Source organism: Mycobacterium rhizamassiliense (genome assembly GCF_900157375.1).
Classification (GTDB): Bacteria; Actinomycetota; Actinomycetes; order Mycobacteriales; family Mycobacteriaceae; genus Mycobacterium; species Mycobacterium rhizamassiliense.
Genome location: NZ_LT721901.1, coordinates 113,685 through 228,219, shown reverse-complemented (window position 1 = coordinate 228,219; position 114,535 = coordinate 113,685). Strand labels below are relative to the sequence as shown.

At 64.9% G+C, this 114,535-nt stretch carries 109 protein-coding genes, 1 other RNA gene, 4 pseudogenes and 1 riboswitch (2 of these 115 only partly in view); of the genes and pseudogenes, 63 read left to right on the top strand and 51 right to left on the bottom strand.

The genetic code is table 11. The features are described from left to right. The 7 genes from MRAB57_RS01125 to MRAB57_RS01095 form a co-directional block, all read left to right on the top strand. On the top strand, positions 1 to 238 hold the 3' portion of the coding sequence (locus MRAB57_RS01125; protein ID WP_245835780.1) for a chymotrypsin family serine protease. The gene continues 503 nt to the left of window position 1, outside the view; the window shows 238 of its 741 coding nt (coding positions 504-741); its start codon lies beyond the left edge, outside the window; the stop codon is at positions 236 to 238. 86 nt (positions 239 to 324) lie between these two features. Beyond that, positions 325 to 942 carry a class I SAM-dependent methyltransferase gene (locus MRAB57_RS01120; protein ID WP_077085922.1) on the top strand — a complete coding sequence of 206 codons (618 nt, stop codon included), beginning with the start codon at positions 325 to 327 and terminating at the stop codon, positions 940 to 942. A gap of 98 nt (positions 943 to 1,040) precedes the next feature. Further along, positions 1,041 to 1,982, top strand: coding sequence for a DUF4129 domain-containing protein (locus MRAB57_RS01115; RefSeq protein WP_077085921.1), 942 nt, complete (start codon positions 1,041 to 1,043; stop codon positions 1,980 to 1,982). Next, entirely contained in the window at positions 1,979 to 2,461 is a 483-nt protein-coding gene (locus MRAB57_RS01110) for a hypothetical protein (RefSeq protein ID WP_077085920.1), read from the top strand. Before MRAB57_RS01115 ends, MRAB57_RS01110 begins: the two co-directional genes overlap by 4 nt. 14 nt (positions 2,462 to 2,475) lie before the next feature. After that, a complete protein-coding gene (locus MRAB57_RS01105) occupies positions 2,476 to 3,447 on the top strand; it encodes an AAA family ATPase (protein WP_108638034.1) in 972 nt (323 codons plus the stop codon). Between the two features lie 7 nt (positions 3,448 to 3,454). Then, positions 3,455 to 4,723: a DUF58 domain-containing protein gene (locus MRAB57_RS01100; RefSeq protein ID WP_077085918.1), complete on the top strand. Its 1,269-nt coding sequence runs from the start codon at positions 3,455 to 3,457 to the stop codon at positions 4,721 to 4,723. A gap of 2 nt (positions 4,724 to 4,725) precedes the next feature. After that, positions 4,726 to 5,175 (top strand): hypothetical protein, encoded by a 450-nt coding sequence (locus tag MRAB57_RS01095; RefSeq protein ID WP_077085917.1) that lies wholly within the window; start codon positions 4,726 to 4,728, stop codon positions 5,173 to 5,175. Here the strand turns inward: MRAB57_RS01095 and nuoN are convergent, their stop codons facing one another. The 27 genes from nuoN to MRAB57_RS00960 form a co-directional block, all read right to left on the bottom strand. After that, complete coding sequence (gene nuoN / locus MRAB57_RS01090) at positions 5,176 to 6,756, bottom strand: NADH-quinone oxidoreductase subunit NuoN (protein WP_077085916.1); 1,581 nt, start codon at positions 6,754 to 6,756, stop codon at positions 5,176 to 5,178. Next, entirely contained in the window at positions 6,753 to 8,357 is a 1,605-nt protein-coding gene (locus MRAB57_RS01085; protein WP_077085915.1) for an NADH-quinone oxidoreductase subunit M, read from the bottom strand. The genes nuoN and MRAB57_RS01085 overlap by 4 nt, the downstream gene beginning before the upstream one ends. Then, complete coding sequence (gene nuoL / locus MRAB57_RS01080) at positions 8,357 to 10,243, bottom strand: NADH-quinone oxidoreductase subunit L (protein ID WP_077085914.1); 1,887 nt, start codon at positions 10,241 to 10,243, stop codon at positions 8,357 to 8,359. Before nuoL ends, MRAB57_RS01085 begins: the two co-directional genes overlap by 1 nt. Positions 10,244 to 10,253: 10 nt before the next feature. Beyond that, complete coding sequence (nuoK, locus tag MRAB57_RS01075; RefSeq protein WP_025735676.1) at positions 10,254 to 10,553, bottom strand: NADH-quinone oxidoreductase subunit NuoK; 300 nt, start codon at positions 10,551 to 10,553, stop codon at positions 10,254 to 10,256. Then, on the bottom strand, positions 10,550 to 11,326 hold the full coding sequence (locus tag MRAB57_RS01070; protein WP_077090308.1) for an NADH-quinone oxidoreductase subunit J: 777 nt from the start codon (positions 11,324 to 11,326) through the stop codon (positions 10,550 to 10,552). Before MRAB57_RS01070 ends, nuoK begins: the two co-directional genes overlap by 4 nt. An 11-nt stretch (positions 11,327 to 11,337) precedes the next feature. Beyond that, positions 11,338 to 11,931: an NADH-quinone oxidoreductase subunit NuoI gene (gene nuoI / locus MRAB57_RS01065; protein ID WP_077085913.1), complete on the bottom strand. Its 594-nt coding sequence runs from the start codon at positions 11,929 to 11,931 to the stop codon at positions 11,338 to 11,340. After that, positions 11,888 to 13,162, bottom strand: a complete 1,275-nt coding sequence (gene nuoH, locus MRAB57_RS01060; protein ID WP_173813986.1) for an NADH-quinone oxidoreductase subunit NuoH — start codon at positions 13,160 to 13,162, stop codon at positions 11,888 to 11,890. Before nuoH ends, nuoI begins: the two co-directional genes overlap by 44 nt. A 5-nt stretch (positions 13,163 to 13,167) precedes the next feature. Next, a complete protein-coding gene (locus MRAB57_RS01055; protein ID WP_077085911.1) occupies positions 13,168 to 15,588 on the bottom strand; it encodes an NADH-quinone oxidoreductase subunit G in 2,421 nt (806 codons plus the stop codon). Positions 15,589 to 15,595: 7 nt separating this feature from the next. Beyond that, the gene (nuoF, locus tag MRAB57_RS01050; protein WP_077085910.1) at positions 15,596 to 16,912 is read right to left on the bottom strand and encodes an NADH-quinone oxidoreductase subunit NuoF; all 1,317 of its coding nucleotides are present in this window, start codon (positions 16,910 to 16,912) and stop codon (positions 15,596 to 15,598) included. Next, positions 16,909 to 17,679, bottom strand: coding sequence for an NADH-quinone oxidoreductase subunit NuoE (nuoE, locus tag MRAB57_RS01045; RefSeq protein WP_077085909.1), 771 nt, complete (start codon positions 17,677 to 17,679; stop codon positions 16,909 to 16,911). Before nuoE ends, nuoF begins: the two co-directional genes overlap by 4 nt. Further along, positions 17,676 to 19,004 (bottom strand): NADH dehydrogenase (quinone) subunit D, encoded by a 1,329-nt coding sequence (gene nuoD, locus MRAB57_RS01040; RefSeq protein ID WP_077085908.1) that lies wholly within the window; start codon positions 19,002 to 19,004, stop codon positions 17,676 to 17,678. The genes nuoE and nuoD overlap by 4 nt, the downstream gene beginning before the upstream one ends. Further along, positions 19,004 to 19,732: an NADH-quinone oxidoreductase subunit C gene (locus tag MRAB57_RS01035; RefSeq protein WP_077085907.1), complete on the bottom strand. Its 729-nt coding sequence runs from the start codon at positions 19,730 to 19,732 to the stop codon at positions 19,004 to 19,006. Before MRAB57_RS01035 ends, nuoD begins: the two co-directional genes overlap by 1 nt. Further along, complete coding sequence (locus MRAB57_RS01030) at positions 19,729 to 20,283, bottom strand: NuoB/complex I 20 kDa subunit family protein (protein WP_077085906.1); 555 nt, start codon at positions 20,281 to 20,283, stop codon at positions 19,729 to 19,731. The genes MRAB57_RS01035 and MRAB57_RS01030 overlap by 4 nt, the downstream gene beginning before the upstream one ends. A gap of 8 nt (positions 20,284 to 20,291) precedes the next feature. Next, a complete protein-coding gene (locus tag MRAB57_RS01025) occupies positions 20,292 to 20,669 on the bottom strand; it encodes an NADH-quinone oxidoreductase subunit A (RefSeq protein ID WP_077085905.1) in 378 nt (125 codons plus the stop codon). A gap of 205 nt (positions 20,670 to 20,874) precedes the next feature. Next, entirely contained in the window at positions 20,875 to 22,137 is a 1,263-nt protein-coding gene (locus MRAB57_RS01020; protein WP_077085904.1) for an MFS transporter, read from the bottom strand. Between the two features lie 67 nt (positions 22,138 to 22,204). Further along, positions 22,205 to 22,606, bottom strand: coding sequence for an Rv3143 family two-component system response regulator (locus MRAB57_RS01015; protein ID WP_077085903.1), 402 nt, complete (start codon positions 22,604 to 22,606; stop codon positions 22,205 to 22,207). A gap of 29 nt (positions 22,607 to 22,635) precedes the next feature. Next, the gene (locus MRAB57_RS01010) at positions 22,636 to 23,172 is read right to left on the bottom strand and encodes a YceI family protein (RefSeq protein ID WP_077085902.1); all 537 of its coding nucleotides are present in this window, start codon (positions 23,170 to 23,172) and stop codon (positions 22,636 to 22,638) included. A 27-nt stretch (positions 23,173 to 23,199) separates the two neighbouring features. Then, complete coding sequence (locus tag MRAB57_RS01005; protein ID WP_077085901.1) at positions 23,200 to 23,601, bottom strand: nuclear transport factor 2 family protein; 402 nt, start codon at positions 23,599 to 23,601, stop codon at positions 23,200 to 23,202. Positions 23,602 to 23,611: 10 nt separating this feature from the next. Then, positions 23,612 to 23,959 carry a DUF6285 domain-containing protein gene (locus MRAB57_RS01000; protein ID WP_077085900.1) on the bottom strand — a complete coding sequence of 116 codons (348 nt, stop codon included), beginning with the start codon at positions 23,957 to 23,959 and terminating at the stop codon, positions 23,612 to 23,614. Next, entirely contained in the window at positions 23,956 to 24,948 is a 993-nt protein-coding gene (locus MRAB57_RS00995; RefSeq protein WP_077085899.1) for a phosphotransferase family protein, read from the bottom strand. Before MRAB57_RS00995 ends, MRAB57_RS01000 begins: the two co-directional genes overlap by 4 nt. Next, a complete protein-coding gene (locus MRAB57_RS00990; RefSeq protein WP_077085898.1) occupies positions 24,945 to 26,183 on the bottom strand; it encodes an acyl-CoA dehydrogenase family protein in 1,239 nt (412 codons plus the stop codon). Before MRAB57_RS00990 ends, MRAB57_RS00995 begins: the two co-directional genes overlap by 4 nt. Before the next feature lie 21 nt (positions 26,184 to 26,204). Then, a complete protein-coding gene (locus MRAB57_RS00985) occupies positions 26,205 to 26,840 on the bottom strand; it encodes a TetR/AcrR family transcriptional regulator (RefSeq protein ID WP_077085897.1) in 636 nt (211 codons plus the stop codon). Beyond that, entirely contained in the window at positions 26,840 to 27,733 is an 894-nt protein-coding gene (locus tag MRAB57_RS00980; protein WP_077085896.1) for a hydroxymethylglutaryl-CoA lyase, read from the bottom strand. Before MRAB57_RS00980 ends, MRAB57_RS00985 begins: the two co-directional genes overlap by 1 nt. Beyond that, complete coding sequence (locus MRAB57_RS00975; RefSeq protein ID WP_077085895.1) at positions 27,730 to 28,929, bottom strand: CaiB/BaiF CoA transferase family protein; 1,200 nt, start codon at positions 28,927 to 28,929, stop codon at positions 27,730 to 27,732. The genes MRAB57_RS00980 and MRAB57_RS00975 overlap by 4 nt, the downstream gene beginning before the upstream one ends. After that, positions 28,926 to 30,125: an alpha/beta hydrolase gene (locus MRAB57_RS00970; RefSeq protein WP_077085894.1), complete on the bottom strand. Its 1,200-nt coding sequence runs from the start codon at positions 30,123 to 30,125 to the stop codon at positions 28,926 to 28,928. The genes MRAB57_RS00975 and MRAB57_RS00970 overlap by 4 nt, the downstream gene beginning before the upstream one ends. Then, entirely contained in the window at positions 30,125 to 31,216 is a 1,092-nt protein-coding gene (locus MRAB57_RS00965; RefSeq protein ID WP_077085893.1) for a homogentisate 1,2-dioxygenase, read from the bottom strand. The genes MRAB57_RS00970 and MRAB57_RS00965 overlap by 1 nt, the downstream gene beginning before the upstream one ends. A 245-nt stretch (positions 31,217 to 31,461) precedes the next feature. After that, positions 31,462 to 32,433 carry an NADPH:quinone oxidoreductase family protein gene (locus MRAB57_RS00960; RefSeq protein ID WP_077085892.1) on the bottom strand — a complete coding sequence of 324 codons (972 nt, stop codon included), beginning with the start codon at positions 32,431 to 32,433 and terminating at the stop codon, positions 31,462 to 31,464. 103 nt (positions 32,434 to 32,536) lie between these two features. Here MRAB57_RS00960 and MRAB57_RS00955 point away from each other — a divergent pair, with 103 nt between their 5' ends. Continuing rightward, the gene (locus MRAB57_RS00955; RefSeq protein ID WP_077090307.1) at positions 32,537 to 33,073 is read left to right on the top strand and encodes a GNAT family N-acetyltransferase; all 537 of its coding nucleotides are present in this window, start codon (positions 32,537 to 32,539) and stop codon (positions 33,071 to 33,073) included. On the opposite strand, the gene MRAB57_RS00950 is transcribed toward MRAB57_RS00955, so the two are convergent. From MRAB57_RS00950 to hisN, 3 genes are all read right to left on the bottom strand, one after another. Further along, on the bottom strand, positions 33,066 to 34,274 hold the full coding sequence (locus MRAB57_RS00950; RefSeq protein WP_077085891.1) for an acyl-CoA dehydrogenase family protein: 1,209 nt from the start codon (positions 34,272 to 34,274) through the stop codon (positions 33,066 to 33,068). The genes MRAB57_RS00955 and MRAB57_RS00950 overlap by 8 nt on opposite strands. Positions 34,275 to 34,308: 34 nt before the next feature. Then, complete coding sequence (locus MRAB57_RS00945) at positions 34,309 to 35,706, bottom strand: acyl-CoA dehydrogenase family protein (protein WP_077085890.1); 1,398 nt, start codon at positions 35,704 to 35,706, stop codon at positions 34,309 to 34,311. 77 nt (positions 35,707 to 35,783) lie between these two features. Then, positions 35,784 to 36,566, bottom strand: a complete 783-nt coding sequence (gene hisN / locus MRAB57_RS00940) for a histidinol-phosphatase (RefSeq protein ID WP_077085889.1) — start codon at positions 36,564 to 36,566, stop codon at positions 35,784 to 35,786. A 131-nt stretch (positions 36,567 to 36,697) separates the two neighbouring features. On the opposite strand from hisN, the gene MRAB57_RS00935 reads away from it, so the two are divergent. Next, complete coding sequence (locus MRAB57_RS00935) at positions 36,698 to 37,102, top strand: group III truncated hemoglobin (protein ID WP_108638033.1); 405 nt, start codon at positions 36,698 to 36,700, stop codon at positions 37,100 to 37,102. 5 nt (positions 37,103 to 37,107) lie between these two features. Here the strand turns inward: MRAB57_RS00935 and MRAB57_RS00930 are convergent, their stop codons facing one another. After that, a complete protein-coding gene (locus MRAB57_RS00930; protein ID WP_077085887.1) occupies positions 37,108 to 37,536 on the bottom strand; it encodes a pyridoxamine 5'-phosphate oxidase family protein in 429 nt (142 codons plus the stop codon). 89 nt (positions 37,537 to 37,625) lie between these two features. Between MRAB57_RS00930 and MRAB57_RS00925 the strand changes: the two genes are divergently transcribed. Continuing rightward, positions 37,626 to 37,955 (top strand): hypothetical protein, encoded by a 330-nt coding sequence (locus MRAB57_RS00925; protein ID WP_077085886.1) that lies wholly within the window; start codon positions 37,626 to 37,628, stop codon positions 37,953 to 37,955. Position 37,956: 1 nt separating this feature from the next. On the opposite strand, the gene MRAB57_RS00920 is transcribed toward MRAB57_RS00925, so the two are convergent. From MRAB57_RS00920 to MRAB57_RS00910, 3 genes are all read right to left on the bottom strand, one after another. Beyond that, positions 37,957 to 39,063: a PPE family protein gene (locus MRAB57_RS00920; protein ID WP_077085885.1), complete on the bottom strand. Its 1,107-nt coding sequence runs from the start codon at positions 39,061 to 39,063 to the stop codon at positions 37,957 to 37,959. Between the two features lie 83 nt (positions 39,064 to 39,146). Beyond that, positions 39,147 to 40,280, bottom strand: coding sequence for a PPE family protein (locus MRAB57_RS00915; RefSeq protein ID WP_077085884.1), 1,134 nt, complete (start codon positions 40,278 to 40,280; stop codon positions 39,147 to 39,149). 318 nt (positions 40,281 to 40,598) lie between these two features. Further along, positions 40,599 to 41,963, bottom strand: a complete 1,365-nt coding sequence (locus MRAB57_RS00910; RefSeq protein WP_077085883.1) for an FAD-dependent oxidoreductase — start codon at positions 41,961 to 41,963, stop codon at positions 40,599 to 40,601. A gap of 186 nt (positions 41,964 to 42,149) precedes the next feature. Here MRAB57_RS00910 and prfB point away from each other — a divergent pair, with 186 nt between their 5' ends. From prfB to MRAB57_RS00835, 15 genes are all read left to right on the top strand, one after another. Further along, positions 42,150 to 43,256: a peptide chain release factor 2 gene (gene prfB, locus MRAB57_RS00905; RefSeq protein ID WP_077085882.1), complete on the top strand. Its 1,107-nt coding sequence runs from the start codon at positions 42,150 to 42,152 to the stop codon at positions 43,254 to 43,256. Beyond that, the gene (locus MRAB57_RS00900; RefSeq protein ID WP_077085881.1) at positions 43,246 to 44,232 is read left to right on the top strand and encodes a mechanosensitive ion channel family protein; all 987 of its coding nucleotides are present in this window, start codon (positions 43,246 to 43,248) and stop codon (positions 44,230 to 44,232) included. The genes prfB and MRAB57_RS00900 overlap by 11 nt, the downstream gene beginning before the upstream one ends. Then, the gene (locus MRAB57_RS00895) at positions 44,229 to 44,687 is read left to right on the top strand and encodes an Rv3103c family proline-rich protein (protein ID WP_077085880.1); all 459 of its coding nucleotides are present in this window, start codon (positions 44,229 to 44,231) and stop codon (positions 44,685 to 44,687) included. The genes MRAB57_RS00900 and MRAB57_RS00895 overlap by 4 nt, the downstream gene beginning before the upstream one ends. 71 nt (positions 44,688 to 44,758) lie before the next feature. Then, the gene (ftsE, locus tag MRAB57_RS00890; RefSeq protein WP_077090306.1) at positions 44,759 to 45,448 is read left to right on the top strand and encodes a cell division ATP-binding protein FtsE; all 690 of its coding nucleotides are present in this window, start codon (positions 44,759 to 44,761) and stop codon (positions 45,446 to 45,448) included. Next, complete coding sequence (gene ftsX, locus MRAB57_RS00885) at positions 45,449 to 46,342, top strand: permease-like cell division protein FtsX (protein ID WP_077085879.1); 894 nt, start codon at positions 45,449 to 45,451, stop codon at positions 46,340 to 46,342. 2 nt (positions 46,343 to 46,344) lie between these two features. Then, entirely contained in the window at positions 46,345 to 46,854 is a 510-nt protein-coding gene (smpB, locus tag MRAB57_RS00880; RefSeq protein WP_077085878.1) for an SsrA-binding protein SmpB, read from the top strand. Then, positions 46,851 to 47,696, top strand: a complete 846-nt coding sequence (locus MRAB57_RS00875) for an EamA family transporter (protein ID WP_483869924.1) — start codon at positions 46,851 to 46,853, stop codon at positions 47,694 to 47,696. Before smpB ends, MRAB57_RS00875 begins: the two co-directional genes overlap by 4 nt. A 36-nt stretch (positions 47,697 to 47,732) precedes the next feature. Beyond that, a complete protein-coding gene (locus MRAB57_RS00870) occupies positions 47,733 to 48,578 on the top strand; it encodes a maleylpyruvate isomerase family mycothiol-dependent enzyme (RefSeq protein ID WP_077085876.1) in 846 nt (281 codons plus the stop codon). 89 nt (positions 48,579 to 48,667) lie between these two features. Then, positions 48,668 to 49,036, top strand: a transfer-messenger RNA (tmRNA) gene (gene ssrA, locus MRAB57_RS00865). Between the two features lie 87 nt (positions 49,037 to 49,123). Continuing rightward, positions 49,124 to 50,236, top strand: a complete 1,113-nt coding sequence (locus tag MRAB57_RS00860; RefSeq protein WP_077085875.1) for a tyrosine-type recombinase/integrase — start codon at positions 49,124 to 49,126, stop codon at positions 50,234 to 50,236. A gap of 146 nt (positions 50,237 to 50,382) precedes the next feature. Beyond that, positions 50,383 to 50,751 carry a helix-turn-helix domain-containing protein gene (locus MRAB57_RS29555; protein WP_083743262.1) on the top strand — a complete coding sequence of 123 codons (369 nt, stop codon included), beginning with the start codon at positions 50,383 to 50,385 and terminating at the stop codon, positions 50,749 to 50,751. Continuing rightward, the gene (locus tag MRAB57_RS00850) at positions 50,748 to 50,975 is read left to right on the top strand and encodes a hypothetical protein (RefSeq protein ID WP_077085873.1); all 228 of its coding nucleotides are present in this window, start codon (positions 50,748 to 50,750) and stop codon (positions 50,973 to 50,975) included. Before MRAB57_RS29555 ends, MRAB57_RS00850 begins: the two co-directional genes overlap by 4 nt. Continuing rightward, positions 50,972 to 53,380, top strand: a complete 2,409-nt coding sequence (locus MRAB57_RS00845) for a hypothetical protein (RefSeq protein WP_157900548.1) — start codon at positions 50,972 to 50,974, stop codon at positions 53,378 to 53,380. The genes MRAB57_RS00850 and MRAB57_RS00845 overlap by 4 nt, the downstream gene beginning before the upstream one ends. Positions 53,381 to 53,440: 60 nt before the next feature. Continuing rightward, on the top strand, positions 53,441 to 53,890 hold the full coding sequence (locus MRAB57_RS00840) for a hypothetical protein (RefSeq protein ID WP_077085871.1): 450 nt from the start codon (positions 53,441 to 53,443) through the stop codon (positions 53,888 to 53,890). 639 nt (positions 53,891 to 54,529) lie between these two features. After that, entirely contained in the window at positions 54,530 to 55,108 is a 579-nt protein-coding gene (locus MRAB57_RS00835; RefSeq protein ID WP_157900547.1) for a hypothetical protein, read from the top strand. 803 nt (positions 55,109 to 55,911) lie between these two features. Continuing rightward, positions 55,912 to 56,032: riboswitch (SAM riboswitch) on the bottom strand. 51 nt (positions 56,033 to 56,083) lie between these two features. On the opposite strand, the gene MRAB57_RS28430 is transcribed toward MRAB57_RS00835, so the two are convergent. Further along, entirely contained in the window at positions 56,084 to 56,575 is a 492-nt protein-coding gene (locus MRAB57_RS28430) for a hypothetical protein (protein ID WP_157900546.1), read from the bottom strand. Positions 56,576 to 56,645: 70 nt separating this feature from the next. Then, positions 56,646 to 58,301, bottom strand: coding sequence for a hypothetical protein (locus MRAB57_RS00820; RefSeq protein WP_077085867.1), 1,656 nt, complete (start codon positions 58,299 to 58,301; stop codon positions 56,646 to 56,648). Positions 58,302 to 58,589: 288 nt separating this feature from the next. On the opposite strand from MRAB57_RS00820, the gene MRAB57_RS00815 reads away from it, so the two are divergent. From MRAB57_RS00815 to MRAB57_RS00800, 4 genes are all read left to right on the top strand, one after another. Continuing rightward, positions 58,590 to 59,222, top strand: a complete 633-nt coding sequence (locus MRAB57_RS00815; protein ID WP_077085866.1) for a recombinase family protein — start codon at positions 58,590 to 58,592, stop codon at positions 59,220 to 59,222. Between the two features lie 93 nt (positions 59,223 to 59,315). Then, entirely contained in the window at positions 59,316 to 61,253 is a 1,938-nt protein-coding gene (locus MRAB57_RS00810; protein ID WP_157900545.1) for a hypothetical protein, read from the top strand. 137 nt (positions 61,254 to 61,390) lie between these two features. After that, entirely contained in the window at positions 61,391 to 62,527 is a 1,137-nt protein-coding gene (locus MRAB57_RS00805; protein ID WP_077085864.1) for a hypothetical protein, read from the top strand. A gap of 183 nt (positions 62,528 to 62,710) precedes the next feature. Next, positions 62,711 to 63,082, top strand: coding sequence for a hypothetical protein (locus MRAB57_RS00800; RefSeq protein ID WP_157900544.1), 372 nt, complete (start codon positions 62,711 to 62,713; stop codon positions 63,080 to 63,082). A 120-nt stretch (positions 63,083 to 63,202) separates the two neighbouring features. On the opposite strand, the gene MRAB57_RS00795 is transcribed toward MRAB57_RS00800, so the two are convergent. The 4 genes and pseudogenes from MRAB57_RS00795 to MRAB57_RS00780 all read right to left on the bottom strand — a co-directional run bounded on the left by MRAB57_RS00795 (position 63,203) and on the right by MRAB57_RS00780 (position 66,940). Then, positions 63,203 to 64,558 (bottom strand): cytochrome P450, encoded by a 1,356-nt coding sequence (locus MRAB57_RS00795; RefSeq protein ID WP_077085862.1) that lies wholly within the window; start codon positions 64,556 to 64,558, stop codon positions 63,203 to 63,205. A gap of 53 nt (positions 64,559 to 64,611) precedes the next feature. After that, positions 64,612 to 64,805: pseudogene (locus tag MRAB57_RS00790) on the bottom strand (ferredoxin). 46 nt (positions 64,806 to 64,851) lie between these two features. Beyond that, on the bottom strand, positions 64,852 to 66,114 hold the full coding sequence (locus tag MRAB57_RS00785; RefSeq protein WP_077085861.1) for an amidohydrolase family protein: 1,263 nt from the start codon (positions 66,112 to 66,114) through the stop codon (positions 64,852 to 64,854). 175 nt (positions 66,115 to 66,289) lie between these two features. Continuing rightward, entirely contained in the window at positions 66,290 to 66,940 is a 651-nt protein-coding gene (locus MRAB57_RS00780) for a TetR/AcrR family transcriptional regulator (RefSeq protein ID WP_108637854.1), read from the bottom strand. Between the two features lie 560 nt (positions 66,941 to 67,500). Between MRAB57_RS00780 and MRAB57_RS00770 the strand changes: the two genes are divergently transcribed. The 4 genes from MRAB57_RS00770 (at position 67,501) to MRAB57_RS00755 (ending at position 70,599) form a co-directional block, all read left to right on the top strand. After that, positions 67,501 to 67,935 carry a nuclear transport factor 2 family protein gene (locus MRAB57_RS00770; protein ID WP_077085859.1) on the top strand — a complete coding sequence of 145 codons (435 nt, stop codon included), beginning with the start codon at positions 67,501 to 67,503 and terminating at the stop codon, positions 67,933 to 67,935. Positions 67,936 to 68,072: 137 nt separating this feature from the next. Continuing rightward, the gene (locus MRAB57_RS00765; protein WP_077085858.1) at positions 68,073 to 68,906 is read left to right on the top strand and encodes an enoyl-CoA hydratase/isomerase family protein; all 834 of its coding nucleotides are present in this window, start codon (positions 68,073 to 68,075) and stop codon (positions 68,904 to 68,906) included. Positions 68,907 to 68,965: 59 nt separating this feature from the next. Then, the gene (locus MRAB57_RS00760) at positions 68,966 to 69,727 is read left to right on the top strand and encodes an SDR family NAD(P)-dependent oxidoreductase (protein ID WP_077085857.1); all 762 of its coding nucleotides are present in this window, start codon (positions 68,966 to 68,968) and stop codon (positions 69,725 to 69,727) included. Between the two features lie 110 nt (positions 69,728 to 69,837). Continuing rightward, on the top strand, positions 69,838 to 70,599 hold the full coding sequence (locus tag MRAB57_RS00755) for an SDR family oxidoreductase (protein WP_077085856.1): 762 nt from the start codon (positions 69,838 to 69,840) through the stop codon (positions 70,597 to 70,599). Positions 70,600 to 70,670: 71 nt separating this feature from the next. Here the strand turns inward: MRAB57_RS00755 and MRAB57_RS00750 are convergent, their stop codons facing one another. Continuing rightward, positions 70,671 to 71,294, bottom strand: a complete 624-nt coding sequence (locus MRAB57_RS00750) for a TetR/AcrR family transcriptional regulator (protein ID WP_077085855.1) — start codon at positions 71,292 to 71,294, stop codon at positions 70,671 to 70,673. Between the two features lie 760 nt (positions 71,295 to 72,054). Here MRAB57_RS00750 and MRAB57_RS00740 point away from each other — a divergent pair. The 12 genes and pseudogenes from MRAB57_RS00740 (at position 72,055) to MRAB57_RS29015 (ending at position 81,133) form a co-directional block, all read left to right on the top strand. Next, on the top strand, positions 72,055 to 73,422 hold the full coding sequence (locus tag MRAB57_RS00740) for an aromatic ring-hydroxylating oxygenase subunit alpha (RefSeq protein WP_077085854.1): 1,368 nt from the start codon (positions 72,055 to 72,057) through the stop codon (positions 73,420 to 73,422). Further along, positions 73,419 to 73,949, top strand: coding sequence for a hypothetical protein (locus tag MRAB57_RS00735; RefSeq protein WP_077085853.1), 531 nt, complete (start codon positions 73,419 to 73,421; stop codon positions 73,947 to 73,949). The genes MRAB57_RS00740 and MRAB57_RS00735 overlap by 4 nt, the downstream gene beginning before the upstream one ends. Before the next feature lie 10 nt (positions 73,950 to 73,959). Next, positions 73,960 to 74,433, top strand: a complete 474-nt coding sequence (locus MRAB57_RS00730; protein WP_077090303.1) for a hypothetical protein — start codon at positions 73,960 to 73,962, stop codon at positions 74,431 to 74,433. Continuing rightward, the gene (locus tag MRAB57_RS00725) at positions 74,430 to 75,692 is read left to right on the top strand and encodes a cytochrome P450 (RefSeq protein WP_077085852.1); all 1,263 of its coding nucleotides are present in this window, start codon (positions 74,430 to 74,432) and stop codon (positions 75,690 to 75,692) included. Before MRAB57_RS00730 ends, MRAB57_RS00725 begins: the two co-directional genes overlap by 4 nt. A gap of 47 nt (positions 75,693 to 75,739) precedes the next feature. After that, positions 75,740 to 75,933: pseudogene (locus MRAB57_RS29020) on the top strand (SDR family oxidoreductase); the annotation flags it as partial. A 41-nt stretch (positions 75,934 to 75,974) separates the two neighbouring features. Further along, the gene (locus tag MRAB57_RS00715; protein ID WP_077085851.1) at positions 75,975 to 76,835 is read left to right on the top strand and encodes a mycofactocin-coupled SDR family oxidoreductase; all 861 of its coding nucleotides are present in this window, start codon (positions 75,975 to 75,977) and stop codon (positions 76,833 to 76,835) included. Between the two features lie 129 nt (positions 76,836 to 76,964). Then, complete coding sequence (locus MRAB57_RS00710) at positions 76,965 to 77,345, top strand: hypothetical protein (RefSeq protein ID WP_216823720.1); 381 nt, start codon at positions 76,965 to 76,967, stop codon at positions 77,343 to 77,345. Positions 77,346 to 77,467: 122 nt separating this feature from the next. Next, positions 77,468 to 77,998 carry a carboxymuconolactone decarboxylase family protein gene (locus MRAB57_RS00705; protein WP_077085850.1) on the top strand — a complete coding sequence of 177 codons (531 nt, stop codon included), beginning with the start codon at positions 77,468 to 77,470 and terminating at the stop codon, positions 77,996 to 77,998. Positions 77,999 to 78,491: 493 nt separating this feature from the next. Then, the gene (locus MRAB57_RS00700) at positions 78,492 to 78,824 is read left to right on the top strand and encodes a hypothetical protein (RefSeq protein ID WP_077085849.1); all 333 of its coding nucleotides are present in this window, start codon (positions 78,492 to 78,494) and stop codon (positions 78,822 to 78,824) included. Between the two features lie 127 nt (positions 78,825 to 78,951). Then, positions 78,952 to 79,326, top strand: a complete 375-nt coding sequence (locus MRAB57_RS00695) for an FKBP-type peptidyl-prolyl cis-trans isomerase (RefSeq protein WP_077090302.1) — start codon at positions 78,952 to 78,954, stop codon at positions 79,324 to 79,326. Between the two features lie 82 nt (positions 79,327 to 79,408). Further along, complete coding sequence (locus MRAB57_RS00690) at positions 79,409 to 80,569, top strand: aldose epimerase family protein (protein WP_077085848.1); 1,161 nt, start codon at positions 79,409 to 79,411, stop codon at positions 80,567 to 80,569. Between the two features lie 297 nt (positions 80,570 to 80,866). Then, positions 80,867 to 81,133, top strand: coding sequence for a hypothetical protein (locus MRAB57_RS29015; RefSeq protein ID WP_245835776.1), 267 nt, complete (start codon positions 80,867 to 80,869; stop codon positions 81,131 to 81,133). A 193-nt stretch (positions 81,134 to 81,326) separates the two neighbouring features. Here MRAB57_RS29015 and MRAB57_RS29005 read toward each other — a convergent pair whose 3' ends face one another. Continuing rightward, positions 81,327 to 81,572: a winged helix-turn-helix domain-containing protein gene (locus MRAB57_RS29005; RefSeq protein WP_483869917.1), complete on the bottom strand. Its 246-nt coding sequence runs from the start codon at positions 81,570 to 81,572 to the stop codon at positions 81,327 to 81,329. Positions 81,573 to 81,885: 313 nt separating this feature from the next. Here MRAB57_RS29005 and MRAB57_RS00670 point away from each other — a divergent pair, with 313 nt between their 5' ends. Both MRAB57_RS00670 and MRAB57_RS00665 read left to right on the top strand, forming a co-directional pair. Further along, positions 81,886 to 82,308: an MmpS family transport accessory protein gene (locus MRAB57_RS00670; RefSeq protein ID WP_077085847.1), complete on the top strand. Its 423-nt coding sequence runs from the start codon at positions 81,886 to 81,888 to the stop codon at positions 82,306 to 82,308. Then, positions 82,305 to 85,250, top strand: coding sequence for an MMPL/RND family transporter (locus MRAB57_RS00665; protein ID WP_077085846.1), 2,946 nt, complete (start codon positions 82,305 to 82,307; stop codon positions 85,248 to 85,250). The genes MRAB57_RS00670 and MRAB57_RS00665 overlap by 4 nt, the downstream gene beginning before the upstream one ends. Positions 85,251 to 85,654: 404 nt before the next feature. Here MRAB57_RS00665 and MRAB57_RS00655 read toward each other — a convergent pair whose 3' ends face one another. Next, the gene (locus MRAB57_RS00655) at positions 85,655 to 86,194 is read right to left on the bottom strand and encodes a hypothetical protein (RefSeq protein WP_157900543.1); all 540 of its coding nucleotides are present in this window, start codon (positions 86,192 to 86,194) and stop codon (positions 85,655 to 85,657) included. Between the two features lie 25 nt (positions 86,195 to 86,219). Between MRAB57_RS00655 and MRAB57_RS00650 the strand changes: the two genes are divergently transcribed. The 4 genes and pseudogenes from MRAB57_RS00650 to MRAB57_RS29545 all read left to right on the top strand — a co-directional run bounded on the left by MRAB57_RS00650 (position 86,220) and on the right by MRAB57_RS29545 (position 95,113). Further along, on the top strand, positions 86,220 to 87,731 hold the full coding sequence (locus MRAB57_RS00650) for a serine hydrolase domain-containing protein (RefSeq protein WP_077090301.1): 1,512 nt from the start codon (positions 86,220 to 86,222) through the stop codon (positions 87,729 to 87,731). Between the two features lie 58 nt (positions 87,732 to 87,789). Further along, complete coding sequence (locus MRAB57_RS00645; protein ID WP_083743566.1) at positions 87,790 to 88,488, top strand: N-acetylmuramoyl-L-alanine amidase; 699 nt, start codon at positions 87,790 to 87,792, stop codon at positions 88,486 to 88,488. A 451-nt stretch (positions 88,489 to 88,939) separates the two neighbouring features. Next, a pseudogene (locus MRAB57_RS29550) lies at positions 88,940 to 91,486 on the top strand (type I polyketide synthase); the annotation flags it as partial. Between the two features lie 30 nt (positions 91,487 to 91,516). Continuing rightward, positions 91,517 to 95,113 (top strand): SDR family NAD(P)-dependent oxidoreductase, encoded by a 3,597-nt coding sequence (locus MRAB57_RS29545; RefSeq protein ID WP_425436798.1) that lies wholly within the window; start codon positions 91,517 to 91,519, stop codon positions 95,111 to 95,113. On the opposite strand, the gene MRAB57_RS00635 is transcribed toward MRAB57_RS29545, so the two are convergent. After that, positions 95,106 to 96,116 carry an NADPH:quinone oxidoreductase family protein gene (locus MRAB57_RS00635; protein WP_077085842.1) on the bottom strand — a complete coding sequence of 337 codons (1,011 nt, stop codon included), beginning with the start codon at positions 96,114 to 96,116 and terminating at the stop codon, positions 95,106 to 95,108. The two genes, MRAB57_RS29545 and MRAB57_RS00635, sit on opposite strands and share 8 nt — an antisense overlap. A gap of 123 nt (positions 96,117 to 96,239) precedes the next feature. Here MRAB57_RS00635 and MRAB57_RS00630 point away from each other — a divergent pair, with 123 nt between their 5' ends. From MRAB57_RS00630 to MRAB57_RS00615, 4 genes are read left to right on the top strand one after another with little or no spacing between them, the layout of a single operon-like run. Beyond that, a complete protein-coding gene (locus tag MRAB57_RS00630) occupies positions 96,240 to 97,541 on the top strand; it encodes an acyl-CoA dehydrogenase family protein (protein WP_077085841.1) in 1,302 nt (433 codons plus the stop codon). Then, on the top strand, positions 97,531 to 98,121 hold the full coding sequence (locus MRAB57_RS00625) for a TetR family transcriptional regulator (RefSeq protein ID WP_157900541.1): 591 nt from the start codon (positions 97,531 to 97,533) through the stop codon (positions 98,119 to 98,121). Before MRAB57_RS00630 ends, MRAB57_RS00625 begins: the two co-directional genes overlap by 11 nt. Further along, positions 98,118 to 99,149: a phosphotransferase family protein gene (locus MRAB57_RS00620; RefSeq protein ID WP_077085839.1), complete on the top strand. Its 1,032-nt coding sequence runs from the start codon at positions 98,118 to 98,120 to the stop codon at positions 99,147 to 99,149. The genes MRAB57_RS00625 and MRAB57_RS00620 overlap by 4 nt, the downstream gene beginning before the upstream one ends. Then, the gene (locus MRAB57_RS00615; RefSeq protein ID WP_077085838.1) at positions 99,146 to 99,910 is read left to right on the top strand and encodes an SDR family NAD(P)-dependent oxidoreductase; all 765 of its coding nucleotides are present in this window, start codon (positions 99,146 to 99,148) and stop codon (positions 99,908 to 99,910) included. Before MRAB57_RS00620 ends, MRAB57_RS00615 begins: the two co-directional genes overlap by 4 nt. 27 nt (positions 99,911 to 99,937) lie before the next feature. Here MRAB57_RS00615 and MRAB57_RS00610 read toward each other — a convergent pair whose 3' ends face one another. Further along, positions 99,938 to 100,927, bottom strand: a complete 990-nt coding sequence (locus tag MRAB57_RS00610) for a hypothetical protein (RefSeq protein ID WP_077085837.1) — start codon at positions 100,925 to 100,927, stop codon at positions 99,938 to 99,940. Between the two features lie 11 nt (positions 100,928 to 100,938). Beyond that, on the bottom strand, positions 100,939 to 102,102 hold the full coding sequence (locus tag MRAB57_RS00605) for an NDMA-dependent alcohol dehydrogenase (protein WP_077085836.1): 1,164 nt from the start codon (positions 102,100 to 102,102) through the stop codon (positions 100,939 to 100,941). A 255-nt stretch (positions 102,103 to 102,357) separates the two neighbouring features. Here MRAB57_RS00605 and MRAB57_RS29480 point away from each other — a divergent pair. Next, a pseudogene (locus tag MRAB57_RS29480) lies at positions 102,358 to 102,619 on the top strand (CAP domain-containing protein); the annotation flags it as partial. Between the two features lie 44 nt (positions 102,620 to 102,663). Beyond that, positions 102,664 to 104,082: an SDR family NAD(P)-dependent oxidoreductase gene (locus MRAB57_RS00595; protein WP_077085835.1), complete on the top strand. Its 1,419-nt coding sequence runs from the start codon at positions 102,664 to 102,666 to the stop codon at positions 104,080 to 104,082. A 21-nt stretch (positions 104,083 to 104,103) separates the two neighbouring features. Here the strand turns inward: MRAB57_RS00595 and MRAB57_RS00590 are convergent, their stop codons facing one another. Continuing rightward, positions 104,104 to 105,027, bottom strand: a complete 924-nt coding sequence (locus MRAB57_RS00590; RefSeq protein WP_077085834.1) for a LysR family transcriptional regulator — start codon at positions 105,025 to 105,027, stop codon at positions 104,104 to 104,106. A 102-nt stretch (positions 105,028 to 105,129) separates the two neighbouring features. On the opposite strand from MRAB57_RS00590, the gene MRAB57_RS00585 reads away from it, so the two are divergent. From MRAB57_RS00585 to MRAB57_RS00565, 5 genes are read left to right on the top strand one after another with little or no spacing between them, the layout of a single operon-like run. After that, positions 105,130 to 106,416: an aromatic ring-hydroxylating oxygenase subunit alpha gene (locus MRAB57_RS00585; RefSeq protein ID WP_077085833.1), complete on the top strand. Its 1,287-nt coding sequence runs from the start codon at positions 105,130 to 105,132 to the stop codon at positions 106,414 to 106,416. Next, positions 106,413 to 106,736 carry a hypothetical protein gene (locus tag MRAB57_RS00580; RefSeq protein ID WP_077085832.1) on the top strand — a complete coding sequence of 108 codons (324 nt, stop codon included), beginning with the start codon at positions 106,413 to 106,415 and terminating at the stop codon, positions 106,734 to 106,736. The genes MRAB57_RS00585 and MRAB57_RS00580 overlap by 4 nt, the downstream gene beginning before the upstream one ends. A 4-nt stretch (positions 106,737 to 106,740) precedes the next feature. After that, entirely contained in the window at positions 106,741 to 107,571 is an 831-nt protein-coding gene (locus MRAB57_RS00575) for a TauD/TfdA dioxygenase family protein (protein WP_077085831.1), read from the top strand. Continuing rightward, positions 107,568 to 108,446, top strand: a complete 879-nt coding sequence (locus MRAB57_RS00570) for a TIGR03619 family F420-dependent LLM class oxidoreductase (protein ID WP_077085830.1) — start codon at positions 107,568 to 107,570, stop codon at positions 108,444 to 108,446. Before MRAB57_RS00575 ends, MRAB57_RS00570 begins: the two co-directional genes overlap by 4 nt. Positions 108,447 to 108,457: 11 nt before the next feature. Continuing rightward, positions 108,458 to 109,660 carry a cytochrome P450 gene (locus MRAB57_RS00565; protein ID WP_077085829.1) on the top strand — a complete coding sequence of 401 codons (1,203 nt, stop codon included), beginning with the start codon at positions 108,458 to 108,460 and terminating at the stop codon, positions 109,658 to 109,660. Here MRAB57_RS00565 and MRAB57_RS00560 read toward each other — a convergent pair. After that, entirely contained in the window at positions 109,657 to 110,751 is a 1,095-nt protein-coding gene (locus MRAB57_RS00560) for a 3-ketosteroid-9-alpha-monooxygenase, oxygenase component (RefSeq protein WP_077090299.1), read from the bottom strand. The two genes, MRAB57_RS00565 and MRAB57_RS00560, sit on opposite strands and share 4 nt — an antisense overlap. A 157-nt stretch (positions 110,752 to 110,908) precedes the next feature. Here MRAB57_RS00560 and MRAB57_RS00555 point away from each other — a divergent pair, with 157 nt between their 5' ends. Beyond that, complete coding sequence (locus MRAB57_RS00555) at positions 110,909 to 111,691, top strand: enoyl-CoA hydratase (protein WP_077085828.1); 783 nt, start codon at positions 110,909 to 110,911, stop codon at positions 111,689 to 111,691. Here the strand turns inward: MRAB57_RS00555 and MRAB57_RS00550 are convergent. The 3 genes in view from MRAB57_RS00550 to MRAB57_RS00540 are tightly spaced (at most 40 nt apart) and all read right to left on the bottom strand, a layout consistent with a single transcriptional unit that may run on beyond the window. Beyond that, positions 111,680 to 113,227 (bottom strand): class I adenylate-forming enzyme family protein, encoded by a 1,548-nt coding sequence (locus tag MRAB57_RS00550; RefSeq protein WP_083743256.1) that lies wholly within the window; start codon positions 113,225 to 113,227, stop codon positions 111,680 to 111,682. The genes MRAB57_RS00555 and MRAB57_RS00550 overlap by 12 nt on opposite strands. A gap of 14 nt (positions 113,228 to 113,241) precedes the next feature. Next, entirely contained in the window at positions 113,242 to 113,793 is a 552-nt protein-coding gene (locus MRAB57_RS00545; protein ID WP_077085827.1) for a restriction endonuclease, read from the bottom strand. Positions 113,794 to 113,833: 40 nt separating this feature from the next. Next, on the bottom strand, positions 113,834 to 114,535 hold the 3' portion of the coding sequence (locus MRAB57_RS00540) for an SDR family NAD(P)-dependent oxidoreductase (protein WP_083743255.1). Its footprint extends 114 nt past the window's final position; the window shows 702 of its 816 coding nt (coding positions 115-816); its start codon lies off the right edge, out of view; it ends in the stop codon at positions 113,834 to 113,836.

Sequence of the window (114,535 nt, the reverse complement as noted above, 5' to 3'; positions counted from 1 at the left end):
GAGCAAGGTGGGGTTCAGGGCCGACGCCCAGTGTGGGGATTCCGGCGGACCCGTGTACCTCGTCCAAACCGACGGGACCGTAACCGCGGTCGGCATCCTGATCCGCGGCGGCGACCCCAACGATCCCGCCACCGGCTGCGCAAAGCCGGGAAAAATTTCCGCCGCCGAACTCATCAAGCCCTGGTTGGACAAGTGGGAACTGACACCCGTCGTGGCGCCGATCGGCTCCGCCCACTGATGGGGTGCGGGGCGCCCCGAGTTTCCCACGCGCCGAAGGCGGGAAGTTACTCTGCCATGGGTGCACCACCTGCAGCGATAAAACACATGAAACGGGTTGAGCGACGGCTGTACTGGCGGCTGCTGCTGAGACGGATGGGCGCCGGCGAGGGATCGAGCTCGGCCGAGGAACTGATGTATCTAGTCCAGGTCGCCAGGCGTACCCGGGCCCGCCGGATCGCCGAAATTGGTTTCAACGCTGGATGTTCCAGCTATGCGTTGCTCAAATACGTACCCGACGCCACGGTCGTCTCCTTCGACCTCGGCGAGCACGCCTCGGTCGCGGTCAACAAGAAGCTCATCGACAAGACATTCCCCGGCCGTCACACGCTCATTTCCGGCGACTCGCGAGAGACGGTGCCTGCCTTCGCAGACGGCAATCCCGACCTGCGCTTCGATCTGGTGTTCATCGACGGCGGCCACGATTACGGCGTAGCCCACGCCGACATCTGCAACATGCGTGCCCTCTCTTCCGATCGCACCGCGCTCGTCATGGATGACCTGGTGCCGTGGCGGCATTACGGTGTGGGTCCGGCAAAGGCGTGGGAGGAAGCGATCGACGCCAAGTTGGTGCAACAGGACGAGTTGTTTCAGGACGGCAAGCGCGTTGAGGAGGCGCGGCCACCCGGGGATCGGGTGTGGGCGCTGGGGCGATACGTCGGCTGAAGCATCCGCTGTTCCTGGCCACATGACCACCTGACATGCAAGTATGAAACAAGCCTGTGCCGCAACGGCGGCGGGTAAACCGGTCGAGTGGTGTGCCAATGCCCGGTGTTGACAAGCCGACGAGGCGTGTTGTTGCGCTGATCGTGCTGTTGATCGTTGTCGCGGCCGCCCTGCGCGGGTATCTGCCGGCACGCGACCGGATGACGCATGCCGAGCCGGGCGGTGGTCGCGCGGCCACGATGTTCGTCATCGTCTTGTTGAGCGCGACGTTGACACTGCTCGGGGTGGCGGTCATCGCTCGGCTGCGGGATCCGCGCGTGGCAGCGCCCACCACGAGGGATCTCTCCGACATGCTGGGCACCGGCCGGGGCAGGCCGAGCTGGCGGGTGTTGTTTATCGGCCTGGGCGTGATCGTCGCGTGGTTGATCATCGCGATGCTGCTGTCCCGGTTATGGCTGCCGCACGACGCCCCGCCGCCGGGGGCGCCACCTGACGTGGGCGCACAGGCCCCACCGCACGGCGGCCAGCCGCCGCAACCCCGGCGCCCGCGCAACGAGAACGGCGATATGTTCGGAGTTCTTCTGGCCGCCGTGATCCCGATGATGCTGCTGCTCGTCGTGGGAACGATCCTCAGTAAGCGGCGGTCGCGAGGCCCGGCGCCGGCCAGCCTTGCCGAGGGTGACACCGAATCCGATGTTCCGCCAAGACGTTCCGAGTCGCTGGCGCGGGCGGCCGAGCTCGGATTGGCCGAGATGGTCGACCTCAGCCGCGAGCCGCGGGAGGCGATCATCGCGTGCTACGCCACGATGGAGCGCGAGCTCGCGAATGTTCCCGGTGCCGTTCCCCAGGAGTTCGACACCCCGACCGAGGTTCTGGCCCGCGCCGTCGAACACCGTGCGCTGCAAGCCGATAACGCCGTCGAGCTGGTGAACCTGTTTGAAGAGGCCCGGTTTTCGCCGCACGTGATGAGCGAGGGGCATCGCGAGACGGCGGTGAACGTGCTGGAGCTGGTCTTGAACGAACTCCGGAGCCCCGTATGAGAAGGCTTATCGCCCTTGGTGTTTGCCTCATCGTCGTGGTGGAGCTGCTGGCATTGACCGTGCAGGATCGCCGGTTCGTCGTGGCGGCGGCCGGCGTCGCGCTGGCTTTGGTATTGCTCAGCATCCGCCGCATCCTGGGCAGCGACCAGCAGCCCGAGGGGGAGCTGGACGCCGACGAGCCGGGGGAGTCGCTGCGCCGCTGGCTTGCCACCACCGAGACGACGGTGCGGTGGTCGGAGTCCACCCGCGGCGACTGGGACCGGCACCTGCGGCCCATGCTCGCGCGGCGCTACGAAATTGCCACCGGCCAACGACTGGCCAAGGACCCGGCGGCATTTCACGCCTCCGGCCGCATGCTGTTCGGCCCCGAACTCTGGGATTGGATCAACCCCAACAACATCACTCGTTCCGGTGACCACCAGCCGGGCCCGGGCCGCGAGGCGTTCGAAGAGATCCTGCGAAAGTTGGAACAGGTATGACCGAGGGTGCCACGATGCCAGCCGCGACCACCACCGCGCACTGTGAGGCCGTGCTCGACGAGATCGAACGCGTGGTGGTGGGAAAGCGCGCCGCTCTGACGCTGATTCTCACCGCCGTCCTCGCGCGCGGACACGTGCTCATCGAAGACCTGCCCGGCCTGGGCAAGACGCTGATCGCACGATCGTTCGCCGCAGCGCTGGGGCTGCGCTTCACCCGGGTCCAGTTCACCCCTGACCTGCTGCCGGCCGACCTGCTTGGCTCGACGATCTACGACATGCAGTCGGGACGTTTCGCTTTCCGCTCCGGACCCATCTTCACCAACCTGCTGCTCGCCGACGAGATCAACCGAACACCGCCGAAGACGCAGGCCGCGTTGCTCGAGGCGATGGCCGAGCGCCAGGTCAGTATCGACGGCGAAACCCACAAGCTGCCCGCGCCGTTCGTCGTGCTGGCGACCGACAATCCGATCGAGTACGAGGGCACCTACCCGCTACCGGAGGCGCAACTGGATCGGTTCGCGATGCGGCTGGAACTGCGCTATCTGTCCGAGCGCGACGAGGCGTCGATGCTGCGCCGCAGGCTGGACCGGGGTTCGGCCGAGCCGACGGTCAACCAGGTGGTGGACGCCCACGATCTGCTGGCGATGCGCGAATCCGTCGAGCAGGTCACCGTGCACGAGGACGTCCTGCATTACGTGGTCTCGCTGGCCACCGCGACCCGGCGCCATCCGCAGGTCGCGGTGGGCGCCAGCCCGCGCGCCGAACTCGACCTGGTTCAGCTGGCCCGTGCCCGCGCGTTGCTGCTTGGGCGCGACTACGTGATCCCCGAGGACGTCAAAGAGCTTGCCACGGCGGCGATCGCGCACCGGATCACATTGCGACCCGAGATGTGGGTGCGCAAGATCCAGGGCGCCGACGTCGTCGGGGAACTGTTGCGGCGCCTACCGGTGCCCAGAACGGCCTCCGGGCACGGCGACGCTCAATGAGCCCGCCGTGACCGACCGCAGCGACCCCGAATTCCACTGGCGCGCCTCGCAACTCACGCGGGCCATTGCGACCTGTGCGGGTGTGGCGCTGGCCGTCGCGGTGATCAGCGGCCGCTGGGAACTCATCGCCTTCGCGGCGCCCCTGCTCGGGGTGCTCTGCTCGATCAGCTGGCAGCGCCCCGTGCCGTCGATCCGGGTGCACGCCGACCCCGACTCGCAGCGTTGCTTCGAAGACGAGCAGGCGCGGCTGGCCGTGTGGGTGACCGAGGAGGCCGGACCCGGCCAGGCCTCGTCGGTCGAACTGACGGTTCCCGGCATCGAGGGCATGCAGCTCGAAGTGCTCGATTCGCAAGGGCGCCAGGGCAAGACGGTTGCCGCGTCCGCGCAGCGCTGGGGCCGGTATTTCATCCGGGCCCGAATCGATGTGGTCGCCCGCGGCGGGCTGGTCGCGGGGACGGCGATCGTCGACGCCGCCGAGGTCATCGTCTTCCCGCTGACGCCGCCGCAGTCCACACCCATCCCGCCGACCGAGCTGCTCGATCGCCTAGGCGCCCACCTGACCCGCCACCTCGGCCCCGGCGTCGAGTACGCCGACATCCGCCCCTTCGTGCCGGGCGACCAACTGCGGTCCGTCAATTGGCCGGTGAGCGCTCGCCGCGGTCAGCTGCACGTGACCGAGCGGCTGACCGACCGCGCGGCCGACGTGGTGGTGCTCATCGACACCTACCGGCAGCCGGCGGGCCCGGCGACCGAATCCACCGAGCGCATCGTGCGCGGGGCGGCTCAGGTGGTGCAGACCGCATTACGTCACAGTGACCGTGCCGGGATCGTCGCGCTGGGGGACAATCGCCCGCGCTGGCTGGGCGCGGACATCGGCCAGCGTCAGTTCTATCGCGTCCTCGACACGGTGCTCGGTGCCGGCGACCGCTTCGAAAACACCACCGGCACACTGGCACCGCGCGCGGCGATTCCGGCCGGCGCGATCGTCATCGCGTTCTCCACACTGCTGGATACCGAGTTCGCGCTGGCGCTGATCGACCTGCGCAGGCGCGGGCACGTCGTGGTCGCTGTCGACATCCTCGACCGCCTCCCGTTCGACGGCGAACAGGACTCTCTCGTCGAACGGCTATGGGCGCTGCAGCGCGCCTCGATGTACCGCGACATGGCCACCATCGGTGTCGACATCGTGTCGTGGCAGACCGGCCGCAGCCTGGAGCAGTCGATGAACCTGCTGCCGGATCGCCGGCATCGGGCGCGGGTGCGGGTGCGGGGGTAGCGATGACGTCTCTGGCGGAAACCGGGACCGCCACGCTGGCAACGGCATTCGGGCTGCTGATGGCCGGAGCGGCCGCCGTCGGGACGCACGGGCTCCCACTCGCCGCCGCGGCGGCGGCCGTGATCGCGGTCGGCGCGGGAATCGTGTTTCGCCCCGCCGCGACGATCGCCGTCTTGCTGGCCGTCGCCACGATCGTGCTGGCCGGTCCGCCGCAGCTGCTCGCCGCGCTGTCCGGACTGTGCGCCGCCGCCTACCTGGTGTGCCGGCACGCGGTCGGCCCGCGCCCCGCCGCCGTCCTGGGCAGCTGGCCGACAATCGCTGCGGCCGTGGGATTTACGTTCGTCGGTTTGGTCGCGACGTCGTTTCCAGTGCAGGTTCCATGGCTGCCACTGGTGGCGCCGCTGGCGGTGCTGACGATCTACGTCGTGGCGACGCGCCCGTTCCTGAACTGATCAGTGCAGCAGCTGGGCGGCGTGGTCGGCCAGGTCGAGCAGCGGCTGCGGGAAGATCCCCAGCGCCACGGTCGCCGCGGCGCACACCGCGATCGCGATCTTGCTCAGGATGCCCGGCTCGACGACCTGCGGGGTGTTCTCGGTCGGTTCGGTGAAGAACATCGACACGATCACGCGCACGTAGAAGTATGCCGCGACCCCGCTGGCGATCACACCGATGATCACCAGCGGCACCGCGCCGCCCTGGGCGGCGGCCTTGAACACCGTCAGCTTGCTGATGAAGCCACTGGTCAACGGGATGCCCGCGAAGGCCAGCAGGAACATCGAAAGCATCACGCCGACAATAGGCGAGCGCTGACCGAGCCCGGCCCAGCGCGACAGCGTGGCGTCCTCGACGCCGTCGGCGTCGCGGATGAGGCCGACGATGGCGAATGCGCCGACCGTGCTGAAGCTGTAGGCGACCAGATAGAACAGGGTGGCCGACAGGCCCGCCGCGTTGTCGGCGATCACACCGGTCAGGATGAAACCGACGTGCGCGACCGACGAGTACGCCAGCATGCGCTTGACGTCGCTCTGGTTTACCGCGGTGACAGTGCCGACCGCCATCGTCAGGATCGCGATCGCCCACAGCACCGGACGCCATTCGGCGTGTAGCGGGGGCAGCGCGACATAGACCACCCGCAGCAGTGCGCCGAACGCCGCGACCTTGGTGGCCGCCGCCATGAACCCGGTGATCGGCGTTGGCGCGCCCTGATACACGTCCGGAATCCACGAGTGGAACGGGACCGCGCCGACCTTGAAGAGCAGGCCCACCGACAGCAGCGCGACACCGACCAGCGCCAGCGAGCTATCGCCGTGTGCGGCAAGGGCATCCCGGATGCCGGGGAGCAGCAGCGTGCCGGTCGCGCCGTAGATCAACGCGACACCGTAGAGGAAGAACGCCGACGAGAAGGCGCCCAGCAGGAAGTACTTCATCGCCGATTCCTGCGACATGAGTCGCCGGTGCCGGGCCAGCCCGCACATCAGGTACAGCGGCAGCGATAAGACCTCCAGCGCGACGAACATCGTCAGCAGGTCGTTGGACGCCGGGAACACCATCATGCCGCCCACCGACAGCAGCGCCAGCGGGAAGAGCTCGGTCTGGGCGGCGCCCGCCCGCTCGGCCTCGAGCTCGGCGGCGCTGTCGGGGACTGCGGATGCTTGCGGCGTAAAGGAATCCAGCCCGCCCGCGGGGGCACCCACCGCCACCTTGGTTTCCGTTTTGGCGTGCGCCCGTTCGGCGATGAAGATGACCGCCAGCACGGCGACGAGTACCACGGTGCCCTGCAGGTACAGGGTGGTCCGGTCGATGGCCACCGCCCCCAGCACCGCGCTGCGGCCCGAGGCCGGAAGTGATTGGGCCACCTTGATGATCGCGACGAACGCCGCGACCAAACCGGCCAGCGCGATCGTCACCTGCGTTACGTAGCGAGATCGCCTGGGCACGAACGCTTCCACCAGCACGCCCACGACCGCGACGGAAAAGACGATGAGCATCGGGCACAGCAGGAAGTACTCGATGCTGGGAGTGGGCAGAGTCATCGGTGCGGTCCTTCGACAGTGCGGGGTGCTGCTTCCGGTTTCGAGGCCGGTTTCACGACGGTCATCGGCACGCTCGGCGCGGGGTCATGCGCACCGATGGTGATCATGGTGTGGTCTACGGCCGGATTGATGATGTCGAGGACCGGCTTGGGGTAGACGCCCAGCACGAACAGCAGCGCGAGCAGCGGCGCCACGACCAGCAGTTCGCGCGCCCGCAGATCGGTGATCTTCTCGTTGCCCTCGGCCACCGGGCCGGTCATCACCCGCTGGTAGAGCCAGAGCATGTACATCGCGGCCAGGATCAAGGCCGTCACCCCGAACGCGCCCGCGAGCCAGTAGCGGTTGAAAGTGCCCAGCAGGACAAGGAATTCGCTGACGAACGGCGCGAGCCCCGGCAGAGACAGGGTGGCCATGGCCGACACCAGGAAGGTGCCGGCCAGGATCGGCGCCACCTTCTGGACGCCGCCGTAGTCGGCGATCAAGCGGCTGCCGCGCCGTGTCACCAGGAAGCCCGCGATCAGGAACACCGCCGCCGTCGACAGGCCGTGGTTGAGCATGTACAGCGTCGAGCCGCTCTGCCCCTGGGTGGTCATCACGAAGATGCCGGCGATGATGAAGCCGAAGTGGGAGATCGAGGTGTAGGCGATCAGGCGCATCATGTCGGTCTGCCCGATCGCGACGATGGCGCCGTAGATCACCCCGATGATGGCCAGCGTCACGATCAGCGGGCGGAAATACGTTGACGCGTCAGGGAACAGCTGCAGGCAGTAGCGCAGCATGCCGAAGGTGCCCACCTTGTCCATCACCGCGGTGATCAACACCGCGGTGGCCGGGGTGGCCTCGACGCAGGCGTCGGGCAGCCAGCGGTGGAACGGCCACAGCGGCGCCTTGACGGCGAACGCGAACATGAAGCCCAGGAACAGCGCCTTGAACACCGCCGGGTCCACGCCGGCGAAGCGGCCCGACGAGATGCCGGTGACGATCTCCCGGAAGTCGAAGGTGCCCGAGCCGTGCTGCGCGGTAACCACATACAGCCCGATCACCGCCGCCAGCATGATCAGGCCGCCGAAGAGGTTGTACAGCAGGAATTTCACCGCGGCGCGAGACCTGTTGGCGCCCTTGCCGAAGCCGCCGATGAGGAAGTACATCGGGATCAGCATGGCCTCGAAGAACACGTAGAACAGCAGCACGTCCAGCGCGATCACCGAGATCAGCACCATCGACTCGATGGCCAGCGTCAGCGCGACGTAGGCATGCACGCCCCGGGTGCTCTGGCCGCCGTCGTTCCAGCCGGCCACCAGCAGCAGCGGAATCAGGATGGCGGTCAACAGCACCAGCACCACCGCGATGCCGTCCACGCCGAGGTTGTATCCGGCGCCGAAAGCCGGTATCCACGGGTGGTTTTCCAGGAATTGGTATGGCGCCCCGCCGGTCTTGAAGCCCGCCGCGACCATGAGCGCCACGACCAGCGTCGCGACGCTGAAGACGACGCCGCTCCACTTGGCGACCTGACGCCAGCCCGGCGGCAGCAGGATGATCAGTATCGACCCGGCCAGTGGAACCAGCCACAGCACCGACAGCCAGGGAATGTTCGAGTTCATCATGCCCGCACCGCCAGGATCGCCGCGATCACCAGTGCGGCTCCGGCCAGCATCGAGAGCGCATACGAGCGCGCGAAGCCGGTTTGCAACCCGCGCAGGCGATTCGAGGTGCGGCTCACCAGCGCGGCCAGCGCGTTGACCGAGCCGTCCACACCGGCGTCGTCGAACACGGTCAGCGTGCCCGTCAGTAGCGCGCCAGGGCGCATGAACACCTCCTCGTTGAAGGCATCGCCGTAGAGGTCTCTGCGCGCGGCCGTCGTCAGGGCCGAAACCCGAGCCGGCGCCACGCCCGGGATCTCCACCTTGCCGCCGTACATCCGGTAGGCCACCGCGACGCCGACGGCGACGACCACGAGGGCCACGGCGCTGACCGCCCCTGCCGGGAACCCGTGGGCGGCCTCTTCGTGTACTCCGACGACCGGCTCGAGCCAGTGCGGCAGGGAGTCGCCGTAGGTGAACAGGAAGCCGGAGAACACCGAGCCGAAGGCGAGCAGGATCATCGGCCCCCCCATCAGTGCCGGCGCCTCGTGCGGGTGACTACCTGGGGCCCAACGCTTTTCACCGAAGAAGGTCATCAGCATGACGCGGGTCATGTAGAACGCGGTGATGCCCGCACCCAGCAGCGCGGCCCCGCCCAGCGTGTAGCCGCGCACGCCACCGACACCCAGCGCCGCCTCGATGATGGCGTCCTTGGAGAAGAAGCCCGCGAACGGCCACACGCCGATGATCGCCAGGTAGCCCAGCCCGAACGTGACGAACGTGACCGGTAACGCCTTGCGCAGGCCGCCGTAGCGCCGCATGTCCTGCTCTTCGTGCATCGCGTGGATGATCGAGCCCGACCCGAGGAACAGGCCGGCCTTGAAGAAGCCGTGGGTGAGCAGGTGCATGATCGCGAACGCGTAACCGGCGGGGCCGAGGCCCGCGGCCAGCACCATGTAGCCGATCTGGCTCATCGTCGATGCCGCCAGCGCCCGCTTGATGTCGTCCTTGGCGCAGCCGATGAAGGCCCCGAACAACAGGGTGACGACGCCGACGAGGACGACGCCCAGTTGTGCGCCGGGCGCCAGGTTGTACAGCGGGTTGGACCGCACGATCAGGTAGACACCGGCGGTCACCATGGTGGCGGCATGGATCAGGGCGGACACCGGGGTGGGGCCCTCCATCGCGTCACCCAACCAGGCCTGCAGCGGGACCTGGGCCGACTTGGCGCAGGCGCCGAGCAGCAGCAGCAGTCCCATCGCCGTCAGCACGCCGCGTCCGGCGGCGGGTGCGCCCGCGAAAACCCCTGCGTACGAGAGGGTGCCGAATGTGGTGAACATCAGGAACATGCCCACGGCCAGGCCGGCGTCGCCGACGCGGTTCATCACAAACGCCTTCTTGGCCGCCGTGGCCGCCGACGGCTTGTGGTACCAGAAGCCGATCAGCAGGTAGGACGCCAGGCCCACGCCTTCCCATCCGACGTAGAGCACCAGGTAGTTGTCGGCGACGACCAGCAGCAGCATGGAGGCCAGGAAGAGGTTGAGGTAGCCGAAGAACCGGCGGCGGTCGGGGTCTTCGGCCATGTAGGCGACCGAGTAGATGTGGATCAGCGATCCCACCCCGGAGATCAGCAGCACGAAACAGATTGACAGTTGGTCGATTTGGAGCCCGAAGTCGACCTGGAATTGGTTGACCGGGATCCAGGTGAACACCGTCTGGTGGATGGCACGGTGCTCGCCGTCTCGGTTCAGCAGGTCCGACAGCAGCGTGGCGCCGACGGCGAATGCCCCGAGGGCGGCCAGGACGCCCAGCCAGTGGCCCCACGCGTCGGTGCGTCTGCCCCCGAACAGCAAGATCACTGCGCCCGCGAGTGGGAGCGCCACCAGCAGCCAGGTGTAGTCAGTCATCGTGGCGTTCTTAGCCTTTGAGTAGGTTCGCGTCGTCGACGGACGCCGATTTACGGGCACGGAAAATCGTCATGATGATGGCCAGGCCGATGACGACTTCGCAGGCTGCCACCACCATCGTGAAGAATGCGATCATCTGCCCGTCGAGGTGGCCGTGCATGCGCGCGAAGGTGACGAACGCCAGGTTGACGGCGTTGAGCATGAGCTCGACGCACATGAACATCACGATGGCGTTGCGGCGCAGCAGCACACCCGAGGCTCCGATGGTGAAGAGAAGTGCCGAAAGATACAGGTAATTGGCCGGATTCATGAGGTGCCGCCCTTGACCGTTTCGGGGGAGGGGATCTCGTTGCCGTCGCCGCCGCGCAGCCGCAGGATCCGGGAGACCGACAGCTCCGAGTACGAGCCGTCGGGCAGCCGCGCCGCCACGTCGACGGCGTTGTGGCGTGCGTAGATGCCCGGGTTGGGCAGCGGGGTGGGATGCCCGCCGGGCAGGAAGCGCTCCTGGGAGAGTTCGCGCTGGGTCTTGCGGCGCTCGAAACGCTCCCGGTGCGCCAGGATCATCGCGCCGACCGCGGCGGTGATCAGCAGCGCGCTGGTGAGTTCGAATGCCCACAGGTACCGCGAAAAGATCAGCGCGGCCAGGCCTTCCACGTTGCCGTTGGCATTGGCGGTGGTGAGCCCGACGAAGCCGCCGGTGGACAGGTTGCCGATGGCGGCGATCAACAAGACGCCGAATCCGAGTCCGGCGATCATCGCGGCGACGCGCTGTCCGCGCAGCGTTTCCTTCAGGGATTCCGCGGAGTCCACGCCGATCAGCATCAGCACGAACAAGAACAGCATCATCACCGCGCCGGTGTAGACCACGACCTGAACCACACCCAAAAACAGTGCGTCCTGGACCATGTAGAAGACCGCCAGGATGAGCATCGTCATCGCCAGGAACATCGCCGAGTACACGGCGTTGACCGCCAGCACCACACCGACCGCACCGATCACCGCCAGCGCGCCTAGCCCCCAGAACGTCACGGCCTCACCGGTGGAGGTGCGAACGATGGCGTCGGTCGCCAGGTTCGCGGCCAGGTAAGCGGTAGTCACCGCGCGTCTCCGGCTGCTTCTTTCGGGTCGCTTCGCACGCTCAGGCCGTCCGCGGTCACGTTGCCCTGGTAGTAGTCCTTGTCGGTGGCGCCTTCGGCCCTGGGGTGCGGCGGCGCGAGCATGTTCTGCAGCAGCGGCGCGAGCAGCTTGTCCTTTTCGTATATCAGGTCGGCCCGGTTGTCGTCGGCCATCTCGTAGTCGTTGGTCATCGTCAACGCCCGGGTGGGGCAGGCCTCGATGCACAGACCGCAGCCGATGCAGCGCAGATAGTTGATCTGATACACCCGGCCGTAGCGTTCGCCCGGGGAAAACCTTGCCTCGTCAGTGTTGTCGGCGCCCTCGACGTAAATGGCGTCGGCCGGGCAGGCCCAGGCGCACAGCTCGCAGCCGATGCATTTCTCGAGTCCGTCCTCATACCGGTTGAGTTGGTGACGGCCGTGGTAGCGCGGCTTGACCGGGCCGGGCTTTTCCGGATATCCCTCGGTGACCCTCTTTTTGAACATCGAGCTGAACGTCACGCCGAATCCGGCGACACCGTCGAAGAATTTAGCCACCTGGGTTCTCCTTGCTCGCACCGACCGGCAGCGCACGAGTCGGCGCCTTCGGCAGTGGCGGTGTGGGGAATACCGGCTCAATGCTTTGCAGGCCGGGGCTTTCTTTGCGCTGCCGCCGGAGCTCGCGCTCCAGGGCGCGAGTGCTGGGTGTGGCGAACGGCTTTCGCAGTAGCAGCACAACGATGACGGCGAAGGCGAGGCTGCTGACCACCAGTATCGGCGTCCAGTGCGGGTAGCCCTGGTTGCGCGCGGTGCGGATGATCGCCGCGATCAGCACCCACACCAGCGAGGCCGGGATCAGCAACTTCCAGCCCAGCGCCATGAACTGGTCGTAACGCAGCCGCGGCAGCGACGCTCGCAACCACATATAGATGAACAGGAAGGTCCACATCTTGGCGGTGAACCAGAGCACCGGCCACCAGCCGGTGTTGGCGCCGGCCCACATGTCCAGGGGCCATGGCGCGTGCCAGCCGCCGAAGAACAGAACGGTGGCGAGTGACGAAACCGTCATCATGTTGACGTATTCGGCGAGCATGAACATCGCGAACTTCAGCGACGAATACTCGGTGTGGAATCCCGCAACCAGCTCGCCCTCGGCCTCGGGCAGGTCAAATGGGGCGCGGTTGGTCTCACCCACCATCGAGATCAGGTAGATGATGAACGACGGCAACAACAGGAACACGTACCAGACGCGGTCTTGGGAGGCAACGATTTCCGACGTCGACATGGTGCCGGCGTAGAGGAACACCGCCGCGAACGACAGCCCCATCGCGACCTCGTACGAGATGACCTGCGCGGTGGACCGCACCCCGCCGAGCAGCGGGTAGGTAGACCCGGAGGCCCAGCCGCCCAGCACGATGCCGTACACCCCGATCGCGGACAGCCCCAGGATGAACAGCACCGCAACCGGTAGGTCGGTCAGCTGTAGGGGTGTGCGGTGGCCGAACACCGACACCTCGGGACCGAACGGGATGAACGCGAACGCGGTGAACGCCGGAATCGTCGAAAAGACCGGCGCTGCAAAGTAAACGAACTTGTCGACGCCGCCCGGGGTGATGCTCTCCTTGAGGGCCAGCTTGATCCCGTCGGCCAGGCTCTGCAGTGCGCCCCACGGTCCCGCCCGGTTGGGGCCGGGGCGCAGCTGCATCCAGCCGAGAATCTTGCGTTCCATCAGGATCGCGAGCAGTACGTTGAGCATCAGGAACACGAAGATGGCCAGCGCCTTGCCCAGCACCAGCCACCAGGTGTCGTGCCCGAAGGCGGCCAAGCCCGTCATGAGCCCGCTCCAATTCGCACGACATCGCCGACGGCGACGCCGAGATCGGTATGCACTGCCGATCCCGCCGAGTTCAGCGGAAGCCACACCACCCGGTCGGGCATCTCGGTTACGGCCAGCGGCAAGGTGATCGAGCCTTGCGACGTGCTGACTGTGACCGCGTCACCGTTGGCGGCGCCGATCTCGGTTGCCGAATCGGCCGACAACCGGACCACGACCGCGTGCGCGGTCCCGGCCAAATACGGTTCGCCGTCTTGCAAGCGGCCGTTGTCGAGCAGCATCCGCCAGCCGGCCAACACCGCTTCACCAGTTCCGGGTTGGGCGGGCTCGCCGGCCGAAACCGAAGGTGGCGCGGCGTACTCGCCGTCCCAGAAGCCCAGTGCGTTCATCTCGTCGCGGGCCGCTTGCACGTTGGCCATGCCCAGATAGACGCCCATCTCGTCGGCCAGCGCGTCGAGCACCAGGTGATCCGACTGGCCGGCCTGCTGGGTGGTGCCGCGCAGTGCGGGCTCGAACGGCCGGAAACGGCCCTCCCAGTTGATGAATGCCCCGGCCTTCTGCGTGGTCGGCGCGACGGGGAACACCACGTCGGCGCGTTCGGTGACCTCGCTGTGCCGCAGCTCCAGGCTGATCACGAAGTTCGCGGCGTCGAGTGCGGCCCGCACCGCGCCCGGGTCGGCGAAGTCGGCGGGTTCGATCCCGCCAACCAGCAGCGCGCCCAGCGTCCCGTCGGAGGCGGCGGCCAGGATGCCGTCGACGTCGCGTCCGGGTGCGGTGGGCAGCTCGTCGACGTTCCACGCCGCGGCGACCTGCGCGCGCGCAGCCTCGTCGGCGACCGGACGCCCGCCCGGCAGAAGTCCCGGCAGCGCACCGGCTTCCAGCGCGCCGCGCTCACCGGCGCGACGCGGCACCCACGCCAGCTTGGCGCCCGTGGCATCGGCGAGCCGGGCCGCGGCGGACAACCCACCCGGGACCGTGGCCAGGCGCTCTCCGACCATGATCACCGCGCCGGGCTTGGACAGCAGGTCGGCGACCTCGCCGGTGGCCAGGTCGTCCAGCGCCGCCGGCTCAGCACCGGGAGCCGTCGTGATCAACGTCCCGGACATCTTGTGCAGCCCGCGGGTGGCGAACGGGGCGATCGCGTACACCGGGAGGTGGTGCTTGCGGGCCGCCTTGCGCAGCCGCAAAAACACGATGGGTGCTTCTTCTTCGGGTTCGAAGCCGACCAGCAATACCACCGGCGCCGATTCCAGGTCGGAGTAGCTGACGGTCAGCGGCCGGCCGGCGACCCGAGCCGCCAGGAAGTCGGCTTCCTCGGCCGAGTGCGGCCGGGCGCGGAAGTCGATGTCGTTGGTGTCCAACATGATTCGGGCGAACTTTGAGTACGCGTAGGCGTCCTCCCAGGTGACCCGGCCGCCGACCAGCACCCCGGCGCGCCCGCGGGCCGCGTCGAGTCCGGCGACCGCGACGGCGATCGCGTGTGGCCACGAGGCCGGCGTCAGCTGGCCGTCCGCATCGCGGATCAGGGGAGTGGTGATCACGTCGGGCTGTGTCGCGTAGCGGAAAGCCCACCGGCCCTTGTCGCAGTTCCACTCCTCGTTGACCTCGGGGTCGTCCCCGGCGAGGCGGCGCAGCACCTTGCCGCGGCGGTGGTCGGTGCGCTCGGCGCAGCCGCCGGCGCAGTGCTCGCACACGCTGGGGCTGGACACCAGGTCGAACGGGCGGGCCCGGAAACGGTACGCGGTCCCGGTCAACGCACCCACCGGGCAGATCTGCACGGTGTTGCCGGAGAAGTACGACTCGAAGGGCTCGTTGGCGTAGATGCCGACCTGCTGCAGCGCGCCGCGCTCCTGCATGTCGATGAACGGGTCGCCGGCGATCTGGTCGGAGAACCGCGTGCAGCGGGCGCACAGGATGCAGCGCTCCCGGTCGAGCAACACCTGCGAGGAGATGTTGATCGGCTTGGCGAACGTGCGCTTGACGTCTTCGAAGCGAGAATCGGTGCGGCCGTTGGACATTGCCTGGTTCTGCAGCGGGCATTCGCCGCCCTTGTCGCACATCGGGCAATCCAGCGGGTGGTTGATCAGCAGCAACTCCATCACGCCGTGCTGGGCCTTGTCCGCGGCCTCGGAGGTGAGCTGGGTGCGCACCACCATGTCGTCGGTGCACACGATGGTGCACGATGCCATCGGTTTGCGCTGTCCCTCGACCTCGACCATGCATTGCCGGCAGGCGCCGACCGGGTCCAGCAGCGGGTGGTCGCAGAACCGCGGGATCTGCACGCCCATCAACTCGGCCGCGCGAATCACCAGAGTTCCCTTGGGAACACTGATTTCGGCTCCGTCGATGGTCAGCGTCACCATGTCCGGCGGACGTTCCTCGGTGTCAGGCTTGGCCGCATCAGAAACAGAGGTCATGGGGCTGTCATGCCTTTCCATTCGCGGTCAACATCGAGTCGCGAGGATCGAACGGGCACCTGCCCTCTTCGACGTGGGCGATGTACTCGTCGCGGAAGTGTTTGATCGACGACATCACCGGGCTGGCCGCACCATCGCCCAACGCGCAGAACGACTTCCCGAGGATGGCGTCGGAGATGTCGAGCAGCTTATCGAGGTCTTCGGTGGTGCCCCTGCCGGATTCCAGGCGCTCGTAGATCTGGCTGAGCCAGAAGGTGCCCTCCCGACAGGGCGTGCACTTTCCGCAGGATTCGTGCCGGTAGAAGTCGGTCCAGCGCGCCACGGCGCGTACCACGCAGGTGGTCTCGTCGAAGATCTCCAGCGCCTTGGTGCCCAGCATCGAGCCGGCCGCGCCGACGCCCTCGTAGTCCAACGGCACGTCGAGGTGCTCGTCGGTGAGCAGCGGTGTCGACGACCCGCCCGGCGTCCAGAATTTGAGCCGATGCCCGGCGCGCACGCCGCCGGCGTAGTCGAGCAACTCGCGCAGGGTGATCCCCAGCGGGGCCTCGTACTGGCCCGGGTTGGTGACGTGGCCGGACAGCGAATACAGCGTGAAGCCCGGTGATTTCTCGCTGCCCATCAATCGGAACCAGTCGACGCCGTTGAGGATGATCGGCGGCACGCTGGCGATGGTCTCGACGTTGTTGATCACCGTGGGGCAGCCGTAGAGGCCGGCCACCGCGGGGAACGGCGGCCGCAGCCTCGGTTGGCCGCGCCGGCCCTCCAGACCCTCCAGCAGAGCGGTTTCCTCGCCGCAGATGTAGGCGCCCGCACCCGCGTGCACCACCAATTCCAGGTCGTAGCCCGAGCCCAGGATGTCGCGGCCCAGGAAGCCCGCGGCGTACGCCTCGGCCACCGCGTTCTGCAACCGGCGCAGCACCGGCACCACTTCGCCGCGCACGTAGATGAACGCGTGGCTGGCGCGGATGGCGTAGGAGGCGATGATGGCGCCCTCCACCAGCAGGTGGGGTATGGCGAGCATCAGCGGAATGTCTTTGCACGTACCAGGTTCCGACTCGTCGGCGTTGACCACCAGGTAGTGCGGCTTGGCGGCCGGGCCGGAATCGCCCTGCGGGATGAACGACCACTTCGTTCCGGTCGAGAAGCCCGCGCCGCCGCGACCGCGCAGACCCGAATCCTTCACGGCCCCAATCACCGCGTCGGGCTCCATCTTCAGAGCCTTCTGCAGCGCCTGGTAGCCGTCGTGGCGCTGGTAGGTGGCCATCGTGAACGACTGGGGGTCATCCCAGTAGCGGGTGATGACCGGGGTCAGCGGCGTCGTCATGACTTGCCCCCGGCAGCCGGCGGGGCCTCCATGCCCTTTTCCTTCGCCACCCGCAGACCGGCGAGAGTCGCTGCGCCGGGGCCACCTTGGCCCTCGTCGGGGCGCTCGTCGGGCAGGCCGGCCAGGATCCGCGAGGTCTCGCGGAATTTGCACAGCGGCGCGCCGCGGGTGGGGGCCTTGGGCTCGCCCGAGCGCAGCGAGTCGACGAGTTCGCGTGCCGATTCCGGAGTTTGGTTGTCGTAGAACTCCCAGTTGACCATCACCACCGGGGCGAAATCGCACGCGGCGTTGCACTCGATGTGCTGCAGCGTGACGGTCCCGTCGCCGGTGGTCTGGTCGTTGCCGATGCCGAGATGCTCTTTGAGGTCGGCGAATATCGCGTCGCCGCCCATCACGGCGCACAGCGTGTTGGTGCACACGCCGACCAGGTATTCACCCGTGGGTCCGCGGCGGTACATCGTGTAGAAGCTGCCCACCGCCGACACCTCGGCGCCGGTCAATCCCACTTGCTCACTGCAGAATTCCAGTCCGGCCGGCGTCAGGTAGGAGTCCTCGGCCTGGACCAGGTGCAGCAACGGCAACAGCGCCGAGCGCTTGTCGGGGTAGCGGGCGATGATTTCCTTGGCGTCGACCTCCAGCCGCGCCCGGACTTCCGGCGAATAGCTTTGCGGCGCACCGTCAACCACGAACTGGTTGGGCTCCTCCGGCGGCGGCCCGAGCCTGATGAAGACCCGCTCGCCGCTGGGGCCTTCGACGCTGGCCGTCATCGGTCCACCCCGCCCATGACGGGGTCGATGCTGGCGACCGCGGTGATCAGGTCGGCCACCAGTCCACCCTCGGACATCGCGGCAACCGCCTGCAGATTGGTGAAGGAGGGATCCCGATAGTGCACTCGGTAGGGGCGGGTGCCGCCGTCGCTGACCATGTGCACGCCGAGCTCGCCGCGCGGCGATTCGACGGCGGTGTAGACCTGGCCGGCCGGAACCCGGATGCCCTCGGTCACCAGCTTGAAGTGGTGGATCAAGGCCTCCATCGAACCGCCCATGATCTTGGCGATGTGCTCCGGTGAATTACCCATTCCGTCCGGGCCCACCTTCAAGTCCGCGGGCCAGGCGATCTTGCGGTCCTCGACCATGGTGGGACCCGGCTGCAGTTTGTCCAGACACTGCTCCACGATCTTGACCGACTCCCACATCTCTTTGACGCGAATGATGTAGCGCCCGTAAGCATCACAACCGTCATCGGTGATGACGTCGAAATCGTAGTTCTCATAACCGCAATACGGTTCGCTTTTGCGTAGGTCGTGCGGTAAACCCGTGGATCGCAGGATCGGCCCGGTGATGCCCAGCGCCATGCAGCCGGTCAAGTCCAGGTAACCGACACCTTCGGTGCGGGCCTTCCAGATGGCGTTCTCGTTGAGCAGGTCGCCCATTTCGCGCAGCGGTTGCCGCAATTGCGTGAGGGCTTCTGCGATTTCGTCTTTCGCGCCCGGCGGCAGGTCTTGCGCCACGCCACCCGGACGAATGTAGGCGCTGTTCATCCGCAGGCCGGTGATCGATTCGAACAGCGTGAGCATGATTTCGCGGCCCCGGAAGCCGACGAACATCGGCGTCATCGCGCCCAGCTCCATGCCGCCGGTCGCCAGCGCGACCAGGTGCGACGAAATCCGGTTGAGCTCCATCATCATCACCCGGATGACGTTGACGCGTTCGGGTATTTCGTCGGTGATGCCGAGCAGCTTCTCCACACCCAGGCAGTACGCCGTCTCGTTGAAAAACGGTGACAGGTAATCCATTCGGGTCACGAACGTGACGCCCTGGGTCCAGTAGCGGTACTCGAGGTTTTTCTCGATCCCGGTGTGCAGGTAGCCGATCGCGCAGCGCACCTCAGTGACCGTCTCGCCCTCGATCTCGAGGATCAGCCGCAGCACTCCGTGGGTGGACGGGTGCTGGGGGCCCATGTTGACGACGATGCGTTCACCGGGGTCCGCGTCCCGCGCGGCCTGGACGATCTCTTGCCAGTCCTGCCCGCCGGCGACCAGCACGGTCTCGGCGGCGCCACCATCGTGCGTCGACTCTTTGGTAGTGCTCATTAGTTGTAGCCCCTCCGCTCGTCGGGCGGAGGTATCTGCGCGCCCTTGTATTCGACCGGGATGCCGCCGAGTGGGTAGTCCTTGCGTTGCGGATGCCCCTGCCAGTCGTCGGGCATCTCGATTCTGGTCAGCGCCGGGTGGCCGTCGAAGATGATCCCGAAGAAGTCGTAGGTCTCGCGCTCGTGCCAATCGTTGGTCGGGTAGATCCCGAACAGCGAGGGGATATGCGGATCACCGTCTGGCACAGCCACTTCCAGCCGAAGCCGACGGTTGTGCGTGATCGACTGCAGTGGGTAGACGGCGTGCAGCTCGCGGTCGGTCTCGTGCGGGTAGTGCACACCGTTGACACCCAGGCACAGCTCGAAGCGCAACTCCGGTTCGTCGCGCAGCCGTTGGGCAACCTGCGGCAGCAGCTCGCGGCGCACGTGCAGGGTGAGCTCGTCGCGGTCGACGACGACTTTCTCTATCGCATCGTCGAAGTCGATGTCCGCGCGTTTCAGCGACTCGGCCAGTTGGTCGGCAACGTCGTCGAAGTAGCGGCCGTAGGGTCGGGGGCTGCCGCCGGGCAGCGTGACCTCGCGCACCAGCCGCCCGTATCCGGAGGTGTCACCGGTGCCGGTGACACCGAACATGCCTTTGCGAACGTTGATTACTTCGTCGTCGGCGGTAGGAATGGATCCACCCACCTCGCTGGCCGCTACCTTTGGGTCGTGGTCAGGTGAGCTCATCGCAGCAGCCCGTGCATTTCGATCGTGGGCCGCGCGCTCAGCGCTGCCTGCTCGGCTTCAGAGATCGCCTCCTCGCGATTGACGCCGAGCGGCATTTCCTGAATCTTCTCGTGCAGCTTGAGAATTGCGTACAGCAGCATCTCCGGGCGGGGCGGGCAGCCCGGGAGGTAGATGTCGACGGGAACGACGTGGTCGACACCCTGCACGATCGCGTAGTTGTTGAACATGCCGCCCGATGACGCGCACACGCCCATGGCCAGCACCCACTTCGGCTCGGCCATCTGGTCGTAGATCTGGCGCAGCACCGGGGCCATCTTCTGGCTGACCCGCCCGGCCACGATCATCAGATCGGCCTGCCGCGGTGTCGCCGAGAATCGCTCCATGCCGAACCGGGCGATGTCGAACCTCGGTCCGGCCGTTGCCATCATCTCGATCGCGCAGCACGCCAGCCCGAACGTTGCCGGCCACAGCGAGTTCTTGCGAACGTAGCCGGCGATCTTCTCGACAGTCCCCAGCAATATGCCGGCAGGCAGCTGTTCTTCCAGGCCCACGTCTTACCTCAATCCCACGTCAGGCCGCCGCGGCGCCACACATAGGCGTACGCCACGAAGACCGTGAGCATGAATATCACCATTTCGACCAGGGCGAACGTCCCCAGCGCGTCGTAGCTGACCGCCCAGGGATACAAGAAGACGATCTCGATGTCGAAGACGATGAAGAGCATCGCGGTCAGGTAGTACTTCACCGGAAACCGTTGGCCGGGCGTCGCGTGCGGGCCACTCACCGGCGTCGCGGTGGGTTCGATCCCACACTCGTATGCCGCCAGCTTCGACTTGTTGTACCGCGACGGGCCGGCGATGCTCGCGATGCCGACCGAGCCAATGGCAAAAGCGGCTGCGATCGCTCCTAGCACCAGGATGGGTATGTAGACGTTCAACTCGCTCCAAGATCCGACGTACGAGCCGCCTGCAGCGGCCAGGCGGTACCGGGCTGCTGTGACGGACTTGGCTGAAGCCCGTCACAGTGATCTTCAACATAGCGTCGCGATCCCCGACGCGCTTGGCCGGGGTGGATATTCGTGACACTTCTGTGATTCGACTCACGATGCGCCGGAAAATATGGCCGGCGGCCCACCTGTGCGGTCAGTCCGACCGTGTCGTCGCCGGCCGGCTTTCGTTGGCGGCGAGCGATGTTCCCTTCGTTTCGGGTAGCAGATACGTCGACACCAGGCTGACCACGACCAGGGCTGCCATCATCAGCCCGATGGCCCCGGCGCCGTAGTGGTGGGTGAGGGGTTGGGCGATCAGCGGCGGCCCGGCGCCGCCGACGATGCCGGCCAAGTTCATCGCCAGGCCGGCCCCGCTGTAGCGGTATCGGGTGGGAAACAGCTCGGGGATGAACGACGTCATGGGCGCGAAAGCGAGCGCCGCGACCGCGTAGATGCCGACGATGGCGACCGCGAACAGCGCGGCGTTGCCGGTTTGGATCAGCGGGATGATCGCCAGCGACCAGGGCAACCCCAGGATCCAGCCGCAAAGGATGACGGGCCGGCGCCCGAATCGGTCGGACATCCACGCGGACAACGGCACCACCGCGGTCCACGCCAGACCACCCAATATCCCGGCGCACAAGACGGCGTTCGACGAGAGTGCCAGGCGGCTGTGCGCGTAGCTGGCGAGGTAGGTGCCGGCCATGAAGACGAAGCAGAACACGGCGACGACGCTGCCCGAAGCCAGGACGACGTAACCGGGCCGGTGCCGGATGGCCTCGGCGATCGGCGCCCGCGACGGCGCGCGTTGGGCCGTGAACACCGGGGTTTCGCCGATGTTGAGCCGCACGTAGAGGGCGATCGCGATGAGCACCGCACTCAGCAGGAACGGCACCCGCCATCCCCATTCGACAAACGCTTGGCTTGCTTGGCCGATGGTGGTGTTGACCACGAGAAAGGTCGAGCTGCTGAGCACGAGCGCGACTCCGACGCCGAGCGGAGTGAACATGCCGAACTGGCCGCGTTTGCCCGCGGGTGCGTATTCGGCGCCCAGTAGGGCCGACCCCGCCCACTCGCCGCCGACCGCGAACCCCTGCAACACCCGCAGGGTGAGCACCAGCAGAGGCGCGGCGACGCCGATCGCCGCCGCGCTGGGAATCAACCCCACCGCGACGGTGGACAGGCCCATGATCAGCAGCGTCGCGACCAGGGTCGTCTTGCGGCCCAGGCGGTCGCCGAAATGTCCGAACACCACCGCGCCGAGCGGCCGGGAGATGAACGCGGCGCCGAAGGTGCCCATCGAGGCGATCGTGCCCATCGCGGGGCTCAGGTGCGGGAAGAAGACGGTGGGGAACGCCAGCGCCGCCGCGGTTCCGTAGATGTAGAAGTCGTAGAACTCGACGGCGGTGCCGACCATGCACGCGATGGCGATACGTCTCGTGGGTGTCGCGCCGTCCTCGCCCACCGAGCGCGATTCGGTCGAGTTAGCGAACGGGCGCGCGTAGCAGCCCGAGCACCGTCTTGCCCAACACGATGGGGTCGATGGGGTGGGGCACCGCGGCCTCGGCACGCGACCAGTTGGCCAGCCACGCATCGTCGGGGCGGCCGGTGAGGACGACCAGCGGTGGGCAGACCGCAAGTTCGTCCTTGAGCTGTTTGGCAATTCCCATGCCCCCGGTCGGGGCGGCCTCGCCGTCGAGGATGGCCAGGTCGATCGCGCCCTCGTCCATCGTGCGCACCACGGCCGGACCGGTCGCCACCTCGACGTAGCTCAACTCGGGCAGATCCGGAGCCAGTTGCTTGCCGAGTGCCCGCATCACGCGTTCGCGGGTTTGGACGTTGCTGCTGTAGACGAGGATCCGCAGGGCAATGGTGGAGGCGGGCACGGTGCAGATGCTACTGCGTCGCGCTCGACTTACCGGGCCGACCGCGCGAAGACGATCGTCGCTGCCGCCGTCGCCGCCGAGCCGACCATGCCGAACTTGTTCCAGCCCAGGTCAAACTGGGCCCGGTCCACCTGGGTTTTCCCGGTGATCTGGATCGAGCCGTCCTCGAGTTCGGTGATTGCTGCGGGCAGCGGGAGTGGCGCGGTGACGCCCTTGATCGTGAAGTTGACCCGAAGATCCGCGGTCCTGCCCTCGGTCGGGTGCACCGCGGTGACGACGACGTCGATATCGGGGAAGCGCTCGACGTCGAAGAAATCGGGCGAGCGCAGGTGGTGGTCGCGACGTCCGACTCCGGTATCCAGCGATGCGGTCCGGATGTCCAGGCGACCGAAGACCGCGCCCTTTCCGGTGAGCTGGCCGTCGCCGCTGAAGTCGGCGAAGCGGCCCTTGACGTTGATCAGGCCCCACATGTTCTTGATCTTGAACGTGATTTCCGAACGGTCCGCGACGACGTTCCATACGCCGGCCAGGTCGGGATCTTTCAGCAATGTTTCCAAAGTGGTCATCTCGTCACCCCGTATTCGTCGATCGAGCTAGTCCATCAGTGGCGCGATTCCCGCCGGGTCGAAGTATTCGTCGATCCGATTGATCTGGCCACTCGTGGCTACCCGGATCACGATGCAGACGCGCAGTGCGATCGATTGGCCGGCGTGGCCGGTGGCGTGCAAAACATGTTGCTGGACAAAGCCACTGACCGATTGGTCGTCGAACAGCTGACGATCGAGAATCTCGTAGTGGCGCTCGGTGGTGGCGCCGACGAACCAGTCGATGACGCGCAGCGCGCGCGTCTTGCCGTCGTCGCGACGCGAGCCCACCCGCCACACCGCGATGTCGTCGCTCCACAGTCGGTCGACGGCGTCCACGTCGCTTTTCTCGATCGCCGAGAACAGGCGGTCGGCCGCCTCGACAATCACCTCGGCAGTAGCAGCAGGCATGGGAAGGCTCCTATTCGCTGTCGTATCCAGGATGAGCAACCGCTATTCGATGTCGAACCAGGGTGCGCAGGCAGGCGGTGACGTCGGCGGCGCGCCCGTCCAGCTCGCCGGCCCGGATCGCGGCGGCGAGCGCGGCCTCGTCGTCGAAGCCCAGCTGGGTCAGTGCCGCACGGACCTCGCCGTCGCCGGTGTCGAGCAGCTCACGCTCGACAGTGCGCAACACGTTGGCGGCCACCCTGGCGTGGAAGTTCACCTGGCCGGTAGTCGCTTCGCGCACATCGCCTTCGATGAATTCGGCCACCGCCGCGATCAGTTCGGCGGCCGTCGGCCGCCCGTGCAGCGGGTTGCCGGGCGTCATCGCGGCGCCCCGTCGAGCAGGTCGAGCAGATCCCATTCGGTCTCGCAGACCCGGCGCCCGATGGCGGCCAACTCCACCGAGCGGGACTGCCCGCTCAAATGCCGCTCCGCCTGGAATCGGCAGATGACGCCCCAGCGCAGCGTGGCCAGCACCAGCCACCAGTGAAACGCCACCCGGTCGACGCTAGTCCCGCTGGCCTCTTCGTAGGCAACGAGAAAACTTTCTATGCTGCCCAGGCCGCCGGCACCGAGGCTGGGTGGGGCGCCGAACCGCCAGGCCCTGATGCAGAACCACGCCAGGTCTTCGTACGCGTGCCCGACGTGCACCAGCTCCCAGTCCAGCACGGCGGCCAGGTCGGACCCGTCGACGATGAGGTTGCCCATCCGGAAGTCGCCGTGCACCAGGACGGCAGGCGACTCCGGCGGCCGGTGTGCGGCCAGCCAGCGAAACCCCCATTCGAAGATGGCCGTGGTGTCGTTCATGGCGTCGAGGCGCTGGCGCCACTCGTCGAGCTGGTCCTCGTGCGCCAGGCCCGGGCCGTCCGCGTCGGCGCGATGGATGGCGGCGAGTGCCTGCGCGCACTGCCGCAGCAAGTGCTCGCGGCCCGCATCCCCCTCGGCGCCGTCGAACTGGCGCTGGATGCGCCGCACGATGGTCTCGCCCTTGATCTCATCGCAGATAAGAAACGGATTGCCCAGTGCCGCAGTCGAATCAGCGGCGACCAGGATGTGGGGGACGGGTGCGCCCGCTGCCGCCGCGGCAGCCTGCGCCCAGGCCTCCAGCTCCATGCCCGCGTGCACCTCGTCGGGCGGGCCGGTGCGCAGGATCAGCGACCGGCGCTGCCCGCCGGTGACGGATTCGAACGCCCACGTGGTCCGGCTGGCGCCACCGGTCAGCGCCCGCAGGTTGTCGACCGACGTGCCTGCGCCGAGGACCGGTGCCAGCACCGCGGCCAGGTTGCCGGCCAGCTCCGCGGAGTTGACGGTCACTTCTTGCCGAATTTGAACAGCCGCTGGGCCACCCGGCGAATCTGAATCTCCTCGGCGCCCTCGGTGATTCGGTAGCGGCGGTGATGGCGGTAGATGTGTTCGAACTGCTCGTGGCGGCTGTAGCCGAGACCGCCGTAGGTCTGCATGGCGCGGTCGGCGGCATCGCACACCAGGCGGTTGGCGCGGTAGTTGGCCATCGAGACCTTGTCGGAGACCTCCATGTGGTGGTCGCGGTCGAGGTGCCACGCGGCGAATTGCACCAGCAGCCGCACCATCTGGGCCTCGGTCTGCAGTTCGGCCAGCGGCCACTGCACGGCCTGGTTGACCGAGAGCGGCTTGCCGAACACGACGCGGTTGCCGGCGTATTCGGCGGCCCGGTCGATGCAGTACTGGGCGGCGCCCAGGCTGCTGGCCGCCTGCCGAATCCGGTTCTCGTGCAGGAAGGTTTGCGCGACTTCCAGGCCCCGGTCCACTTCGCCGAGCACCGCGTCGCCGGGCACCCGGACGTCGGTCAGCTCGACCTCGCCGTGGTCGGTGGGCATGTTGAACGTCCACCAGTAGTACGGGACGTGGAATCCGGGTGTGTCGGTGGGCACCAGGAACGCGGTGATGCCCCGGGCCGACCCGGGCTCACCCGAGGTGCGGGCGAAGATCAGGTCGTGAGTGGCGCGGTGCACACCGGTGTTGAATCGCTTGGAGCCGTTGATCACCCACTCACCGCCGTCGGCCTTGGCGGACGATTCCAGCCAAGTCGCATCCGACCCGTGCTGCGGCTCGGTGAGCCCGAACGCCATCGAACGCTCCCCGGTGATCAGCGCCTCGGACCATTCGCGGCGTTGCTCGTCGGTGCCGAAGCGCTCCATCATGATCACCTGCGGGAAGTTGCCGACGATCGACGACTCGTTCTGCAGGTCGTTGTGCAGGCCAAGGCCCTTGTGCGCCAGGTGTTCCCGGATGACGGCCATGTCGACGTTACTGCCGTCGCGGCCGCCCAGCGAGGCGGGCAGTCCGTAGCGCAGCCAGCCCGCCTTGTCGGCGCGCCGGCGCATCTCGGAAAGCAGGTCCTCCCATTCGCGGGTGGGGATGCCGTCATTGTCCCAGTCGGTGCGCGCGTGCTCGCGCCGCTGGTCGAAGTACTGGATGTTCTCGCGTTCCAGCGGCTTGATCTCGGCCTCGATGAACGCGTCCATCTCGGCAAGCACTCCCGGAAGGTGTTCTGGCAGAGTGAAATCCACTGTTCTCTCCTAAGATCTCGGTTAGCTGCCGTAAAGGGTTTTCTTCCAGATCGTCGACAAGGTCTTGATCGCGTCCTCGTCGCTGATTTCCACATCCAGGCCGTGGGTGCCCACGAACACGGTGGTGAAGTTCTCGAACAGCAGCGCGATCGCGGCCGCCGTGTGCTGCGGGTTGAGCTCGGTTCCGTAACCCTGTTCCTGGGCGCGGCGCACCGACGCGGCCACGATGTCCATGCCGAAGCGGCGAAATTCTTTCTGCACGGCCGCAAACCGTTGCTGGGTAGTGGCCAGTTGGGCCACGGCGATCATGGTGCCGATGTTCAGCTTGAACATGTCCCAGTACCCGCTGACCACCGCAGTAAAAAAGTCGTCGTTGTCGGTGGGGGCCCCTCCCGCTTGCGGGGGAGAGTCGGGTAGGTGCAGTTTCAGGCCGGACGGCGTCAGCACCTCGTGGAGAAACGATTCCGCCAGCCCGGCCAGCAGGTCTTCCTTGTCGGCGAAGTACCGGTAGAACACCGCGGGCGATCTGCCCGCGGCCGAGGTGATGTCGGCCAGCGTGGTGCCGTGGAAGCCGCGCTCGGCGAACAGTTCGCGGGCCGCCTGCTCGATGGCCTGCCTCGTCTGGCGGCCCTTGGCGGTCAGCAGTTCGGCGGGCATCAGGCCCGGATTCGGTCGCCGGCGCGCAGCAGGGCGCTCGGCAGGTCGTGGCCCACAAGCGATTTCGCGACGTCGGCGGCGGCGATCGCGGCCTTCAGGTCTACGTCGACATCGATGCCGCTGTCGGTCAGCAGGTACACCAGGTCCTCGGTGGCGATGTTGCCGGTGGCGCCCGGCGCGAACGGGCAACCGCCCAGCCCGCCGACCGACGCGTCCAGCCGGGTGACCCCGGCGTTGACCGCGGCGTAGGCGCTGGCCAGGCCGGAGCCGCGGGTGTTGTGGAAATGCCCGCCCAGCGGCAGGTCGCCGATCACCGGAAGTACCTGTGCGATCAGCGAACTCACGCGGCCCGGGGTGGTGGTGCCGATCGTGTCGGCGATCGACAGTCGGTCGGCCCCGCGGTCGCGGGCGGCCGTGGCGATGTCGAGCACGCGCTGCGGCGGGGTGGGGCCTTCGAACGGCGAGTCCCACGCGGTGGCGATGGTGACCTCGACGGTGACGTTGCCGTCATGCGCGATCGCGATGATCTCGCCGATCTGATCGGTGGCCTCGGCGCTGGTGCGCCCGACATTTCGCATGCTGAAGGCGTCGTCGGCGGCCACCACGTACTCGATCGAGCGCAGCCCAGCGGCGACGGCCCGCTTGGCGCCGTTGGGGCTGGCTACCAAGGCGGAGAATTCGATGTCCGGGTAGTCGTGCAGGTGCGCGGCGACCTCGGCCGCGTCGGCCATCGACGGCACCTTGGTCGGCGACACGAACGCGGTGACCTCGACCTCGCGCACCCCGGTGGCGGCCACCGCGGCGAGCAGCTCCAGCTTGGCCGCCAAGGGAATTGGCTTCTCGATCTGCAGGCCGTCGCGCAGCGACACCTCACGAATGTCGACGTGGGTCATAGCACCTCCTCGGCCTTCAGTGCCTCGAGTTCTGCGGCGGTCTTGCCCAACAGGTCGCCGTAGACATCGCTGTTGTGCTGGCCCGGGCGCGCCGAGCCGGCGGTGCGGACGCCGCCGGGCGACTCCGAGAGCACCGGGACCACGCCCGGTCCCAGGACGGGGCGCCCGATGCGTTCGTCGTGGTGCTCGACGAGCATGCCGCGGGCCTGCAGTTGCGGGTCCGCGACCACCTCGGCGACGGTGTTGATTGGTCCGGCGATCACGCCTGCGGCAGAAAGTGTTTCGACGATGTCGCCGGGCTGGCGCTCGGCGGCCCACGCGGCGATGATCTTGTCGAGCTCGTCCTGGTTGCGGCCGCGGGCGGTGTGCGTGGCGAACCGGTCGTCGCTGGCCAGCTCCGGGCGGCCCATGGCCTTGCACAGGCGCGCGAAGACCGTGTCCTGGTTGGCGGCGATCACCACCCAGGAGTCGTCGGCGGTGCGGTAGATGTTGGAGGGCGCGATGCCCTCGAGCCGGGTGCCCGACGGACCGCGCACCACGCCGCCGGCGTCGTAGTCGGGGATCGTGGATTCCTGTACGGCCAAGCATGATTCGGTGAGCGCGACGTCGACCACCTGGCCGTGCCCGGTGACGCTGCGCCGGTACAGGGCGGCCAGTGCGCCCTGGGCGCCGAACATGCCGGCCAGGCTGTCACCCAGCGACAGAGCGAGCCGGGGTGGCGGTCCGCCGGGAAACCCGTTGAGGTGCCGCAGCCCGCTTGCGGCCTCGGCCACCGACGCGTAGCCCGCCTTGTGCGCGTCGGGCCCGGTCTGCCCGTAGCCGGAGACCCGGACCAGGATGATGCGCGGATTGCGCGCGTTGAGCACGTCGTAGCCCAGGTCCCACTTCTCCAGGGTGCCCGGGCGGAAGTTCTCGACGATGACGTCGGACTTGTCGACGAGTTCGAGGAACAGCTCGCGGCCGCGCGGCCGGCGCAGGTCGAGGGTGATCGCTCTCTTGTTGCGCGCGTGCACCGTCCAGAAGACATGCTCCCCGTCGACCTCGGCCTGGCCCCACGTGCGCAGGGGATCGGGGGCGCCCGGCGGTTCGATCTTGATGACGTCGGCGCCCATGTCGCCGAGCAGCCGACCGGCGAACGGCCCGGCGATCAGGGTGCCCAGTTCGAGCACCCGGATGCCGTCCAGCGCACCTGTCATCCGGCGCTCGCGAATTCGTGTCGAATCAGCCAGTCGGTCACGACGTCGACGGCCTCGCGCAGCTTGTCACGCTGATCGGGGCCCGCGTAATAGTGTGTGGCGCCGTGGATTTCGTGCATCTCCTTGTCGGGGTGCCCGATCGCCTCGAACAGCCGGCGGGTGTGGCTGGGCGTACAGGCATCGTCGGCCAGGTTACCGATCACCAGCGCTGGGACCGCGATGTCGCGCCCGCAGTCCACGCCGTCGCCGCGGGCCTCGTCGTAGCTCCACTGCGAGAGCCAGCCACGCAGTGTCGAGAAGCGGGCCAGCCCGACCGGGCCGTTGTTCACCACCTGAGGGTCGCCCAGGTAGCAGGTGCCCGGCTTGCGCTCGTTGGGGTCGACGGCCGGATCCAGCCAGCGCGGGTCGGCCATGGTGCCGTGCACGACGAACCCGAATTCGTCCTGCGGGCGACCTTGCGCTTTCAATTCGGCCAACTTGTCTTTCACCCAGGCGGTGATGCGCCGGTTGCGGTCAATCTGAGCCTGACGGTACCGCGCCAGGAATTCCTCGGTGTAGGGCGGTTGGTTGGGGTTGTCCGGGTTGTACAGGTCGAGCTCGGGATCGCGCTTGGTGGGATCGGATTCGTCGAGGATCGACGCGTCCATCCATTCGGTCAGCGTGCCGTGCCGGCTGATGTGCGCGGCGAGCAGCATGATGCCGTCGGCGGCGGGGAGGTCCAGCTTGGTCAGGTCGGGCCCGTCGCCGGACGGGCTGCTGGTGATGGTCGCGTGCTGGGCCTGCTGCTGGTAGAGCACCGACAGCGAGCCGCCGCCGCTCCACCCGGCCAGCACGACCTTCTCATAGCCCAGCCGGTTCTTCGCGTCCTTGATGGCTTCGCCGAGGTCCTCGACCACCTTCTCCATCAGCAGCGCCGAATCCGTGCCGCGGAACCGGCTGTTGCAGTAGATGACGTGGTGGCCGGCGCGGGCCAGCCCGTTCATCATCGGCAGGTAGGCGCCGCCGCCGATCGGGTGCATGAACATCAGCACGGTGTCCGACGGCTTGTTCTTGGGCTTGAGCAGGTAGCTTTCCAGCACGGTGATCTCGGCCAGGCCGCCGTACACATCCCGAACATCGGAATTGTTCTGGAAGGCAACGAGATACGGAATCCGGTCGTATTCGTGCTTCACGGTTTGCTGCACGGCTTGGCTCATCAGTGTTGTCCTAAATCGTTGGCGAGTACGTCGGCGGACGGCGTCAGCCGCTTGCGGGTGTCGATGGCGATGACCTGCCAGTCGACCCGCGAATGCTCGTCGAATTTGCGCCGGGCGCGTTCCCGGGCCTTTTCCGGTGCGCCGTGGTGAACACCTTGCGGTGCATGGGAAATCAGGCCCGGCGGCATCGGGATGCCGTACAGCGAGCCGCCGTGGAAGAAGGCGATCTCGTCGTAGTCGACGTTGCGGTGATACCAGGGTGTGCGTTCGGTACCGGGCACGCCCTCGGCGGGCTTGGGCAGGAAGTTCATCACGTAGACGCCGGTCGCCTGCATGAACAGGTGGACTGTCGGCGGCAGGTGGACGCTGTCGGAGGTGACCACATTGTAGTCGGCGATGTTGAAGGTGAAGGCGAAGTTGTCGCCGCGCCAGCCCTCGACGTCGAGCGGATTGTGTTGGTAGAACAGCGTTGTCGGGCCGCCCTCGTGGATGAGCCGCACCTCGTACTCGTCGCGGCCATCGTCGTCGATCGGCGCCGGCTCGGGGATGACGGCCTGCGACGGGTCGAACGGGAAGTGCCGCCCGAGCGCGCCGGGGGGAGGGACGCGGAACTCGTCGGTGGCCTCGATCATCAACAACGTGGTTTCGCGCTCCGGCACCTGGCGCCAGGTGCAGGCCTTGGGGATGTAGACCCAGTCGCCGGGCCGGTAGGTCAGCGGGCCGAATTCGGTCTCCAGCAGACCGGCGCCGTCATGCACGAAGCAGAGCAGGTCGCCGTCGACGTGGCGGGCGAAGAAGGGCATGGGCTCGACGCGGCGGCTCAGGTAGATCCGGCAGTCGTCGTTGCTGAACATCAGCAGCGGCCCGCCGTGGGCGTCGGTGGCGTCACCGGGCTTGAGCTCGCTGGACAGCACGTCGATGGGGCGCAGCGGCCCGACTGATCGGTACGCCGTCGGGTCGTTGCGGCGGTAGACGTTGGCCGTCCGCCCGGTGAACCCGCCGCGGCCCAGCTCGTCGTCCTTGAGGCCGTCAAGGTCGGCGTGCAGCCGATGCGGTGTTTTGCCTTTTCGCAGGTGGACGAAGGATTCCATGGAAGACTCCCGGGCTCCGGTGACAAGGAACTGAAAGTGATTTTACTTTTTGTTTCAGCGTCGCACAAGGGGTCTTGCGCGTGTGCTCACGGCGTCGGGTGTGCGCTGAGGGCTTCGGGGGTGCGCTGACGGCCGCGCGCGTGTGCTGACGGTGGGCCCTGTGCGCTCAGGGCGGGAAAACGGCCGAATTCCCGCCGCCGACGCACTCGCAACGCCGCCGACGCACTCGCAACGAGACGACGCCGCTAGTCGCGGACGCGCAGGACGACCTTGCCCTTGGCGGTGCGGTTCTCCATCGACGCGACCGCGGCCGCGGCCTCCTCCAGCGCGAAGACGTCCGGCTGCGGTGCGGGCAGCTTGCCCGAGCTCAGCAGGCTCTCCAGCGCGTTCCACTGCTCGGTCAGCGCCCCGGGGTGCGACCCGGCCCAGGCGCCCCAGCCGACACCGATGACATCAATGTTGTTGAGCAGCAACCGGTTTACCTTGACGGTGGGGATCTCGCCGCCGGTGAAGCCGATCACCAGCAGCCGTCCGCCGGCGACCAGCGAGCGCAGCGAATCGGTGAACCGGTCACCGCCGACCGGGTCGACGACCATGTCGACGCCGCGTCCGTCGGTCAGCTCCTTGACCGCATCCTTGAAACCGTCGGCCAGCACCACATCGGTCGCGCCCGCCGCCGTCGCGATATCGGCCTTCTCCTCGGTGCTGACGACCGCGATGGTCCGGGACGCCCCCAGCACCGGCGCCAGGCGCAGCGTCGACGTCCCGATCCCGCCGGCCGCGCCGTGCACGAGCACCGTCTCGCCCTGCTGCAGGCGGCCGCGCGTGGTCAGCGCGAAATACACGGTCAGGTCGTTGAACAGCAGGCCTGCGCCGGCCTCGAAGCTCACGTTGTCCGGCAGCTTGAACACCCGATCGGGCGCCAACACCGCGACCTCCGCCATGCCGCCGGTGAGCATCGTCAGCCCGACGACGCGGTCGCCGGGACTCACGTGCGACCCGTCGGGCGCCGAACGGACCACGCCGGCGATTTCGGCGCCGAGCACGAACGGCGGTTCGGGCCGGTATTGGTAGAGGCCGCGGGTGAGCAACGCGTCGGGGAACGCGGCACCGGCCGCGTGCACGTCGACCACCACCCCGTCGCCGGTTGGTTCGTCGACCTCGCCCAACTCGATGGCGTCCGGACCGTCTAGCCGAGTTACCTGTGCAGCGCGCATGATCGGAAGCCTACTGTCGGCTCAAAATGCGCCGGCGACCCGCACCACCGTCCATGACGGGACGCTAGCCTTGTTCGGTGCAGAGCGTTCGGCCTGGTCGCTGATGTTCCCGCACGTGCGCCGCGCCAGTGCCGCCGACGCCGCGGCGTGCGTCGATATCTACCGCCCCTACGTGCTGGACACCGCGGTCACGTTCGAGACGGACGTCCCGACGACCCAGGAGATGGCGAGGCGTATCGAGGGCGCGCTTGCAACGCACGAATGGCTGGTACTCGAATTCGACGGCGACATCGGTGGTTACGCGTATGCCCACCAGTTCAATCCGCGTCCCGCCTACCGATGGTCGGTCGAGACCAGCGTCTACGTGGCGGCGCAACGCCATCGCCGCGGTGCCGGCCGATTGCTCTACGACGAACTGCTCCGCCGGCTGCGGCAACACGGCTTCCGGCGGGCGTTCGCCGGCATCGCGCAGCCCAACGAAGCCAGCAACGCCCTGCACCGGGCGTTCGGCTTCGCGCCGGCGGGCCGCTATCGGCGCGTGGGATGGAAGCGGGGGGAGTGGCACGACGTCGAGTGGTGGCAGCTTGACCTCGACGGGCCCGGCGACGAGGCCGGGCCGCCGCGTCCGCTGACTACTTGAGTTCGGACGAGGACAGGCCGAGCAGGCGGCGGGCGACGACGAGCTGCTGGATCTGCTGCGTGCCCTCGAAGATGTCCATGATCTTCGAGTCGCGCGCCCACTTCTCCAGCAACGCCTGCTCGGAATAACCTGCGGTTCCGGACAATTCGACGGCCTTCAGGGTGACGTCGGTGCCCACCCGTCCGGCTTTGGCCTTGGCCATCGACGCTTCTTTGGAGTTGGGGATCTTGTTGTCGGCCTGCCACGCCGCGCGCAGAGTCAGCTGGTAGGCCGATTCCCAGTCAGCCTCCATGCGCAAAAACTCTGCCGCGGCGGCACTTTGGGCATGCGAGGGCCTGTCGTAGGAGATCTCCACCCCGGCCCCGGTCAGGATCTTGCGAAGCTCCTCCAATGCGGCCCGGGCGATTCCGATGGCCATGCCCGCGACCACGGGCCGGGTGTTGTCGAAGGTCTCCATCACGCCGGCGAACCCCTGGCCGGATTCGATTTCCGGCTTGCCGAGCAGGTTTTCCTTGGGAATGCGCGCATTGTCGAACCGGATGACGGCGGTGTCGGAGCCCTTGATGCCGAGCTTGTTCTCCAGCCGCTCGACCGTGACGCCGGGATGCTCCCGGGGCACGATGAACGACTTGATCGCCGGGCGGCCCTGCGACTTGTCCAGCGTCGCCCACACCACGATGTGCGTGGCCCGCGAACCCGCTGTCACGAAGATCTTTTCGCCGTTGATCACATAGTCATCGCCGTCGAGCTTGGCGGTGGTGGACACCGCGGCCGAGTCGGAGCCGAAGCCCGGTTCGGTGATGGCCATCGCGGCCCACACCCGGCCCAGCCGGCTGAGCTGCTCGTCGGTGGCCACGCCGCTGATGGCAGCGTTGCCCAGGCCCTGATAGGGGATCGACAGCATCATCGCGGCGTCGCCCCAGCACGCCTCCAGCGTCTGCAGCACCGCGGCCATGTTGGCGCCGTTGCGGTTTTCTTCCTTGCTCTCACTGCCCCGGAAGGCGTCGGCCCCGGCAAGCTCCAGCGCATTCGATTCGGCGGCCCCGGAGAACAGGCTGGCCAGTGTGTCGAGTTCGACCGGGTAGGCGTGCTCCTTCTCGTCGTACTTGCGGGCGATCGGGCGCATCAACTCCGCGCCGGCCTGGTGGGCCTTGTCGATCACCGCCTGCATCTTGCGGGGCAGTTCGAGATTGATTGCCATGATTGATCTTTCGCTAGAAGACTGAGACGAAGACTTAGATGACGACAACGCCCTCGGCGACGCCGATGGCCCGCAGGTCGCGGTACCAGCGTTCGACGGGGTGTTCCTTGGTGTAGCCGTGGCCGCCGAGCAGCTGCACGCCGTCCAGGCCGATCTGCATGCCCTTGTCCGCGCCGAGCCGCTTGGCCAGCGCCGCCTCGCGGGTGAACGTGAGGCCCTGTTCGGCGCGGGCCGCGCCGCGCCAGGTGATCAGGCGCAGCCCGTCCAGCTCGATGGCGATGTTGGCGCACATGAACGCGACGGCTTGCCGGCGGGCGATCGGCTCCCCGAATGCCTCACGCTCCTTCACGTACGGGATGACGTAGTCGAGTACGGCGTGCGAGGTGCCGACGGCCAGCGCCGCCCAGCCCAGGCGCGACAGCGCGATTGCCTCGGAGAAGTCGTCGTCGGTGGCCTCGTCCTCGCCGAGCCGGGCGCCCAGCGGCACCGTCACCCCGGAGAGTTCGACCTGACCCAGGGCCGCCGCGCGGATCCCCATGCTCGGATCCGCCTTGACGGTAAGGCCTTTGGCCGACGATTCGACGATAAACAGTGCCGGCTTGCCGTCCAGCTGCGCGCCGACGATGAAGAGCTCCGCCTCGGCGGCGGCCGGCACCAGCGACTTGACGCCGTCGAGCCGGTATCCGCTCGGCGTGCGCACGGCCATGGTCTTCAGGCGGGTGGGATCGAACAGCGGCTGTGGTTCGGCGATCGCCACGCACGCCTGCGGAACATGGTCTCCGGCAAACTCTTTCAGATAGGTCGCCTGCTGGTCGGCGCTGCCCCAGTGGGTGAGTGCGGACGCGACGCCACCGGGCGCCAGGATCGGCAGCGCCAGGCCCATGTCGCCGTAGGCCAGCGCCTCGGCCACCAGCACGTTCGTCACGCTGGAGCGGTGCGCGGCAATGCCGTCGAAATCCTCGGGGATGTTGATCGCGGTGATGCCCAACTCGGCGGCCTTGGCGATCAGATCCGGCGGGTAGCTCGCCGCCTCGTCGGCGCCGGCGGCCGCGGGCCGCAGCACCTCTTCGGCGAACTCCTCGAGGGTTTCGACGATCATCTTCTGTTCGTCGTCGGGCGTCAGGTCATAGAAGTCCTTGCCGCTGGACTTGAGCCGGGTCGGCCCGCCGCGGAGGTTCTGGACCTTCTTGAATTGCCGGGACGCGGCGCCGGCGGTGGAGAAGATCGTCTTCGTGCCGTAGCGCAGGCCCCGGTTCAGCGGATCGCGCAGATGGTATTTGTCCAGGAAATCCTGGCCGACGAGCGGGGTGAGCAGCGCCATCGTGATGTCGATTCCCGTGCGTTTGTGGGGTTGCAGCCCGACGCCGGTCTTTCGCCCGCGTCGCTTGACGCGGGAGCGGGAGGTATTTGAGCCGGAGGAAGTTTCCGTCATGTCAGCAGCCTCTGTAGTTGGGGCGATGCAATCCAAAGCCTATCTTACTCCGGAGTAAGATAAAGAGGTCTTGTTAACTACTTCACACCCAGCCGGACGAGCACCTGGTCGTGGAGCAGGCCATTCGTCGCCACAGCGCTGCCCCGGTGGGGGCCCGCCCCTCCGTCGAGTCCGGTGAACGTTCCGCCCGCCTCGCGGACGACGATGTCGAGGGCCGCCAGGTCCCACACCGAAACCTCGGGCTCGGCGGCGATGTCGACGGCTCCCTCGGCGAGTAGGCAATACGAGAAGAAGTCGCCGTAGGCCCGCACCCGCCACACCGCGTCGGTCAGGTCGATGAACCGCTCCCGCAGACCGCACTCCGCCCACCCCGACAGGCTGGAGAAGGAGAGGCTGGCCGAATCCAGCTGCGCCACAGACGAAACCGACAAGCGTCGGGGCGGTGAGCCGTCGGTCGCGACGAAGGCGCCGTCGCCGCGTGCCGCCCACCACCGGCGTCCCAGCGCCGGTGCGCTCACCACGCCGACCACCGGTATGCCGTCTTCGAGCAGAGCGATCAAGCTGGCCCACACCGGCACCCCGCGCACGAAGTTCTTGGTGCCGTCGATGGGGTCGACGATCCACTGGCGCCCGGTGAACGTCGTGGTCCCGCCGAATTCCTCGCCGACGACGCTGTCGCCGGGCCGCTCGCGCTCGAGCGTTTCGCGCATGTCGGCCTCGACTGTCCGGTCGGCGTCGGTGACCGGAGTCAGGTCCGGTTTGGTGTCGACGCGCAGGTCCAGCGCACCGAACCGGCCGCGAGTGAGCGCGTCCGCGCGGTCGGCCAGCGCCAATGCCAGCGTGAGATCGTCCTGACTCATGCAGGCAGTCCTACCACGCGAAAGCAGCTTGTGGCCAAGGCAATACGCATTGACCCTGGTGCGCCGCCACCCCTGGGTGGATACTGTGACTACGAGTTGCAGATAAGCCCGAGGTAGCTGGGAAGATGGCGATGAACGATCTGGTCGACGGCGCCGACGTCGAGGCGCTGCTGCACCGTTTCTACGATCGGGTGCTGGTCGACGAGGTCCTGGCCGAGCCCTTCGCCGAGCTGCGATCCACCGGATTGGATGCGCACATCCCCACCATGTCCGACTTCTGGCAGACCGTGCTGTTCCGCGCGGGCCGCTACCGGGGCAGCGCGCTCAACGTCCACCGCGGCGTGCACGACCGAACCCCGCTGTCCGCCCGGCATTTCGTGCGCTGGCTCACCGTCTGGCGCGAGACCGTGGACGAGATGTATCGGGGGCCGGCGGCGGAGCGGGCCAAGGTGCAGGCCACCAGGATCGCCTGGGCGATGCACCGTCGGCTGACGGGCGTTGATGCGCGCGAACTCGACGAACTCCTCGCGGGCTGAGGGCTTCAGGCAAAGGACGCGTTCGGGTCCGGCTCCGGACCGAACTTGAAGTGGCGCCCGGTGATGTCGGTCGGGGTCACCCGGACGTAGTGCTTCTTGACGTTCGCGGTCCAGGGCATCAGCTCGGCGCGTTCGGCTTCCTCGATCTCCGCCGCGGTTTTCAGCACCCGGGCCCGGCCCCTGACGATCACGCTCCAGCCGTTCGCGACGTCGTGGTCGTCGGCCTCGAACAGCACGACGCTGTTGGCCACGGCGGAGAACAGCTTGGTGCCCTCGGCGGTCCGGAACAGCACGGTCCGCTCCTGCACCACATAGTTCACCGGGAAGATCTCGGGCTCACCGGCAAAAGTGGTGACCAGCCGGCCCAGGGCGACACCGCCCAGCCTGCGCCAACTCTCGTCTGCCGACAGAACGACAGAAGGTTCATCGGTCATCGACCCCACCTTTCCTCGGCGCACCGCGTCCGACGTCGACGCTACGGCGATTTCTGCGACAGGCCCACTCGTGGTCCTAGTCTGGGGGAGTGTGGGAATTCGGTCTACTGCTCCTGCTGGTGGCGGTCCTCGGGGGATTTGTGGCGCAGCGGTTCATCCCGCGGGGCCCGCGCGGTGAGCTGCTGGGCGGCACGCTGCTGGTCACCGGCGTCAGTCCGCGACCGGACGCCGACGGTCAGCAGTTCGTCACCATCGCCGGCGTGATCAACGGTCCGACGGTCAACGAGCATTCGGTCTACGCGCGGTTGGCGGTCAACGTCGACCAATGGCCGACCATGGGGCAAACCCACTCGGTGCTGTATTCGTCGAAGAATCCAGACAACTGGCGGTTCGCGCCGCCGGAACAACCCGCGGGCTAACTCATCCCGCGCACGGTGGGCGTGTCATCACCGTGACCCGGACCCCGTATCGGGGAACGACGAGCGTGGGTCGCCACGGTGGTCGCATGCCGGGCAGGCCCGGTACGCCCGACCCGGATCCGGCGAGCGTGCCGGTTTCTGGCAGATCGGCAAAAGCACTGCGCGACAACGCCGTAACGGGTTCCGTCAGCGGGCCCGTCGTGGGCGCGGCCCAGCTCGCCGGCACCGACATCGAACCGATCGAACCGGCACGGCCCACGGTGACGCTCATATCGCCGAGGCCCGCCGTAGTGGCAAGCTGGGGCGCCGGGACGACCTCGGAGGCGGCCGCGGCGGTGGCGGGCAGCATGTCCAGGTCCTTCTCGGCCCCGATCACCCCGGTCGGGACGGCTTCCATTTTCCAGGTGCCGCTCAGCGAAGTGCCGGTGGCCTGAATGACATTGAGGATGGTCAGGTCCGTCGGGATCAGGGGCAGGGCGGTGGCCGCGGGGGCAGCCGAAACCGCCTGTGGCGCCGCGGTTCCGGCGGCTGAGCCGATATTGGCCGCCTCGACCGAGTCCTGCTGGGCGGCCAGACCCTCCGCGTCGGTGTTCAGGCGCGCCGACGCGAACGGCGTCAACTGCGTGGCCGCCGTCGAGGAGGCGGAGTAGGTGAACATTGCGGTCGCGTCCTGGGCCCAATACTCGGCGTACTGGGCCTCGGTCGCGGCGATCGCCGCGGCGTTCTGGCCGAAGAAATTCGTAGCGATCAATACGGCAAGCCGGATCCTGTTGGCCCCGACCGCTATTGGTGGAATCGTCATCGCATACGCCAGCTCGAATGCCGCCGCAGCGGCGCGCGCCTGCATGGCCGTCTGCTCTGCCTGGTCCGCGGCCATGTGCAGCCAGCTCACGTAGGGTGCGGCGGCGGCGGACATCGCCTCCGACGTGGGCCCACGCCAGTGCAGGCCCGTGAGGGTCGCAAGCACCGACTCGTACACCCCGGCCGCGATGTTCAGCTCGGCCGACACCGAATCCCAGCTTCCCGCGGCAGCCAGCAGCGGGCCCGCTCCGGGACCGGCGTACATCCGGGCGGAGTTGACCTCAGGCGGCAGGAAGACGAAATCCATTGTGCTGCATCTCTATAGCGAGTCGTGCGCCGCGAAGCGCGCCGCGGCGGCTGAAGCTGATGCGGGGGGAGGAGCGCTGGCGGTTACCCGGCGGCCGGCGGGCGTCCCATCACGGTGAGCCGGACGCCATAGCGCGGCGGGGCACCTGCGGCGGCGGCCCGCGAAGCGGCCCCACCGGGCATGCCCGGGTAGCCGGGATAGCCGGACGCCGCCATTGCCTCCTCGGTGCCCGGAATCGTGGTCATGCCCAGTGGTTCGAACGCGGTGACGTGGCTGGTGACCGGGGCGGCCCAGCTCGCCGGCACCGACATCGGCCCGATTGTTCCGGCGCGGGCCAGGCTGACGGTGACATTGCCCAGGCCCGCACCGGCGCCGAGCTGGGGCGCGGCGGTAAGTGCCGGGGCCAACGCGGCCGGGGCCGCCGCAGCCGCGGCCTTGGGCAACACGCCTAGGTTGTTCTCGGCGCCGATGATGCCCGACGCGAACGCCTCCATGTAGTACGTGGAGTTCAGCGTCTGGCCGGTGCCCTGAATCACGTCGAGGATGTCGAGGTCCAGGGGGATGAACGACGACGAGGTCGGCGAGACAGCGAGTTGCGGAGGCGCCTGAATCAGCGCGTTCGCCGATCCGGAGCCGACGGCGGCCGCGTTGGCCCGATTGACCGAGAAGGTCTGGGCCGCTACGCCCGACTCGTTGGTCGTCGGCTGCGGTGAGGTGAACGTCGGCAACTGCGTCAGCGACGCCGAGGAAGCGGAGTAGCCGGACATCGCAGTCGAATCCTGCGCCCAGTATTCGCCGTACTGCGCCTCGGTGGCCGCGATGGCCGCGGTGTTTTGGCCGACGATGTTGGTCGCGATCAGCGACCCCAGCCGGGTGCGGTTGGCGGTGACCGCGGCCGGGGGCACGGTCATTGCGTGCGCGTGCTCGTAGGCGGTCGCGGCGGCCCGGGCCTGTCCGGCCATCTGCTTGGTCTGCGCGGCGGCCGTTTGCAGCCAGCTCATGTAGCCGGAGGCGGTGGCGGCCATCGCCTCGGACGCGGCACCGCGCCACTCCAAGCCGGTGAGTTGGGCAAGCACCGATTCATAACCCTGGGCGGTGGCGGCCAATTCGGCCGACAGCGAATCCCAGCTGCCCGCGGCCGCCAAAAGCGAGCCCGATCCCGGTCCGCTGTACATCCGGGCGGAATTGATCTCTGGTGGCAGAAATGCGAAATCCATTGTGTCACGTCTCCTTTGACGGTGATAGATGAGCGGCGCTGGCGTAGGTGGCCGGAAAAACGTCGGATTGGCGAGGGTCAAAAGTGCCTTGAATCAACCGGAATGGCGGCTCGTCGGCGGGGCATGGGCACGGAGCATCTCGGCTGCCTTCGGTAATGGAACGTGGCAGAAACTCGCGAGGGAAGTATTACGTGTCTAGCGCATTAACGGTGCTAGTCCAGCGAATTCGCAGATATTTGTAAGGCTTTTGGGCAGCAACCGGTTGCCCAATCCGCTATCGCGTTTGAAATTCGCCTATCGGTACCGGCGCGGCAACGGCTACTTGGGGTGGCTGATGTGCAGCAGCTTGGCCACGCTCGGCAGCTTGACGCGAGGACGCCCGTGCGGCTCGCCGGCCGCCCGCTCGTGGCGATCGATGATGTCCCAGTGCGCGGACGTCACCAGCTGCGGTTGGCGCGAGGACAGCCAATCGGTCAGCTTGTCGGCGTGGTCGTCCGGGAAGTCGGCGAGTTCGGCGGCGCCGGTCAGGTCGGCGATCAACGTGTCGACGGTTTCCTGGGAGTCCTTCTTATTGGTGCCGATGACGCCGGTTGGCCCGCGCTTGATCCACCCGACGACGTACTCGTTGCGGCTGCCCTCGACCTTGCCATCGGTGTTCGGAATGGTGGCGCTTTTTTCGTCGAACGGCAGACCCGGGGTGGGCACGCCGCGGTAACCCACCGACCGCACGACCAGCTGCGCGGGGAGTTCCTCGCGTTCGCCGGTGTCCTTGGCCGAGACCCGCCCGCTGGAATCGGTGACCAACTCGTTGCGGCCGAGCACAATTCGCTCGACCCGGTCCTCGCCCTTGATCTCGATCGGGGACGTCATGAATCGGAACACCATGCGCCGGTGTCCCGGACGGGGTTCGCGGTTGGCGTAGTCGCGCAGCACCTTGATGTTCTGCTTGGTCGTCTTGCCGGCGGCTTCGGCGTCCTCGTCGCTGATGTCCTGCAGCTGCGCCGGATCGACGATCACGTCCACGCCTTCGAGGTCGGTCAGCTCGCGCAACTCCAGCGTGGTGAACGCGGTCTGCAGTGCCCCGCGCCGGCCCAAGATCACGACTTCCTCCACGCCGCAAGGCCGCAGCGTGTCCAGCGCGTGATCGGCGATGTCGGTCTGGGCCAGTACCTCCGGGTCGGTGATCAGGATGCGCGCGACGTCGAGTGCGACGTTGCCATTGCCGATGACAACGGCCCGGGCTCCCGACAGATCGGGCGCTATCTCCTCGAAGTTGGGGTGCGCGTTGTACCAGCCCACGAAGTCGACGGCGGCAACGCTGCCGTCCAGGTCCTCGCCGGGAATGCCCAGCGCGCGATCGGACTGCGCACCGACGGCGTAGATCACCGCGTCGTAGTGCTCGGCGAGTTCGGCGGCCTCGACGTGCTCGCCGACCACCACGTTGCCGAAGAAGCGGAACCGCGGGTCCCCGGCGGTCTTCTCGAACTGCTTGCTGATCGACTTGATCTTGGGGTGGTCGGGCGCGACGCCGGAGCGCACCAGGCCCCAGGGCGTCGGCAGCATCTCGAGCATGTCGACGGCTACCTCGACCTCGTCGGAGGCGTCGGCGGTCTTGAGCAGAGAAGCCGCTGCGAAGAACCCCGACGGTCCGGAGCCGACGATAGCGACGTGAAATGGACGCATACCCGAGCCTTCTGTTCGTGCCCGGGCTGCGACGCAAGGGCTGAGATTAGGGCTGGGCGTCGCAGTCGCGGGCGCACATGATGGTCACCCGAATGCTAATGGCTGCGGCCCGGCATGTGGCTGAAGCGGCCCCGCTCGCCACCTGACCAGTCGGTCTCGACCAGGCCGCCGGTAACGTGGGCGGCTGTGGAACCCGACCGTCAAGCCGATATCGCCGCCCTCGACTCCGCGTTGACCACGGTGGAGCGAGTGCTCGACGTCGACGGTCTGCGCAGCCGAATCGAGAAGCTCGAGCACGAGGCCAGCGACCCCAAGCTGTGGGATGACCAGGGCAACGCGCAGCGGGTGACCAGCCAGCTCTCCCACGCCCAGGGGGAGCTGCGCCGCATCGAGGGACTGCGGCAGCGGCTCGATGATCTGCCGGTGCTCTACGAACTCGCCGCCGAGGAAGGCGCCGCCGACGAGCTGGCGGAGGCCGACGTGGAGCTCAAGGCCCTGCGCGCCGACATCGAAGCGGCCGAGGTGCGCACCCTGCTGTCCGGGGAGTACGACGAGCGCGAGGCGCTGCTCACTATCCGCTCGGGCGCCGGCGGGGTGGACGCCGCCGACTGGGCCGAGATGTTGATGCGCATGTACATCCGCTGGGCCGAGCAACACAAGTACGGCGTCGAGGTGTTCGACACCTCCTACGCCGAAGAAGCCGGGATCAAGAGCGCGACGTTCGCCGTGCACGCGCCGTACGCCTACGGCACGTTGTCCGTGGAGCAGGGCACGCATCGGCTGGTGCGGATCAGTCCGTTCGACAACCAGAGCCGGCGGCAGACATCGTTCGCTGAAGTCGAGGTTCTGCCGGTGGTGGAGACCACCGATCACATTGATATTCCAGAGGGCGATGTGCGCGTTGACGTGTACCGATCCAGCGGTCCGGGCGGCCAGTCGGTGAACACCACCGACTCGGCGGTTCGTCTAACCCACGTCCCAACGGGTATCGTCGTGACTTGCCAGAACGAAAAGTCGCAACTGCAGAACAAAGTTTCGGCAATGCGAGTGCTTCAGGCAAAGTTGTTGGAGCGCAAGCGTTTAGAGGAGCGCGCGGAGCTCGACGCCCTGAAAGGTGAGGGCGGCAGTTCCTGGGGTAATCAGATGCGCTCCTATGTCCTACACCCGTATCAGATGGTCAAGGATTTGCGAACCGAGTACGAGGTGGGCAATCCGGCGGCCGTTCTGGACGGAGACATCGACGGATTCCTTGAAGCGGGTATCCGGTGGCGCAACCGAAAAGATGACGACTAACACAACATTTATCGCAGCCTCGGCCGGCCAGCGCTGGCACGATTTCTGGCGCGGCGAGTTCGGTGGCTGGATCCTGGACCAGGGTCTGCACATCGTCATGCTGGTCATCGCGGCGGTGCTGGCGGTCCGCTTCGTTACCTGGGTGGCCCAGCAGGTCACCCGTCAGCTCGACGTCGGCTTCGCCGCCAGCGACGCTCTGGTGCGTTCGGAGGCCACCAAGCACCGCCAGGCGGTGGCGTCGGTGATTCAGTGGGTGTCGATCGTCATCATCGCGATCTGGGTCATCATGCAGATCGCCGACGTGCTGAAGTTTTCCGTCGGCGGGCTCGTCGCGCCCGCCACGGTGCTCGGTGCCGCCCTCGGTTTCGGCGCCCAGCAGCTGGTCAAGGACCTGCTGTCGGGCTTTTTCATCATCGTTGAGAAGCAATACGGCTTCGGTGACCTGGTCTCGCTGACCGTCACGGGGATCAACGCCGAGGCCCGCGGCACCGTCGAGAATGTGACCCTGCGCGTCACCCGGCTGCGTTCCTCGGAGGGGGAGCTGTTCACCATCCCCAACGGTCTGATCGTCAAGACGGTCAACCTGTCCAAGGACTGGGCGCGCGCGGTGGTGGACATTCCCGTCTCGACCAGCGCCGACCTCAACCGGGTCAACGAGGTCTTGCACGAGGTGTGCGACCACGCCATGGACAACCCGCTGCTGGGGGAGTTGCTGCTGGATGCCCCCACGCTGATGGGGCTGGAGAGCATCGAGGTCGACACCGTCACGCTGCGGATGGTGGCCCGCACCCTGCCCGGCAAGCAGTTCGAGGCCGGCCGGCAGCTGCGGGTGCTGGTCGTACGGGCGCTCGGCCGCGCCGGCATCGTCACCGCCGCCGATGCGAGGGTGAGCGTGGTCGAGGACGACCCAGGCGTGCCGGCCGCGCAGGCCGCCGAGGCCGCTCACGAGACGGGCCGAGAGTCGGTGCAACGGTGAAGCTGACCCTCAACGTCTTCGAGAGGCGCGCCGACGAGGACAAGGACAAGAGCTGGCCGGGCCACATGTTCGGTGGGCGGGTCCGCACGTCCACGTTCTTGTTGATCGTGGCGTTTCTGGCGGTGTGGTGGGTCTACGACACGTACCGCCCGGAACCGCCTCCCAAGGCGCCGGTGCCGCAGATCGTGCCGCCGGGCTTCGTCCCCGACCCGAACTACACCTGGGTCCCGCGCAGCCGCGTGCAGCAGCCGCCGCGGGAGAGCTACCCGCCGACGCCGACCACCACGACGACGCCGCCTCCGCCGACAGTGCCCCCGACGACGACCACGACGACCACGACGCCGCCGTTCCAGCTGCCGCAGCTGCCGTGTCTGCTGCCCGCGCCTCTTTGCCCGCCGAGCTCGACCGCGCCGTCGTCACCCCCGCCGCTACCGCAGCCCAGCCCAGGTCAGTAGCCCATCTCCAGGCCACCCGCCGCTCGACCGTCGCGGTCCAGCGAAATTCACCGCTACACTGGCGTGCCGTGATGATCACCCTCGACCATGTCAGCAAGAAGTACAAAGCGGCGGCTCGTCCGGCGCTCGATGACATCAACGTCAAAATCGACAAGGGTGAATTCGTCTTCCTCATCGGCCCGTCGGGGTCGGGCAAATCGACGTTTATGCGGCTGCTGTTGGCCGCCGAGACCCCGTCGAGCGGCGACGTGCGGGTGTCGAAGTTTCACGTCAACAAATTGCCGGGCCGGCACGTGCCGAAATTGCGTCAGGTGATCGGCTGCGTGTTCCAGGACTTTCGGCTGCTCCAGCAAAAGACGGTGTTCGAGAACGTCGCCTTCGCCCTGGAGGTCATCGGCAAGCGCACCGAGGCGATCAACCGGGTGGTGCCCGAGGTGCTCGACACCGTCGGGCTGTCCGGCAAGGCCAACCGGCTGCCGGGCGAGCTCTCGGGTGGCGAGCAGCAGCGGGTTGCGATCGCGCGCGCGTTCGTCAACCGGCCGCTGATCCTGCTGGCCGACGAGCCCACCGGAAACCTCGACCCCGACACCAGTAACGACATCATGGATTTGTTGGAGCGGATCAACCGCACCGGGACGACGGTCTTGATGGCAACGCACGACCACCACATCGTTGACTCGATGCGGCAGCGCGTCGTCGAGTTGTCCCTGGGCAGACTCGTCCGTGACGAAGAACGTGGCATCTACGGGATGGATCGCTAAGTGCGCTTCGGCTTCCTACTCAACGAGGTCCTGACCGGTCTTCGGCGCAACGTCACCATGACGGTCGCGATGATCCTGACGACCGCGATCTCCATCGGTCTGTTCGGCGGTGGTCTGCTGGTGGTCCGCCTGGCGGAGCACTCGCGTGCCATCTACCTCGACCGGGTCGAGACGCAGGTCTTCCTGACCGAGGACGTGTCCGCCAACGATCCTGGCTGCACGGCAAGTCCGTGCAAGCCGCTGCGCCAGAAGATCGAGGGACGCGACGACGTCAAGTCGGTGCGGTTCCTCAACCGTCAGGACGCCTACGACGACGCCATCCGAAAGTTCCCGCAGTACAAGGACGTTGCCGGCAAGGATTCCTTCCCCGCGTCGTTCATCGTCAAGCTGAACAATCCCGAGCAACACAAGGACTTCGACGCCGCGATGCAGGGCCAGCCCGGGGTGTTGTCCGTCCTGAACCAGAAGGACCTGATCGATCGGCTGTTCGCCGTGCTGGACGGTTTGAGCAACGTCGCGTTCGCGGTGGCTTTGGTTCAGGCCGTCGGCGCAATCTTGTTGATTGCCAACATGGTTCAGGTCGCGGCGTACACGCGACGCACCGAGATCGGAATCATGCGCCTGGTCGGTGCCAGCCGGTGGTACACGCAGCTGCCGTTCCTGGTGGAGGCGATGTTCGCCGCTGCCGTCGGCGTGGGTATCGCTGTCGGCGGATTGCTCGTGGTGCGGGCGTTGTTCCTGGACAACGCGTTAAACCAGTTCTATCAAGCGAATCTCATTGCGCGCGTCGACTACGCCGACATTCTTTACATCTCACCGATTCTGTTGCTTCTCGGCGTGTCGATGGCGGCGTTGACGTCGTACGTGACGTTGCGGCTGTACGTGCGGCGGTAGCTGTGGCCAAAAAGTCCAGCCGGACCAACGCGGTTGGCGGCAAGCGGGACGGCAAACAAATAATCGCGAGCAATCGCAAGGCCCGGCACGACTACGCGATTGTGGAGTTATTCGAGGCCGGAGTGGCGTTACTGGGCACCGAGGTCAAGAGCTTGCGTGAGGGCCAGGCCTCGTTGGCCGATGCGTTCGCAACCGTTGACGACGGCGAAGTGTGGTTGCGTAACTTGCACATTCCCGAATATCAGCACGGTAGCTGGACAAACCATGATCCTCGTCGCAATCGAAAGTTGTTGTTACATCGGCAACAAATTGACAGGCTGATCGGGAAGATTCGCGATGGTAACCTCGCTTTGGTGCCGTTGTCGTTGTACTTCACCGGGGGCAGGGTCAAGGTTGAGCTCGCATTGGCACGAGGCAAGCGAGCGTACGACAAACGCCAGGACATGGCCCGCCGGGATGCTCAGCGCGATGTAGTTCGCGAATTGGGCCGGCGAGCGAAGGGTTTGAACTGATCGGAGCCGCGTACGCGCAGCTGTCTGCCGTCTCGTACGGCGTCAGCGACTTTGTGGGCGGCGTAGCCGCTCGGCGCACCGCGGCACTGCGGGTCATGCTGGCGGCCTACCCGGTCGAAGCCGTGTTGCTGGGAGCGCTGGCCCTCGTCGCGGGCGGACCCATCCACTCGGGCGCGGTGCTCTGGGGTTGCCTGTACGGCGTCGGCCAGGCCTTCGGCATGTGGGCGTTCTATGCCGCCCTGGCCTCCGGCCCGATCTCGGTCGTCGCCCCGCTGGCGGGCGTGCTCAACGCCGCGGTACCGGTGGCGGTCGGCATCGCGCTGGGGGAGCGACCGGGGCCGGCGGCCTCGCTCGGCGTCGTCCTGGCCATCGTCGCGGTGATGCTCGTCAGCCGCGAGGCTTCAGTGGAGGGCGCCAGCCGCTTCCGGTTCACGCCCAAGGTGGCCTGGCTGACGGTCTTCGCGGGGGCCGCGTTCGGGCTGGACCTGGTGTTCCTGCACCAGGCGCCGCACGACAGCAAGCTGTGGCCGCTGATGTTCGCCCGGCTGGCGGCCACCGTGGTTATCACCGCCATGGCCGCATCGCGCAAGACCCTGCGGCTGCCGCGGGGCAATTCGATGAAGCTGGCGCTGACGATCGCGCTCCTGGACATCTGCGCGCTGGTCACCCAGCTGATCGCGTTGCAATCCTGGCTGCTGTCGTTGGCCAGCATCTTGATCTCGCTGTATCCCGCGGCGACGGTCGTGCTGGCGATGATGATCCTGCGCGAGCGCGTCAGCCGCTGGCAGGGCATCGGCATGGTGATGGCCATGGGCTCCGTCGCGATGATCGCCGCAGGCTAGTTCCGGTACGGCGGTAACGCGCCTACGATCCGATTCATGGCCGATCGCCCCATCACCAAACTCGACAAATCCGAGGTGCTTTCGGGGCTGTTCGCCGTGTGGGACGACCTCGACAAGCTGCTGGACGGCCTGGACGCGGAGCAGTGGCAGGCAATGACGCCGCTGCCGGGGTGGTGCGTCCAAGCGGTCGTCGCCCACATCGTCGGCACCGAGTCGTTCCTGGAGGGCATCCCCGCACCCGAACCGGACACCGACGTCAAAGCCCTCGACCATGTGCGCAACGACATCGGGGCGATGAACGAGTGCTGGGTGCGTGACCTGGCCAAAGAACCCGGCGCCGAGGTCCTCGCGCGCTACCGCGCGGTGACCGATGGGCGTCGCAAGGTCCTGCAGGGCATGTCCGACGAGGACTGGAACGCGCAGGGCTTCACGCCCGCCGGGCCCGACAGCTACGGGCGGTTCATGCGGATTCGGGTCTTCGACTGCTGGATGCACGAGCAGGACATCCGCGTCGCGCTGCAGCGCCCGTCGTCCGATGACGAACTCGGCGGGCCCGCGTCGCAGCTGTCCCTCGATGAGGTCGCGGCCACGATGGGCTTTGTGGTCGGCAAACTCGCCAAGGCACCCGATGGATCGCGCGTCCACTTCGATCTGACCGGCCCGCTGGCCCGCGGCATCCGGGTCAGCGTCGACGGGCGCGCCCAGGTCGTCGACGACTTCGGCGCGCAGGAACCGACGTCGACCATCCGGCTGGATGCGCTGCAGTTCACCAGGCTGGCCGGCGGGCGGCCGATGTGCCCGGCCCGGGCGCAGGACGTCGAGCTCGGTGGGGACACGGACGTAGCGGCTCGGATCGTCGAGCGCCTGAACTTCGTAATCTGACCGCAGCCTGGCGCGGAAGAAAATTCCGTTGCCGCTGGTTGATAGCGCCGTACAATGGAGTGTCTTGCCGAAATTCGGCAGGGATGCGAGGGGCTGAACGGTTTCGACTTCGCGCATCGAATCAAGGGAAGCGTGCCGGTGCAGGCAAGAGACCACCGTAAGCGTCGTTGCAACCATATAAGCGCCGATTCACATCAGCGCGACTACGCTCTCGCTGCCTAAGCGATAGCTGGTCCGTCAGACCGGGAGAGCCCTCGACCCGGACCCTGGCGTCGTCTAGAGGGACCCACCCACGGGTTCGGTCGCGGGACCCGTGGGGACACCAAACAGCGACTGGGATCGTCATCCTGGCTAGTTCGCGTGAACAGGAGATCCGAGTAGAGGCATAGCGAACTGCGCACGGAGAAGTCTTGAGGGAATGCCGTAGGACCCGGGTTCGATTCCCGGCAGCTCCACCAAGAAAGGACTGTTCACAAGCCTAGACAGATCGAAAGTCGGAGCCGCGTCAAGATTCACGTCAAGATCGCGGTATAGGGTTTTGCCTTGTGGCATCCATTCGCGTCCGCATGCGCAAGGACGGCACCGCTTACACCGCGGTGCTGTACACCTTCGACGGCAAGCAGACTTCGTCCAGCTTCAATGACCATGCCGAGGCGCTGAAGTTCCAAGACGTCTGCAATCGGCTGGGCTCGGCCGAGGCCCGCAGGATCTGGAAGGTAGCCATTCCCCGACACGGGCACACCGTGACGAGCTACCTCACCGAGCATCTCGACGCCCTGGCGGGTGTGGAGAAGAAGACCATGTTTGAGTACCGGCGCTATCTGGTGCGTGACATCGAGCCGGTGTTGGGTCATATTCCGCTGTCGACACTGAATCGCGCCGACGTCGCCAAATGGGTCAACAAGATGCGGGCCGACGGTGTCAGCGGCAAGACGATCAGCAACAAACTGGGATTCTTGTCCGGCGCCTTGAACCTGGCGGTCAAGGCGGGTGAGATCCCGGCCAACCCGGCCGCGGGCATTCGAGTGCCCCGTACGCTGCGGCGGGACATGACCCTGCTGACCAAAGACGAATACCGGTTGCTCAAAGCGTCTTTCACCGATCGCTGGCACCCGCTCCTTGACTTTCTGGTGGCCAGCGGCTGCCGGTTTTCGGAAGCGACGGCGTTGAAGCCTGGCGACGTTGACCGCGTCAACGGCACCGTGAGGATTACCAAGGCCTGGAAGCGGACGCCTGGCGACGGCGGGGTCAAATACGAGATCGGCCAGCCCAAAACCCGACGGTCAATTCGGACGATCAACCTTCCCGCGGCGGTGCTCGACCAGCTCGACTACTCGCACGAGTGGTTGTTCGTCAACACCGAGGGCGGCCCCATCCGGCTGTATTCCTGGCGCACCAACGTGTGGTCTCCGAGCCTGGCCAAAGCCATGACCAAGGACGAGAACAACCCCGACAAGTTGTTGTTGGCCACGCGGCTGCGTATCCACGATCTCCGCCACGTCTGCGCCAGCTGGCTGTTGAGCGAGGGGGTGCCGCTCATTACCGTCGCGGCTCACCTTGGTCACGAGGACGCCGCCACCACCGCCCGCATCTATGGGCATCTAGACCGTGCGGCCGGGCAGGCCGCGGCGGCGGCAATGGCGACGCTTCTGGGCTGAGAGACGCCTCGTTTCCGACCATTTCCAAAATTGGCTGTGTGACTTGTATCACAGTCAAATTCGAGGTTGTCTATTTCGCGCCAACTGGGGTTTTAGTCGGGTGTGTTAACGCCATTTCCATACGGCGTCAAGCCGGTGTCAAGTCTATGTCAAATCCTCTCAGCTTTCTCCCAGGTTCAGCGCGATTGAGTGTTTGCGCGCAGCTCAGAGCACACATAGGGTCTGCAGCGATCTCCAAAGTAGTTTTCAGTAATCAGGAGGCGCGAATGGCGCTTATGGGCTTGGCGGATGCCGCTAAGGAAATCGGCACCACCGAACGGTGGCTCGCTAATCAGCTGCGTTCGGGGAAATTTCCGGCGCATAAAGTGGGGCGCCGTTGGCGGTTTACCGACGCTGATGTAGCCGAAATAATCCGGCGCTGCGCGGTGCCCGCCGCATTGCCCACGGATACCAGGCTCTGTACGCCAACATCTTCAATGACGCCGACCACCGCGCGCAGGATGGGGGCCCGGTGAACGTCATGCTCGAACGCCTTGGCCAGGACTACGACGATGTGCTGGTCAACTTCGAACACAACGACGAGTCCGCGGTCGCCGCAATGGTGGCGTTGCCGTTGCGGGCCCGGTGGTGGGACTCGACCTTCAAGACCTGGCGCATCCATCCCGGCTATGTCGGCCGGCTTGCGGCCAACCTGCGGAGCCTCGGCTACACCGTTGTTGACGGTGGTGATCCACAATGACGTCGAGCACGGCTTTTGAGGGACCGGGCTCAAGATCCGCGGGCCTTCGAGATCAGGGGAAGACCGAGTTCACCGACCCGCTGACGGTGGCGCGGGCGCTGATTGACGCGGGTATCCCCATCTTCAATGCTAAGCCGGCCACTAATCCTGACGGCAGTTGGGATTCGCGTGGTGGCCACCACGGCTGCGGCTATTGGTTGCCGAAAGGGTGGCAGTTAACCGAACCCAATCATGATGTGCTCGACCAGTATAAGCCCGGTGACGCGCTCGGCATGGTCTGCGGCCACAAGGTCGACGGAGTGGACACCGATCCCCGGAGCGGAGGCGACGAGTCCCGTGCTGCTCTTGAAGCCCGCGGCGCCATGCCTCGGGTTTACGGCGTGGCCCACACCCCGTCGGGCGGAACCCACGAACTGGTGTCGACTATCGGTGTTCGCTCCCGCGATAACGTCTGTCCTGGAATCGATCTGAAGGCGGGCACGCCTGGGGGCACCGGGCGCGGGTTCCTATTCATCGCTCCCACCAGGAAGCGCTCCAAGCTGGACGGCACCGTCGGCCAATACCGGTGGGTGGAACCCCCGGATCTGCAAGCCCTGTCCGCGGATGGCCCAGAAGACCGCAGCGGTGAAGCGCTAGCTGACCTGGTCGACGCCAAACGAAGGACGCCCAACTCCGACATCGCCACCGTGCATTCGGCGGCTGCTTCCTCGGCCGGGGAAGTCTCGGCGTTCATCGCTGAATATCACCGTGCTGACCGGCCAGAAATCTTGCAGGGCTGGGTCAAGGCGATGAAGGCGGGCTTCAAAGGAAAGCGAAGTCGGCACGACACGGCGGTCTCGGTGATAACCGGCGCGCTGAAAGAAGCCCGGGCGGGCTACTTTTCAGCGGTCTCGGCGATCGACACCTTGAGGCCGCTGTTCTTGGAGGCGGTGACCAAACCGCCGAAGGGCGAAGATCGCCGACGCACCGACGGGCAAGCGCTCGACGAGTGGAACGAAATTGTTGCCTGGGCGGTCCGAGTAGCTCGGGTCGCTGACCTCGATGAAGTACACCAGCGGGTCGCGGAGAAGATGCCCGATGTGCAGACCGCTGGGACAAGTCGGGTCCGTGTGGAGCGGACCGACGCTGAGCGTGCATCGGCGCTCGACAAGGCGCATAGCGTCTTTCGGCGCTGGCTGGGCGAGAGCTACGACTTGGATGCAATCAACGCTGCGATGGCTGCCGCGGCGGTCGGGGATCTCGACGGCGACCCGCTCTGGCTGCTGCTCGTGTCGGGATCGGGCAACGCCAAGACCGAGACTGTGCTAGCCCTGCAGGGGCCAGGTGCTCATGTCGTGTCGACGATCGCCTCACAGGGTGCCTTGTTGTCGGCGACATCGAAGAAGGAGCGCAGCGCCGACGCCAGCGGCGGTTTGCTCCGCCAGATCGGCGGTACGGGCCTTCTGGTCATCAAGGATGTGACGTCGATCCTGTCGGCGGGCCGTGAAATGCGCGCCGAGGTCATGGCAGCACTACGCGAGATCTTTGACGGCCATTGGGTCCGCACGGTCGGAACCGATGGGGGCCGCACGCTGGAGTGGGAGGGTCGGATTGCGTTGGTGGGTGCGGTGACAACTGCCTGGGATACCGCCCACGCCGTCATCGCCACAATGGGTGACCGATTCGTATTGCTCCGCATGGATTCCACCAAAGACCGCGCCTGCGCGGGTCGGCGGGCAATCGCCAACACCGGCAGCGAAGACAAAATGCGCGCCGAATTATCGATGGCGGTAGCCGATGTATTGGCCGGAGCCAGCTCAACCGGTATAGAGCTAAACCCCGAAGAGACCGAGAAGCTCTTGGCGGCAGCCGATCTGGTCACGCTGGCACGAACTGGCGTGGAATTCGATTTCCGCGGCAACGTTGTCGATGCCCACGCGCCGGAGATGCCAACGAGGTTCGCCAAGCAGCTGGCGCAGGTCGTCCGGGGCGGAGTAGCGGTGGGTATGAACCGAAAGGCCGCAATGCGCTTGGCGATCCGTTGCGCACGAGACTCGATGCCGCCGCTGCGGCTGGGAATCATCGATCATCTGGCCGCTCACCCGGACAGCACCACGACCGAAGTCCGGAAGGGAATCGGAAAGCCGCGCACCACCGTGGACCGGCAATTGCAAGCGCTGCACATGCTCGGCGCGGTGGTGTGTGAGGAGGAGGAAGCGGTGACCAACAACAAAACGATTTGGCGCTACTCCCTCAACGATGACATTGACCCCGCCGCCCTCGTCGTCCCCAGAAATGTCAGTAGGCCCCTAGCCCTCGATAAGAGTTCCGTCGATTCCGATGCTGGCCTACGCCCACCTACTGACAAATCTGGGACGCCCGGATCAGCAAGTAGTCAGGCCGAGATCGGTTCGGAATTCCCGTAACCCGTCTCCAGATCGATGTCACCCGCGGCGAACGCCAAATCCCTTGAAAGGAAAGATCACATGCCAACACCACCGTCGGTCAACCCGGACGTGCACGACATCGCCGACCGAGCTAAGTACGAGCATGCCCGGGCCACACAGAGTCTGGCGACGATGCAATACCGGCTCGCCGAACTTGCCGGTCTCGGTCTGCTTGATCCAGATGAATCGCTACACCTCCAGGAGAGGCTGATCGAGATTTACTGGCACCTGCATTTCGGCACCGTCGGGGCCGTGCGAGATGAAGAAGACGACGGCGATGAGGAAGAGGCCGACAATACCTACAGCGATGGCCGTCCGGTGATGATCCAGGCCAGGATCGAACCCTATGAGAGCTCCGACTTCAGCTGGGAGCACAACCGCTTTCTGTCGGACGACGGGGCAGTCATCTTTCACAAGCTGGGGACCGCCTGCTCCATCTCCCCCGCCGATCCCGAGGACGATCGAGGCTGGGCCAGTGCCACTTTCTGATTGGGCGCAACGCAGGGGTGGCGGATCGCCACCGGTTACTGGACGCTCAAGCATGCCAAAACGGGCTCCGGCGAGACGAAATCCCGAGCCAGGCATCACTGTCGACCGGCAGGCAGTTGTTCGATGACCGAAGATTGCGTGCTTCCCCGACTTTTTGCGGTGCCGGGTCCTGTGTTTGCGGCGAAGTACCGCGGTGCGTGTGAGCTGTGTCGCCAGCGATTCCCGGCCGGTACCCGGATCCGTTACATCGCCAACAATACTGTGGCCCACGAGGTATGCGCGATTCCCCGCGGCTCGATCAATCCAATCAATGATCCTCTGCTCGGTGCAGAGGAGTGGGCCGTGCGGTATGGGCCGGGGGGAAACCAACAACGCCTCCGTCCGAACGAACCCAAAGGGCTGGATAGCGGTGTCGCCCATGCGGTGCAGCGTCGACCCGACAGCTTTCGTCGGCAGGCTCGACAAACTGGAGGGACAAGGTAGGTGCATTCACACAGCTTCGAGCAGGTGGCCCGACCTGCCTGGGCCGCCGTTGCCGGTCGCAGGGCACGAGCCGGGCGGGTCAGGAGAGATTCTTGACCCGTCTCCAGATGGAAGTCACCCACGGACGCAAGTCCAAACCCCCTGAAAGGAACACCGATGTCCAAAAATGCGATTGAGTCCCGTCAGGGTCGGTGCGTCGAAGGCCTATACGAAGATGAGAATGGAGATTACCGATTCGACGGCCAGATGGATGCGGAGACATTCGATATCGTCTGCGCCCGCCTAGGGCGCAACAACGCGCCTGCGCTGCTGTCCGACCTCTACTACAGCGGATCGCTCGACCTTCTTGCGCACCCCAGCGTCGTCGCCGTCGCTTGGTCGATATCCGAACACCCCGAGAGCTCACTAGAACGAGATGTGTGGGACGAGCTTTTCCGAGCGGCCGGATATACCGACGATGGCCGGCCGGCCGCACCGCCAACCGAACCCGTGACCGTCTACCGGGGCTGCACGCCGGACGGGTGGGAGGGTATGTCATGGACCTCAGATCTGGCAATGGCCCGGAGGTTCGCCCATGGTCAACTACGTGGGCGTGCCGCGGGGCATGTCTATGCGTTGGATGCAAAGCCAGACAGAGTGTTGGCATACATTCACGAAATCGGCCGTCGGGAAAGCGAATACGTCATCGATACCAGTTGCGTCCTACAGGAGGCGGTGCGGCTTGTTGACGACTGAGGGAGTGCCTCGGAAAGCATACGAACCCCGGGAACCACGCTGTCGGGTCTGTCGCGACGAGGCCATCCGTGTTCTGGTCAACCAGCTGCTCGATTGGCGTGGTGCCCCAATCTTGCTGGGCCCAGGGAAGGTTCATGCGGTCACCTACACCGACATCCTGCACGACCTGGAGCCCCTCAACGCGCGCCTCGACAAGAAGACAAAGATCAGCTACCACAGCCTCAGGGCCCATGCCGAGAGGCATCACAGCGCGGCCGGGAGAGCGGCGTACTGGGAATCCCGGATCCAAAAGAAGTTGGCAGAACTCTACGGGCTCACGGTTGAGGCGTATCGAGCGCTCATGGCAAGAAGCGATTAAGTACAAAATATCCCCGCCTAATCACGTTCGGCTTGAGCCGAATTGGACTCCAACTTGAATGGGCTTGGACACGAAAGGCGACCAAGCCCGCCTTGGGGGCACCGCGGGTGCCGGTGTCCTATTTTCAGTGATCTCCGGTAATCCCCGGGTGCTCCTTGTCGAGATCCCTCGAAACCCACAGGCAACTCAAGCCCGCGTTCACGGTTAACGACCGAACCGGCGATGCATGATGGGTGACGACCACAGTCACGTGGGGTTCTTCACGACCCCGGCGTGGGCCAGTACGGATCCACTCGTGTCGGGCCTGCTGCCTTTCGCCAAAGAGCCCCATACACATTCCGGCCGTCTTCCACTTGCCATACCAGTGCGCCGTCGAATTCGGTTCTGCGAATTCGGGGTACAGCACACGCCAGTAATGCCGATATTGCTGTTCGGACACCTCGATGCTCCCGTCTTGGCGCGTAGCCGCATTAGCTACAAACCCCGGCCTTCTCCGAAGGGCACCGTGCCGGTAGCGCGGTTGCCGATCGCTCACGTTCGGAGGCGTACGAGCGAATCTCTTGGCCACGATCGACGATACCGAGCTGGGCGATGAGACGGGGCCAAGTCAAGCGTGCTTAAAGTTCACGTTGACCACGCAAGAGCCTTTCCGGCTGGCTCGATGCACGCCCCAACGCCTCCTGCACCAAGTCGCTGATTGCCTCGGCAGTCGGCGGAGCCATCTCGCTGTAGGCGTAGGCCAGGAGAACATCAACTTCGGCACCGCCTCCGGTCTCAGGCTCTGCAGGGTGGAGACCGACGAAGAAGCCAGCAGCACGACCATCGAGATGCCAGCCGACTGGCGATAGCGGGCCTTCGCAGTCGGTGATCACCACCCGGATACCGCCCTCCAGCTCGGCGGACAAAATCGCGCAGTTGCCGGTGATCTCCAACTTGAAGCGGGTGCCGTAGCGTTTCGATAGCCCGCTGCAGATCTCGGCGTAACCGAGATCGTGTTCGTCGCCGCCCGTAATGGTTGCTCTCCTGACAGCGCGCCCAACGAGAGAGTTCTCCGCTTCTCGAAAACCCTGGACAAGGAAGTGGTGTTCCCGAGCGTGGGTCTCTAGCAAGTACGAGTCCGGTGAACGCCGACTAGATGTGATCGAACTCCGTGATGTCGCGGAGGCGATCGGCACAACCCTAGAGGCTGTCATCTCCCGTCTGACCTAACTGAGTGGTTGAGTCGATGAGGTTAGAAAGACCTTGCAGTGCGTGGGTGACGTCATCGACGAGTTGTTGGAATTGCTTGTCCGGTGGGGTTGATACCCATCCGGCAGAGGCGATGACCCCGTCGTATTTGGAACCTTTCATGTGGGAGCTTCCTGTTGAGCGAAGGTCCTGAAGCAACCGTAGGGGCTTGCAAAGTTCCTCCGCGTCCCCGCCGAGAGCGGTTATCCACGCCTGCAAGCAGTTCAATGATGGTTCTGGCTCTGTTGTGCCGGCTAATCGCCGCAGGAGCTTGACGTCCAGGCATTCCACGACGTCCTTGGCCAGGGTAAGAATGCTGATGTCACGTTGCGCGACACTGGCGTTGGTGCACAACGAAAGCCCTTCGAATGCTTCTCGGTCATGCTTACCAAGCGGACGGAAGAGATCGGAGCCCACCACCTTGCGGGCGATGTCGTTCAGCCGTGACTTTGCACGGCGCAGATTTTGCAAGTCGGGCCGGTCGTCGGTTACCCACTGGTTGAGAAGGTCGCGGCGGAAACGGATTTCACTGACTCCTCCGCGCGGCACAACGTTGTGGACGAACCAGTGATCACGCTCGGATTCAGGAAGTCGGCGCATGTCGCCTAACCAGACCTGGACGAGTCCTTCATCGTTGATGTCGATGTCAAGTCCCCACAAGTTGAGACACCATAGCCGTGTTCGGCTTAAGACATATCGTGTGTTGTCCTCACGGTAGCGAGTGAGGACATCAGGGTCGAAGAACACCGGGGTCAGGAAGTGCGTACCGCCTTCTCGGGTGTCGTCGCCGCAACTAGTCCGGATTGGCTGTCCGGTCTGCCGATCGACTTCAGTGATGAACTCTTGGTATCGCGGTGCGCGAAAGGTGTCGTCGGGGTCGGAGCCGGCTTGGTCGAAAGGTAGAACAAGGTGCTTGCCTAGAAGGTCCGCGAAAAAGTTTCGCTTTGTACCGCCGATCGCTGACGTTGCGCGAAATTCGAGGGTCACAACCGGGTTGCGGATCTCCAGATCAATGGGCTCGACGTCTTTCAGATCGGCCCATACGGTGTGACGGTGCTGGATAACGAGAACCATCCGGCGCGCAGCCAGGTAGCGCCTGAGGTAATTAGCGTCCACCGACACGTCGTATCCATTGTCCTCCAGGCGCTTGGTGTGCACCACATCGTGACTGCGCCCCGCCTTGTCAATTCGGCTCCATTGCCCGTCACCCGTGGGCACCAGACCTAACCACCACACGAACGACAGTGTGAATTCGACAGTCGGCGCAACAAGGCCATGATGCTCACGCGCCTGTCCGAAGAAGTGCATCGGATACTCGTCATCAGCCACCAGGCCTTCCAGGAAGCCGCCATCTCCCCGCTGGTCATTCCAGGAGGAACCTAGGTCATCGCAGGACCACTCCGCTTCATCCATGGCCGCGGAGGCGAAGTCGGGCTCAATCAATACCGACGTGAGCGTGCTATGCGCATCCTCTGAAATGTCTGACCGCAACACCGACACCCACCCGGTTGGCTCAGGGTCCACCAATCGCAGGTACTTCTGCAGCCGCAGCGCTGCGGGCAGCACTTCATATCGGGCGATCGCGTCGGCGTCATCGCTTGTCCACATTGCTCCGATTATCCCTGTGTGACAGAAGCTAGCGAGTCAGTGCCAATCGACGCGTTTGCAGGAATACCCCGACATCAAGGCTATAGACGTCGCGTAGTTCGCCGTGCCGGTACCAAAGGTCCGCACCTCGAATGTCCAATGGACAACGTGGTAAGAACCGCCGTCTCGAAAAAGACCACATATGAGACCCTCGTCCGACACCCGAATGGCGCTGGTATTTCCCGAGGTCGATCTGTCTCAGAAGTCCGTCTCGGAAATAACTTTCGCAAATCTGCGATTCCCATACTTATGAGTCATGAGAACGACGTCGACCGAAACCCAGTTGGTCAACGGATCGGCTATACCAGGGTCTCCACAATCGCGCAGACCCTGGCTCAGCAGAACGACGCGCTCGCGAAGGCCGCGGTGACGAAGATGTTCTCGGACATCATGTCTGGCGGTCGGGATGATCGCCCCGGCCTGGCCGAGCTGATGGCCTACGTCCGCGAGGGCGACACCGTGGTGGTGTGGAAGCTTGACCGATTAGGCCGAAACACGCTGCACATCTTGGAGACGGTCAAAGCTCTGACCAACGGCGGCGTCACCCTGGTGTCGGTCACCGATGGAATCGACTCGTCCACTCCGGCCGGGCGCATGATGATCGGCGTGCTCGGGTCGCTGGCCGAGTACGAACGCGAACTGGTCAAGGAGCGCACCGCCTTGAAGCGGGCATCGTCGCGGGCCAACGGGACGAGGTTCGGTCGACCCCGCAAGGTCGGCGACGCCGAGCACATCGCGACCGCCAGGCGCATGAAGGCCGATGGCCATAGCGCGAAGGACATTGCCAAGTACCTCGGCGTCAGCCGAGCGACCCTGTACAGATACCTCGTTGACGAGGAAGCTGCGGACGCCGAAGCCGGTCGACTCACCCTCGCGGTTTGATCCGTTGTCGTGCGCCGTGATTAGGATCGCGCCTGGCGATCGTGAAGGACCACGCCGTCCGTTAAACACCACGTGGCCGGGAAGGCACGTGTGTTGATCCGCCAGCACGAACCGTGGGTCGAAGAGCTGAGCGTGCAGCTTCAATTTGAAGAGCTGATCACCGGTAACGGGTCTGTGCTCACACTGCCTGCGGCGACCGCCGATCTTCTGGACTGGGTGGGTGATCAGCGGGTCTTTCTGCCGATGCAATACGACGACTGGCAACAAGTGATCGGCGACTACCGCGAAAGCCTGGATTTTTCCGGCCCCAAGATCCTCGCGGTCGTAGAGGCGCAAACCGCCGCGATCGATGCCCTACTTACCGCACTTATGACGTCAACCGCGGGGTTCGATGGCACGTCCAGCCGCTCCATGGACGCGACCGTGCGAGCCGACCTCCAGGTCTTCCTGCGCCAACTCGCCATGACTCTGGCCTCGGACGAGGTGTTCATCGCCTGCTGGCGAGATCTAGTGAAAACCTGCGAGAAGCGCAACCGGAAGGTCGAAGAGGTTTCATTCCGCAGAGACACGCTCTGGGCTGTAGCCGCACTCCGGGGTGTGGACAGAGGCAGATTCGGCATCTTTCGGGATGTTTGTTCGGTGCTCACGGACGATTCCAACGCGGTGAAGCGGGAGCAGAGCCGCGCAGTTGGCACTGACTACCAATTCGAAATCCCGGACTGGAAGCCCAGTGGCCTGGAGGCCTGGCAGCGACTGTCTCTGTGCGAACAGGTCTTGACCCGCCCGCCGACCAAGGCGGACTGCATCGTGTGGCTACGGCTGGCACACACCCACCTGCCCCAGTGCGAGGTCACCCACGGCGATGTCACCTTCTACAACGCTAGTTACTTGAGCGGTCACGTCGGGCACCCAGAACTCGCTGACCACTTTAAGGTGCCACCAACGGAAGTACTTGCCCTGCCTGAGGTCCCGCCGCTGCTCCGGCCGGGTGAGGTCGAGTGGGAAGACGAGTGGCATATGGCCTATGCCCGTGTTGTCCTGCCCGACACGGAGGTCCATGAAGCGGAGGCGCAAGCGCGAACACTTGTCGAAGCATTGAAGGTGGTTAATCACGCGGAGCCGGGAGCGTGGAGGCTGATGAGGGGCTGCATCCTGTTCGCGAACGGTCGGCGGTCGCGCTCGTCATGGGGGCCGAAGGAGAACGTCGAGGAGCCGTACTATCCGCAGAATGACCGGTTGGGTCGCGATATAGAGCGGATGGAGCGCCGCTCCAGCAGTTTGACCGCGCAGTCGATCCATGCACTGCAGGACGCGATCGACTTGACCGCCGCACTCAAGGCTGCCTCCGATCAAGGGCCACAAGCCACCGTCATGGCCGCTGTGAGAGCCATCGAGCACGTCAACGTCTGGACAGCAGCGGGTCAGAAGCACTGGGCAGACTTCGCCAGTTCCTACTTCAAAAAGGCGCAAGCACGTGTCCGCCTGGTGGAGTTCATTGGCTACTTCACCCAAAACGCAGTTGAAAGGGTCCCTGACTACCGGCCGGGTGCCCCAACGATCCCCGAGCTGGCTGAACTGTCGGCCGACCTGTCGATCACCGGTCCGTACGGGCACGGTGCCTTCAACGTTCGCGGAGCTGCTGACCACGTCTCCACGCTCAAGGCGATCTACGCCGATCACTGGCTAGCTCGCGGGCTGGCCGAATTGGAAACGATCCTCGCAACCCCGGAGGCGATGTGTGCGCGACTCGACGAGCATGGCCGCCGCTTCGAACGCCATCTACGCCGACTCAAGCGGCTGCGGAACGCTGCAATTCACGGAGGACCAGTCTCAGCAGCAGGCTGCGAGTCGGTGGCCGTCTTCGCGTTCAACCTCGGACATCAAGTCCTCAACGAGGCGGTCGCCGCTCTACTAAGCGGAAACAATGTTCGACATCACATGGATAACTATCGGAACGAGCACATTGACCGATACGAGCGAGTTCGGACAAGCGGGGACATCGATGCCCTGTTTCTCGTCGCGGACCCCTGATTTCAGAGGCCAAGCAGGAGACGCACAATATCTCGCTGCACAAGATGGACCACAGTCAAATTCCGCGCCTGCGGGTCGCCGGGCGGCACCAGCCCCGCCGATATTCGTGGAGCAGTCGAGAGGTCAAGTGAGACAAGATGAATCTGCAGAGTAGGTCACAACGTTGGCTCAAAGTTGCCGACACCGCCTTGGCCAAGGCCAAAGCGATGCAGCAGCAGGAGCAGTTTTTCCGAGGCGGGGGGAAGCCATTAGCTCCTCAAGCCCAAGACGTGGTGGTCACCGCGGCCGCCGACCCGATCAAACTGATCGCTGAGGCTGATCCCCCGGTGTCCGGCACAGACCTCGCCACCGCAGTTGGTGACGTCATAATCGCCGCCAATATGTTTTCGCCTGGACCCGATTTTCGCCAAGGTCTCGACGCGGTGGTGGCTGCGCTTGAAGAAGCGGTGCCCAAGCTGGCGCAGCAGACGCAATCGGAGGATCCATCGATCGACGAGATCATTTCGGAGCTGGAAAGGTCGCTTCTGGTATCGCTCGTCGTCACGCTGACATCGCACAACGTTCTCATCCAGAAGGTGGACGATTGGAGCCAGCAACACCGCCGCTTCCTAGAGCATCACCGCCCCGACGATTACGGCCACTACTTTGAGGTGACCACATTTCGGTTCGTTGACCAGCCCGGTACCGGCCGTGTCCACATGCAGCACCTCATTTCTGCCGTTGATTCCGGCGCTCATGTCTACGCCGCGGGTGCCACCGACCGGTTCCAAACCGACCACTATCCCGAGATCCTGTCGGTTGCGTATGCCCAGTGGTTCGCCTACGTCCACGCCATCTGGGAGGAGCAGTTCCGCGACCGCATTGCCGCATTCTTCAATATCGGTAAGAGTGACGGCGAAGAGCTCGAGAAGAACGATGTCAAGAGTGATTTTTTCGGCGACATTCGTTGGATCCGAAACGATTTCGTCCACAACAAGGGGATCGCGGACGAATGCGCACGAGCCAAGATCCTCAACTGGGGCTTCGCCAAAGGCGAGGCGATCGAACTCACTCCCGAGCAGATGTTGTCATTGATCGGGCTGTTCCCGCGCAACGAGCTTCTCGAAAGCCCCACGCGCCAGGCGCGGGCTGTGCGAAAGAATCTACCGGGCAGCGGGGACGCCACGTTGGTCGACAAGCTCGTCAAATTCATCGCCGACAATAAACTCGACAAGGGCACCGTCATCGACCGGATGCTGTTGGACTGGCTCGAGACGGCGACGATCAACGACTAGCCAAATTGATACGGCCAATCAACGAGCCGCGGCGAATCCGAAGCGGACACCGTGGGCGTCCAGCCCGCTGACCTTGGTTCCCGCGGGATCCGGGCGATAATGATGACCACGTAGCGAAGAAGGCTGCACCATGACCGCCTGGATTCTGGATTCTGGCAGCACCATGGACTGTAGGAGGGCGCAATGAGCGCTGAGCGCGGCTGGATCGGTGAGCCGCCTTCGACAATGGAGCAGATGCGCGAGCAGTGGATAGCCCACCACCGTGAGCAGGGTCACGAGCCCGACGCCGCCCCCACAAGGGAAAACCCCGAGCGGTGGGAGTGCAAGTGTGACCCGGACGCCGTCTGGACCGCCGTCTGGCGCATCCTGACGCCCGAGCAGATCCGGATGAAGTTCGCGCATCTGAAGCACCGTCCGCGTTCAACCAATCCCGACCACTTGGTTCCCGGCGTGGCGTCCCCGACGAATGTGCCGCCCCTGCGGATCTCCGACCGGTACGCGTATCCCGCTGCGAGGCCGAGCGCCCCGCGGCCGGGAGGGCTCGACGGGGAATGACTGCCAAACCACCTGCCGCGCTATGCGCCTTACTCGATTACTAATGATTGCAGTAGGCGATGGCTTTGGTCGTGGCGGCATATTGCACCCCGGCAGCCCTGCTGGCGAGCAGCGATGCATTCAGTGGATGCTGGCAGCTTCTCTGCGTTCGGTGATCGGCCGGGCCAATCCGTGCTCGTTGCAGGCGCGCTGCAATCTCTCCAATGTCTCGTCGAGACCTGGTCCCAGACGGCCGCCCGGGGTAAAGGTCGCGGGCAGGTGACGCATACCCTGAATGACCCCGATGGTGTCGTAATGTACGGTGCCCTCCGGTTCGCACCTATAGTCGGGCATGCGGTCAAGCACCGCGGTGACCATTGCTTTGAAGAGCGTACGAGCGACATTGGAGCCAACACAACGGTGCACGCCAATGCCGAAGCTGAAGTGTCGGTTCCCTTTTCGATCAAGGACCACTTCATTGGGGTTCTCGAAGAGCGACGGATCGCGGTTGGCCATAGCCCATGAAATCCACAGCCGCTGCCCCTCTTCGAAACTCGTTCCTTCGACCTCGACATCGTCGGAGAAGGTACGACCGTTACCCGGAGCGGGGGTGAAAAACCGCAGGAACTCTTCTGTAGCGGGGCCGAGGAGCCTCTCGCGTTCCCGGGACAACAGGTCGCGCTCAATTGGGTGTTCGGATAGCCACTCCAACGAGTGCGCGGTGAGTGCAGTCGTGGTATCGAACCCGCCGCCTATTATCAATCCGAGGTTGCCCAGGATCTCCACATCGGGTGCCGGTTCCCCGTCGATGCGCATCGACACCAACGCATTAACTAAGCCGGGGCGCGGCTTTTCGCGGATCTCCAGCATGTTGGTCAGCAAGTCCTGTCCCATCTGGCGGTGCATTTCGGCGACCCGAGCGGCGTCAGCTGAGTGCTCGGGGGTATAGACCGCTGCGTGCGTGGGCTCGCTGTAGATTTCCCATCTCTTCAGGGGGATGCCCATCATCGCGAGTGTCAACACTGCAGGCACGACGTTCGCAAGGTCGTCAACGAAATCAATCCGCCCCGATTCGATCCTCTCATCAAGCGCGGCGCGAACTATCTCGTTGACGAATCGGTCCCAGCGTTTTACCGCGGCCGGTGAGAGGTACGGGTTTAGCGCGTTTCGGTAGGTCCGGTGTTCGGGGTCGTCCATTTCAAGGATGCCGCCGCGGGTAGTACCGATGCGCTGTGCCGTCGGTATCGAGATGCCTTTGTAGCCCGTGCGCTCTCCACGGATGTCGTGGTCGTTGGAGATCGCCGGGCAGCGAGCCAGTTCGAAGACCTCATTGCTACCTGCTGCCACCCAATGACCGCCATAGGTTCCCGACCACGCAACCGGGCAATTAGTGTGCATCTCCCTGGTTATCTGCTCGAACCGTTGACGGTAATCCGCTCTGTGCCGGTCGAAGTCGTATCGGGGTCGATCTTGCGCAGCCGATTCCTCAACAGTCACTGCTGGTGCCTCCCGGGGGCGTCTTGTGGTCGAAGACACCGATGTCTTCTCGCTTAGTCATCAAGCCTGATTGCCTGCTCTGGGCACGATCGCGCTGCTTCACGGACCACTTCCTCTTGGCCGGTGGTACCGCATCACCAGTAGGTGACGCGCTTCCGTCGATGTCGTTGAGCTGGAATGCGTGGGGAGCAATCATGGCGCACAACGTGTGGCCCTGACACCGGCGCGAGTCAACGAAAGCCTTCACGGGGAGTCCTCCCTCATCCGATCACGCGCTGAAGTTCCGGTTGGTTTTACGCTTTGGTGAGTCGCTTCTCCTGATATAGGCGCGCCCATTCCTTGCGCGGCCGGATCGACACGTCGACGTCAGCGCCCTTGGCGCGCAACGCTTTCACGGTCGCCTGCGCGCGCGGTGTGCGCGCAAACGGATCCCAGCCGAAGAACCGGCAGGAGTTCTCCCAGGTGATCTTGTTGATGTCGCTGTCGTCGGCGCCGGCGGCGTTCAGTTCGGCCAGCACCTGCTCGGGCGCGTCCGGCCAAAAACAGTCTGAGTGCGGGTAGTCGCATTCCCAGGCGATGATGTCGATGCCGATTTCATGTCGTAGCTTCAGCGACGTCTTGTCGGTGACGTAGCAGGCGAGCGAGTGCTCACGGAACACATCGCTGGGCAGCTTGTCGCCGAAGTCGCGACGCAGCCACTTCTGGTTGGTGTAGTGGCGATCGCTACGGTCCAGGTAAAACGGGATCCACCCGATGCCGCCCTCGGAGAAGGCGAACTTCAGGTCCGGGTACTTCCGCATCGCCGGACCCCACAACAGGTCCTGCGCGCACATCGCCGAGACCTGAGTAGCCAGGATGATGAGGTTGTCGATCGGCGCGTTGGGCGCCATGCTGATCGCCCCGAAGCCGGTGCCGATGTGCAGACACATCACCACGTTCTGCTCGGACAGCGTCGCGAACACCGGACCCCAGTAGTCGTCGTCGTGGTAGCTCGGCAGACCTTCCAGGTGCGGCAGTTCCGGCATGGTGACCGCGCGGCAGCCCTTGGCGGCGACGCGGCGGATCTCGGCGCACATTCCTTCCGGGGTCCACGTCGGCACGATTGCGATCGGGATGAAGCGGTCCGGGTACGACCCGGCCCACTCGTCGATGTGCCAGTCGTTGTAGGCCGACACCATCACCAGGGTGACGTCCTCGCGCGTCATGTTGAGGTGGCGGGCCGAAAAGCCGGTGAACGTCGGGAAGCACATCGACGCGAGGATGCCGTTGCGGTTCATGTCGCGCACGCGTTCGTGAACGTCGTAGACGCCGGGCCGCATCTCCGCGAAGCCGGCGGGGTCGCGGCCCCACTCCTCGGCCGGCCACGACACCACCGCGTTCAGGCCGCTGACGCCCTGCGGGCGGCCCTGGTACATCCACTGGTCCACGCCCTTGTCGTCGGTGACCACGATCGGTGCCTCGCCCTTGTATTTGGCGGGCACGTGGCGCGCGAACATATCCGGCGGTTCAACGACATGGTCATCGATGCTCACCAGAATCAGATCGTCAGCGTCCATAGAGAGTCCTTTGCGATGCGGCGATTTAGCGCCCGTCGTGGCCACACGATGAGAACGGGGCAGCCCCGGCGTGCTCGTGAACGCTGACGCTACTCTAATTCGTTAGAGTCTAAAATGACAAGCTTCGCCGATGGCGCCCATGCGGCTGGGGCTTTGCCATGGCGGCCTAGCGGACTTACTGTCCCGATTTGTCACGCCCGACGTCATCGTATGCAATTGCGATGCCGTTGACGATGCCACCAAGCAGCCGGTCGAGGTGTTCACCGCTATCGAACGCGCGATCCCCGGCAACCAACCGCATGAACAAGCCGCTGACGAAATTCAAAGTGGCCGAAGCCTGCTCGCGCACAACCGCCGGGTCGAGGTGTCGATCGGGCTGTGAGCGAATGACGATGTCGCGTTGAGTTTCGGCGAACAGCTGCATGTTGTCGTGGAACACCTCGGCAAGCGCGGGATCTCGGTTGGCTTGCAGTATGAGCTCGAAACGGGCCTTCGTGCGACTCAGTCGTGGCTCTTGCGCCGCAAGCACAATCAACGCCGACAAAGGAGAGATATTAGACGGCTTGGACTTAGCGCCTTCGTTTTCAGAAGGGCGGAGGACTGCGGAAAGGTCGCCAAGATCGAGTTCGCACACACGTTGGGCAGTGGCCAGCAACAGTGCGGCCCGCGTGCGGAAATAATAGGACGTGCTACCGGCGGAAAGGCCGGCCCGCTGGTCCACTCTCGGGTGACTTAGGCCTTTGAGGCCATCATCAGCGAGCAGCTGAATTGCCGTATCGCACAGCAGTCTACGACGTTCTCCACCATCAGGCTTTCGTCGGTTCACGATCGCCGAATCCTACCGCTCCTAGTCCCAACGAGAATTGCTTACCTTGGCCCCGCCGATCCCTTGCCCTGTATCTATCACCTGCAGGATGCGAGTCACGCGACGTGGTTCAGCCGCGACGTGCGGTCACTTCTGGTACCGAGCAGGGTCTAGCGTCCCGCCGTGAAGCAAGGATCGTGTCCAGCACGTCGGCCGGCATTTGTTGATTGCGCCATACCCTCTAACCATTTAGAGTGTGCGCGCAGGCCGTCGCGACGAACGACAACGTCCCCGATCGTCGCGCCGGCCCGTCAATAGCCGCACACGAACAGGACCCAGCCATGGGCTTCGATGACCTCACGACCTGCGTTGTCAAATAGCAATAAGGCTTGCATCGGCCAACTCATCCACCAGCGATGAGGAAGTCGACCAGCGGGGTTGTAAGTAGGCACATCCCCGCGCGGACCGGAGTGATGCGGTGATTTGGCGCATCGCCGTCCGCCACGGCGGTTAGGACTGCTACGAGCGACGTGTCGCTGCGCAGGACACAAGGAAATTCGATCAACACGAGGTGAGCGCACATGACATCGTCAATCGACGTCCAGCAGATCAGCGACGAGATGGAGATCGCTGGATTGCTTAACCGCTACGCCCGCGCGGTCGACAGCAAGGACTGGGAGCTCTACCGCTCAGTCTTCACAGACGATGCGGTCATCGACTACTCATCGGCCGGGGCGATTGCTGGCTCATGCGATGAAGTCACCGATTGGCTCAGCAAGGGATTTGCTGCGATTCCTTGGACGATGCATTACATCACCAACGTTGAGGTTGAAATCGACGGCGATAGAGCGCGGGTGCGGGCGATGTTCTATAACCCGATGCACCTGCCGGGCAGGGCAGAGATGAGCTCATGCGGCGGCTACTACCACCATCAACTCGTGCGCACGAAAGACGGCTGGCGCAGCTCGAAGTTGCGCGAAGAGAACGTGTGGTTCGCCAACGCACCCAAGAACTGACTTCGAGAGGAACAGGAGTGGAGATATGGGCCGGCACGGCGTTCATGAATCCCGCCGCAGCAATCCTGGCGAAGTTGTCTTAGTGGTCGAGGCGGGGACATTTCCGAACACTTAGCAAAGGATCGAGAAGGATATTGATGGCAGAGATTTCAGCTCAACCGCACGGCCCAAGACCGCCTGAGGGGGACTGGCTTGGAACCCCGTTCTTGAACTTCACTCGGGAGGGACCGCTCGGCGTCTGTACCCTCGATCGGCCAGAGGCCCGCAATGCGATGACTCCAGCGATGTACTTTGGCATCAAGTATGCGGTCAGTCACGTCGGCTCCGATCCAGATTTAGCAGGCTTGCTCATCACCGGCACGGGCGACGTCTTCGCGCCTGGGGGTGATATGGGCGGGGGCGGTGTCGACAACTGGCTAACGTTCGGTTCGGCGCTGGGAATGGACGCCCTGCCATTCGACACATTGCGCCAATCCGTGAAGCCGGTGGTCGCCGCGGTCAATGGGCTGTGCCAGGGCGGTGGGCTGCAGATCGCGTTGTGTGCCGACATGGCCGTGGTCAGCGACCGCGCGACTTTTCGGGTCCCGGAGCTCTACCGCGGCATCGCCGACACCTATTACAGCCAAACGCTGGCCCGGCTGGTGGGTCCTGTGCGCACCCGCGATCTGATGTTCACCGGTCGGACCCTATCCGCGCAGGAGGCGTTGGAGTGGGGGATGGTGGCGCGCGTCGTTGCGCACAACGAATTGGCCGGCGCCGCTCGGGAGGTACTCGCCCAGTGTTGTCGCACGGCGCCGGGTGCGCGCTCCGTGATCAAGTCCAGTCTGGACAATTATCTCGGCCTCTATGACCGGATTGGGATGCAGTCCAGCCTCGGGGCGCCCGAGTCGATCGAGGGCTTTTTGGCTTTCAAGCAACGCCGATCCCCTAGTTGGGTGCATCCGGGTTTGAGGGTCGAGGGTCGGCTATGAACTCATTATCGAATGTGTCTGCCTCCGTAGGTCGGACAGCCGCAACGTACGCACACACTGTGGATGAGTTGTTCGGGTTGACCGGGAAGGTCGCTGTGGTCACGGGCGCGGCCGGCGGCATCGGTCTGGGCATCGCACGGGTGCTCGCGAACGCGGGGGCCACGGTAGCGCTCGCCGATAAAGACCATGCAGAGGCCATGCGCCAGGCTGCGGACATCGCTGCAGCCGGACATGATGCGGTCGCGGTCGCGGTAGATCTCGCAGATGAAAACTCCGTCGTGGCGGCATGCGCGCAGATCGTCGGGACCGTTGGCGTGCCCTGGCTGTTGGTCAATAACGCAGCGCTGCAGGATCGTGAATTGTTGCTCGAAGCGACCACTTCGGAGTGGGACAAGATCCATACGGTCAATGCTCGCGGCGCGTTCCTGATGACGCGAGAGTCGGCGCGTGCCATGGTTGCATCGGGGCGTGGCGGCAGGATAGTCAATATCGCATCCAACGCTCTGCGGGGTGGACTGATCAAAGGCCTCGTTTCGTATGCGTCATCCAAGGGAGCTCTTGCAGCGCTGAGCTTAGCGACGGCGTTTGAACTCGCTGAGCACTCGATCACGGTCAATACAATCCTGCCTGGGGCGGTCATCACGCCCGGTGCTATCAACGCCAAAGGATCAATCAGTGATGGCCCGGCCACGCGTCAGACGCCTTTCGGATACCAGGAGCCGCACGAGATCGGTGCTGCGGTCTTGTTTTTCGCCTCTCCCGCGGCGCGACCCATCACGAATCAAGTGCTGGCGATCGATGGCGGATTTTCGGTCAGCTAACTGCAACGAGGAGGATTGATGGTCGCTGTTGCCAACGTTTGAGGGGCGACGCCTTTCGCTGACGAGGTCAAACACTATGCGAAACGCTGTTTACGAGAAGGGAATTCAGAATGCAGGTCGCTGGTAGTTCTGCGGTCGTCGTGGGCGGTGCCGGGGGCTTGGGGGAGGCCACCGTACGCCGGCTGCACGGCGCAGGGGCAAAAGTCGTTATCGCTGACCTTGCCGATGACAAGGGCAAGGCGCTGGAAACCGAATTAGGGGTGAGGTATGTCCGCACCGATGCAACCAGCGAGGAGTCCGTCTTGGCGGCGATCGCCGAAGCCAATTCACTGGCCCCACTGCGCTTCTCGATCGACGCTCACGGCGGCCCGGCCAGCGGCGGCCGATTGATCGGCAAGGACGGGGAACCCCTTGATCTGACTGGGTTCAAAACAACCATCGAGTTTTATCTGACAGCTGTCTTCAACGTAATGCGCCTATCCGCAGCGGCTATCGCTCAGCAAGAACCTGTCGACGGCACCCGTGGTGTCATCGTTAATACCGCCTCGATTGCGGCTTACGAGGGCCAGATCGGCCAGCTACCGTACGCCGCTGCCAAGGGCGGTGTGGTGAGCATGACGCTGGTCGCCGCCCGAGATCTGGCACCAATAGGTGTCCGAGTTGTCACCATCGCTCCCGGTACATTTCTGACCCCTGCCTACGGCAAGGCAGGCGATGAGCTGGAGGCGTATTGGGGTCCGCAAGTGCCACACCCGAAGCGGATGGGCCGGGCGTCCGAATATGCCACATTAGTCGCCTCGATCTTGGAGAACGACTACCTTAACGGGGAGGTTATCCGGCTTGACGGGGGCTTGCGGTTTCCCCCGAGGTAATTCGGTTGTGCTTGAACGGCTTTGGAGTCTTGGCCGAGCATATGACCGCCAGGATCGGTCTCGCGCAGCCCTTAAAATTGCTGGGTCGAGTCCTTCCCTGGCTCGATGCTGGAAATGATCATTTCCAGCCACGCACGGTAGAGGTCCTCGCCGTCGAGTTGGCTGGCCAAGCTGATGCCTTCGTTCGTCGCCAGCAATACCTGGGCCATCGTTGTTGCCGGTATGCGTAGTGCCCCGCCCAGGCGCGCCACGCCTTCAGTGATGTACTCACTGAGCCAGTGGACCGTCTCGCGTCGTTGCGCGGTTAGGCGTTTGCGGGCTTCTGGGCTTCGGAGCAGGAAAAGGGTGAATTCGTGCCCCAACGCTGCATGATCGGCCCCCGTCTTGCTCATCAAGTCGCGCCAGCGATTGGCCAACTCGTCGATGTTGATCTCGTCAAGTCGGTGCGATGACGACAGGACGTCGGCGAACCCGTCCAGGAATCGTTGCCGCTGTCGTTCGATCACAGCCAGAAATAATTCCTCCTTGCTGCCGAAATGCGCGTAGATGGCGCCTCGCGTGTAGCCGGCCGCGTCGGCGATGTCCTCGAGGGCGGCGCCGCTGAAGCCCCTGCGCGCGAACAGTTCCTCGGCTGCGTCCAGCAGCAGCTTGCGGGTGTGCTCGAGGCGTCTCTCCCTGGTCCAGCGTTGCGCCATCGCGCCATCATCCCAGATACCCACCCTACGAAAGTGCAACCAGGCCAATCGGGATATACATCTTCGTATTGCACATACATTCATGTATATTACGATTCGCATCAAACTCGGAAGGGCGGTGGTCAGGTTGAACAGCGTGCTCGAGACCCCTTCCGCTGCGTGTGCCAGCCCAGCGCCGACGCGGTATCGCTGCGAGGTCATCGCTCGAACCGCGCTAGAAGTGGTGAGTGGTATCGGCGGCCGGCTTGTCGACCTGGTGATGGCAGGGTGGCAGGTCACCGCCGTGTTGACCGATTGCTCGGACACTCGACCGCTGCGGGTCCTCGGTGCCAGGACCGTAGACCTGGACTCGCTTTTGGCAGGTCTTGGGCGCGAGGGGCTTCCACAGGTGCTGACCGTCGCAAACGACCTATACCGCGGCAATGACCGCGTGCAGCGCGAAGTCCACAGCGCGCTGGATCAGAGGATCGAGGTTGCCGTCTGGAGTAGTGGGGCCGGCGCCGAGATCGATGCCGAGCTCGTCCGTGTGTTGTCGGCGACACGCCACCGCCTCAGCGTGGCCGCCCGTGCATTCAAGGCCCGAGCGCTCATTGCTGCAAATCGGCCCCCTCTGTTTGACCCGACCGAGTCCTATTGGGCCACGTCTTGGGCCACGTCCTCATCGGAGACATATATACATGCTTGTATATGACATACACATGTGAATAAAGTGGCTCATGCCACAAATTCAAATGGAGGCATTACGAAGAGGAGTGGAGACATGTCAACGGATTTCGTCGAAACCGCGCGACCGGGCGAGTGGGTGGACGCGGTCGATCCGCTGCCCGACGACCATGACCTCTTTCCAATGCGCGTTCCCACTGACCGCTACACGTCGGTCGAGTTTCAGCAGCGTGAGCGCGATGCAGTCTGGATGCGGATGTGGCAGATCGTGGGTCGTGTCGACGAGTTGCCCAAGGTCGGAGACTGGAAGGTGTACCAGATCTTCGATCAGTCCTTCATCATCGTGCGGGGCAAGGACGAACAGTTACGCGGCTTCGTTAACGCCTGCAGGCATCGCGGCAACGTCTTGTGCCAGGGCGCCGGGAATGCCAAACGGGGATTCCTCTGCCAATACCACCTGTGGTCTTACGACCTCGAAGGAAAGATGCGGGGAGGGTTACGGGAGCGAGAGAACGTCATCACCCGCGAGGACAAGGGCGAGAACGGGTTGCTGCAGGTGCCCGTCAACAGCTTCGGTGGCTTCATCTTCTTGAACCCCGATCCCGACGCGGCGCCACTCGCGGAGTTTCTTGGTCCCGAAGTGGCCGAGCTGTTGGCGCCCTACCGCCTCGACCAGTTCACCACCGTCATGGATGTCCGCGAAGCCATCGACTGCAATTGGAAGGTCGTCATGGACGCCTTCAACGAGGGCTACCACATCAACGGCATCCACCCGCAACTGTTGCGCGTCATCCAACTTGATCCGAGCAAGAGTCGTTATCAGTTCTTCAAGGCGCACTGCGTCGCGGTTGCGCCGTTTGAGGTCCGAGGTGCTAGCGCGCAGGCGCAGGTCGACGGCATCATGGATCTACCCGAGACCTTCCCGTCGACTGCGGCGGTTTTGCCGCGCTTCGAGGAACTCCTCACCCGCTATCGCGCCGCGGATGGATCGGTGGTCTTCCCCGACGGTGTGAACGCCCGCAAGTTGCTGCAGCAAGCCACCCGCGACACGCTCACCGGCATGGGCCTGGACGTCAGCGGGTTGACTGATGCGCAGATGAGTGACAACCAGGGCTGGGTGTTGTTCCCGAACTTCTTCATGACGGTTCGTGCCGGCGAGTGCCACGTGATCATGGCCATACCTCACCCAGACGGTGATCCCAACCGGTGCATCTGGCACGTCAGCAGCTATATGTACCTTCCAGCCGAACATCGAGATGCGTTACGCACCAACCTGATCGACGTGGAAGAGCCCGGTAGCTACAAATATTTCGAGGCGCTGCAACAGGATTACGTCCAGATGCCGCGCCAGCAGCTCGGTCTGCGCAACGGCAGGCTCGATCATATGTCCTTGGTGAGAGAGGAAGTCGTCATCGCCTACTATCACTCGGTCCTGGACCGCTACCTGGCGGGCGGGGTGAAATGACGCTCACAGTCGAACAACGTATCGCTTTGCATCATGGTATGGCCCGGGCTTACCGCAATGCCTATCTGCGCCAGGGCATTTCGGATGGTGACGCATTCGTGGACGCCTGGAAGCTCGCCTCAAACGCAATTTATGCCTCCCCCTATTTCACGGGTGACCAGAGTTTCTTGTTGAGCGAGTTCTCCGAAGAGTCGGCGCGGGCGTCCACCATGGAGGCCAGGGCATATTCGCTGACGTTTCCCGACTGGAAGCCGAGCGATTTCAAATACTGGCCGGCCGACAACGGGTTCGTCATGAAGACCCGCTGGGAGGGGCACACCAAAGACGGCACCAAAATGGGCTTCTACTCCTACAGCTTCGTCGAGACGAACGATCATGGAGAAGTCACGCGCTGGGAAACCCACGTCAACGATGAGTACGGCGCCTTCCTTGACGTCGCGATCGGCGTGCACGGTCCCTTTCATGGCACGTCCGAGTACATCGAGGCACTTGAGCGGTGCTTGGCCGCAGCTGACGTATCCGTCTGAGGGAGGGGCGATCACATTGCTACGAGACATCCGCGACATCATCGACGATCACGTCGGCCGTTCCCGAACGGTGTTGGAGTACGGGCTGGTCATCAAACGCCTTGTCGACAGGGCGAAGAAGCCAGGATTCTCGGTCGATAGTTGGGCACCGCTGGCCGGACTGGTGGCGACCGACGAGTTCGAGCGAGTCGGCGCCTTCAAGGAGGTGATGGACTGGCCCGCCTACGTCGATTTCCTGACAAATTGGGCAACCTCGTCGGAGTGGGAATGCTCGCTGCGGCGGGTCACCGATACAGCCGCAGCGGTGTTTCTCGAGCTCGAAGAGCGCAGTCGCATTGGAGAATTCGCTAACGTGGTCAATTCGCTTTCGGTTTACGAGTTCACCGAAGCGGGCAAGATACGACACATCGACCTGTATCTACAGATGGAACTCCCGCCCGCAGAGATGCTGACAAGCTTTGAAGGAGTAGAGATCTCGGAATGAGCGATACGGATTCCGTCGACTTTTTCACCGACAGAGAGCTTTTGGCCAACCCATACGACTACCTTGCGGCACTGAGGGACGAATGCCCACTACGGCGGGAGAACTACCACGACGTGGTGATGATTACCGGCTACGACGAGGGCGTGGCGATCTACAACGACACCGAGCGGTTCTCGTCGTGCATCTCGGTGACAGGGCCCTTCCCTGGCTTCCCAGTGCCGTTCGAAGGTGATGACATCTCCGGGTTGATCGCCGCGCACCGCGACGAAATCCCCTTTTTCGACCAACTGCCGACGTTCGATCCGCCGGTGCATACCGCGCACCGGGCGCTGCTTTCCCGCATGATCACACCCAAACGTCTGAAGGAGAACGAGGAATTCATCTGGCGACTTGCCGACCGTCAATACGACACTGCGCTGAGCGATGGCCGATGCGAATTTATCGGAGAGTTCGCCAACCCGTTCGCGATGCTGGTTATAGCCGACCTGCTGGGTGTTCCCGAGGCCGACCACGCCGAATTTCGCGAAGCACTATTGACCGAGGTCGGGACGATCGGCAGCAGCGAGGGCGAGACGATGCAGCACTCGCCGCTGGAGTATCTGTACGGCAAGTTCTCTGAATACATCTCTGATCGGCGCGCCAACCCGCGTGACGACGTGCTGACTGGCGTCGCCTCGGCCGCGTTCCCGGACGGCAGCACCCCGGAGGTGATGGACGCAGTACGCGTCGCGTCCAACTTGTTCGCTGCAGGGCAGGAGACCACCGTTCGGCTGCTTTCCACGGCGGTAATGATGATCGCCGAGGACGTCGATTTGCAGGCGAAGTTGCGCGCCAACTCCGACTTGATTCCTCGATTGGTGGAGGAGGCGCTTCGCTACGAGAGTCCGGTGCGTGGTGATTTCCGCCTTGCCAAGGTTCCCGTCACAGTCGGTGGGGTGAATCTTCCAGCGGGCACCACGGTGATGTTGGTTAATGCCGCGATCAACCGCGACCCGCGAAAGTTCACCAACCCGGAGGTGTTCGATATTGACCGCGGTAACGCGCGCCAGCACGTCGCATTCGGGCGCGGGCCACACAGCTGCCCGGGGGCCCCGCTCGCCCGAGCTGAGGCCAAGATCAGTCTGCAGCGCTTGCTCGAACGGACCTCCAACATCTGGGTCGATGAGGACAAGCATGGTCCGCATGGCAATCACAGGTACAGCTACCTGCCGACATTCATCCTGCGCGGGCTTACTCGACTCCACATCTGCTTCGAATAGGGTCCGCGACGATGCTCTCCGAAGGATCCAATGTGCTCCCCACACTGCCAGGCGGTATCGACACCGTGATGTTGTTGGCGCCCAACTGCGCGGGTATTTCGGCGACAGTGAGGACACGTTTGCCTCGACGCCAGTTCGTCGCATCAGCTGACCAGAAGACATGGCAGCCGCCTGCGCTGTCCTCGTCTCTCAGGAAGCTGGCTATGTCGCCGGCCAAATTTTGGGCGCTAACGGCCGGCGAACAGGTCAGCGGCCGTCCGACACAAGCCGAAGGGACATTCTGTGCAGCGCGTTGAAGGCAAAGTCGCATTTGTCACGGGTGCCGCGCGTGGGCAGGGGCGATGCAACGCGGTTCGGTTGGCCGAAGAAGGCGCCGACATCATCGCCGTCGACATCTGCCGTGACATCGACACGATCGGCTACCCTCTGGCACGGCCAGAAGATCTCGCGGAGACCGCTCGGCTGGTGGACAAGTCAGGCCGAGGGATAGTGGCTGTGCAGGCTGATGTGCGAGAAGCTGCTCAGCTGGAACGAGCCGTACAAAGTGGCATCGCGGAGTTCGGCAAGCTGGACATCGTCGTCGCGCAAGCGGGAGTCGCTGGCATGCGGGGTCAGCCGCCGCTGCAGGCCTGGTCTGACGTGATCAACACCAACTTGGTTGGGGCTGTCAATGCCATACAGGTTGCTCTCCCGCACCTTGGTGAGGGCGCCTCGATTATCGCCACCGGCTCAACCGCCGCGCTGATGAATGTCGCCACAAAAGAGAATCCAGGAGAAGATCCGGGTGGCACGGCATACGTGACCTCCAAACGCCTATTGTCGCAGTACGTTTGGGACTTGGCGACTCAGTTGGCGGTGCGGGGGATTCGTGCCAACGTCATCCATCCGACGAACACCAATACCGACATGCTGCAGTCCGAGCCGATGTACAGGTCGTTCTGTCCGAGCCTCACGCATCCAACCCGGGCGGACGCCGAACGTGCTTTTGGAGTACAGCAAGCCATGCCAATCCCTTACGTCGAGCCCGAAGACATCAGCAACGCCGTGCTGTGGCTGGCGTCGGACGAAGCCCGATTCGTGACCGGCCTGCAGCTTCGAGTCGACGCCGGAGGCTACCTAAAGTGGTACGACTACCACATCTGAGCGATCCCTAGTGGCCGGACCCCATGAGTTGGTTCACGGCGGACGAGAGTCGTTCGTTGGTGAATACAGGTGGCAGCGTCACTGGCTGGTGGCAGGTAGCTCAGGAATGAACGCCGGCGGTGGTGGCACTTGACCGGACGCCGACTAAAACCGCAGCAGAGGCGCGAACACCTGCTCGACACGGGCGCCACATTGTTCGCCGAAAACGGTGTGGTGTTTCCGGACTGGAAGCCTGTCGATTTGACGGTCTGGCCTGCCGAAAATGGCCTTTTCCAGCATTACCGCCGGGAAGGCGCCAACGTCCACACCGGCAAGAAGGTTAGCTTCTACTCGATCAGCTTCGTTGAGACCAACGACGACGCTCAGATCACCCACTGGTCCACCTATGTCGACGATGACGTACACGGCCCGTTCCTAAAGACCGCGATCGGTGCGTGCGGGCCGTGCCACGCGGACGAATACATGCGGGTGCTTGCACGCCACTTCGAGAAGCACAGCATCACTTTGTGATTCGGACTTTCATCAGACTCGTGAAGGAGCCACCATGACGATCGATGCGACGAGGGCCGTTTGTTACGGGCCATGGGAAGGCGAACTCGCTGAGATCGCAAGACCTATCGGGGTGATCTGACGTGAGCAGGCTCCAGCCGCTCGCCGCAGATCAATGGGATGACAATGTCGTGCGGGCGCTGTCGGTCATGATGCCCGCCGAACGTGCCCGCCCCGACGCGGTCGGCAACATGCTCGCCACGTTCGCTCATCACCCGAGCCTGACGGAGGCCTACCTGACCTTCAACATGTACGTGCTCGCGAAGACGACCTTATCCGCACAGATCACTGAAACGATCGTTCTGCGCACCGCATCCCAACGGGGGTCGCGATACCTGTGGAACCATCACGTGCCGCTGGCCGAGCGGGCCGGATTGCGGGAGTCGGTTCGCATCCAGATACAACACGGGTCTGTCGGCGATCCGCTCACGGCAGCCGTTGTCAATGCCGTCGACGACCTCCTTAATGGGAGCAAGATCTCCGACACCCACTGGGATACGTTAAGCAAGCACCTTACCGAGCGGCAGTTGATGGACCTCGTCTTCACCACCGGGTGCTACACGCTGTTGGCGATGGCGATCGAGTCGTTCGAAATCGAGGACGAGCGTGACTAGCTGTACGAGGCCACGACATTAGCAACCTGGCGTGCTGATGACAGGGGCCTGACCGCTAACCCGCCGAAAGCGCCGAAAGCTCTCGACCGATCAATGCCAGGAAACGTCTACTGTGCTGCTGGTCCGAATCGCTCCGACGGCAAAGGCGGGGTCGGTAAATCGCCCGACAGCGCACCGCGGCGCTAGGCATCGCTTCTGGGAGCAGGAGTGGGAGAAGAGTGGGCCTCGACGTCTTGACGCCGTCAAGACTCGAAAACGAATCTGCAGGTAACAAGGGGTACCGAACGGAACCGAAATGGAACGAACCGGCAGTTCAGACGGCATATTGCCTGGTAGAGCGTCGGGTTCGATTCCCGGCAGCTCCACACAGAAAGGGCCGCCACTCGGCGGCCCTTTCGTTTTCATCAATACATCGTCGACATTCGTCGGGTCGCCCTGCGTATCGTTAAGGCAATCCATCCACGGTCCCAACCGATTACCGAAGGGGATCGCCGTGAAACAGCCCGAACTGACGCAACTCATCGGTCTGCAGGACGGCGACGGCGACCGAGTGTTCATCTCACGCTTAGACCGGCCCGACGGCTCCCGCGGCTACCTGCTCGCCATTAGGTCGGGAGAAGTGCACGGCAGTGTGTCTCTCACCGCCGACGATCTGGACCGGCTGAGCACTGTCGTCCGGCACGAAGTGGGCGAGCGGGATGGTGATCTAATGGCCGAATTCAGGTTCTTCGCCCGGGTGATCTGGCTCCTGATCTTTTGCGCACTGCTGTCGCTCCTCTTGTTTGCAATCACCGGGCCATTGTTTGCATATCCCTGGTCGAACTGAGACAGGGGACGATCCGCAACTTCCACAATTGCGGGCGACACCACGAGGTGGTCGAGAAGGCGTTCTACGCCTCTCTTGAACCACCCGTCGGCAAGACCACCGGCGGCCATCTGCCAGTGTGGTGAGCATGACTGCAAAGAAGCCCGAGATCGACTTTCCCGGCGGGGAGCCGCCCACCGACCTGGTCATCACCGACGTCGTAGAGGGCGACGGCGCGGAAGCCACCTCCGGCGACACGGTGGTCGTGCACTACGTCGGCGTGGCCCACTCCTCCGGCGAGGAGTTCGACGCTTCCTACAACCGCGGTGACCCGTTGATGTTCCAACTCGGCGTAGGCCAGGTCATCCAGGGCTGGGACCAAGGCGTGCAGGGCATGAAGGTTGGCGGCCGCCGACAGCTGCTTATCCCCGCCCACCTCGCCTACGGCGACCGTGGCGCCGGTGGCGTCATCAAGCCCGGCGAGTCGCTGATCTTCGTGGTGGACCTGCTCGAGGTCAGGTAGCTCGACCAGGGCTAGATGGCAGTTTCCGAATTCGCAAAGCCGTCCGGATCAGCTCTGGTTAGTGCAAGTGCAAGGAGCGCCCATGCGCGGCAGACGATTGCTTCAACTAATCCCCATCGCCGGTGTCGCGGGCTTGGCGGCATGTAGCCACACGACGACCACGTCCGCGGAGCCGCCGTCGATCGCCAGCGAGCCGTTTGGTCAGGTGGATGGGACACCGGTGACCCGCTACACGCTTACCAACGGGCACGGCATGCGTGTGCGAATCCTGACCTACGGCGGCATCATTCAGTCGATCGAGGTCCCCGATCGCACCGGACATGTCGACAACGTGGTGCTGGGCTTCCCGACCCTGGACGGCTACCTGAACAACACCGGATCCGCCAAGACCTATTTCGGTGCGATCGTCGGTCGCTATGGCAACCGGATCGCCAAAGGGGCATTCTCGTTGAACGGCAACGAGTTTCACTTGCCAATCAACAACAACGGCAACAGCCTGCATGGCGGTACTGCGGGCCTCGATACCAAGGTATGGCGAGCCAGCCAGCAGAACGACGGCGACGGCGCAGGCCTGAAACTTCAATATGTCAGTCCCGCAGGCGAAATGGGCTATCCCGGGACCCTAACGATCGCCGTCACCTACACCCTGAACCAGAAGAACGAACTGCGCATCGACTACCACGCGACCACCGATGCGCCGACCGTGGTCAACCTGACCAATCACAGCTATTTCAACCTGGCAGGTGAGGACACGCTCGACGTCTACGGCCAGAAGCTCACCATCCATGCCGACAACTACACGCCAACCGACCCCACTCAGATCCCGACCGGGCAGATCGCCCCGGTCAAGGGCACCCCGTTCGATTTCACCTCATCGACCGCGATCGGGGCACATATCAACGCGAACGACCCGCAGCTGTTGCTGGCCCACGGTTACGACCACAACTGGGTGATCAACCGCGGCGACAACACGGGGCTGGTGGAGGCGGCCAGGGCCGAGGATCCGCAGACAGGTCGTAGCTTGACTGTCTCCACGACCGAGCCCGGGGTGCAGTTCTACACGTCCAACTTCATCGACGGGGCGTTCACGGGCACCAGCGGGCATATCTACCGGCAGGGCGCCGGATTCACGATGGAAACCCAGCACTACCCGGATTCGCCGAATCACCCGAACTTCCCGACCACCACGCTCAACCCCGGCCAGACCTACGATTCGACAACGGTTTTTGCCTTCGGCAGGTGAGCGGCTTTAATCGTCATACGACGCGATGTCGTTGTGCACGCCCGGGACCGCATCACGAGGAGCTCTCATGACCTACAGCCGCCTTGCTGGGGTGCTCAGCGCGGTGGTGGCGGTGGCGGCGGCGGCCATCATTCCCATGCAGGCGCACGCCGATCCGCCGACGAAGTGTCTGACCAACACTCCCAAGGGCAAGCAGGTCTACGTGCCTTGCGATCTGCTCAACGCCGGCGCCAATTTCCCGCCGGGGCAGCGTTGTCCTCCGCCGATCGAGCAGTACCCGAAGGATGTGGCGGACTGGTGTGGCGAAGGCCCCGGCCTCGCGAGCCCCACGCCCACGACTCCCACGAGCCCAACGACTCCCACGAGCCCTACGACGCCGACGAGCCCTACTACTCCGACGAGTCGCACGACCCCAACGACTTCAGCGACGACGACCCGTCCCACGACCCCTACGACCACCACGAGTTCTACAACCCCAACGAGCTCCACGACTCCGGCGGCTCCGGGCGAGTAGTCCAGGGAGCTTGCGGTACACGGCGCGCTGGTGGGTCTTCACCGTATTGAGCGAGACGTACAGCCGCCCACCGATCTCACGTCGCGATAACCGGGTGGGCAGCAGGCGAAGAACTTCGAGCTCCTTAGGGGTCAGCTCCTCACCGACCGCGCACTATTGATTGCGCGAGTCACCGCGACACCCCCGCTCCGCTCGGCCAGACTGCGCGCGGTGTCGCCGCCAGCGGCCAGATGGCGCGCCGCCTCAGCTGAGGCCTTGGCTCTCGAACCAGTTCGCGGCCCGTCGGTGCAGATCGGCGACGAGATCGGGCTCGCTGCGACGGAGCTCGGTGCGCAACAACTCTGCGAACAGCTGGTGATAGCGATACCAGTGACGCGACATGTCCAGTGGCACCACGAACAGGTTTTCGCGCTCGATCTCCTCTAAAACCGATGCCGAGCAAGATGTTTCGAGCACTGCATCGCACAGCGGACCGCTGAGTCGTCCCAAGACCGAGGTACGGAGCAAAAAGTGGCGGCTGACCGTCGAGCCGCATTGGGCGCCGCGCTGTTGTTAACCAATCCGCCCGCCGGGTTCGAACCTGTGCCCTGCGACGTCGCGGCGTTGTGCCGCGACCGGCCCGGTGTGCAACCGGCCCTGGCCAGCAGCGCATCGGCCGCGAGATGAACGCCGCTGCCGCGGCGCGTCGGTCTGGCGGCCACCGTGGGAATCAGCTCGACCGCTATGGCGTTGGCCCTGCGGTGACGCGCGCGACAATTTGCCTTAATGTCAGCCTATCGAGCATTCCTGATCGGGAGGCACGGTGAGACTTCTCAAGCGGGCATGGGTCCCACTGGTAGTGGTCGTGGCGCTGATCATCGGCGGCGTTGCAGTGATGCGACTCAACGGCGTCTTCCCCGGACCCGGCCTGGCCAAGCCTGATCCCCGCGATGCGACCCCGCCGTACGCTTCCAAGACCGCCACCTACGAAATTCTGGGGCCGCCAGGGACAACCGGCGTCGTCAACTGGATGGACGCGGAGTCCCTGCCGCAGAAGGCCAATTTCACCACGTTGCCGTGGTCGACGACGATCGTCGCCGCGATGCCCGGCATCTTCGCCTACGTTGTCGCCCAGGGTGACAGTCCGTCCCTCGGGTGCCGGATCACCGTCGACGGCAAACTGGTCGATCAACAACAGGTCGACACCCGCGACGCACAGGTCTCCTGCTTGGACAAGTCCGCGTGACGGACGACACGAGCGACACGAGCGACACGGACGAAATCCCAGTCGCGCGGCGCACCGAAGTCGAGCACAAACCGCGTCTAGCCCACACCATCCGTGTCTTAGCGCTGCCAATCGTCGTGTTCTGGGTGCTGCTCGCGGTCGGCGTAAACGTCTTCGTCCCTCCGTTGGAGAAGGTTGCCGACGAGGTCTCGGTGCCGCTTTCGCCGTCCGACGCGCCTTCGGTGACCGGGATGAAGCACATCGGGGAGAAATTCAAGGAGTACGACTCCGACAACCTCGTGTTAGTGACCCTGGTCGGTGACAAACCTCTCGGCCAGGACGCTCACCAGTACTACGACGAGCTAGTCAAGAAGCTGCAGCAGGACCACAAACACGTCGAGCACGCGCTGAATTTCTGGGGGCAGCGATTCACGTCATCGGGTGTCGAGAGCTACGACCACAAGTCCGCCTACGTCCAGGTCAACCTGCGCGGTGACCAGGGCGGTGCCATTGGCGACGAGTCGGTTAACGCGGTCCGCAAAATCGTCGCGGACACGAAGCCGCCGGCGGGGGTGAAGGCCTACGTCGCCGGTCAGGGAGCCCTGACCGCCGACGTGATCGTTGTCGGTGACAAGAGCCTGGCCAAGATGACCATCATCACCATCGTCATCATCGCGATCATGCTGATGTTCGTCTATCGATCCATCGGCACGGTACTGCTGACGATGGTCATCCTGTTCGTCGGACTCGCCGCCGGCCGAGGCGTGGTAGCACTGCTGGCCGATACCGGCATCATGGGGTTGTCGACTTTCGCCGTCAACTTGCTGACCGCACTGGCGATCGCGGCGGGTACCGACTACGCGATATTCATGGTCGGCCGCTACCAGGAGGGCCGCGAACGGGGGCTGGAGCGCGAAGCCGCCTACTACGACACCTTCGCCGGGGTCACCAAGGTGGTGCTGGGCTCGGGTTTGACGATCGTCGGGGCGCTGGCCTGTCTGAAGTTCACTCGGCTGCCCTACTTCAGTTCGCTGGCGTTCCCGTGCGCGGTGGGTCTGCTGGTGGTGGTGGCCGCCGGGGTGACCCTGACGCCGGCGCTCATCGCGTTCGCAAGCGGCTTCGGGCTTTTCGACCCGAAGCGCGAGTTCAACTACACCCGGTGGCGCCGCCTGGCGACGGCCATCGTGCGGTGGCCCGCGCCCATCCTTGCCACCTCCGTCATCCTGGCGATCGTCGGCGCCCTGGGCTTGATGGGCTTCACCCCGCGCTACAACGACCTGTACTACTTGCCGCAGAGCGCATCCTCAGTGCAGGCGTACAACGCGGCCGATCAACACTTCACCCAGGCCCGGTTGAACCCGGACCTGATGATGATCGAATCGGACCACGATCTGCGCAATCCCCGAGACCTGCTGGTCCTGGACAAGATCGCCGGCGCCATCTTCCGGGTGCCCGGCATCGAACGCGTGCAGAGCATCACCAGACCGCTCGGCCCGCCCATTCAAGACGGATCGATTCCGTTCCAACTCAGTGTGCAAACCGCGCCCATCCGCGACAACCTCAATTACCTGAGGGCCCGGGTCGGCGACATCAAGAAGATCACCGGTTTCCTCGATACTCAGATCGCCCTGTTGGAGCGCCAATACACGGTGACGCAGAAGCTCGCGGACGCCGCGGACGACAGCTCGAAAACCACGGGGGAGACGGCGGCCATCACGGACGAAATCCGGGACCATATCGCGGATTTCGACGACTTCTGGAGACCGATTCGCAGCTACTTCTACTGGGAGAAGCACTGCTACGACATCCCGATCTGCTGGTCGCTACGGTCGCTCTTCGACGCGCTGGACGGGTTCGACAAGCTGGCCGAAAAGTTCCATGCCCTTACCGGCGATCTCACCAACACGGCTGCGGCCACGCGCGAATTGCTGGCGATCATTCCCGAGAACATCGCTGTCTCGAAGTCGATCCGCGACACGACGCTGACCATTTACAGCTCGTTTGACAGTCTGATCGATCAGTTCGACCGGCTGACTGACACGAACGCCGTAATGGGCAAGTCGTTCAACGACTCTCAGGTGGAGAGCCTGTTCTACTTGCCGCCCGAGGTCTTTCAGAACCCGGATTTCCAGCTGGGGTTGAGCTTGATGATGTCGCCGGACGGCAAAGCCGCTCGCTTCATCATCACCCACACTGTGGATCCGGCGACGACGAAGGGGATTGCGTCGGTCGATCAGGAGCGACAAGCGGCCAAGGAGGCGATCAAACTCACCTCGCTGGAGAACGCCGACATCTACCTCGGCGGTACGGCCGCGACGTTTTACGACATCGCCAACGGCGCCAAGTACGACTTGATGATCGCCGCAGTGGCCTCGATCGTGCTCATCTTCATCATCATGGTGCTGGTCACCCGCGCTTTGGTGGCTGCGGGCGTCATCGTCGGCACGATCGTGCTGTCGTTAGGGGCCGCCTTCGGGTTCTCGACGCTGATTTGGCAGCACCTCGGTAACTTCCAGTTGCACTGGGTGGCAACCGAATTCGCGCTAATCGTGCTCTTGGCGGTGGGGTCCGATTACAACTTGATGCTGGTGTCCCGGATCGAGGAGGAGATCGGAGCCGGCCTGAAAACGGGGCTCATCCGTGGCATGGGTGTGACCGGCCCGGTGGTGACCGCCGCCGGTGTGGTGTTCGCCGTCACCATGGGCACGATGATCACCAGCGATCTCCGGGCCATCGGCCAGTTCGGCACGACGATCGGCATCGGTCTGTTGTTCGACACCTTCGTCGTCCGATCGCTCATCACGCCGTCGATCATGACGGTGATGGGACGCTGGTTCTGGTGGCCGAAGCGGGTACGGGTCCGCCCTGCCAGCCAGATGCTTCGGTCGCTCGGGCCGCGCCCGCTGGTTCGTGCGCTGTTGCACCAGCCGCGGCACGCGCTGACGACGGAATCCCAGCCGTAGCGTCCAGCACGGCACACGTCGGTATTCGAAAGCGTGTAAACAAAATTCGTGAATAAAGCTAACGAAAATAGATCGAAATTCACGCCATTGATTTAGGGCAATCGCGCGTACTCTGAGCTACATGGCTACCAAGACCAAGGTCAAGATAAAGACCTGCGTGCATTGCGGCCACACATTCGATCCGAATGACCGACCGCGTGACTTGTCCGATCCGGATTGGCTTCCGGCCGCGTCAATTTATTGCTCGCAGGAATGCAGTGACCGGTTCCATTGCGAGATGGTGCATTGCTGCTCCACCCACGTGAAAGATAAGGCTCGGCGCGAAACCGCTTGGTAGAGGGTCGGGTTCGACTCTCGGCGGCTTGCACCAATGTCCATCGTGGTCAGCTCAAAGACGATCGCCTTCAACTGCTCAAGGGTTGGCCCGATGACTTGTCGAAGTAGTGCGGCCTTTGCTTAGGCCCTGATCGTGCTCGTTCACCCTTCAACGGGTATTCGTTTTGTGAGAGCACGAGCATGTCTGCGGGCGCCGATATATCCACGTAATGGTGGCCTGCGCCAGGGTGATCGTGCATCTCGGTCAGCAGCTCGATGAGTTCTGCGGCTACGGCGGAGTCAAGTCGCCAGACGACGCTAGCCGCGCCGAAGTCTACGTCGGCCGCGCCTGGCTGGATGAGAAATTGGTGCACCGTCGCGCCGTGATCCAGCTGCGCCGTTCTCCGCTGCGCAGCCTGCGTTACCGCCGCAAGGACGTCGTCAACCCCTTCGCTGTCCATAGCCAACAAGACCGCATCGTCGCCAAAGTGCAACTTTTCGACCAACTCGGCATGGATGAGGCTCACGTCTTCAGTATCTCTCGTGTGTCGACAAGCGATTGCGCTCAATGCGGTTTGACCGAATGCCTCGCCCGGTTTCCAGCGGCACCGGTACTCGATCGTCGACACCGTGGACACCGTGGACACTGAGATCATGCGTCCTTCGCACGAGGCCCGCAGTCGCTCAGTCCGACGGGCCATCGCGATCGGAATCGTCGCCATTGCATTTGTTGCGGCCTGCTCGCGTGGCGATGCGGCACACACGGCGACGAGCAATGAAGGACAGGCAAAGCAGGCACCAGCTGCGGCTCCCGCACCCGATTTCGCAAAGGTCTCGCAGCTGATCAACGATGCGATCGCGGCTAACAAACTCCCGGGCGCTGTGATTGTCGTCGGGCACGGCGGCAAGATCGCCTTCCATCAGGCGTACGGCTCGCGCAAGCTCGCTGACGAACCCGGGTTGGATGGGCTGCCCGCACCGGCGGAGCCGATGACCGAGGACACGATCTTCGACTTGGCGTCGTTGACGAAGAGCCTCGCCACGGCAACCGCAGTCATGCAGCTCTACGAAAAGGGCATGGTCGCGTTCGACGATCCCGTGCAGCAGTACCTGCCGGACTTCAACACCGCGGGCGATCCTCGGCGCGCGCAGGTGACCGTCCGCATGCTGCTCACGCACACTTCCGGCTTACCGGGCGACGTCAATCTGGGAGATCCGTGGGGACTGAACGGTGCGGACAAGGCGGAGGGCATTCGTCGTGCGCTGACGACACCGCTGGAGTCTGCTCCCGGCGAGCGTTTCCAGTACTCGGATATCAACTTCCTGCTGCTGGGCGCGCTGGTCGAGAAGGCCACCGGTGAGTCCCTGGACGTATACGTCCAGGGTCAGATCTTCGACCCGCTTCGCCTGACCGATACCCACTACCTCCCGGTCGCCAAAGCCTGCGGTTCGCACACCACGTTGGGATCCGCGATCGCCTGGGCTCCCGTGCCACAAGACTGGGCGCACGACGCGTGTCCCGCCGGCACCTGGGACGTCGATCTGTTGCCGCGCATCGCTCCGACCGCCCGCGACGAAGAAGGGCGGGCCGATCCGGGCAACAACCCCGATCTCGATCACCTGCTGCGGGGCACCGTGCAGGACACGACGGCGCGGCGCATGGGTGGCGTGGCCGGGCATTCAGGCGTGTTCTCGACGGCACACGACGTGGGCATCTTCGCGCAGGCTCTGCTCGATCGACTCGCGGGCCGCCCGAGCCAATTCCCTTTGGCGCAAAAGACTTTGGAGTCGATGACGAGTCCGCAGCAGCCGGGACACAACGCGCAGCAAATCGATGCGGCGAATGCCGCCGCGCGGGCCGCCGTCGCAAGTACACCGAATGCAGCCGATCCGCTGCTCGCGCCGCACTATCCGGCCATCGCCGGTGCAAACCTGCGTGGCGTCGGCTGGGATATCGACACCGCCGACTCCACGGCGCGGGGCGTCGTCTTTCCCATCGGAAGCTTCGGCCATACCGGCTTCACCGGCACCTCGCTTTGGCTGGACCCGGGCTCCGATACCTACGTCGTCCTGCTCTCGAACTCGATCCATGTCCGGGGCAGTCCACCCATGTCGATCCTGCGCGGCGACGTTGCGACGGCGAGTGCGCGGGCCCTCGGTCTGTGAACCGGTTCGTTTCGCCGTACCGATCCCAGTGACCACAGCGATTCGTATCGTGTTCAGCATGGAGCCAGTAAGCCGTCGCCAGCTGCTCCAGCTGGTCGGAGGCGCCGGGGCGGCGGCGATGGTCAGCGGCTGCGGCCAATCGACCACCGCATCCGCATCCCCGCTCAACTCGTCTTCGGCCGTCATGCTGTGCCGGGATGCCTGGGGCGCGCGTCCCGCCCGAGCCGGCGGTAAGCCTCACACCATCACCCGCATGACCCTGCACCACGAGGCCGTCGTCCTCGGCGACAACCGCAACGCCCCGGGCCGGCTGCGTCAGGACCAGCGCTACCACCAAGACACCAAGGGGTGGGTCGACATCGCGTATCACGTGGGTATCGACCGCGACGGCAACGTCTACGAACTGCGCACGCCGGCGATCGCGGGTGACACCGCGACGGACTACGACACCACCGGACACTTCCTGGTCCTCTGCGAAGGGGACTTCGACCAAGAAGCCGTTTCGGAGGCCCAGCTGCACGCAGCCGCTGTCGCGTTCGCCTGGGCGACGCAGACGTTTCACATCGCCACCGACAGCTTGGCCGGCCACCGCGATCTGGCACAGACGTCGTGTCCGGGCGCGAACCTCTATGCCCATCTCTCCTCGGGCGACCTCAAGCGCCGCGTCAACGATTTGCTGGCTGGCGGCCCCGTGAACCTCCAACGCGCCTGTGGGCCCGAGGCGGCCGCAACTGTTGCGGCCATCGAGGCTGGTTAGCCGGTTTCGAACGAATCGGCAGTTCAAGCGCCGTGGCGGGGTAGCCGGTCGGGCTCGAATCTCGGCAGCTCAACTGAGTTTTTGCTGAGAAAACGAGTGTGTTCACCGAAAGCCGCCTCCGCGTCAACAGGGACGGATAGTGTTCCAGTCGATGGCTTCGACTCTCATCTCCCCCCTGTGAACTCGCACTGGGTCTCGCACTGCGGGAACTGAGTTCGATGCCTCGCGCGTCGAATCGCTTCGCCCGGGGGTGTTGTAGGGCGACGTCCACGTGACCTAATCGAAAAATGTGCCGGATTTCCCCTCAAAGATCGCGGGGAGTCTCCGAATCCGAGCGGCAGTCAGGCGCGGGGGCGCCGATGGGACTGCTGTGGATATTGACCACTGCTTCGCGGAGTTGGTCGCGAACGAACGGAGCCACATGTCAAACCACCGAGTCAACGACGCGCACGAGCGCGGCGCCGAACCGATCGCGATTCTCGGGATGGGCTGCCGCTTCCCAGGTGGGGTTAGCTCGCCGGACGACCTGTGGCAGCTGCTCATTGAGGAGCGCGACGCGAACTCGGAGTTCCCGACCGACCGCGGCTGGGATCTCGACGCGCTATTTGGACCCGACCCCGAGGCGCCACGGGCCACCTATGTCCGCGCCGGATCGTTCGTTTCGAACGTGGGTGATTTCGACCCGGCGTTCTTCGGGATCGGTCCGCGCGAAGCCGAAGCCATCGACCCCCAGCAGCGACTGTTGCTCGAGGCAGCGTGGGAAGCTTTGGAGCGGTCAAGGATCGACCCGAATTCTTTGCACGGGAGCGATACCGGAGTTTTCTTCGGCGTGGGCGGGCAGGAGTACGGCCCGCGCATCTGCGACGAAACCGAGGGATTTGCCGGCTATCTCGCGACGGGCACCACGACCGGTGTGGCGTCGGGCCGGGTGTCCTACACCCTTGGGCTCGAGGGCCCGGCAGTGACGGTGGACACCTCCTGCTCGTCGTCTCTGGTCGCGGTGCACCTCGCGATCCAATCGTTGCGGTCGGGCGAATGTGGCTTAGCGGTGGTGGGTGGGGCCACCGTAGTCTGCTCCCCGAGTATCATGGTCGGGCTCGGACGGCATCGCGCGATGGCTGAAGACGGCCGAAGCAAGCCGTTCGCGGCGGCGGCGGACGGGTTCGGCGTTGCCGAGGGTGCCGGTGTGCTGGTGATAACCACGCTGTCGTCCGCGCGCCGCCTCGGTTACCCGGTGATAGCGCTGATCCGGGGCAGTGCCGTCGGCCAGGACGGAGCCTCCGACGGGCTGTCGGCCCCCAGCGATTCGGCGCAGCAAAAGGTGATCCGGCGAGCCCTGGCCAACGCAGGTTTGGATGCCGGCGATGTTGCCGTGGTCGAGGCGCATGGCACAGGAACCATGGTGGGCGACCCGATCGAGGCCCGAGCGCTGCAGGCGACGTACGGCGCCGGGCATTCGGCCGCGCAGCCACTGCTGGTCGGCTCGGTCAAATCGAACATCGGTCATTCCCAGCAGGCGTCCGGCGTCGCGGGGATGATCAAGGCCATCGAGTCGATCCGGCACGGTGTGGTGCCCGCGACGCTGAATCTGGATTCGCCCACACCGCAAGTGGATTGGTCGTCCGGAACCATCGAGGTGGTCGCCGGCGCCCGCGCCTGGCCGGACCGGCCGGACCAGCCGAGGCGCGCCGGCGTGTCGTCATACGGCATCAGCGGGACGAACGCCCACGTGATACTCGAACAGGCGCCCGCGGAGGCTGAGGCCGAGGAGCCGACTGCCGAGCGTCCGCCCGTCGTCCCCTGGATATTGTCCGCAAAGTCGGCATCCGGATTGGCCGGCCAAGCGGCCCGGTTGCGGTCGTTCGTTCAGCAACACCCCGACCTGGATCCTGGCGACGTCGCGTATTCCCTGATCACCACCCGGACGCTCTTCGACCACCGCGCGGTTGCGCTCGGATCCGACCGCGACGAATTGTTGAGTGGACTGACGGCGATCGCCGGAAGCGAGCCTGCACCCAACGTAGTAACCGGGAAAGCCACCGCGGCGGGCCGAACGGTCTTCGTCTTCCCCGGGCAGGGATCGCAATGGGCGGACATGGCGGTCGACCTGCTGGACTCCGCGCCGGCTTTCGGCGATCAGATGCGGCTCTGCGACAAGGCTTTCGCCGAGTTCGTCGACTGGTCGCTGCTTGACGTTGTGCGCAATGACGCCGGCGCTGCGGACCTCGATCGGGTCGACGTGGTGCAGCCAGTCCTCTTTGCGGTGATGGTGTCGCTGGCCGCCGAGTGGCGAGCGCAGGGGATCGAACCGGACGCCGTGCTTGGCCATTCGCAGGGCGAGATTGCGGCGGCCTACGTTGCGGGCGCCCTTTCGTTGCGCGAGGCAGCGCAGGTAGTCACCTTGCGCAGCAAGGCGCTCACCGCACTCGCGGGAACGGGCGGCATGGTTTCGATCGCGCGGCCGGTCGAACAGGTTCTCGCACTCATCGAACCGTGGGCGGAATCGATTTCCGTTGCCGCGCATAATGGTCCGTCGTCGACCGTCGTCACCGGGGACGCTGCCGCGTGTGACGAGCTCATTGCCGCATGCGAGCGGGAAGACGTGCAGGCCAAGCGGATTCCCGTCGATTACGCCTCCCATTCCGCTCACGTCGATCAACTGCGGGAGACGCTGAGCGAGTCGCTTTCGGGGCTGCGGCCGCGAACCGGCGAGATCTCATTCATCTCGGCTGTCACCGGCGCCGAGCTGGACACCGCGAGCCTCGATGGCGACTACTGGTTCACCAGTCTGCGGCAGCCGGTGTTGTTCCAAGAGGCCGTCCGGTGGGCCTACGAGAACGGATTCGACACCTTCATCGAATCCAGCCCGCATCCGGTGTTGACCATCGGCATCCAGGAGTCGTTGGAGGACTACGGCGACAACCACGCCGTCGTCGGGACGCTTCGGCGTGGCGAGGGCGGCATCAGGGGAGTCTTGCTTGCCGCTGCCGAGGCCCATGTCAACGGGAAATCCCCCAACTGGGCGGGCATGTTCCAAGACACGGGTGCTCGTCACATCGACTTGCCCACCTACGCCTTTGAACACAAGCGCTACTGGATGAACCCCGGCACCGGGGCCGTCAACGCGAGCGGTCTCGGCATCACCGCCGCGGAGCACCCGCTGCTCGGTGCCGTAGTGGCGCAGGCGGATTCGGACGAAGTCATTCTGACCGGCCGGCTATCCCTCGCATCTCACCCGTGGCTCGCCGACCACAAGGTGTTCGGGACGGTGATAGTGCCGGGTGCGGCCATGGTGGAGATGGCCCTGCACGCGGGAGAATGCGCGGGATCCCCGCGGATCGATGAGCTCATTCTGATGGCTCCGCTGGTCATCGCCGAAAACCGTGGCGTGGCAGTGCAAGTGATCGTCGGTGAGTGGACTGAGTCCGGCGACCGCCCGGTTCGGATCTACTCGCGAATCGACGATGGTGTCGACCGGCGCTGGACGCGCCATGCGGAGGGCCTGCTTGGCCCGGAAGCCGCGCCCACCGGCGAGGCCGAGATCGAGCAATGGCCACCCGCCGGCGCGGAACCGATCGACATCTCCGAGCTGTATCAAACGCTGGGCACCCGTGGATACGAATACGGACCGACATTCCGCGGCTTGCACTCGGCGTGGCGTCACAACGGCGACGTATTCGTCGAGGCGGCATTGCCGGAGCAGTCGCAGAAGACCGATGCAGGCAAGTTCGGTTTGCATCCGGTGCTGCTCGACTCCGTGCTGCACGGTGCGGCATTCGGCGGCATCCTCGCGGCGTCCGACGTCACCCGACTGCCGTTCGAATGGCAAGGCATCTCACTGGATGTGGTCGGAGCATCACAGGTGCGCGCACGCATCACCTTTGACCAAAGTGACCGGATTTCCATCACCGTGATGGACGTGCGGGGTGGTCCGATCGGCCGTATCGAGTCGCTCGCCCTGCAAAATGTTTCGCCCAGTCAGATTCGCGTGAGCGCTGCCGCCGATGACGAGGTGTACGCCCTTGACTGGGTCGCACTCGCAGCGCCCAAAGAGGGCGCGGCCGAGGTCGCGACGGATCACGTCACCGTGGTGCGTTGCCTGCCAACGCTTTCCACCGGTGCAGAGCTGCCCGATGGTGCCCGGCAGACGCTGATACACGCGCTGCACCGCGTCAAGAATTGGCTGTCCAGCGAAAGCCGCAGCGACGAAGCGCGATTGGTGGCGCTCACCCACGGGGCGATCGCGATCGACTCATCCGAAGACGTCGCCGACCTGGGCCAGGCCGCCGTGTGGGGACTGTTGCGGACCGCACAGGCCGAGAATCCCGGCCAAATAATGTTGGTCGATATCGACGACTGGTCCGGCGCCGATGTTGCGGTGATCGAGGCCATGAGTCGGGATGAGTCACAGCTCGCGCTCCGCGATGGCGTGTGTTACGCGCCGCGGCTGGCGCGGCCCGCCGATGAGCGCGTCGGGGGCGCCCAACTCGTCGAGGCGGGCTCCACCTGGCGGCTGAGCACCCTCGGCAACGGCACGCTGGATTCGCGGAACGTCTTCCTGCGCTCGTGGCCCGAGTCCGACCGGGGCTTGGAGCCCGGCGAAGTGCGCATCGGCGTGCGGTGCACGGGGATCAACTTCCGGGATGTCCTGACTGCACTCGGGGTATACCCGGACCCCACCGCCGATGTCGGCGGCGAAGGTTCTGGCGTCGTGCTCGAGGTCGCCGAGGATGTGGTCGGTTTCGTCCCGGGCGACCGGGTGATGGGCATGTTCCACGGCGCGGGATCTGTAGTCGTCGCCGACCATCGGATGATCGTGCCGATCCCGTCGGGGTGGACCTACGCGCAGGCGGCAGCGGTACCGGCGGTGTTCCTCACCGCCTACTACGGATTAGCAGACCTCGCACAAGCCGGCGCCGGCGAGCGGATATTGGTGCACGCCGCGACCGGTGGTGTTGGTATGGCGGCGGTGCAACTTGCCCGTCGTTGGGGTCTCGAGGTGTATGCGACGGCCAGCCCGGGCAAATGGGAGACCCTGCGCGGCATGGGATTCGACGACGACCACATCGCGAATTCGCGCACGGTCGAGTTCGAGCAGAAATTCTCCGAGGCGACCGGCGGGGCGGGCGTCGACATGGTACTCAATTCGCTGACAGGCGAATTCATCGATGCGTCGCTGCGCCTGATGCCTCGCGGCGGGCGGTTCATCGAGATGGGCAAGGCGGAGATCCGGTCAGCCGACGAGATCGCGGCACAGTATCCGGGCGTTCGGTATCGAGCTTTCGACGTCTTCGAGGCCGGTCCCGATCGCGCCCAGGAGATCTTCCGCGAGCTCGTGCAGCTCTTCGAAAGCGGTGAGCTGCAACCCCTGCCGGTGCGTGCGTGGGACATCCGACACGCGTTGGATGCCTACCGCTTCTTGAGTCGGGCGCGCCACGTCGGCAAGCTGGTCCTCGGCGTGCCGACGCCGATGAATCCCGAAGGCACGGTGCTGATTACCGGCGGCACCGGTGTGCTTGGTGCGCTGCTGGCGAAGCATCTGGTGACTCGCCACGGCATGCGCCATCTGCTGCTCATCAGCCGGCGGGGCCTTGCCGCCGACGGTGCCGCAGCGCTCGAATCCGAACTGACTGAGCTCGGCGCGTCGGTGCGGATCGCGGCGTGCGACGCGGCAGACCGGGATGCGTTGCAGGCGCTGCTGGCCGAGGTGCCCGCCGAACACCCGTTGACCGCGGTCATTCACGCCGCCGGGGTGCTCAATGACGCCGTGTTCGCGGCGCAGACATCACGCCACCTGGACGAGGTGCTGCGGCCGAAGATCGATGCCGCGTGGAACCTGCACGAGCTCACCGCGGACGCGGACCTGTCGGCGTTCATTTTGTTCTCGTCGGTTGCCAGCTTGTTCGGTTCCCTTGGTCAGGCCAACTACGCGGCCGCCAACGCGTTTCTCGATGGGCTCGCGCAGCATCGCCGACACCGGGGGCTGCCGGGTCTGGCTCTGTCGTGGGGATGGTGGGCGCAAGCCAGCGGGATGACGGGTCATCTCTACGAGCGTGATCGGGCCCGTTTGTCTCGGATGGGATTCATCCCGATGCCCTCTGAGGACGCGCTCGCGCTGTTCGATGCGGCGCTCTGGCAGGCGCGCTCGTTCGCGATGCCGGCACAGATCAGCCGCACCGCCATCCGGTCCGACCCGTCGGGGACGGGACTGCCGTCGATGTTCCGCGGCCTGATCCGCACGGCACGGCGCACTGCCGCGGCTGTCGAATCCGGTTCCAACCTCCGGCAGCGGCTCGCGTCGATGAGCCCTGCCGATCAGGAACGCGAACTGCTCGACATCGTGCGTTCGCATGCGGCCGCGGTGCTGGGACACGCTTCCGCGGACGCGGTTAGTGCCGACCAGGAGTTCAAGGATCTGGGCTTCGATTCGCTGGGCGCGGTCGAGTTCCGGAACCGGCTCAAATCGGTCACTGGGCTGAAGCTGCCGACCACCGCCGTCTTCGATCACCCGACGCCAACGGCGTTGGCGCGCTACCTGACCGGTGTGCTCGACTCCGACGAGGCTTCCGCGTCCCAGGAGAGCGCAGCGGTCGATTCCGCGGACGTGGTGGTCGTCGCTAGCTAGACACGGATGCGATCTCGACGACGCACTTTCCGCGCGTCGTTCGGGCGGCGACCCGTGTCAGCGCCTCGGGAACCTGGTCGAAGGGCACCTTCTCTAACACTGTTCCGCGAAGTGCGCCGCGGTCCACCATGGCGGTAAGGCCGTGCAGTATGTCGTCGACGTGCTCCCGCGAACGGGGGGCGGCGAGGACCCCGACCAATGACGTGTTGGTCAGCGTCATCATTTGCACGTTGACGGTTGGCCATGTGCCGCTGGCGAATCCGACAGCGAGGTGCTTGCCGTCGCGGGCGAGCACGCCCATCGCGTTTGTGCCTTGCGCGCCGCCGACGGGGTCGAAAATCATGTCGACACCGCGCCAATCGGTCAGCTCGCGTAAGACCTGGGCGAGCGGGCGTGCGTCGGCAGCCGTGTCGCTCCTGCACACCACCGCGTGGTCGGCGCCGTAGGACCGGCAGAACTCCGCCCTGGACTCGTCGCCCGCGACCGCCACGACCTCGGCGCCGAGGGCCTTGCCCAGTTGGACCGCGGCGATTCCACTGCCGCCCGCGGCGCCGAGTACCACCAGCCGTTGGCCCGCCTGGAGTTGGCCCCGGTCGACCAGCCCGATCCACGCGGTCATGTTGGGAATCCAAAAGCCCGCAGCCGCACCATCATCCATGGCGTCAGGGGCGGGCACGACGGTGTCCGCGGCGGCCAGTGCCTCGGCGGCGAAGGAGCCGTTTCCGTTGATGAAGTCGCTGACGCCCATCACTCGCGTGCCGACGGACAGGTCGACGCCGGAACCGACCGCGACAACGGTGCCCGCCAGCTCCTGGCCGGGCGTGAACGGCCCGGGGGGAGTCAACGGGTAGGTGCCGCGGCACATCAGGACGTCGGGCAAGCCGATTCCCGCCGCCGACACCGCAATCTTCACCTGGCCCGGTCCCGGATCGGGAAGTTGCCGTTCCACCACGCGCATGACGTTCGCGGGCTCGCCGGCCCCGTGTACCTGCCACGCCTTCATTGGAGGCCTCCGCTTGTCCGACGACAGTATTGCCAGTGATAATCACACTATGATTACACTGTAATTTGATTGAGGGAAAGGGCCGATATTCGGCCCACCGTGACAGAGACCGTGAGGTGAGCGATGGCGTGGGACTTCGAGACCGACCCCGAGTTCGACGAGAAGCTCATGTGGATGCGCGAATTCATCGATACCGAGGTCATCCCGCTCGAACCCATCCTCTCTGAACTGCCTGCCGCGGAATGGACGGCGGTCAAGCGAATGCTGCAGGACCGGGTAAAGGCCAAGGGCTTGTGGGGAATGTTCCTCGATCCGAGCCTCGGCGGTACGGGTTCCGGTCAGCTCAAACTCGCGCTGATGTCGGAGATCATCGGCCGGTGCATGGTCTCGATGGAGTTGTTCGGCGTCCAGGCGCCCGATAGCGGCAACATGGAGTTGCTCGCTCATGGGGCCGACGAGGCCCAGAAGCAGCGGTGGCTGTATCCGAACCTGCGCGGGGAGATCTCCAGCGCCTTCGCCCTGACCGAGCCGTTCCTGGCGGGTGCCGATCCGACGGTCATCGACACCACCGCGGTGCTCGACGGCGATACCTGGGTGATCAACGGGCACAAGTGGTTCACCACCAATGCGTCGTGTGCCGACATCGTGTTGGTCGTCGCCGAGACCGATCCGGCCGGGCGTCCGCACCGGCACGCCTCGATTTTCGTGGTGCCGGCGGGTACGCCCGGGATGCAGATCCTGCGCGAGATTCCCACGATGGCCCACCCCGATCCCGAGTTCGGCCGCCGCGGCAACCACGCGGAGGTGGTGTTTCACGATTGCCGTGTGCCCGCCGACCATTTGATCGGAACCCAAGGTGAGGGATTCCGGTTGGCGCAGCAGCGGCTAGGCGGCGGCCGCATCCATCACGCCATGCGGTGGCTCGGTCAGGCCCAGCGTGCCCTGGACATCATGGGGGAGCGGGCGGTGTCGCGGCGATCGCACGGCCGGCTGCTCGGCGAGCACCAGATGGTCCAGGACTATATCGCTCTGTCGCACATGGAGATTCAGGCCGCACGGCTGCTGACGTTCCAGACCGCGTGGAAGATGGATCGCGACGGGGCGAGCGCGGTGCGTGCCGAACTCGGCATGGTCAAGGCTCACGTGTCCAAGGTGGTGCTGGCGGTGCTCGACCGTGCCATCCAAGTGTGCGGCGCGCTGGGATATTCCGGTGATCTGCCCGTCGAGCAGTGGTACCGCATGACCCGGTTCGGCTCGATCGGCGACGGCCCCGACGAGTTGCACAAGTCGGTGCTGGCGCGTCACGTGCTGAAGAAGTACCGGCCCGTCGAGGGGTGGCCAACCGAGCACCTGCCCTCGCGCCGGCCTGCCGCACAACGGAAATGGTCCGAACTGTGTGGGCAAGCGGGTGTACATGGCCAGTGAGATACAGCTGAGCTCGGAGCAGATCGTCGCCGCCGCAGTCGATATCCTGCACGAGGGCGGCCTGGATGCGGTCAGCATGCGTAGCGTGGCGGGTCGGCTGGGGGTGACACCGCCTCCGGTTTACGCGCGGATCGGCAACAAGGATGCGCTTCTGGATGCGATCGCCGAGCATTTCCTTGCCGACCTGGCGCCCGACCCGGAGCGCGACGAAGCGTGGCCGGACTACGCGCGGCGCTGGACGCAACAGATGCGCCAGCGCCTCACCGAGGCCGCCGATAGCAGGCTCTTCCTGCAAGTGAAACGGCCGACCTACCTGGAGGCGACCAAGCCCCTGCTGAACTGCATGCGCCGCGACGGAATGTCCACGGACGCAGCGGTTCGCGCGTGCCGGCTGCTGACGTGGGCGACCGTGGGCTTCATCGCCATGGATCACTCACCGCCGGCCGCATCGTCGCGACGCCCCAGCCGGCTGGCCGGCAGCGACCCGTCGGGCGTGACTTCCGAAGAGATCGACGAATTGTTCACCGCCCACATCGGCTACCTCATCGATGGCATCGAACGCGACGAGGGAATGCGGTGAGCCCGCCGCCGGTCGATTTCGACGTTCCCCGCTTCGCCGAATGGTTGTCGGAGAGAACCGGCGAACATGCCGACCTCGAGGTGAGCCCGATTCGCGGCGGCGGCAGCTGCGAGATGTTCCGCGTCGATCGGCTCGGTGAATCGTGGGTGGTGCGTCGGGCCCCGCGGGCGGCGGTGTCGAACACCGCCCATCAGGTCATTCGCGAGGCGAAGATCATGGACTCGCTTGCCGCGCAGCGTGTTCCGGTGCCGCAAGTGCTGGCGTGGAGCGACGATGCCACCGTGCTCGGGGCCCCGTTCTTCGTGATGTCCTTTGTCGACGGCGGCGTGATTCGCCGCAACGGGCTGCCACCGCCACTGCGCGACGACCCCAGCTCGCAGCGCCTGATCGGCGAGCAACTCATCGACACGCTCGTCGACCTCCATGCCGTCGACTGGACCAAGACGGTACTCGCCGAGATATCGCGTCCGGCCGGGTTTTTGGATCGGCAGGTCGATCGCTGGTTGACCCAACTCGACAGCTACCGGGTCCGCGACCTCGCCGGCGTCGACGACATCGCGCGCTGGCTGCGGACGAACGTGCCCGCGCACGGCGAGCTGACCGTCATGCACGGCGACTACAAGGTGGACAACCTGATCTGGGCGCCGGCAGCGCCGCCGAAGGTCGCCTGCGTCGTCGACTTTGAGATGACCACCGTTGGCGACCCCCTCATCGACCTGGCGTGGGCCATGATCTTCTGGCCCGAGGACGGCAACGCCATCGCCCTGGCCGCCCCCGGCACTCCCGACGGCATGGCGCCCGAATCCTGCCAGCCACCTTCGGAATTGGTGAACCGCTATGCCGCCGCGACCGGGCGTGACCTCTCCCGATTCGGTTGGTATCAGGCGTTCAGCGCCTGGAAGCTCGCCATCGTGCTGGAGGGTTCCTACGCGACGTACCTGCGCGGCGAATCCCGCAACCCGCTGCACGAGGTTTTCGGGCCCATCGCCGACCAACTCCTCGTCCGTGCCGGGAGGTTCGCGCAATGAGCGATCCACTGTTCGATGTCAGCGATCGCGTGGTCCTGATCACCGGGGGGAGCCGCGGGCTGGGCGCAGCCATGAGCCTCGGTCTCGCGCAGCGCGGGGCGCGGGTGATCATCGCCAGCCGGAAACTCGCTGCGTGCCAACAACTTGCCGCGCGTATCACCGACGCGGGCGGTCAGGCTCACCCGCTGGAGTGCCATGTCGGTTACTGGGAGACGCTGGACGCTGTCGTCGATGCCGCCGCGCAGCGATGGGGCCGGCTGGACTGCCTGGTGAACAACGCCGGGATGAGTCCGGTGGCCCCATCGCTGCTGGAAACCTCAGAGACGTTGTTCGACAAGGTGATCGGTGTCAATCTCAAGGGTCCGACGCGCCTGACCGCGCTAGCCGCGACGGCCATGGCTCGCACCGGCGGCGGATCGATCGTCAACATCAGCTCGCTCGCGTCGGTGAGACCCACCCCGGTCACCACCGTTTACGCGGCGGCCAAGGCGGGATTGAACGCGTTGACGACCGCGACCGCTCTCGAGTACGCGCCAGCCGGTGTTCGGGTCAACGGAATCATTTGCGGGACCTTTGACACCGACGCCGCTTCGGGCTTCGTGCGCGACCCCGCCCTACTGCCTGACATCCTGCGACCCATCGCACTGGATCGCGTCGGGCGCCCGGAAGAAATCGTCGGCGCCGTGGTGTATCTGTTGTCCGACGCTTCGAGCTACACCACCGGGTCACTGATGACCATTGACGGGGGCGTAGCTATATGACGCACTGTCCTTGATTTGGGCAGAGCGTCAGCGACCTCGCGCGAGACGGAAGCGCTGCAGCATAAGGTCAAGGAGCTCCGGGGTCAGCATGCCGCCGGCGTATTCGACCCAGCACCAACTTCGTGACGGTTGCTTGCCTGACGAGCTGTCGACGAGCCGGCCGAAGAAATGAATGTAGCTGCCTGAGGTATCGAACTCGAAGGAATAGGAGTCGGAGCCGATTGATGCGGCCAACCTGGTCAGCTTGCCCTCGTCGTTGAATGTCGGTGTCGCCACGATGTCGTCGTGGGCCGTCGTAATGCCTTCCTTCAGTTGGTATCCCGGCCCGAAACTCAGCCCGTCGCGCCCCTGCCAGAAGCAGCCGCCGCCCCACTGACCGTCGGGATTTTGGTGCAGCCATGACACCCACATCCCCTGCAGCCGACGGGCAATCGGCAGTTCGGGATACACCGTTCCGGGTGGGCCATACGCGTAATCCTGGTGCAGGTATCCGGACACCTCGATGCCGTCGATGACGCCGGTGGCGGCCATCAATTCATGCCGGTAGTAGACCTCGTCTTCGATCCCGTCCTGCGCCGGAACATGCACGGTGAACACATCGGTGACGTTTTTGCCGTGCATCTCCCAGCGCCCGCTGGCGTCGTACCAATGGAAGCCGTCGTCGCGCTCGATGCGGCCGCTGTAATACTCCAACGACACTTTGTCACCGCTGTCGTGGTACTCCATGGGCTTGAACCAGTCGATGGTCGAGTACTCCGGAAACAGATGTGGTGGTTCGGGGTTGAAGGAGGCCGGTAGTTTTTTGAACCCGGTGATCGGCGAGACAACGTGCGTCATCCCGACGAGAAAGTCATCAGCACCCCGCAGCCCCCAGTAGTCCCGCCCGGATGCATCCGCCACCACCGCGCCGATCCACATACCGGCCGGACCCACGCCGGGCCCAGGCACCCACTCGCGCCGATAGTGATCGAGTGTGGGGGCCTGTATCCGCACCTCGAAGTTGATCTGGTCTGCCATGTCACCTCTTGTCACGTGAAGTCGATGATGCCTCGGATATTGCTTCCCTCGCGCAGATGCTTGATGGCGTCGTTGATTTCGTCGAGTCGGTAGCGGCGTGTGACGAGCTCATCGAGCTTGAGAGTGCCGGCTTCGTACATCGACAGCAGCATCGGCATGCTCGCGCGGGCATTCATCTCCCCATATAGCGATCCCTTCAGCGTCTTGCTTGAGTTGACGAAGTCCGAAAGAATCAGTGGCACCGACATTTCCGAGAGTGGGGTCATCGCCGTGACCACACAGGTGCCCCCTTTGCGAGTCATCATCAATGCCAGTGGAATCAAATCGGGTTTCAGCACGCCCACCGTCAGAATCACCGCATCGGCCATCGTGCCCCAGGTGATCTCCTTGACCAGGCCGAGCGCCGCGGCGGCATCACCGACCGTATGGGTGGCGCCGAAGGATGGCGCGATCTCTCGCTTGAAATCGACTGGGTCGACCGCGATCACGTACTTGGCACCCGCGGCGCGCGCTCCCTGTACCGCATTCATGCCGACGCCACCGGTCCCGATCACCACGACGGTGTCGCCGGGCTTAGCGCCGGAGCTGACGCTACCGGACCCGAAACCCGTTGTTACCCCGCAAGATACGAGCGAAGCCGCCTCGAGCGGGATCCAGTCGTGGACCTTGATGAAGGATCGCTCGGAAGCAACGACGTACTCGGAGAAAGTGCCGACTTGCATGAGCGCCATCAAATCCTGGTTGCCCAGGTGGCGCCTGGGGGTGCCGTCAGTGATCATGTTCTTGCTGAACACCTGCCCCCCGACGTCGCACAGGTACGTAGCGCCCGTCGCACACCATCGGCATGTGCCGCACGACGGGATGAACGACACCGCGACATGGTCGCCCGGCGCCAGCGATGTCACGCCCGGGCCCACCTCCTCGACGACACCGGCGCCCTCGTGCCCGCCCAGCAGTGGAAACCATTCCGGCATGGGCATTCCGGCGGCTTCGATCAAGGCGATCAGGTTGTCGTCGGGAACGCTGTCGCCGGTGGCGAAGTGGTCGTCAGAGTGGCAGACGCCCGCGACCGCCATTCTCACCAGCACCTCACCCGCACGTGGCGGGTCCAGGTCAATCGTTTCGATCTGCCAGTCCTGGCCGACACCATGCAGCACCGCGGCGTGTGACTTCATGATTCCCTTTCCTGTTCAGACAGTTAGGGCGATCTGCTCGCCACATTTAATCCTCTAGAGGTATTTCTTGTAAACCCCGCGCGCATGTCGGCTGGCGGTTCGCAGGGCACCGCCGCGGCCGGCGCAGCGCCGATCGAACCGAGACGTATCGTGGTTGAACTGCGCGAATTCATCATCGCTGGCGCCCACTACTGCCCCTGGTCTCGCCAGATCGCATCGAAAGATCTAGAGGTATCCATAGGCGATCGGCGACGACCCACGTTGACCGAAGCCGCGCAGCGCCACGCCAACGACATGCTGGAGCACGGTGTCAACGGTCACATCGGTTCGGCCCCCACGGCGGTGAGGTCGTCTTCTGGGGCACTGGATCCGCTGCGAATACGAGCGAAGCGCTGGACTTGTGGATGCAAAGTCCGCCACCCCGCGCGATCATCCTGAACTGCGCATACACCGCCGCCGGCTCGCCGGCGCCTCTGACGGCAACAAAATGACCATCGTCGGCGACTTCGCTGCTTGACGCCATCAAGCCTCGGTACATGAATAACGCCGTACTCTTCCAACGTGAACGCGATCGATCCGCAGAAGCTCGATGTCTGCCTACAGGTGCTGGCAGACATCGAGTCGTTGCCCCCCGAGCATCCTGACGCCGTCGCGGTGCGCCGGGCCACCGCGGGCATCTTCAAGTCCGTCAGGAAGGCTCGCCGCGATGCCAAGCGCGACGCGGTGGCGGCCGCCGACCGCGCCGTTGTCGCTGCTACCGCCACCGGCGCACCTGGCCGCATCGACGACGAGACCCAAGGCCTGCCGCTGGTGTCCACTACGGTTGGTGCCTCCGCGGGCACCTTGCTCCGGTCCCGCGCGTGCTACATCTGCAAGAAGCACTACACGGTGGTCGATGCCTTTTACCACCAACTCTGCCCGGGTTGCGCCGCGCTCAACCGTGCCAAGCGCGACGCTCGCACCGACCTGACCGGTAGGAGCGCCCTGCTGACCGGTGGCCGCGCCAAGATCGGCATGTACATCGCGCTGCGCCTGCTCCGCGACGGCGCCCACACCACCATCACCACCCGCTTTCCGAACGACGCTGTGCGCCGCTTCGCCGGAATGCCGGACAGCGCTGACTGGCTGCACCGGCTACGCATCGTGGGCATCGACCTGCGCGACCCAGCTCAGGTCGTCGCGCTTGCGGACACGGTGGCCGCGCAGGGCCCGCTCGACATCCTGATTAACAACGCCGCCCAAACCGTGCGCCGCGCTCCCGGCTCCTACGCGGCGCTCGTCGAGGCGGAGCGCACCCCGGCGCCGGGACTCGCTGACGTGATCACCTTCGACCACGTCAGCGACGCCCATCCCGCGGCACTTGCCGGGAGCCTTGCGGAACACCAAACCCCGCACGCCGTAACTGAATTGGCTCTCGCCGCCCGGAGCGCCTCACCGGATCGGATCGCCGCGGGCACCGCCATAGACGCGGGTGGCCTGCTGCCCGATACCGCGCCCATCAACAGTTGGACCCAACGCGTGCACGAGGTCGACGCGATGGAACTGCTCGAGGTCCAGCTGTGCAACCAGACCGCGCCGTTCATTCTGGTGAGCCGCCTGCGCCCGGCGATGGCCGCCGCACCGGCCCGCCGCAAGTACGTCGTGAATGTGTCGGCAATGGAGGGGCAGTTCAGCCGCAAGTACAAGGGCCCAGGGCATCCGCACACCAACATGGCGAAGGCCGCACTGAACATGCTCACCCGCACCAGCGCCGGCGAAATGTTAGAGCAGGACGGCATTCTCATGACTGCGGTCGATACGGGCTGGATCACCGATGAGCGTCCACACCCGACAAAGTTGCGCCTCGCCGAGGAGGGATTCCACGCCCCGCTCGACCTCGTCGACGGTGCCGCCCGTGTGTATGACCCGATCGTCCGCGGGGAGTCCGGCGAAGATCTGAACGGCTGCTTCCTGAAGGACTATTCGCCGAGCAATTGGTAGGCGGCTAACGCGCGCAGCCCGCTAACCCTCGGCCCGAGCAATGTTTTCGACGATGATCTGGCAGGCCGTGTCGTAGAAGGCGCTGATCAGGGTGGAGCAGGAGAGCTCGAAGGGGTAGATCATGTGCACGGCCAGCGGTTCGACCGCCCAGTCGGGGAGGATCGGCACGATGGTGCCCTCGCGCAGCTCGTTGGTGCAGATGATCTGCGTCGGCATGGCGCCGATGCCCAGGCCCTGCAGGATGTACTCCTTGCACACCTGAAAGTTATTGGCCCGCGCGCGCACTTGGGGCGACAGCTCGTGTCGACTCTCACGCCTGGTCACCGCCAGCTTCTGCGGTCCGCAGAAGCCGAAGTCGATAAACGGGAGGTTGTTCAGCTGCGCAGGATCGGTGAGCGGACCCGGCAGTTGACCCACGAATTCGGTTGAGGCGCAGAGGAACAGGTTCAGGTCGAAGACCTTCCGCGCGATCAGTGTCGAATCCTGCAGCGGTCCGGGCCCGAACACCACGTCGAATCCGTCTTTGATCGGGTGGACCATGTTGTCCACCAGTCGAATGTCCAAGCGCGAGTGCGGATAACGCTGAAGGAAGGTGGCCCCGACCCGGGACGCGTAGTCGATGCCGAGGCTCACCGGTATCGCGACCCGCAATTCGCCCTGCGGTTCCTGCTTGCTGCCCTCGACCAGGGCGCGTACGCCATTGGCCTCGGTCAAAATGTTCATCGCGTGGTCGTAGATCTGCTCGCCGAGATCGGTGACCGTCAGCTGGTGGGTGTTCCTGCGCAGCAGCTTGATGCCGAGGTCGGACTCCAGCCTGGTCAGCTTGCGGCTGACGGTGGATTTGGGCATGCCGAGCGACGTCGCCGCCTTCGAGATGCTGCGGCAGTCCACCACCTTGCCGAAAACCAGCAGGGCACCGAGGTCAAAGGGCAGATTCTGTTCCATGGGCAGTGTTCCAAGTATGCAACAGGGTGTTGCGTTCGTACACCTTATTGAGTGTTTCCGCAGCTGCTAGCGTCGGCCGCACCACGTAGGAGGTAAACGGGGATGAATCAGCCCATCACCGTCGCCAAGCCCCTCAACGGGCACTGGACCGACGCATATCCCGAACTCGGCCGCGGCCCGGTGTCGCTTGAAGATTGCGTGTCCGAAGAGTTCTACGAGAAGGAACGCGAACACGTCTTCAAGAAGACGTGGCTCTACGTCGGACGGGTCGAGCGAGTGCCGAAGTCGGGCAGTTACTTCACCCGCGAGCTGAGGTTCCTCAACACCTCGATCATCATCGTGCGCGGCAAGGACGACGTGATCCGCGCCTTCCACAACATCTGTCCGCACCGCGGCAACAAGATGCTCTGGGAGGACGATCCCTTCCAGGAGGTGTCCGGCCGGGCGCCGTTGCTGTACTGCCGTTTCCACGGTTGGCGCTACAAGTTGGACGGCTCGCTGCACGCGCCGACGCGCAAAGACTTGCTGCTGGATTTCGACGCCGACAGCTGCCGGGTGCCCGCGGTGCAGTGCGAGGTGTGGGAAGGCTTCATCTTCATCAACCTCAACCCCGACAACACCGAGCCGCTGCGCTCCTTCCTCGGCGAGCTGGCCCATGGCATCGAGGGCTATCCGTTCGACGGGCCGCACCAGGTCTACAAGTTCTCGGCCGAATTGCAGTGCAACTGGAAGATTTTCGTCGACAGCTTCGCCGAGAGTTACCACGGCCCGTATCTGCACGCGTCGTCGTTCGGCGCGCTGACCGCGGAGGCCAGGGACGCGTTCGACCAGCCGAATCCGTTCACCGACGCGCTGGCCTATCAACTCAGCGGCCCGCACCGGATGTTCTCGTTCTCCGGTGAGCCGTCCCAGAAAACGCCGTACTCCAAGCCCATTGAATGCGTGATGGAGGCCAGCGCGGCCGGCCCCTGGAACAAAAAGGCCGACCGGGGACCGATGCCGCCGGGGATCAATCCCACGCGCTCGGAGAAGTACGGCTTCGACTCGTTCCAGTTCTTTCCCAATTTCGTCATCATTTTCGGCTCGTCCGGTTTCAGCACGCACACGCATTGGCCGACGGGCCCGCACTCGCACGTGTTCGAGGTCGAGATGTTCCATCAGCCGCCGAAGACGCATAAGGAGCGGCTCGGTCAGGAGCTCACCGTGACGTTCCTCAACGACATCATCCTCGAAGACGCGAGCCCGTCGGAGGGCCTGCAGGCGATGCTCAACAGCGGCGCCCTGACGCACTTTACGATGAACGACGAGGAGATCCTGCTGCGCCATTTGCACAAGGTGGTCGGCGACTACGTCGAAGCCGGCGAAGCCGCGAAGGCGGGCATTCGATGAGTACTGTTCTGCCGCCGGAGTTTTCGCAGCTGGAGCACCTGGTGCCCGACTGGGCGATCGAGGACGGTCACGACCGCTACGTCAAACGCGTCAACAGCTCCATGGAGCAGATCCGGGCCTTCTACGACGAGGTGTTTCCGCATGCGGAAGAAGCCGTCGCCTACATCGACAAGTTCGATTACTCCGAGCCGCTGCCCGATGACGTCGCGAATCTGCGCAACCTGCTCTACTCGCTGATCACGGTCTCCCTGGCGGTCGAGCTGTGGAAGCAGCCGCGGGTGAAGCATTCGGCCAGCACCATCCTCACGAGAGTGAGCTAGGGCCATGGGAATTGGATCCGCACAGCTGGAAATCGTCGACCTCACACCGAGCATCGGCAGCGAGATCAGGACCGACCTCGACACGCTGCTCAGCGGGCGGGAGGCGTCGACCATCCGTGAGGTTCTCGAGCAGCGCGGTGTGGTGTTCTTCCGTGGATTGGACATCGGCGACGACGAGCAGGTCGCCATCGCCAAGACCCTCGGCACGCTCGTCGCGAACGAGGGCCAGGGCGGCATCAACAAGATCTCGCTGGACGAGAAGGTCAATCAGCGTGCCAAATACCTTCAGGGCTCGATGTTCTGGCACTTCGACGGTTCCCTGCAGCCACTGCCGAATCTGGCCACGCTGCTGCGTGCGGTGCGGCTCTCCGAGGCCGGGGGGCAGACCGAGTTCTGCAACACCTACGCGGCCTACGAGGATCTTCCGGACGCCGACAAGGAGGCGATATCCGAGCTGCGCGTCGTGCACAGCGCGGAGCGCTCGCAGTACTACGTCACCCCGGAGATGAGCTACGACGAGGTGGCGTTCTGGCAGAAGTCGGCAACCAAGGCCTGCCCCATCGTGTGGACGCATCAATCGGGCCGCAAGTCGCTGCTCCTGGGCGCGACGTCGGACTACGTCGTCGGATTGCCGGTCGAGGAAAGCCGCGCTTTGCTTGCCCGGCTTCGTGATTGGGCCACCCAGCCGCAGTACGTGTATCAGCACCAGTGGCAGCCCGGTGATCTGCTCGTCTGGGACAACACCGGGACCATGCATCGGGTACTGCCGTACGCGGTGGACAGCGGCCGGCTCATGCACCGAACGATTCTGGCGGGTGAAGAGCCGATGCAGTGAAGCTTGGCATCGCCACCCCGGTCGTCACCAACGTCGCCGGAGCCCCCCTGGAGTGGGAGAAGGACGCCGGCATCGAGGACATCGGCCGGGTCGCGGAGGTAGCCGATCGGCTCGGCTATCACCACATGACCTGCAGCGAGCACATCGGCATGCCCTCGACCGAATCCGGGCGGCGCGGTGCACGCTACTGGGATCCACTGGCCACGTTCGGTTATGTTGCGGGGCGCACCAAGCGGATTCGCTTCGCCACCATGACGTTGGTGCTGGGATACCACCACCCGCTGGCCATCGTGAAGCGATACGGCACCCTCGATCACGTCAGCGCTGGGCGGGTGATCCTCGGTGTCGGCGTCGGCTCGCTGAAGGACGAGTTCGACTTGCTGGGCGCGCCGTTCGACGACCGCGGCGCCCGCGGCGACGACGCCCTGAAGGCGCTGCGCTCGGCGCTGCCGAGCAACGAGCCCGCGTACCAAGGTGAGTTCTACTCGTTCGGCGGCCTGACCGTGGATCCGTGTGCGGTGCAGCCGCACATGCCGATCTGGGTCGGCGGGCGTACCCGGCGTTCGCTGCGGCGGGCGGTCACCCTCGCCGACGGTTGGTGCCCGTACTACGTGTCGATCCAAACCGCCGCCGACTGGCTGGCGCGGTTCGAACTACCGCCGGACTTCGAGGTCGTCATGCCCGCGGAGCAACCGCTCGACCCGGCCGGGAATCCCGAAGCGACCCAGGACACGTTGCGGGAGTTAGCAGATGGCGGCACCACCATGCTGTCGGCCCGGTTCGTTCACCATTCGCTGGAGCACTACCTCGAACAACTCCACGCTTTGATCGAACTGCATCGTGAAACCTTCGGCGCGGACGCGCGGACGCAGTAGACAGGAATCCTATGACCACCAGGACCGCCGACGATCTCTACTACGACCCGTGGGACGTCGACCTCAACGCCGACCCGTATCCCATGTTCCGGCGCATCCGTGAAAACGCGCCGCTGTACTACAACGCCGAGCACGACTTCTACGCGCTGAGCCGGTTCGATGACGTCAACCGGGCGCTGGTGGACCACCAGACGTTCAGCTCCGCGCGCGGGGTAGTGCTGGAAATCATCAAGGCAGACATCGAAATCCCGCCGGGGCTGCTGATTTTCGAAGACCCACCGGTGCACGACATCCACCGCAGCTTGCTCTCGCGCGCCTTCACGCCGCGCAAGATCAACGCCCTCGAGCCGATGATCCGGGAGTTCACGCAACGGTGCCTGGATCCGCTGGTCGGCGGCGATCGGGTGGACTTCGTCACGGATCTCGGCGCGATCATGCCGATGCGTGTGGTGGGCATGCTGTTCGGGATCCCCGAGGACTACCAGCACCGGGTCCAGCAGGACGGCGAGAAATTCGTGCGGACCAAGCGCGGCGGACGCATGACCGACAACACCGACGCCAAGCTCGCCGATGGGGAGGTCTTCGCCGATTTCATCGACTGGCGCACAAGTCATCCCGCCGACGACCTCACCACCGAGCTTCTCAACGCCGAGTTCGTGGACGAGAAGGGCGTCACCCGAAAGCTGCACCGCGACGAGCTGCTGATGTTCATGAAAGTCGTTGCCGTCGCGGGCTCGGAGACGACGACCCGGCTGATCGGCTGGTCGGGCAAGTTGCTGTCCGAGCATCCGGACCAGCGTCGCCAGTTGGTCGACGACCGATCGCTGCTGCCCGGCGCCATCGAGGAGCTACTGCGTTTCGAGCCGCCCGCGTTGCAGGCGGCGCGGTACGTCACCCGCGACATCGAACTCCACGGCACGACCGTGCCCGCGGGAAGTGCGATGCTGACGTTGATCGGCGCCGCCAACCGCGACGAACGGCGGTTCGGCGAGGATGCGGAAGCCTTCGACGTGACGCGGGTGGCGCGTCAGCACCTGACGTTCGGCGTGGGCGCCCACTACTGCCTTGGCAATGCGCTCGCCCGGATTGAGGGACGAATTGCGTTGGACGAGATCATGACTCGATTTCCCGAGTGGGAAGTCGACCTCGACGCGGCCGTCTTCTCGTCGTCCTCAGCCGTGCGTGGCTGGGACAGCATGCCGGCGCATGTCTAGGTGACTTGTGCGGCCTGCAACAGGTTGTCGGCGACTTCCCGGTGCCAGAAGTCGTTGGCGTGGACGGTGCTGACCTCGATTTCGAAGCGATCGGTCATGTCCGGGGTGACGTCGGCGACGTCGACGTAAAACTGCTCGTACCACCGGCGGTGCTGGTAGACGGCGCCGTCCTCTTCGGTGAGCAACGGATTGTCGATGCGCGTCTTGTGTTTCCAGATTTCAACGTCCTCGAGGAAGCCCTCGCCGAAGGTGCGGCTCATCGTCCCGGCGAGCTTGGCCGCCTTGTCGGCGGGTAGGCCGGGGATCTCCTGGACCGCGACGCCCCACTGCAGCACGAACGAGTTGTGGGTGACGGGGTAATGGCAGTTGATCAGCGCCACCTCGAGGGTGAATTCCGGCGCCACGTCGTTGTGCAGCCAGTTGATCATGTACGCGGGCCCGAAGTACGTCGCCTCGGAGCGAAGTTTGCTTCCCTCCCAGAGGTTCTCGTAGTTCTTCGTGGTGTCGGGCCGCGCCTTGGACTCCATGAGCTGCGTCGCGGTGTGGCCTTCGATGATGTTCTTGAAGAACGTGGGGTAGGCGTGGTGGATGTAGAAGAAGTGCGCCATGTCGACGTTGTTGTCGACGATCTCGCGGCAGTGCGCTCCCTCGATGAGGATCGAGTTCCACGACCACGGCGACCAGGTGCCTTCGTCGTAGCCGTCGATGGTGGGCGGGAGCAGTTCGGGTGGGGGTGCGGAGCCCTCGGGGTCGTGCCAGACCAGGAGTTGGCCGTTGACCTCGCTGGTCGGCCAGCGCCGCGTACGGGCCAGCCGCGGTGTGCGCTTCGCGTAGGGCACCAGGGAGCAGCGGCCGGTGGAGCCCTGCCAGCGCCAGTCGTGGAACGGGCAGGCAACCGAGTCGCCCTTGATGGTGCCCTGAGACAGGTCGCCACCCATGTGCCGGCAATAGCCGTCCAGGACGTGCAGGTCACCGGCGGAGTCGGCGAACACGACGAGGCGGGAGCCAAACGCGTCGATGCCGTGCGGTTGCCCGTCGCGGAAGTTCTCGGCCAGACCGATGCAGTGCCATCCGCGCGCAAAGCGCGTCATGGGTGAACCCGTATCGATGTCACGAATGTCGTTGTCGACCGCGACCACGGCCCTACCTCCTCAATCCCACCGTTAGACAGTTTAAGCACAACTGGGCATCGGCTATGACGCCGCGATGGGTAAAGTCGTCGTTCGGGTGAAGTCCTGAGGACGGTTGATGAGCGATTCACTGATTTCTAGCGACCACGGTCCGGTGCGCGTCCTGACGCTGAACCGCCCCGAGGCGCGGAATGCGTTGAGCCGCGACCTCATTCGGGCGCTTTATGCCGCACTCAAGGAGTCGGATGCCGACGAGTCCGTGCGGGCGGTGGTGCTCACCGGTACCGACCCGGCCTTCTGCGCCGGCCTCGACCTCAAGCAGGCCGCGCGCGATGGAATGGACTATTTCGCCGAGTTCCAGACGAACAGCTGCATCGCCGCCGTCGCCGAGATGCGCACCCCGGTCCTCGGCGCGATCAACGGGGCGACCTTCACCGGAGGTCTGGAGATAGCGCTGGGCTGCGACTTCCTCGTCGCGTCGGAACGCGCCGTGTTCGCCGACACCCACGCGCGGGTCGGCATCCTGCCCGGTGGCGGGATGACGGCTCGCCTGCCTCAGGTGGTCGGCGCCGCGATGGCGCGCCGGCTCTCGATGACCGGCGAGGTGGTCGACGCCGCCCGCGCCGAACGTATCGGGTTGGTCACCGAAGTGGTGCCGCACGACCAGCTGCTTGGCCGGACCCTCGAGCTGGCCGCCCAGATCGCCGAGGTGCCCGGTGCGACCATGCTGGGGTTGAAGGAGATCTACGTGCGCGGCAACTCCGCGGTGATCGGCCCGGCGCTGGCCGCCGAGGGCGACATCGCCGGAGCGCACAAGGCCGATCTCGTGGGGCTTGGCGACCGCTTCGGCGCCGTCTCGGCACGCAACAGAAGCCAGATCGGCGGCGAGTCAGCCCAGTGAGCCGTCGATCACCATGGCTCGCAGCGCTTTTCGGTTGAGCTTGCCGCTGGGCAAGGTGGGTATCTGCTCACTTGTCGCGATCGCCCAGCGCGTAGGAACCTTGTAGGCGGACAACTGATTTCGCGCACGCGCCGCCAGGGAGGAAACGTCGATCGCCCCTTTTGCCGGGACGACGACGGCACACACCTCCTCGCCCCGCTCGGCATCGTCGATCCCGACAACCACGCACTGCGCGACGTCGTCGAATTCCTCGATGACTGCCTCGACCTCGAGCGGGGAGACGTTGGCGCCCGCCGATTTGATGAGTTCACTGGTGCGACCGACGTAGAACAGCCGCGGGTCGCCTTCCCTGCGATAGACGCGGTCCCCGGTGCGGTACCAGCCGTCGGCGTCGAAGGTCTCCCACCGCTCGCGTTTGTTGTAGCCCGCCATCGCCCCGATCCCGCGGACCCAGAGCTCACCCGTGGAACCCTCCGGGACCGATGCGCCCCCTTCGTCCACGATGGTCATCTCGGTGTGGACGAAACCCCCCGCGGTCTCAGACATGGTGCGGTGCACCGGGAATCCGTCGGGCACGTCGATCATCGCAAGGTCCAGCGGCCCGTCGCGCAGCATCGGCGCGCTGGACAGGTCGCGGCTGGAGAACGTGGGATGCTCCCGCAGGCGCTGGGTGAAGGCGGGCCATCCCACGATCCCGCTGGCACGTTCGCGTTCCACCAGGTCCAGCGCCGTGCCGGCGTCGAGGCGCGGCAGCACCAATAGCGTGACGGGTTCGTGCAGCGCCCCTGTCACGGCGAGCAGCCCGCCGATCCAGAAGAAGGGCATCGCGCACAAGATCTTGGTCGGCGATGCGGGCCCGGTGAGCGCTCGAATGGCGCTGGCCCACGTCGAGGTCTGCCGGACCACCGTGCCGTGGGTGTGCAGCACACCCTTGGGGTCCGCGGTCGATCCCGAGGTGTGGATCATGATCGCCAGATCGGCGGGGGAGACCTCGTCCTGGACTGCGGTCAGCACCTCGTCCGAGACTCCCGCGGCGGTGTCGGCGTCCCAGCGGCTCGCCCATTCCCGATCCGTCTCGCCGGTGAGCACGATGCCGCGCAGGTACGGCGCCGCCGGCAATGCCAGCCGCCCGGCCCGCTGGCCGGACAGCTGCGGCAGCGCGGCCTCGAAGCGTTCGGCGACGTCGATGTTGAGCACCTGGCCGGGGGCGACCAGCAGCCCGATGTCGGCCAGCCGCAGGACTTTTGCGATCTCCGCCGGTGTGTACAGGGTGCTCATCGGGACGGCCAGCGCGCCGATCCGCGAGACGGCAAGCCACCAGGTGACCCATTCGATGCCGTTGGTGAAGAACAGCCCTACCCGGCTGCCCTTCCCGACGCCGTCTTGCAGTAACCGGCGCGCAATGTGCGCCGAGCGCCGCTCCGCCTCCTCGTAGGTGACGCGCTCGGTCGGGGTAACCACGTAGGTTTCCTGGCCGAACAGGCGCACGCTCTGTGCGAGCAGCGCGGGGATGGTCAGCGGTTGTGCTTGGGTCACGACGCAGAGGCTACTCAGCCACGCAACGCCCTTGCCGTCGGCGGTGGCACCCAGCTGCGCAACGCCTTGCGGCCAATCAACTGGCAACCGTGGGTGTAGGCCAATTGCTTTGCGGCAGAGGTGAACTCTTGATTGCTCACGACGATGCTGCGGGTACACCCATGATGACGCGCGCCCGCCACCACCTGCTGAACGGCCGAGACACCCACCGTCTTGCCGTGCCGCTTGCACTGGATCGCCACGTACTGGCCGTCCTTCTGCACGATCAGGTCGACGCCGTAGTCGCCGACGACGGGGGTGAAGCTGACCTGCCAGCCCGCGCGCTGCATGCGTGCGGCGACGTAGTCCTCGAACTCGACGCCGTCCATGGCGTCGATCTCCCCCATGCCCGCATTGGTCCCCAGCCGCCACCGCGACCGACGGTAGGCCGGCTGGATCAAGCCGGCGAAAAGCAGACCACAGGCCGCTCCTGCTACGCCGAATGCGACGCGGTGCCCGATGAAGCCGACCAGGAGCCCGAAATACAGCGGCAGAACGACGAACGCCGACCTCAAGCCGCTGTGCATGAGCTGATGATAGGGATCGGCTAGGACAACTTAGGACAAGCTAGGCGGAATCCTTGCCCAATCCGCTTTCCATGAAGCGGCCCATGGTCATCACCGCGCGGCGACGTGGCATGAGCCGGGTGTTGAGCAATGTCACCAACCGGTTCGGGTGTCCGGGCATAACGAGGTGTTTGCGGCCGATCGCCTTCAGCGTCTCCGCTGCGGCGTCCTTCGGGTCGGCGATCTGCCATCGCGGGTATTTCGCAAACGCGTCGCCTTGGGTGTCCATCAGGCCGGCGGACATCACCAGCACGTCGACACCGGTGCCGCGGGTTTCGTACCACAGCACCTCGCCGAAGACGATCTGAAAGGCCTTGTTGGCGCAGTAGGCCCCGGTGTAGGGCGCCGGGGTCAGGCCGGCGCCCGACGCCACGATCACGATCGACCCGCGCCCCCGCTGCGTCATCAGATGCGCGAAGCGGTAGATGAGGTTGACGTAGGCGCGCGCGTTGATGTCGATCATGGAGTTGAGCACGTCCAGCGACATGTCGAGGATCTTCGGCGTGTCCTTCGGGGTGTACATGTGATTGCAGACGAGGACGTCGACGTCGATGTCGCTGAGCTGGTCCATGATTCGCGGGTAGACCGACAGATCGCCGAGATCGACAGCGACGGTGCGCACTTCCACGTCATAGTTGGTTCGAAGCTCCGCGGCCCGCGCTTCGAGCTCCTCGGCAAGGATGTCCACAAGGACGAGATTGAT

Bases quoted from the DNA above. Each gene is read 5' to 3' on its own strand.
- MRAB57_RS01120 (WP_077085922.1), top strand. From the start codon at position 325: ATGAAACGGGTTGAGCGACGGCTGTACTGGCGGCTGCTGCTGAGACGG.
- MRAB57_RS01115 (WP_077085921.1), top strand. From the start codon at position 1,041: ATGCCCGGTGTTGACAAGCCGACGAGGCGTGTTGTTGCGCTGATCGTG.
- MRAB57_RS01110 (WP_077085920.1), top strand. From the start codon at position 1,979: ATGAGAAGGCTTATCGCCCTTGGTGTTTGCCTCATCGTCGTGGTGGAG.
- MRAB57_RS01105 (WP_108638034.1), top strand. From the start codon at position 2,476: ATGCCAGCCGCGACCACCACCGCGCACTGTGAGGCCGTGCTCGACGAG.
- MRAB57_RS01095 (WP_077085917.1), top strand. From the start codon at position 4,726: ATGACGTCTCTGGCGGAAACCGGGACCGCCACGCTGGCAACGGCATTC.
- nuoN (WP_077085916.1), bottom strand. From the start codon at position 6,756: ATGACTCTGCCCACTCCCAGCATCGAGTACTTCCTGCTGTGCCCGATG.
- MRAB57_RS01085 (WP_077085915.1), bottom strand. From the start codon at position 8,357: ATGAACTCGAACATTCCCTGGCTGTCGGTGCTGTGGCTGGTTCCACTG.
- nuoL (WP_077085914.1), bottom strand. From the start codon at position 10,243: ATGACTGACTACACCTGGCTGCTGGTGGCGCTCCCACTCGCGGGCGCA.
- nuoK (WP_025735676.1), bottom strand. From the start codon at position 10,553: ATGAATCCGGCCAATTACCTGTATCTTTCGGCACTTCTCTTCACCATC.
- MRAB57_RS01055 (WP_077085911.1), bottom strand. From the start codon at position 15,588: ATGACCTCTGTTTCTGATGCGGCCAAGCCTGACACCGAGGAACGTCCG.
- nuoF (WP_077085910.1), bottom strand. From the start codon at position 16,912: ATGACGACGCCGCTGACCCCGGTCATCACCCGCTACTGGGATGACCCC.
- nuoE (WP_077085909.1), bottom strand. From the start codon at position 17,679: ATGACGGCCAGCGTCGAAGGCCCCAGCGGCGAGCGGGTCTTCATCAGG.
- nuoD (WP_077085908.1), bottom strand. From the start codon at position 19,004: ATGAGCACTACCAAAGAGTCGACGCACGATGGTGGCGCCGCCGAGACC.
- MRAB57_RS01035 (WP_077085907.1), bottom strand. From the start codon at position 19,732: ATGAGCTCACCTGACCACGACCCAAAGGTAGCGGCCAGCGAGGTGGGT.
- MRAB57_RS01020 (WP_077085904.1), bottom strand. From the start codon at position 22,137: ATGGTCGGCACCGCCGTCGAGTTCTACGACTTCTACATCTACGGAACC.
- MRAB57_RS01010 (WP_077085902.1), bottom strand. From the start codon at position 23,172: ATGACCACTTTGGAAACATTGCTGAAAGATCCCGACCTGGCCGGCGTA.
- MRAB57_RS01005 (WP_077085901.1), bottom strand. From the start codon at position 23,601: ATGCCTGCTGCTACTGCCGAGGTGATTGTCGAGGCGGCCGACCGCCTG.
- MRAB57_RS01000 (WP_077085900.1), bottom strand. From the start codon at position 23,959: ATGACGCCCGGCAACCCGCTGCACGGGCGGCCGACGGCCGCCGAACTG.
- MRAB57_RS00985 (WP_077085897.1), bottom strand. From the start codon at position 26,840: ATGCCCGCCGAACTGCTGACCGCCAAGGGCCGCCAGACGAGGCAGGCC.
- MRAB57_RS00980 (WP_077085896.1), bottom strand. From the start codon at position 27,733: ATGACCCACGTCGACATTCGTGAGGTGTCGCTGCGCGACGGCCTGCAG.
- MRAB57_RS00975 (WP_077085895.1), bottom strand. From the start codon at position 28,929: ATGACAGGTGCGCTGGACGGCATCCGGGTGCTCGAACTGGGCACCCTG.
- MRAB57_RS00970 (WP_077085894.1), bottom strand. From the start codon at position 30,125: ATGAGCCAAGCCGTGCAGCAAACCGTGAAGCACGAATACGACCGGATT.
- MRAB57_RS00965 (WP_077085893.1), bottom strand. From the start codon at position 31,216: ATGGAATCCTTCGTCCACCTGCGAAAAGGCAAAACACCGCATCGGCTG.
- MRAB57_RS00960 (WP_077085892.1), bottom strand. From the start codon at position 32,433: ATGCGCGCTGCACAGGTAACTCGGCTAGACGGTCCGGACGCCATCGAG.
- MRAB57_RS00955 (WP_077090307.1), top strand. From the start codon at position 32,537: ATGTTCCCGCACGTGCGCCGCGCCAGTGCCGCCGACGCCGCGGCGTGC.
- MRAB57_RS00950 (WP_077085891.1), bottom strand. From the start codon at position 34,274: ATGGCAATCAATCTCGAACTGCCCCGCAAGATGCAGGCGGTGATCGAC.
- MRAB57_RS00945 (WP_077085890.1), bottom strand. From the start codon at position 35,706: ATGACGGAAACTTCCTCCGGCTCAAATACCTCCCGCTCCCGCGTCAAG.
- hisN (WP_077085889.1), bottom strand. From the start codon at position 36,566: ATGAGTCAGGACGATCTCACGCTGGCATTGGCGCTGGCCGACCGCGCG.
- MRAB57_RS00935 (WP_108638033.1), top strand. From the start codon at position 36,698: ATGAACGATCTGGTCGACGGCGCCGACGTCGAGGCGCTGCTGCACCGT.
- MRAB57_RS00930 (WP_077085887.1), bottom strand. From the start codon at position 37,536: ATGACCGATGAACCTTCTGTCGTTCTGTCGGCAGACGAGAGTTGGCGC.
- MRAB57_RS00920 (WP_077085885.1), bottom strand. From the start codon at position 39,063: ATGGATTTCGTCTTCCTGCCGCCTGAGGTCAACTCCGCCCGGATGTAC.
- MRAB57_RS00915 (WP_077085884.1), bottom strand. From the start codon at position 40,280: ATGGATTTCGCATTTCTGCCACCAGAGATCAATTCCGCCCGGATGTAC.
- MRAB57_RS00910 (WP_077085883.1), bottom strand. From the start codon at position 41,963: ATGCGTCCATTTCACGTCGCTATCGTCGGCTCCGGACCGTCGGGGTTC.
- MRAB57_RS00900 (WP_077085881.1), top strand. From the start codon at position 43,246: ATGACGACTAACACAACATTTATCGCAGCCTCGGCCGGCCAGCGCTGG.
- ftsE (WP_077090306.1), top strand. From the start codon at position 44,759: ATGATCACCCTCGACCATGTCAGCAAGAAGTACAAAGCGGCGGCTCGT.
- MRAB57_RS00870 (WP_077085876.1), top strand. From the start codon at position 47,733: ATGGCCGATCGCCCCATCACCAAACTCGACAAATCCGAGGTGCTTTCG.
- MRAB57_RS29555 (WP_083743262.1), top strand. From the start codon at position 50,383: ATGTCAAATCCTCTCAGCTTTCTCCCAGGTTCAGCGCGATTGAGTGTT.
- MRAB57_RS00845 (WP_157900548.1), top strand. From the start codon at position 50,972: ATGACGTCGAGCACGGCTTTTGAGGGACCGGGCTCAAGATCCGCGGGC.
- MRAB57_RS00840 (WP_077085871.1), top strand. From the start codon at position 53,441: ATGCCAACACCACCGTCGGTCAACCCGGACGTGCACGACATCGCCGAC.
- MRAB57_RS00835 (WP_157900547.1), top strand. From the start codon at position 54,530: ATGTCCAAAAATGCGATTGAGTCCCGTCAGGGTCGGTGCGTCGAAGGC.
- MRAB57_RS00820 (WP_077085867.1), bottom strand. From the start codon at position 58,301: ATGTGGACAAGCGATGACGCCGACGCGATCGCCCGATATGAAGTGCTG.
- MRAB57_RS00815 (WP_077085866.1), top strand. From the start codon at position 58,590: ATGAGTCATGAGAACGACGTCGACCGAAACCCAGTTGGTCAACGGATC.
- MRAB57_RS00805 (WP_077085864.1), top strand. From the start codon at position 61,391: ATGAATCTGCAGAGTAGGTCACAACGTTGGCTCAAAGTTGCCGACACC.
- MRAB57_RS00800 (WP_157900544.1), top strand. From the start codon at position 62,711: ATGAGCGCTGAGCGCGGCTGGATCGGTGAGCCGCCTTCGACAATGGAG.
- MRAB57_RS00785 (WP_077085861.1), bottom strand. From the start codon at position 66,114: ATGGACGCTGACGATCTGATTCTGGTGAGCATCGATGACCATGTCGTT.
- MRAB57_RS00770 (WP_077085859.1), top strand. From the start codon at position 67,501: ATGACATCGTCAATCGACGTCCAGCAGATCAGCGACGAGATGGAGATC.
- MRAB57_RS00765 (WP_077085858.1), top strand. From the start codon at position 68,073: ATGGCAGAGATTTCAGCTCAACCGCACGGCCCAAGACCGCCTGAGGGG.
- MRAB57_RS00755 (WP_077085856.1), top strand. From the start codon at position 69,838: ATGCAGGTCGCTGGTAGTTCTGCGGTCGTCGTGGGCGGTGCCGGGGGC.
- MRAB57_RS00750 (WP_077085855.1), bottom strand. From the start codon at position 71,294: ATGGCGCAACGCTGGACCAGGGAGAGACGCCTCGAGCACACCCGCAAG.
- MRAB57_RS00740 (WP_077085854.1), top strand. From the start codon at position 72,055: ATGTCAACGGATTTCGTCGAAACCGCGCGACCGGGCGAGTGGGTGGAC.
- MRAB57_RS00735 (WP_077085853.1), top strand. From the start codon at position 73,419: ATGACGCTCACAGTCGAACAACGTATCGCTTTGCATCATGGTATGGCC.
- MRAB57_RS00725 (WP_077085852.1), top strand. From the start codon at position 74,430: ATGAGCGATACGGATTCCGTCGACTTTTTCACCGACAGAGAGCTTTTG.
- MRAB57_RS00695 (WP_077090302.1), top strand. From the start codon at position 78,952: ATGACTGCAAAGAAGCCCGAGATCGACTTTCCCGGCGGGGAGCCGCCC.
- MRAB57_RS00690 (WP_077085848.1), top strand. From the start codon at position 79,409: ATGCGCGGCAGACGATTGCTTCAACTAATCCCCATCGCCGGTGTCGCG.
- MRAB57_RS00650 (WP_077090301.1), top strand. From the start codon at position 86,220: ATGCGTCCTTCGCACGAGGCCCGCAGTCGCTCAGTCCGACGGGCCATC.
- MRAB57_RS00645 (WP_083743566.1), top strand. From the start codon at position 87,790: ATGGAGCCAGTAAGCCGTCGCCAGCTGCTCCAGCTGGTCGGAGGCGCC.
- MRAB57_RS29545 (WP_425436798.1), top strand. From the start codon at position 91,517: ATGTTCCAAGACACGGGTGCTCGTCACATCGACTTGCCCACCTACGCC.
- MRAB57_RS00635 (WP_077085842.1), bottom strand. From the start codon at position 96,116: ATGAAGGCGTGGCAGGTACACGGGGCCGGCGAGCCCGCGAACGTCATG.
- MRAB57_RS00630 (WP_077085841.1), top strand. From the start codon at position 96,240: ATGGCGTGGGACTTCGAGACCGACCCCGAGTTCGACGAGAAGCTCATG.
- MRAB57_RS00625 (WP_157900541.1), top strand. From the start codon at position 97,531: ATGGCCAGTGAGATACAGCTGAGCTCGGAGCAGATCGTCGCCGCCGCA.
- MRAB57_RS00615 (WP_077085838.1), top strand. From the start codon at position 99,146: ATGAGCGATCCACTGTTCGATGTCAGCGATCGCGTGGTCCTGATCACC.
- MRAB57_RS00610 (WP_077085837.1), bottom strand. From the start codon at position 100,927: ATGGCAGACCAGATCAACTTCGAGGTGCGGATACAGGCCCCCACACTC.
- MRAB57_RS00605 (WP_077085836.1), bottom strand. From the start codon at position 102,102: ATGAAGTCACACGCCGCGGTGCTGCATGGTGTCGGCCAGGACTGGCAG.
- MRAB57_RS00590 (WP_077085834.1), bottom strand. From the start codon at position 105,027: ATGGAACAGAATCTGCCCTTTGACCTCGGTGCCCTGCTGGTTTTCGGC.
- MRAB57_RS00585 (WP_077085833.1), top strand. From the start codon at position 105,130: ATGAATCAGCCCATCACCGTCGCCAAGCCCCTCAACGGGCACTGGACC.
- MRAB57_RS00580 (WP_077085832.1), top strand. From the start codon at position 106,413: ATGAGTACTGTTCTGCCGCCGGAGTTTTCGCAGCTGGAGCACCTGGTG.
- MRAB57_RS00575 (WP_077085831.1), top strand. From the start codon at position 106,741: ATGGGAATTGGATCCGCACAGCTGGAAATCGTCGACCTCACACCGAGC.
- MRAB57_RS00565 (WP_077085829.1), top strand. From the start codon at position 108,458: ATGACCACCAGGACCGCCGACGATCTCTACTACGACCCGTGGGACGTC.
- MRAB57_RS00560 (WP_077090299.1), bottom strand. From the start codon at position 110,751: ATGACGCGCTTTGCGCGCGGATGGCACTGCATCGGTCTGGCCGAGAAC.
- MRAB57_RS00555 (WP_077085828.1), top strand. From the start codon at position 110,909: ATGAGCGATTCACTGATTTCTAGCGACCACGGTCCGGTGCGCGTCCTG.
- MRAB57_RS00545 (WP_077085827.1), bottom strand. From the start codon at position 113,793: ATGCACAGCGGCTTGAGGTCGGCGTTCGTCGTTCTGCCGCTGTATTTC.